The 113068-nt window shown below is 62.1% G+C and carries 107 protein-coding genes, 1 other RNA gene and 1 riboswitch (1 of these 109 running past the window's edge); of the genes, 62 read left to right on the forward strand and 46 right to left on the reverse strand.

Translation table 11 applies throughout. The features are described 5' to 3' along the window. From ACUN0E_RS22620 to ACUN0E_RS22660, 9 genes are all read right to left on the reverse strand, one after another. Positions 1-840, reverse strand: the 5' portion of a protein-coding gene (locus ACUN0E_RS22620; RefSeq protein WP_445568001.1) for a carbohydrate kinase family protein. 99 nt of this gene lie to the left of the window's left edge; the window shows 840 of its 939 coding nt (coding positions 1-840); its start codon is at positions 838-840; the stop codon falls past the left edge of the window. Between the two features lie 96 nt (positions 841-936). Next, positions 937-1437 carry a thiol peroxidase gene (tpx, locus tag ACUN0E_RS22625; RefSeq protein WP_408231265.1) on the reverse strand — a complete coding sequence of 167 codons (501 nt, stop codon included), beginning with the start codon at positions 1435-1437 and terminating at the stop codon, positions 937-939. Between the two features lie 73 nt (positions 1438-1510). Then, positions 1511-2893, reverse strand: a complete 1383-nt coding sequence (locus ACUN0E_RS22630) for a zinc-ribbon and DUF3426 domain-containing protein (protein WP_445568002.1) — start codon at positions 2891-2893, stop codon at positions 1511-1513. A 48-nt stretch (positions 2894-2941) separates the two neighbouring features. Beyond that, positions 2942-3844, reverse strand: coding sequence for a 50S ribosomal protein L11 methyltransferase (gene prmA / locus ACUN0E_RS22635; protein ID WP_408231271.1), 903 nt, complete (start codon positions 3842-3844; stop codon positions 2942-2944). 3 nt (positions 3845-3847) lie between these two features. Next, positions 3848-5215, reverse strand: coding sequence for an acetyl-CoA carboxylase biotin carboxylase subunit (gene accC / locus ACUN0E_RS22640; RefSeq protein ID WP_408231274.1), 1368 nt, complete (start codon positions 5213-5215; stop codon positions 3848-3850). A 118-nt stretch (positions 5216-5333) separates the two neighbouring features. Further along, positions 5334-5804 carry an acetyl-CoA carboxylase biotin carboxyl carrier protein gene (gene accB / locus ACUN0E_RS22645; RefSeq protein ID WP_408231277.1) on the reverse strand — a complete coding sequence of 157 codons (471 nt, stop codon included), beginning with the start codon at positions 5802-5804 and terminating at the stop codon, positions 5334-5336. A gap of 76 nt (positions 5805-5880) precedes the next feature. Next, complete coding sequence (gene aroQ, locus ACUN0E_RS22650; RefSeq protein WP_445568003.1) at positions 5881-6336, reverse strand: type II 3-dehydroquinate dehydratase; 456 nt, start codon at positions 6334-6336, stop codon at positions 5881-5883. A gap of 194 nt (positions 6337-6530) precedes the next feature. After that, entirely contained in the window at positions 6531-7079 is a 549-nt protein-coding gene (locus ACUN0E_RS22655) for a TlpA family protein disulfide reductase (RefSeq protein WP_445568004.1), read from the reverse strand. Between the two features lie 11 nt (positions 7080-7090). Next, entirely contained in the window at positions 7091-7744 is a 654-nt protein-coding gene (locus ACUN0E_RS22660) for a UDP-N-acetylmuramate--alanine ligase (RefSeq protein ID WP_445568005.1), read from the reverse strand. A gap of 212 nt (positions 7745-7956) precedes the next feature. Between ACUN0E_RS22660 and mpl the strand changes: the two genes are divergently transcribed. The 16 genes from mpl (at position 7957) to pyrF (ending at position 26887) form a co-directional block, all read left to right on the forward strand. After that, a complete protein-coding gene (mpl, locus tag ACUN0E_RS22665; RefSeq protein WP_445568006.1) occupies positions 7957-9351 on the forward strand; it encodes a UDP-N-acetylmuramate:L-alanyl-gamma-D-glutamyl-meso-diaminopimelate ligase in 1395 nt (464 codons plus the stop codon). After that, on the forward strand, positions 9348-9950 hold the full coding sequence (locus ACUN0E_RS22670) for a YqiA/YcfP family alpha/beta fold hydrolase (RefSeq protein ID WP_445568007.1): 603 nt from the start codon (positions 9348-9350) through the stop codon (positions 9948-9950). Before mpl ends, ACUN0E_RS22670 begins: the two co-directional genes overlap by 4 nt. A 171-nt stretch (positions 9951-10121) precedes the next feature. Further along, entirely contained in the window at positions 10122-12236 is a 2115-nt protein-coding gene (locus ACUN0E_RS22675; RefSeq protein WP_445568008.1) for a ribonuclease catalytic domain-containing protein, read from the forward strand. Then, the gene (gene aroE / locus ACUN0E_RS22680) at positions 12233-13096 is read left to right on the forward strand and encodes a shikimate dehydrogenase (RefSeq protein WP_445568009.1); all 864 of its coding nucleotides are present in this window, start codon (positions 12233-12235) and stop codon (positions 13094-13096) included. Before ACUN0E_RS22675 ends, aroE begins: the two co-directional genes overlap by 4 nt. A 49-nt stretch (positions 13097-13145) precedes the next feature. After that, positions 13146-13868 carry a monofunctional biosynthetic peptidoglycan transglycosylase gene (gene mtgA / locus ACUN0E_RS22685; protein ID WP_408231301.1) on the forward strand — a complete coding sequence of 241 codons (723 nt, stop codon included), beginning with the start codon at positions 13146-13148 and terminating at the stop codon, positions 13866-13868. A 1447-nt stretch (positions 13869-15315) separates the two neighbouring features. Then, positions 15316-16293 (forward strand): IclR family transcriptional regulator, encoded by a 978-nt coding sequence (locus ACUN0E_RS22690; protein ID WP_445568010.1) that lies wholly within the window; start codon positions 15316-15318, stop codon positions 16291-16293. Continuing rightward, positions 16290-17351, forward strand: coding sequence for a 2-dehydro-3-deoxygalactonokinase (locus ACUN0E_RS22695; RefSeq protein ID WP_445568011.1), 1062 nt, complete (start codon positions 16290-16292; stop codon positions 17349-17351). Before ACUN0E_RS22690 ends, ACUN0E_RS22695 begins: the two co-directional genes overlap by 4 nt. A gap of 36 nt (positions 17352-17387) precedes the next feature. Beyond that, positions 17388-18068 (forward strand): 2-dehydro-3-deoxy-6-phosphogalactonate aldolase, encoded by a 681-nt coding sequence (locus tag ACUN0E_RS22700; RefSeq protein ID WP_445568012.1) that lies wholly within the window; start codon positions 17388-17390, stop codon positions 18066-18068. Next, positions 18065-18841 carry an SDR family oxidoreductase gene (locus ACUN0E_RS22705; protein WP_408231309.1) on the forward strand — a complete coding sequence of 259 codons (777 nt, stop codon included), beginning with the start codon at positions 18065-18067 and terminating at the stop codon, positions 18839-18841. The genes ACUN0E_RS22700 and ACUN0E_RS22705 overlap by 4 nt, the downstream gene beginning before the upstream one ends. Positions 18842-19051: 210 nt before the next feature. After that, entirely contained in the window at positions 19052-20050 is a 999-nt protein-coding gene (locus ACUN0E_RS22710) for an arabinose ABC transporter substrate-binding protein (protein WP_120289501.1), read from the forward strand. A 184-nt stretch (positions 20051-20234) separates the two neighbouring features. Next, the gene (gene araG, locus ACUN0E_RS22715) at positions 20235-21776 is read left to right on the forward strand and encodes an L-arabinose ABC transporter ATP-binding protein AraG (RefSeq protein ID WP_408231313.1); all 1542 of its coding nucleotides are present in this window, start codon (positions 20235-20237) and stop codon (positions 21774-21776) included. Positions 21777-21830: 54 nt separating this feature from the next. Then, positions 21831-22847 carry an L-arabinose ABC transporter permease AraH gene (araH, locus tag ACUN0E_RS22720; RefSeq protein WP_054034524.1) on the forward strand — a complete coding sequence of 339 codons (1017 nt, stop codon included), beginning with the start codon at positions 21831-21833 and terminating at the stop codon, positions 22845-22847. A 52-nt stretch (positions 22848-22899) separates the two neighbouring features. Beyond that, on the forward strand, positions 22900-23700 hold the full coding sequence (locus tag ACUN0E_RS22725; protein WP_445568013.1) for an SDR family NAD(P)-dependent oxidoreductase: 801 nt from the start codon (positions 22900-22902) through the stop codon (positions 23698-23700). Continuing rightward, positions 23697-24674 (forward strand): SMP-30/gluconolactonase/LRE family protein, encoded by a 978-nt coding sequence (locus ACUN0E_RS22730; protein WP_445568014.1) that lies wholly within the window; start codon positions 23697-23699, stop codon positions 24672-24674. The genes ACUN0E_RS22725 and ACUN0E_RS22730 overlap by 4 nt, the downstream gene beginning before the upstream one ends. Before the next feature lie 222 nt (positions 24675-24896). Next, a complete protein-coding gene (locus tag ACUN0E_RS22735; protein ID WP_445568015.1) occupies positions 24897-25949 on the forward strand; it encodes an aldose 1-epimerase in 1053 nt (350 codons plus the stop codon). 122 nt (positions 25950-26071) lie between these two features. After that, entirely contained in the window at positions 26072-26887 is an 816-nt protein-coding gene (gene pyrF / locus ACUN0E_RS22740) for an orotidine-5'-phosphate decarboxylase (protein ID WP_445568016.1), read from the forward strand. Positions 26888-26915: 28 nt separating this feature from the next. Here pyrF and ACUN0E_RS22745 read toward each other — a convergent pair whose 3' ends face one another. The 4 genes from ACUN0E_RS22745 to thiL form a co-directional block, all read right to left on the reverse strand. Further along, on the reverse strand, positions 26916-27428 hold the full coding sequence (locus ACUN0E_RS22745; protein ID WP_445568017.1) for a cupin domain-containing protein: 513 nt from the start codon (positions 27426-27428) through the stop codon (positions 26916-26918). A 22-nt stretch (positions 27429-27450) separates the two neighbouring features. Then, positions 27451-27951 carry a CinA family protein gene (locus ACUN0E_RS22750; protein ID WP_408231331.1) on the reverse strand — a complete coding sequence of 167 codons (501 nt, stop codon included), beginning with the start codon at positions 27949-27951 and terminating at the stop codon, positions 27451-27453. A 73-nt stretch (positions 27952-28024) separates the two neighbouring features. Beyond that, entirely contained in the window at positions 28025-28597 is a 573-nt protein-coding gene (locus ACUN0E_RS22755) for a phosphatidylglycerophosphatase A family protein (protein ID WP_445568018.1), read from the reverse strand. Continuing rightward, complete coding sequence (gene thiL, locus ACUN0E_RS22760; RefSeq protein ID WP_445568019.1) at positions 28587-29585, reverse strand: thiamine-phosphate kinase; 999 nt, start codon at positions 29583-29585, stop codon at positions 28587-28589. The genes ACUN0E_RS22755 and thiL overlap by 11 nt, the downstream gene beginning before the upstream one ends. A gap of 207 nt (positions 29586-29792) precedes the next feature. Between thiL and ACUN0E_RS22765 the strand changes: the two genes are divergently transcribed. The 3 genes from ACUN0E_RS22765 to ACUN0E_RS22775 all read left to right on the forward strand — a co-directional run bounded on the left by ACUN0E_RS22765 (position 29793) and on the right by ACUN0E_RS22775 (position 33537). Further along, a complete protein-coding gene (locus ACUN0E_RS22765; RefSeq protein ID WP_408231339.1) occupies positions 29793-32132 on the forward strand; it encodes an NADP-dependent malic enzyme in 2340 nt (779 codons plus the stop codon). A gap of 417 nt (positions 32133-32549) precedes the next feature. Then, positions 32550-32960 carry a ribonuclease gene (locus ACUN0E_RS22770; RefSeq protein ID WP_408231342.1) on the forward strand — a complete coding sequence of 137 codons (411 nt, stop codon included), beginning with the start codon at positions 32550-32552 and terminating at the stop codon, positions 32958-32960. Between the two features lie 16 nt (positions 32961-32976). Beyond that, positions 32977-33537, forward strand: a complete 561-nt coding sequence (locus ACUN0E_RS22775) for a barstar family protein (RefSeq protein ID WP_115783446.1) — start codon at positions 32977-32979, stop codon at positions 33535-33537. Between the two features lie 244 nt (positions 33538-33781). Here ACUN0E_RS22775 and ACUN0E_RS22780 read toward each other — a convergent pair whose 3' ends face one another. The 3 genes from ACUN0E_RS22780 to speE form a co-directional block, all read right to left on the reverse strand. Continuing rightward, positions 33782-34522 (reverse strand): 16S rRNA (uracil(1498)-N(3))-methyltransferase, encoded by a 741-nt coding sequence (locus ACUN0E_RS22780; RefSeq protein WP_408231348.1) that lies wholly within the window; start codon positions 34520-34522, stop codon positions 33782-33784. Positions 34523-34541: 19 nt separating this feature from the next. Beyond that, positions 34542-34955 carry a VOC family protein gene (locus ACUN0E_RS22785; RefSeq protein WP_172160109.1) on the reverse strand — a complete coding sequence of 138 codons (414 nt, stop codon included), beginning with the start codon at positions 34953-34955 and terminating at the stop codon, positions 34542-34544. A gap of 113 nt (positions 34956-35068) precedes the next feature. Continuing rightward, positions 35069-35965 carry a polyamine aminopropyltransferase gene (gene speE, locus ACUN0E_RS22790; RefSeq protein ID WP_445570504.1) on the reverse strand — a complete coding sequence of 299 codons (897 nt, stop codon included), beginning with the start codon at positions 35963-35965 and terminating at the stop codon, positions 35069-35071. Positions 35966-36246: 281 nt separating this feature from the next. Between speE and tkt the strand changes: the two genes are divergently transcribed. Beyond that, positions 36247-38268, forward strand: coding sequence for a transketolase (gene tkt / locus ACUN0E_RS22795; RefSeq protein WP_445568020.1), 2022 nt, complete (start codon positions 36247-36249; stop codon positions 38266-38268). Between the two features lie 96 nt (positions 38269-38364). Beyond that, a complete protein-coding gene (gene gap, locus ACUN0E_RS22800) occupies positions 38365-39375 on the forward strand; it encodes a type I glyceraldehyde-3-phosphate dehydrogenase (protein ID WP_074282197.1) in 1011 nt (336 codons plus the stop codon). A 90-nt stretch (positions 39376-39465) separates the two neighbouring features. Here gap and ACUN0E_RS22805 read toward each other — a convergent pair whose 3' ends face one another. Further along, the gene (locus tag ACUN0E_RS22805) at positions 39466-40158 is read right to left on the reverse strand and encodes a FadR/GntR family transcriptional regulator (RefSeq protein WP_408231358.1); all 693 of its coding nucleotides are present in this window, start codon (positions 40156-40158) and stop codon (positions 39466-39468) included. Between the two features lie 226 nt (positions 40159-40384). Here ACUN0E_RS22805 and ACUN0E_RS22810 point away from each other — a divergent pair, with 226 nt between their 5' ends. From ACUN0E_RS22810 to ACUN0E_RS22820, 3 genes are all read left to right on the forward strand, one after another. Further along, positions 40385-41713: a C4-dicarboxylate transporter DctA gene (locus ACUN0E_RS22810; protein ID WP_445568021.1), complete on the forward strand. Its 1329-nt coding sequence runs from the start codon at positions 40385-40387 to the stop codon at positions 41711-41713. Positions 41714-41846: 133 nt separating this feature from the next. Continuing rightward, the gene (gene alc / locus ACUN0E_RS22815; protein WP_408520648.1) at positions 41847-42857 is read left to right on the forward strand and encodes an allantoicase; all 1011 of its coding nucleotides are present in this window, start codon (positions 41847-41849) and stop codon (positions 42855-42857) included. A gap of 14 nt (positions 42858-42871) precedes the next feature. Beyond that, positions 42872-43384: an ureidoglycolate lyase gene (locus tag ACUN0E_RS22820; RefSeq protein WP_445568022.1), complete on the forward strand. Its 513-nt coding sequence runs from the start codon at positions 42872-42874 to the stop codon at positions 43382-43384. 170 nt (positions 43385-43554) lie between these two features. On the opposite strand, the gene fur is transcribed toward ACUN0E_RS22820, so the two are convergent. Continuing rightward, positions 43555-43983, reverse strand: coding sequence for a ferric iron uptake transcriptional regulator (gene fur, locus ACUN0E_RS22825; protein WP_325043456.1), 429 nt, complete (start codon positions 43981-43983; stop codon positions 43555-43557). Between the two features lie 158 nt (positions 43984-44141). Here fur and ACUN0E_RS22830 point away from each other — a divergent pair, with 158 nt between their 5' ends. From ACUN0E_RS22830 to ACUN0E_RS22875, 10 genes are all read left to right on the forward strand, one after another. Then, positions 44142-44972, forward strand: coding sequence for an outer membrane protein assembly factor BamE (locus tag ACUN0E_RS22830; protein WP_445570505.1), 831 nt, complete (start codon positions 44142-44144; stop codon positions 44970-44972). Positions 44973-45157: 185 nt separating this feature from the next. Beyond that, positions 45158-45955 carry a 4-hydroxy-tetrahydrodipicolinate reductase gene (dapB, locus tag ACUN0E_RS22835; RefSeq protein WP_445568023.1) on the forward strand — a complete coding sequence of 266 codons (798 nt, stop codon included), beginning with the start codon at positions 45158-45160 and terminating at the stop codon, positions 45953-45955. A gap of 77 nt (positions 45956-46032) precedes the next feature. Beyond that, the gene (locus ACUN0E_RS22840; protein ID WP_408510481.1) at positions 46033-46743 is read left to right on the forward strand and encodes a MotA/TolQ/ExbB proton channel family protein; all 711 of its coding nucleotides are present in this window, start codon (positions 46033-46035) and stop codon (positions 46741-46743) included. A 36-nt stretch (positions 46744-46779) separates the two neighbouring features. Then, a complete protein-coding gene (locus ACUN0E_RS22845; protein WP_445568024.1) occupies positions 46780-47208 on the forward strand; it encodes an ExbD/TolR family protein in 429 nt (142 codons plus the stop codon). 190 nt (positions 47209-47398) lie between these two features. Continuing rightward, the gene (gene leuS, locus ACUN0E_RS22850) at positions 47399-49990 is read left to right on the forward strand and encodes a leucine--tRNA ligase (protein WP_445568025.1); all 2592 of its coding nucleotides are present in this window, start codon (positions 47399-47401) and stop codon (positions 49988-49990) included. Between the two features lie 100 nt (positions 49991-50090). After that, entirely contained in the window at positions 50091-50642 is a 552-nt protein-coding gene (locus ACUN0E_RS22855; RefSeq protein WP_408218641.1) for an LPS-assembly lipoprotein LptE, read from the forward strand. A gap of 84 nt (positions 50643-50726) precedes the next feature. After that, complete coding sequence (gene holA / locus ACUN0E_RS22860; protein ID WP_445568026.1) at positions 50727-51845, forward strand: DNA polymerase III subunit delta; 1119 nt, start codon at positions 50727-50729, stop codon at positions 51843-51845. Positions 51846-51970: 125 nt separating this feature from the next. Further along, positions 51971-53242 (forward strand): glutamate-5-semialdehyde dehydrogenase, encoded by a 1272-nt coding sequence (locus ACUN0E_RS22865; protein WP_445568027.1) that lies wholly within the window; start codon positions 51971-51973, stop codon positions 53240-53242. 114 nt (positions 53243-53356) lie between these two features. Further along, positions 53357-53773: a CopD family protein gene (locus tag ACUN0E_RS22870; RefSeq protein WP_408231551.1), complete on the forward strand. Its 417-nt coding sequence runs from the start codon at positions 53357-53359 to the stop codon at positions 53771-53773. Between the two features lie 540 nt (positions 53774-54313). Then, positions 54314-57961 (forward strand): YadA-like family protein, encoded by a 3648-nt coding sequence (locus tag ACUN0E_RS22875; RefSeq protein WP_445568028.1) that lies wholly within the window; start codon positions 54314-54316, stop codon positions 57959-57961. A gap of 206 nt (positions 57962-58167) precedes the next feature. Here the strand turns inward: ACUN0E_RS22875 and ACUN0E_RS22880 are convergent, their stop codons facing one another. Further along, entirely contained in the window at positions 58168-59013 is an 846-nt protein-coding gene (locus tag ACUN0E_RS22880) for a MurR/RpiR family transcriptional regulator (protein WP_445568029.1), read from the reverse strand. Between the two features lie 291 nt (positions 59014-59304). On the opposite strand from ACUN0E_RS22880, the gene edd reads away from it, so the two are divergent. Together edd and eda are read left to right on the forward strand one after the other, a co-directional pair. Next, positions 59305-61209, forward strand: coding sequence for a phosphogluconate dehydratase (gene edd / locus ACUN0E_RS22885; protein WP_445568030.1), 1905 nt, complete (start codon positions 59305-59307; stop codon positions 61207-61209). A gap of 26 nt (positions 61210-61235) precedes the next feature. Beyond that, a complete protein-coding gene (eda, locus tag ACUN0E_RS22890) occupies positions 61236-61877 on the forward strand; it encodes a bifunctional 4-hydroxy-2-oxoglutarate aldolase/2-dehydro-3-deoxy-phosphogluconate aldolase (RefSeq protein ID WP_408231394.1) in 642 nt (213 codons plus the stop codon). Positions 61878-61895: 18 nt separating this feature from the next. Here the strand turns inward: eda and ACUN0E_RS22895 are convergent, their stop codons facing one another. Beyond that, complete coding sequence (locus tag ACUN0E_RS22895; RefSeq protein ID WP_408339468.1) at positions 61896-62132, reverse strand: hypothetical protein; 237 nt, start codon at positions 62130-62132, stop codon at positions 61896-61898. Between ACUN0E_RS22895 and ACUN0E_RS22900 the strand changes: the two genes are divergently transcribed. Together ACUN0E_RS22900 and ACUN0E_RS22905 are read left to right on the forward strand one after the other, a co-directional pair. Beyond that, positions 62131-63495 carry a GntP family permease gene (locus ACUN0E_RS22900; RefSeq protein WP_408231400.1) on the forward strand — a complete coding sequence of 455 codons (1365 nt, stop codon included), beginning with the start codon at positions 62131-62133 and terminating at the stop codon, positions 63493-63495. The genes ACUN0E_RS22895 and ACUN0E_RS22900 overlap by 2 nt on opposite strands. A gap of 10 nt (positions 63496-63505) precedes the next feature. Beyond that, positions 63506-64009 carry a gluconokinase gene (locus tag ACUN0E_RS22905; protein WP_408392557.1) on the forward strand — a complete coding sequence of 168 codons (504 nt, stop codon included), beginning with the start codon at positions 63506-63508 and terminating at the stop codon, positions 64007-64009. A gap of 105 nt (positions 64010-64114) precedes the next feature. On the opposite strand, the gene purB is transcribed toward ACUN0E_RS22905, so the two are convergent. Further along, entirely contained in the window at positions 64115-65503 is a 1389-nt protein-coding gene (purB, locus tag ACUN0E_RS22910) for an adenylosuccinate lyase (protein ID WP_445568031.1), read from the reverse strand. A 289-nt stretch (positions 65504-65792) separates the two neighbouring features. On the opposite strand from purB, the gene ACUN0E_RS22915 reads away from it, so the two are divergent. From ACUN0E_RS22915 to ACUN0E_RS22940, 6 genes are all read left to right on the forward strand, one after another. Further along, complete coding sequence (locus ACUN0E_RS22915) at positions 65793-66755, forward strand: LysR family transcriptional regulator (protein ID WP_408231408.1); 963 nt, start codon at positions 65793-65795, stop codon at positions 66753-66755. A gap of 137 nt (positions 66756-66892) precedes the next feature. Continuing rightward, positions 66893-68206 (forward strand): Glu/Leu/Phe/Val family dehydrogenase, encoded by a 1314-nt coding sequence (locus ACUN0E_RS22920; protein ID WP_445568032.1) that lies wholly within the window; start codon positions 66893-66895, stop codon positions 68204-68206. Positions 68207-68468: 262 nt separating this feature from the next. Further along, on the forward strand, positions 68469-69362 hold the full coding sequence (locus tag ACUN0E_RS22925; RefSeq protein WP_445568033.1) for a glutamate/aspartate ABC transporter substrate-binding protein: 894 nt from the start codon (positions 68469-68471) through the stop codon (positions 69360-69362). An 82-nt stretch (positions 69363-69444) separates the two neighbouring features. Beyond that, positions 69445-70185, forward strand: coding sequence for an amino acid ABC transporter permease (locus tag ACUN0E_RS22930; RefSeq protein WP_408231414.1), 741 nt, complete (start codon positions 69445-69447; stop codon positions 70183-70185). Beyond that, positions 70185-70862, forward strand: a complete 678-nt coding sequence (gltK, locus tag ACUN0E_RS22935; RefSeq protein ID WP_408231417.1) for a glutamate/aspartate ABC transporter permease GltK — start codon at positions 70185-70187, stop codon at positions 70860-70862. Before ACUN0E_RS22930 ends, gltK begins: the two co-directional genes overlap by 1 nt. Then, on the forward strand, positions 70859-71584 hold the full coding sequence (locus ACUN0E_RS22940) for an amino acid ABC transporter ATP-binding protein (RefSeq protein ID WP_074282222.1): 726 nt from the start codon (positions 70859-70861) through the stop codon (positions 71582-71584). Before gltK ends, ACUN0E_RS22940 begins: the two co-directional genes overlap by 4 nt. Before the next feature lie 219 nt (positions 71585-71803). Here ACUN0E_RS22940 and ACUN0E_RS22945 read toward each other — a convergent pair whose 3' ends face one another. Next, positions 71804-72730 (reverse strand): class II glutamine amidotransferase, encoded by a 927-nt coding sequence (locus ACUN0E_RS22945; RefSeq protein ID WP_445568034.1) that lies wholly within the window; start codon positions 72728-72730, stop codon positions 71804-71806. A 178-nt stretch (positions 72731-72908) separates the two neighbouring features. On the opposite strand from ACUN0E_RS22945, the gene pyrC reads away from it, so the two are divergent. The 3 genes from pyrC to rnpB all read left to right on the forward strand — a co-directional run bounded on the left by pyrC (position 72909) and on the right by rnpB (position 75410). After that, a complete protein-coding gene (gene pyrC / locus ACUN0E_RS22950) occupies positions 72909-73979 on the forward strand; it encodes a dihydroorotase (RefSeq protein WP_445568035.1) in 1071 nt (356 codons plus the stop codon). Between the two features lie 11 nt (positions 73980-73990). Next, the gene (locus ACUN0E_RS22955) at positions 73991-74830 is read left to right on the forward strand and encodes a DUF3025 domain-containing protein (protein ID WP_445568036.1); all 840 of its coding nucleotides are present in this window, start codon (positions 73991-73993) and stop codon (positions 74828-74830) included. 166 nt (positions 74831-74996) lie between these two features. Beyond that, an RNA gene (gene rnpB / locus ACUN0E_RS22960) (RNase P RNA component class A) lies at positions 74997-75410 on the forward strand. Between the two features lie 86 nt (positions 75411-75496). On the opposite strand, the gene ACUN0E_RS22965 is transcribed toward rnpB, so the two are convergent. Then, positions 75497-75919 (reverse strand): OsmC family protein, encoded by a 423-nt coding sequence (locus ACUN0E_RS22965; protein WP_408231429.1) that lies wholly within the window; start codon positions 75917-75919, stop codon positions 75497-75499. Between the two features lie 683 nt (positions 75920-76602). Between ACUN0E_RS22965 and rplM the strand changes: the two genes are divergently transcribed. The 3 genes from rplM (at position 76603) to erpA (ending at position 78068) form a co-directional block, all read left to right on the forward strand. Then, complete coding sequence (gene rplM, locus ACUN0E_RS22970) at positions 76603-77031, forward strand: 50S ribosomal protein L13 (protein WP_007180422.1); 429 nt, start codon at positions 76603-76605, stop codon at positions 77029-77031. Positions 77032-77042: 11 nt separating this feature from the next. Continuing rightward, positions 77043-77435 (forward strand): 30S ribosomal protein S9, encoded by a 393-nt coding sequence (gene rpsI / locus ACUN0E_RS22975; RefSeq protein ID WP_074302436.1) that lies wholly within the window; start codon positions 77043-77045, stop codon positions 77433-77435. Positions 77436-77702: 267 nt separating this feature from the next. After that, positions 77703-78068, forward strand: coding sequence for an iron-sulfur cluster insertion protein ErpA (erpA, locus tag ACUN0E_RS22980; RefSeq protein ID WP_054034493.1), 366 nt, complete (start codon positions 77703-77705; stop codon positions 78066-78068). An 88-nt stretch (positions 78069-78156) separates the two neighbouring features. Here erpA and ACUN0E_RS22985 read toward each other — a convergent pair whose 3' ends face one another. Continuing rightward, positions 78157-79287, reverse strand: a complete 1131-nt coding sequence (locus ACUN0E_RS22985; protein ID WP_445568037.1) for an anhydro-N-acetylmuramic acid kinase — start codon at positions 79285-79287, stop codon at positions 78157-78159. A 216-nt stretch (positions 79288-79503) separates the two neighbouring features. On the opposite strand from ACUN0E_RS22985, the gene tyrS reads away from it, so the two are divergent. The 3 genes from tyrS (at position 79504) to ACUN0E_RS23000 (ending at position 82055) form a co-directional block, all read left to right on the forward strand. Next, positions 79504-80748 carry a tyrosine--tRNA ligase gene (gene tyrS, locus ACUN0E_RS22990; protein ID WP_445568038.1) on the forward strand — a complete coding sequence of 415 codons (1245 nt, stop codon included), beginning with the start codon at positions 79504-79506 and terminating at the stop codon, positions 80746-80748. A 53-nt stretch (positions 80749-80801) separates the two neighbouring features. After that, a complete protein-coding gene (gene dtd / locus ACUN0E_RS22995) occupies positions 80802-81260 on the forward strand; it encodes a D-aminoacyl-tRNA deacylase (RefSeq protein ID WP_408339473.1) in 459 nt (152 codons plus the stop codon). A 117-nt stretch (positions 81261-81377) separates the two neighbouring features. Further along, positions 81378-82055: a histidine phosphatase family protein gene (locus tag ACUN0E_RS23000; RefSeq protein ID WP_445568039.1), complete on the forward strand. Its 678-nt coding sequence runs from the start codon at positions 81378-81380 to the stop codon at positions 82053-82055. A gap of 4 nt (positions 82056-82059) precedes the next feature. Here ACUN0E_RS23000 and ruvB read toward each other — a convergent pair whose 3' ends face one another. Then, positions 82060-83124 carry a Holliday junction branch migration DNA helicase RuvB gene (ruvB, locus tag ACUN0E_RS23005; protein ID WP_408231443.1) on the reverse strand — a complete coding sequence of 355 codons (1065 nt, stop codon included), beginning with the start codon at positions 83122-83124 and terminating at the stop codon, positions 82060-82062. 33 nt (positions 83125-83157) lie between these two features. Then, a complete protein-coding gene (gene ruvA / locus ACUN0E_RS23010) occupies positions 83158-83739 on the reverse strand; it encodes a Holliday junction branch migration protein RuvA (RefSeq protein WP_325047805.1) in 582 nt (193 codons plus the stop codon). A 58-nt stretch (positions 83740-83797) separates the two neighbouring features. Here ruvA and ACUN0E_RS23015 point away from each other — a divergent pair, with 58 nt between their 5' ends. Together ACUN0E_RS23015 and ACUN0E_RS23020 are read left to right on the forward strand one after the other, a co-directional pair. Then, positions 83798-83920, forward strand: coding sequence for a hypothetical protein (locus tag ACUN0E_RS23015; protein WP_445568040.1), 123 nt, complete (start codon positions 83798-83800; stop codon positions 83918-83920). Between the two features lie 75 nt (positions 83921-83995). Further along, complete coding sequence (locus tag ACUN0E_RS23020; protein ID WP_445568041.1) at positions 83996-84628, forward strand: LysE family translocator; 633 nt, start codon at positions 83996-83998, stop codon at positions 84626-84628. Positions 84629-84632: 4 nt separating this feature from the next. Here the strand turns inward: ACUN0E_RS23020 and ruvC are convergent, their stop codons facing one another. The 6 genes from ruvC to ACUN0E_RS23050 form a co-directional block, all read right to left on the reverse strand. Further along, positions 84633-85175 carry a crossover junction endodeoxyribonuclease RuvC gene (gene ruvC / locus ACUN0E_RS23025; RefSeq protein ID WP_408231451.1) on the reverse strand — a complete coding sequence of 181 codons (543 nt, stop codon included), beginning with the start codon at positions 85173-85175 and terminating at the stop codon, positions 84633-84635. Between the two features lie 178 nt (positions 85176-85353). Continuing rightward, positions 85354-86919, reverse strand: a complete 1566-nt coding sequence (gene purH, locus ACUN0E_RS23030) for a bifunctional phosphoribosylaminoimidazolecarboxamide formyltransferase/IMP cyclohydrolase (protein WP_445568042.1) — start codon at positions 86917-86919, stop codon at positions 85354-85356. Positions 86920-86986: 67 nt separating this feature from the next. Next, positions 86987-87220: a Fis family transcriptional regulator gene (locus ACUN0E_RS23035; RefSeq protein ID WP_007180440.1), complete on the reverse strand. Its 234-nt coding sequence runs from the start codon at positions 87218-87220 to the stop codon at positions 86987-86989. Next, entirely contained in the window at positions 87217-88284 is a 1068-nt protein-coding gene (dusB, locus tag ACUN0E_RS23040; RefSeq protein ID WP_408231457.1) for a tRNA dihydrouridine synthase DusB, read from the reverse strand. Before dusB ends, ACUN0E_RS23035 begins: the two co-directional genes overlap by 4 nt. Positions 88285-88534: 250 nt before the next feature. After that, positions 88535-89770, reverse strand: coding sequence for a UbiH/UbiF/VisC/COQ6 family ubiquinone biosynthesis hydroxylase (locus tag ACUN0E_RS23045; protein ID WP_445568043.1), 1236 nt, complete (start codon positions 89768-89770; stop codon positions 88535-88537). 53 nt (positions 89771-89823) lie between these two features. Then, on the reverse strand, positions 89824-91230 hold the full coding sequence (locus ACUN0E_RS23050; RefSeq protein WP_445568044.1) for an aminopeptidase P N-terminal domain-containing protein: 1407 nt from the start codon (positions 91228-91230) through the stop codon (positions 89824-89826). 233 nt (positions 91231-91463) lie between these two features. On the opposite strand from ACUN0E_RS23050, the gene ACUN0E_RS23055 reads away from it, so the two are divergent. Both ACUN0E_RS23055 and ACUN0E_RS23060 read left to right on the forward strand, forming a co-directional pair. Continuing rightward, on the forward strand, positions 91464-92078 hold the full coding sequence (locus tag ACUN0E_RS23055) for a glutathione S-transferase N-terminal domain-containing protein (protein WP_445568045.1): 615 nt from the start codon (positions 91464-91466) through the stop codon (positions 92076-92078). Positions 92079-92369: 291 nt separating this feature from the next. Then, entirely contained in the window at positions 92370-93128 is a 759-nt protein-coding gene (locus tag ACUN0E_RS23060) for a M48 family metalloprotease (protein ID WP_445568046.1), read from the forward strand. 136 nt (positions 93129-93264) lie between these two features. Here ACUN0E_RS23060 and lnt read toward each other — a convergent pair whose 3' ends face one another. From lnt to ACUN0E_RS23095, 7 genes are all read right to left on the reverse strand, one after another. Continuing rightward, a complete protein-coding gene (lnt, locus tag ACUN0E_RS23065; RefSeq protein WP_445568047.1) occupies positions 93265-94983 on the reverse strand; it encodes an apolipoprotein N-acyltransferase in 1719 nt (572 codons plus the stop codon). 49 nt (positions 94984-95032) lie between these two features. Further along, positions 95033-95926, reverse strand: coding sequence for an HlyC/CorC family transporter (locus ACUN0E_RS23070; RefSeq protein WP_408392575.1), 894 nt, complete (start codon positions 95924-95926; stop codon positions 95033-95035). A 211-nt stretch (positions 95927-96137) separates the two neighbouring features. After that, positions 96138-96869, reverse strand: a complete 732-nt coding sequence (locus tag ACUN0E_RS23075) for a gamma-glutamylcyclotransferase (protein WP_445568048.1) — start codon at positions 96867-96869, stop codon at positions 96138-96140. Positions 96870-96896: 27 nt separating this feature from the next. Then, complete coding sequence (ybeY, locus tag ACUN0E_RS23080) at positions 96897-97358, reverse strand: rRNA maturation RNase YbeY (RefSeq protein ID WP_408231479.1); 462 nt, start codon at positions 97356-97358, stop codon at positions 96897-96899. A gap of 84 nt (positions 97359-97442) precedes the next feature. Further along, the gene (locus tag ACUN0E_RS23085) at positions 97443-98516 is read right to left on the reverse strand and encodes a PhoH family protein (protein ID WP_445568049.1); all 1074 of its coding nucleotides are present in this window, start codon (positions 98514-98516) and stop codon (positions 97443-97445) included. 46 nt (positions 98517-98562) lie between these two features. Beyond that, positions 98563-99936, reverse strand: a complete 1374-nt coding sequence (gene miaB, locus ACUN0E_RS23090; RefSeq protein ID WP_445568050.1) for a tRNA (N6-isopentenyl adenosine(37)-C2)-methylthiotransferase MiaB — start codon at positions 99934-99936, stop codon at positions 98563-98565. Positions 99937-100151: 215 nt separating this feature from the next. Beyond that, entirely contained in the window at positions 100152-101093 is a 942-nt protein-coding gene (locus ACUN0E_RS23095) for a LysR family transcriptional regulator (protein WP_445568051.1), read from the reverse strand. Positions 101094-101209: 116 nt separating this feature from the next. Between ACUN0E_RS23095 and ACUN0E_RS23100 the strand changes: the two genes are divergently transcribed. From ACUN0E_RS23100 to ribB, 4 genes are all read left to right on the forward strand, one after another. Beyond that, on the forward strand, positions 101210-101623 hold the full coding sequence (locus ACUN0E_RS23100) for a VOC family protein (RefSeq protein WP_445568052.1): 414 nt from the start codon (positions 101210-101212) through the stop codon (positions 101621-101623). Positions 101624-101639: 16 nt separating this feature from the next. Beyond that, positions 101640-102806 (forward strand): MFS transporter, encoded by a 1167-nt coding sequence (locus ACUN0E_RS23105; RefSeq protein ID WP_408231494.1) that lies wholly within the window; start codon positions 101640-101642, stop codon positions 102804-102806. A gap of 232 nt (positions 102807-103038) precedes the next feature. Then, positions 103039-103728: a helix-turn-helix domain-containing protein gene (locus ACUN0E_RS23110; RefSeq protein ID WP_408231497.1), complete on the forward strand. Its 690-nt coding sequence runs from the start codon at positions 103039-103041 to the stop codon at positions 103726-103728. Between the two features lie 122 nt (positions 103729-103850). After that, a riboswitch (FMN riboswitch) is annotated at positions 103851-104128 on the forward strand. A gap of 146 nt (positions 104129-104274) precedes the next feature. Further along, on the forward strand, positions 104275-104994 hold the full coding sequence (gene ribB / locus ACUN0E_RS23115) for a 3,4-dihydroxy-2-butanone-4-phosphate synthase (RefSeq protein ID WP_408231500.1): 720 nt from the start codon (positions 104275-104277) through the stop codon (positions 104992-104994). A 217-nt stretch (positions 104995-105211) separates the two neighbouring features. Here ribB and ACUN0E_RS23120 read toward each other — a convergent pair whose 3' ends face one another. From ACUN0E_RS23120 to glpD, 4 genes are all read right to left on the reverse strand, one after another. Then, entirely contained in the window at positions 105212-105898 is a 687-nt protein-coding gene (locus tag ACUN0E_RS23120) for an HAD family hydrolase (RefSeq protein WP_408231503.1), read from the reverse strand. Positions 105899-106097: 199 nt separating this feature from the next. After that, the gene (locus ACUN0E_RS23125) at positions 106098-106811 is read right to left on the reverse strand and encodes an MIP/aquaporin family protein (RefSeq protein ID WP_408231506.1); all 714 of its coding nucleotides are present in this window, start codon (positions 106809-106811) and stop codon (positions 106098-106100) included. A gap of 92 nt (positions 106812-106903) precedes the next feature. Further along, on the reverse strand, positions 106904-108403 hold the full coding sequence (glpK, locus tag ACUN0E_RS23130) for a glycerol kinase GlpK (RefSeq protein ID WP_408231509.1): 1500 nt from the start codon (positions 108401-108403) through the stop codon (positions 106904-106906). Positions 108404-108628: 225 nt separating this feature from the next. Continuing rightward, positions 108629-110158: a glycerol-3-phosphate dehydrogenase gene (gene glpD / locus ACUN0E_RS23135; RefSeq protein ID WP_445568053.1), complete on the reverse strand. Its 1530-nt coding sequence runs from the start codon at positions 110156-110158 to the stop codon at positions 108629-108631. Positions 110159-110359: 201 nt separating this feature from the next. Between glpD and ACUN0E_RS23140 the strand changes: the two genes are divergently transcribed. Further along, on the forward strand, positions 110360-110734 hold the full coding sequence (locus tag ACUN0E_RS23140) for a hypothetical protein (protein WP_408231515.1): 375 nt from the start codon (positions 110360-110362) through the stop codon (positions 110732-110734). Between the two features lie 75 nt (positions 110735-110809). Here ACUN0E_RS23140 and ACUN0E_RS23145 read toward each other — a convergent pair whose 3' ends face one another. The 3 genes from ACUN0E_RS23145 to ACUN0E_RS23155 form a co-directional block, all read right to left on the reverse strand. Further along, positions 110810-111436 (reverse strand): TetR/AcrR family transcriptional regulator, encoded by a 627-nt coding sequence (locus tag ACUN0E_RS23145; RefSeq protein WP_445568054.1) that lies wholly within the window; start codon positions 111434-111436, stop codon positions 110810-110812. Between the two features lie 193 nt (positions 111437-111629). Further along, entirely contained in the window at positions 111630-111827 is a 198-nt protein-coding gene (locus tag ACUN0E_RS23150; RefSeq protein WP_408231521.1) for a hypothetical protein, read from the reverse strand. 308 nt (positions 111828-112135) lie between these two features. Next, the gene (locus ACUN0E_RS23155; RefSeq protein WP_445568055.1) at positions 112136-112915 is read right to left on the reverse strand and encodes a DeoR/GlpR family DNA-binding transcription regulator; all 780 of its coding nucleotides are present in this window, start codon (positions 112913-112915) and stop codon (positions 112136-112138) included. Positions 112916-113068 lie beyond the last annotated feature (153 nt).

A 113068-nucleotide genomic window follows, 5' to 3' on the forward strand; every position in this document is an offset into this window, starting at 1 on the left:
GCCCATCAGGCTCGCCAGACGCCCGGTGGTCGCCCAGCCAAGCTTGTTCTCGATGCCGTACAGCAAGCCGCCGCGGAACGCGTCGCCGCAACCTGTAGGATCGAGCACCTGCTGTGCCTTTACCGCCGGAATATCTTCGATGTCCCCGGCGTGATGGATCTTCGCACCTTGCTCGCCGAGCGTGATAACCAGCGCCTCGACCTTGCCGGCGATCTCTTCGATCGACCAACCCGTTTTGTTGCTCACCAGTTTGGCTTCGTAATCGTTGACAGCTACATAAGTAGCAAGTTCAATCATACGGCGCAGAGACTCGCCGTCGAACAGCGGCAAACCTTGGCCCGGATCGAAGATAAACGGCACGCCGGCCGCTGCCAGGTGCTCGGAATGCTGGATCATGCCGTCGTAGCCGTCGGGGGCGACGATGCCGAGCGTGATGCCTTTTGCCTGGTCGGCGCGATTCAGATGCGACTGCATCATCGCGCCCGGGTGGAATGCGGCGATCTGATTGTTTTCCAGATCGGTGGTGATCATCGCCTGGGCCGAGTGGGTGTTCGGCACCAGGAGTACGTTTTCCGTCGACAGGCCGAGTTGCTTGAAGCGGTCCATGTAGAGCTGCGCGTCGATCGCGCCGAGCGTCCCCATGATGCGCGCGTCGCCACCGAGCAGATGCAGCGAGTAGGCGATGTTGCCCGCGCAGCCGCCGAATTCCCGGCGCATCGTCGGCACGAGAAAGCTCACGTTCAGGATGTGGACCTGCTCCGGCAGGATGTGATCCCGAAAGCGGCCCTCGAAGGTCATGATGTTGTCGTAGGCGAGCGAACCGCAAATCAGCGTAGCCAAGGCGAGCGTTCCTGTAAAAATCGATAAAGAGAATGGGCGCGACGATGTGACAGCGCCGCGCACGAAGCGCGGCGCCGGGGTTCGCGTGCGAAGGTTTTACTTCAGCGCGGCGAGTGCTGCGTCGTAGTTCGGCTCGTTCTTGATTTCGCCGACCAGCTCAGCGTGCACGACCTTGTCGTTTTCGTCGACGACCACCACAGCGCGTGCCGTCAGACCCGTCAGCGGGCCGCTCGTCACATCGACGCCGTAGGCTTGCGCGAACTCATGGCCGCGGAACGTGGACGCCGTCACGACGTTCTCGATGCCTTCTGTCGTGCAGAAGCGCGATGCGGCGAACGGCAGATCGCCCGACACGACGATCACAGCCGTGTTGGTCAGCTTGGCTGCGGCTTCGTTGAACTTGCGGGTCGAGGTGGCGCAGGTCGGCGTGTCGAGGCTCGGGACGATGTTCAGGACCTTGCGCTTGCCGGCAAAGTCAGCCAGCGACACCGGCTTCAGATCCTTGCCCACGAGCGAGAAAGTGGGGGCATTCTGGCCCACGGTCGGGAACGTGCCTGCTACTTCGATCGGGTTGCCACCCAGCGTGACTTGACTCATGTTGTTGTGCTCCGAAAATTCGTCATTAATGACGGTGAACGCGCCCGGTCAGTGCCGGGCGCGCAAGGATGCGTTACGGATAAAAAATCTGTACGCGGAAATTGGAAGCGACCGCATTGCCCGTGTCGAGATGGACGATCATGGTCTGGGTCGTACGCGCAGGCAGGCCGGCCGCGATTGGCGTGCCGGGTGGGACATAGTCTTGCGGCCACAGAACGCGGCGCACGGCAACATTGTTCTGGTCGTCGAGCAGCGTGAGTTCGATGGCCGGGTAGGCCAACGCAACATTGAAGCGGTTGCGCAGCGGCATCTTCAGTTCGAGCTTGTGTGGACCGTCAATCTGCCGCAGATCGGACGGCTCGACCTGCAAACCGTCGATGTCGTGCGGCGGTGTGATCTGGCAGCCGAGCTGCGCACAGGCCGTCGCATAGAGCGTCTGTGAACGTGGGAAGTAGACCTGCACGGTTTCGCGCTGCCACCAGGCGAGTTGCGCAAGCAGGGCGATAACCAGCAGCGCCGCGACTACTGAGCCCGCGATGATCCAGCCGAGGCGGCGCGGTTCGGCTGGACGCGTTTCGCGTACCACCGGGAAGGGATCGATGCCGTCATGCACCGGCTGGACTGTGAAAGGTTCGCCGCTCGATCCAAATGAGGCTGCGCCCGGGCCACCTGGGCCGGCCGTGCCTGAGCGGCCGCTGCCCGCGCCCAGGCCGCCCGCAGCGGCCGCACCCAAGCCGGCCGCTGCGCCCAAGCCGGCTGCACCGGAGGCGGCCCCACCTAAGCCGGCCACACCTGAGGCGGCCCCACCGAAATGCGGTTCATTGTCAGGAATCCCATGCAAGGCGGCCGGCTTGTTTAGAACCGGTTCGTCTGCATGAGCAAAATGTTCAGAGGAGCGCTCGGTCTTGTGCCAGACCCGTGGCGCGGCTTCCGCCGGCGGGTTGGCAGGGGGCGCGGAAGGCTCACGCGGGACGTTCACCGGCGCGTCGGGCTCGTAGGCGAAGGGTTCGAGCGGCGCGTCCGCAAGAATCGGTTCGTGGTCGTGAGGACTCGGCGTGGTGACAGCGCTCGCTGGCAGTTCCGGCTCGGTCGCATGGCGCGGTGTGACCGCGACGCCTACGCCGGTGGAAACCGGCGTGAGCGGCAGATTGCTGGCGTTGTGAAGCAGACGGTTGTCGATCACGGCGTCGGCCGCCGGTGCCCACGGATCCCAGGCTTCAGCGCTGAAATCGGGGTCCTTGGGACGTACGCCGGACAAAGCCTCGATCGCCGCCGTCGCGGCGACTGGCTTGGCGGAGGAGAAGTCGCCGCCCTCGTTCAGTTCGAACAGGCTACTGGATGCGTCGAATACTTCATGGCAATGCCCGCAACGCACGAGGCCGCGGCGCAGCGCGAGCTGCGCCGGTTGCAGGCGGAAGACGGTTTCGCAGAAGGGGCAACGCGTCGCCAGGAGCATATTGAGCCGGTAAGCCGAAAGGCCGTTGGTTGGACAATACGCCTTATTCTAATGGCTTTCGCGGCGCGTTCCCGTTAGACATACCCAACCTTCGTGTTCGCGCCATACGCCGATGTCGATCCATTGTGCGTAGACCTGCGCCACTTCGTCCGCCTGGCGCGCCAGAATGCCTGATAGCGCGATACGGCCGCCAGGCTTGACCTTCGACGACAGCATTGCCGCCATCAGCTTGAGCGGATTCGACAGGATATTGGCGACCACGATATCGAACTCGCCGGTGGGGCACTCGTCAGGCAAACCGTACGTGACTTCTACCCGGTTGCGCTCGCTGTTATGACGCGCCGATTCGACCGCTTGCGGGTCGATATCGATGCCGTACACCGGGTTAGCGCCGCACTTCTTCGCGAGGATCGCGAGGATGCCCGAGCCGCAGCCATAATCGAGCACGGATTGCTCCGCCTTCACCGATTGCTCCAGCCATTCCATACACAAACGTGTAGTGGGATGGCTGCCGGTTCCGAATGCGAGGCCGGGATCCAGCTCCAGCACGAGGGCGTCCGGGTCCGGTGCATCGTGCCACGAGGGCACGACCCAGATGCGCTCGCCGATTGAAATCGGATCGAATTGCGATTGCGTGAGACGCACCCAATCCTGCTCTTCGACTTCACGCACGGTGAATGAAGGCGCGGGATCGAGGCCCAGTTCATTGGCCGCCGCGGTGAGCAACACCGCCGGCTCGTGTTCCGGCGCGAGCAGCGCGATCACCCGCGAACGCTGCCACGCGGCGCGGTCCGGCGTGAGACCGGGCTCGCCGAACAGCGGCTGCTCGTCGGGCGTGTCGGCGTCCGCATCTTCAACCGATACGGACAGCGCACCCAACTCGAGCAGCGCGTCGGAGAACTCCTCCGCGTGCTCGCGTGCCAGCTCGGCGATCAGTTCCCGGTAGCTCATGACTTACGCTTCTTCCGGCGCGGCCTGCTGCTTCGCGGCCAGCCGGTTTTCGAGGTAATGAATGCTGGTGCCGCCTTCAACGAACTTCGCGTCCAGCATCAATTCGCGGTGCAGCGGGATGTTGGTCTGAATACCCTCGACGACCATTTCCGACAATGCGATGCGCATCCGCTTGATTGCCTGTTCGCGCGTCGCGCCGTAAGCGATCAGCTTACCGATCATCGAATCATAGTTCGGCGGCACGAAATAGCCATTGTAGGCGTGCGAATCGACGCGAATGCCAGGACCGCCCGGCATATGCCACGACGTCAAACGTCCCGGCGACGGCGTGAACTTGAACGGATCTTCAGCGTTGATCCGGCATTCGATAGCATGACCCTTGAAGACGATGTCGCGCTGACGGAACGCGAGCTTCTCGCCAGCCGCGATACGGATCTGTTCCTGCACGATATCGACGCCCGTGATCAGTTCGGTCACCGGATGCTCGACCTGCACGCGCGTGTTCATTTCGATGAAGTAGAACTCGCCGTTTTCGTACAGGAATTCGAATGTACCCGCGCCAAGATAGCCCATCTTCTTGCAGGCATCCGCGCAACGATCACCGATGCGGTCGATCAGACGGCGCGCGATGCCCGGCGCCGGCGCTTCTTCAATCACTTTCTGGTGACGGCGCTGCATCGAGCAATCGCGCTCGCCCAGCCAGACCGCATTCTTGAACGAATCCGCCAGGATCTGAATTTCGATGTGCCGCGGGTTCTCCAGGAATTTCTCCATGTAGACCTGCGGGTTGCCGAAGGCTCGGCCGGCTTCTTCGCGCGTCATGTTGACCGCGTTGACCAGCGCCGCTTCCGTGTGGACCACGCGCATGCCGCGGCCACCGCCGCCGCCGGCGGCCTTGATGATCACCGGATAGCCGACCTGGCGGGCAATTTTCACGATCTCTTTCGGATCGTCCGGCAACGCCCCTTCAGAACCCGGCACGCAGGGCACGCCGGTTTTGATCATGGTCTGCTTGGCGGTCACCTTGTCGCCCATCATCCGGATGGTTTCCGGGCGCGGGCCGATGAAGGTGAAGCCGGACTGCTCGACGCGTTCGGCGAAGTCGGCGTTTTCCGAGAGGAAGCCGTAACCGGGGTGGATCGCCTGGGCGTCCGTCACCTCGGCTGCGCTGATCAGCGCCGGCATGTTCAGGTAGCTCAGATTCGAAGGCGCCGGGCCGATACAGACCGCTTCGTCGGCGAGCTTCACGTACTTGGCTTCCTTGTCGGCTTCCGAATAGACGACGACCGTTTTAACGCCGAGTTCGCGGCAGGCGCGCTGGATACGAAGCGCGATCTCGCCACGATTGGCAATAAGGATTTTTTCAAACATAGCGGTTTTTCGACTCATCAATAGGCGCCGGGCTGATCACAACGCAGGCTGCCTTAGAGGATCGGTCGCGCGCCCCGGGAGGGCAGGCGCGCGGGCGGCAAACGCAAAGCGCGCCGTGTTAGCCGACCACGAACAGCGGTTGGCCGTACTCGACCGCTTGACCGTTGTCGACGAGGATTTCTTTGACCACGCCGGACTTGTCCGACTCGATTTCGTTGAGCAGCTTCATGGCTTCGATGATGCAGATCGTCTGGCCTTCCTTGACCGTGTCGCCCACCTGGACGAACGGCTCGGCGCCCGGCGACGGCGCCAGGTAGAACGTGCCGACCATCGGCGAGGTCACCACGTGGCCTTGCGGCGCGGCGGCGGCCGGCGTGGCCGGGACGCCTGCTGCCGCGGCCGGCGCTTCGCCGCCCGCGATCGGTGCCGGCTGCATGTATTGCGGCGCGTAGGAAGCAGACGGTTGCACGTAAACCGGCGGCGCATTCTTGACGATGCGGACCTTGCCTTCGCCTTCAGTCACTTCGAGTTCGGAAATGCCGGACTCGGAGACGAGGTCGATCAGAGTTTTCAGTTTACGTAGATCCATCAGGAAGCCCCTTTCAATGCGTAAAGTGCCGGCGCGTGCAATCGCAATACCCGGCTTAAATTGGACGTGTTTGGAATCAGCCGCGCGATGAGCCGGCGGACAGCCGGTCGAGCGCGAATTCGAGCGCGTACATGTACCCCTTCCAGCCAAGGCCGCAGATCACGCCCTCTGCCTGGTCGGAGAAATACGAGTGATGCCGGAACGGTTCGCGGCGATGTACGTTCGACAGATGAATCTCGACGAACGGGATGCCGACCCCCGCCAGTGCGTCCCGAATAGCCACGCTGGTGTGCGTGTACGCGGCGGGATTGATCAGTATCAAATCGGTTTTTTCAGTCCGGCCGGATTGGATGCGATCGACCAGGGCGCCTTCATGATTGCTCTGGAACGACGCGAGTTCGACGCCTGCGTCCGCTGCGCGGTCCGCCAGCGCCTGATCGATCTGCGGCAACGTCACGCGGCCGTAGACCTCGGGTTCCCGGGTGCCGAGAAGATTGAGGTTGGGGCCGTGCAGTACCAGCAGTCGCGTCATGGTCGCTTCTTTTTCCGTGGAATTGGGCGCACTTTAGCGCTGATTAGAGAAACTTGTCTAGTTTCCTGCGCGTTCAGAACGATCTCAGCGACCTTTCGCCGCCTCTCCGGGCGCCCATCTTCTCTCAAATTTGAGCAATTTGCGCGCAATTTCGCGCCTTTTGCCCCTATCTGATCGTCAAAAGAATGTGAAATTTAGAGCGCATCGAGCGTCTGTCTCAGCGCTTGCGGGTCGATTTGCCCTAATTTTGTCGAGCGGACGTTGCCCTTTGCGTCAATTACGACGGTAAAGGGCAGGGCGCCGGCAGTATTGCCGAACGCGCGTGCGAGGTCGGCGCCGCCGAATCCGGTCACATAGACGGGGTAGGCTACTTTCACCTTCTGCAGGAACGCCTGAACGTTTTTGTCCGAATCGACGCCAAGTCCGACGAACTGGATTCCTTTCTTTGCATATTCGCGCTGAAGTTGCGAAAGAGCGGGCATCTCTTCGACACACGGTCCGCACCAAGACGCCCAGAAGTTGACGACGATTGGGTGGCCTTTAAGCAAACTTAGCGATTGCGGCTTGCCGTCGACATTCGTGACCGGTGCGGCCCAAAGCTGCTCGACTGCGCTTTGCGTGGAAGCGGGCTCTGTCGCATGAGCAATTTCCGGGCTGCCATTCAGCAAATGATTGGCCAGCACCCCGCCGCCCGCAGCGGCGACCGCGACAAGCGCGCCTGCCAGAATCCGTCTCGTATTCATTTCAGGTCTGTCTAATTAGTTGAAGAGGTGACGTCGCTACTATCGAGCAGCGCCTGAACCGCCTGCTGGTTCGCGCGCGCGGTGCGGCCGCGCGCGTCGGCCCGGACCGCGCCGCGCAAGTCGTCCGTTTCGTACAGGGCGACGTGGATGCCGGCCGGCTCCCCATCGCGCCCTTCGTTCGTGGGGCGCCAGAGAAAGCTCAGCGTCTCGACGTAGCCGCGACCGGCAAAATGCCGCGTCTCCGAAACGTCGTACTGAATGTTGGCGTTCAGAAAATAGATCGCGACTTCTTTCGGGTTGTCGCAGAACACCTGAAGGTGGATATCCGATTGTTCGCCGGCTGTGCCACCGAGCACCGCGCCGGTCAGATACGGATTGAACGGCGCGAGCCGCTCCATCCAGTCGATGGCAATGCGGCGTAACCGCCGCAACAGCGCCGGCTGGCTATCTTTCTGGAAGAGCGACTGATATTCACGGATTTCTGCTTCGATCTGGTCGTTATCTGGCAGCCATTCGCCGGCAACACGGCTCTCGCCGACTACTTGCCGTGCCGCTTTACGCTTGGCCGTTGCATAGTCCAGACCGTCTTCAGCGATCATCCGTGCAGCCGCGATGGCGATTTCCTCACGCACGCGCTGCGGATCGAAATGTGATTTGCGAACCATCTCTCAATCATACTAGAGATTGATGTCAGCCCTTTCTGGGCGGTTCGCGGCGGGCGCTTTGCGCGGGCAAGGTGCCCAGCTACCTTGACTGCCCCGTTCATAGGGTGATTCAGAGGCGTCGGTTACAATAGCGTCCTTTGCAGACGGTCGTTTCGACCGCTTCCTTGCACTCCCATCCCTCGCAAAATACGCCCGCGCGGCACGACAGGCTTATGCACATCCACATCCTCGGTATCTGCGGCACGTTCATGGGCGGACTCGCGGTCCTCGCGCGCGGCGCGGGGCACACCGTGACGGGCTGCGACGCCGGCGTTTATCCGCCGATGAGCACGCAGCTCGAGGCGCAAGGCATTCGTCTGATCGAGGGTTATGACGCTGAGCAGTTGAATGGCCTCAACGCCGACCTGTTCGTGATCGGCAATGTGGTTACGCGCGGCAACCCGCTGATGGAAGCGATCCTCGATCGCGGCCTGCCTTACGTCTCCGGTCCGCAATGGCTCGGTGAGCACGTGCTGAACGGCAAGTGGGTGCTGGCGGTGGCCGGCACCCACGGCAAGACCACCACCAGTTCGATGCTGACCTGGCTGCTCGAAGATGCGGGTCTCAATCCGGGTTTCCTAATCGGTGGCGTGCCACTGAATTTCGGCGTGTCGGCGCGGCTGACCGATTCCAGCTTTTTCGTCATCGAGGCCGACGAGTACGACACGGCCTTCTTCGACAAGCGTTCCAAGTTCGTTCACTACCGGCCGAAAACCGCGATCCTGAACAATCTCGAGTTCGATCACGCCGACATTTTCCCGGATCTGGCAGCGATCGAAATGCAGTTCCATCATCTGATCCGTACGGTGCCGGGCATTGGCCGAATCGTCACGAACGGTCGTGAAGACGCGCTGGAGCGCGTGCTGACGCGCGGTTGCTGGAGCGAAGTCGAGCGGTTCGGCGTACAAGGCGGCTGGGAAACCTTGCCGGCGGAAGACAGCGTGCCGGTCGACGAGCGTTTCGCCGTGTATCACAACAGCGAGCGCGTGGGTGTCGTCGAGTGGCTGGTGCAGGGCGAGCACAACCGCATGAACGCGCTTGCCGCGATCGCCGCCGCGCGCCATGTCGGCGTGCCGCCGGCACAAGCCGCGAAGTCGCTGGCGAGTTTCCGGAATGTGAAGCGCCGCATGGAAGTGCGCGGCAGTGTCGACGGCGTGACCGTCTACGACGATTTCGCCCATCACCCCACTGCGATCGAAACCACGGTGGCCGGGCTGCGCGCCCGCGTCGGCCGCGAAAACACGCGAATCCTTGCCGTGCTGGAGCCGCGCTCGAACACGATGAAGCTCGGCGTGATGAAAGCACAATTGCCGGCCAGCCTCGCCGACGCCGACCTGGTGTTCGGCTACGGCGCGCCGGCCGGCCGCGACGCACTTGGCTGGGATCTCGGCGAAGCGCTCGCGCCGCTCGGTGGCAAAGCGCAGGCTTTCGACAATCTCGACGCGCTGGTCAAAGCGGTGGTTCACGCGGCGCGCCCCGGCGACCAGATTCTGGTGATGAGCAACGGCGGCTTTGGCGGCGTGCATCAGAAGCTGCTCGACGCACTTTCCGCGCGAGGCGCTTCGTGATCCTTTATCTGCACGGTTTCCGTTCGTCACCCAATTCGTTCAAGGCACGCGTGCTGGCCGCACGGCTCGTCGAACTCGGTCGCAGTGGTGAATGGTGCTGCCCGATGCTGCCGGTTTCGCCGTTCGAGACCGTGGCGCTTGCCGAATCGCTGGTCGATGCCGCGAAACCGGACAACATCACGGTGATCGGCAGTTCGCTTGGCGGCTACTTCGCCACGCATCTTGCCGAAAAACACGGCTGGCCGGCGGTGCTGCTGAACCCGGCAGTCGTGCCGCAACGCGACCTGAGCGCCTATCTCGGCGAGCAGCCCTTATGGCACGGTGGCGGCAGCATCACGGTCGAGCCGCATCATCTGGATGAGCTGCGCGCGCTCGGCGTCACGTCGATCACGCGCCCCGAACGCTATTATTTGATGGCTGCCACTGGCGACGAAGTGCTCGATTACCGTGAAATGCTTGCGCACTATCCGGGCGCGCGCACTACGCTGATCGAAGGGAGTGACCATGCGATCAGCGAATTCGCACAATACGTCGACGAGGTGCTGGCCTTTTGCGATGCCGAAGACGTCGAGCCGCCGGCGCCGCGCGAAGCGGCCTGACAGCCGACGATCCTGCAGCGAGGCCGTTGCGGATCACCAGATTCATGCCGCTGGCGCGCGTATCGCGCCGCGGATCCACTACCACGAACATGTTGCCGTGCCGCGCGCAGTGACCGATAGCTGAACTCAATCGGGCACGCCGGCAAATGCAAGTCAGAACGAGAGTATTGAGTGAACGTTTTCTTCGAGGAATCGGGCAGTTTCAAGGCGGGCAGTGTGCTGTCGCGCCAGGGCGATGCTTTTCAGGTCGAGTTGCCGGGCGGCCGCCGCGCCAAGGTGCGCGCGAAAGATGTGCTGATCGAATTCGAAAAGCCGACCGCCAGCGAGTTGATGCAGCAGGCGGACGCCGCCGCGCAGGACATCGATCTGGACTTCCTGTGGGAATGCGCGCCGGATGACGAATTTCCGTTTGCCACGCTTGGCGCCGAGTACTTCGGCGAATCGTTTGGTTCGATCGAGCGCGCGGCGCTGGTGCTGCGTATGCACGGTTCGCCGGTGTATTTTCGCCGCAAGGGCCGCGGCATGTATCAGCGCGCGCCGCAGGAGCAACTCAAGATGGCCCTTGCCGGGCTGGAGCGCAAGCGCCAGCAGGCGCTGGTGCAGGCCGGCTACGAAGACGAACTGAAGGCAGGCCGTCTGCCGGAAGGCTTCAGCGGGAGCAAGGCGCTGGCTTTGCTTACCCGGCCCGACAAGAACACGATCGAATACAAGGCGCTCGAAGGCGCGGCAGCGGCGCGCGGCATCTCGCAGGCACGGCTGATGCTGGAGTGCGGCGCTATTCCGTCGGCTCGCGCATTGCACGAGGCGAAGTTCCTCTCCGAATTTTTCCCGCACGGCACTGGCTTTCCGCCGGTCACGGTTGGCGCGTTGCCGGAAGATCTTCCGGAAGCCGATGTGCAGGCATTTTCGATCGACGATATCACTACGACTGAAATCGACGATGCGTTCTCCGTCGAGCATCTGGCCGACGGCCGTGTGCGGATCGGCGTGCACATCGCCGCGCCGGCGCTCGGCATCGCACGCGGCGACGATGTCGATGCGATCGCGCGCACGCGTTTGTCGACCGTCTATATGCCGGGCGACAAGATCACGATGCTGCCGGATAGCGTCGTCGAAGCGTTCACGCTGGCTGAAGGTGGCTTGCGGCCGGCTCTGTCGCTGTATGTGATCATCAATCGCGAGACGCAGGAAATCGTGGCGAGCGAAACGCGCGCCGAGCGCGTGTTCGTGAAGAACAATTTGCGCCACAACACGCTGGACGAACTGGTCACCGAAGAAGCGCTCGCTGCCGGTACCGGCGATTATCCGCACAAGGAAGACATCGCCGTGCTGTGGCCGTTCGCGCAGGCGCTGTTCGAAAAGCGTCAGACCGCGCGCGCCGGTTATGGCCTGCGCCGCGAAGTGCAGCGCAATACCGATTTCAACTTCTACGTGGAAGACGAGCACATCACGATTACACCGCGCCGGCGCGGGTCGCCGCTCGACACGATCGTCGCGGAGCTCGCGATTCTCGCCAACTCGTCGTGGGGCGGATTCCTGCACGACCACGGCGTGCCGGGTATCTACCGTACACAACGTGCGTTCGGCGCGCCGACCGGCCCGAAACGCACCCGCATGCAGACCAACGCCGCTCCGCACGAAGGCCTGGGCGTCACGCAATACGCGTGGAGCACGTCGCCGCTGCGCCGCTACGTCGACCTCGTGAACCAGTGGCAATTGCTCGCCTGCGTGCAGCATGGCGTCACCGCAAAACTGGCCGCGCCGTTCAAGCCCAAGGACGCCGATCTGTTCGCCGTCGTGCAAGGTTTCGACGACACCTACACCGCGTATGCCGATCACCAGCGCCGCATGGAGTACTTCTGGTGCCTGCGGTGGTTGAAGCAGGAGAATCGTAAGCAGGTGGTTGCGTCGGTGGTGAAGGGCGATCTTGTGCGCCTTGAAGAGATTCCGCTGCTGCTGCATGTGCCGGGTCTCGGCGTGCATGCACGCGGTACGCGCTTGCAGATGGAAGTGATGTCGATCGACGAGCTGACCGTCGAAGCGTCCGTGCGCCTGCTGCATGTGCTCGACGCGCCGACTGTGACAAGCGGCAGCGAAGCTGAAGAAGCCGACGAGGGTGAAGAGGAAATCATCGACGTGGCGGATGAAAGCGCCGAAAGCGAAGCCGAGGTGCAAGCCGAAGCGGACCTCGACGGCGGTGCAACTGAACAGGGCGACGCCGAAAACGGCGACGACGCCAGCGACGCGTCAGCCGATCAGCAGCATGTGGCGGAGCCAGGGCGATGAGTGCTAGCAATCCACGCGACCGCTATGCGGTCATCGGCAACCCGGTCGGCCATAGCAAATCGCCGTTCATTCATGGTCGGTTTGCCACGCAGACCGGCGAGCCGATCGAGTACGGCCACCTGCTCGCGCCGGTCGATGCATTCGTGCCGCATGTGCGCGCTTTTATCGAAGCGGGCGGCCGAGGGTTGAACGTGACGGTGCCGTTCAAGCTCGACGCGCACGCGTTCGCTAGCACCCTGTCGCCGCGCGCGGCGGCGGCTGGCGCGGTGAACACACTGCGGTTCGACGCGAGCGGTATCTATGGCGACAACACGGATGGCTTCGGTCTCGTACGAGACATCGAAGTGAATCTCGGCGTTTCGTTGAAGGGTGCGCGGATTTTGCTGCTTGGTGCGGGCGGCGCTGCGCGCGGCGTTGTGTTGCCGATGCTGGAGCGCACGCCGCACACGCTGACGATCGTCAACCGTACGGCGGCGAAGGCCGAAGCGCTTGCCGACCAGTTTGCGCAAGCCGCGGGCGACGCCGCTTGCCGTCTGACCGGCGGCAGCGCGCGAGCGATCGAAGCGGGCGAGTACGACGTGATCGTCAACGCGACGGCGGGTAGTCTGGATGCTTCGTTGCCAGAGTGCGACGACCGTGCGTTTGGCAGCGGGACGCTCGCTTACGACATGATGTACGGCGCGCATCCGACCGTATTCATGGAACACGCACAGAAGCTGGGTGCGCGCGGCGCCGACGGTCTCGGCATGCTGGTCGAGCAGGCGGCCGAATCGTTTTACGTGTGGCGAGGTGTGCGGCCCGACGGCGCGCCGGTGCTGACCGAATTGCGAGCGCTGTTGACCGCGCCGTCGCCCGCTTAGGCCGCTGTTTTACTTTCCGGAACTCACCGACTCGGGGACTGAGACCACGATGACAGCAACGCGGCGCGCGAGCCGGCCAGGTCCGGTGCGATGGATGTTTTATCTGGGTGCCGTGGTGGCGATCGCGTGGCTTGCGACGCAGGCGTTTTACTTCGCGCAGATCGCGGTGTGGAATTACGTGAATCCCCAGTCGACGGCTTTCATGCGGTCGGACGCGTGGCAGTTGTCGGAGGATCGGCCCGATCTGTCGGTGCAGCATACGTGGGTGCCGTATGAGCAGATTTCACACAATCTGAAGCGGGCGATTATCGCTTCCGAAGACGCGAATTTCGTGAATAACAATGGCTACGAGACGGATGCCATTTTGCAGGCGTGGGAGCGGAATAAGTCCAAGGGCAAGATTGTCCGCGGCGGTTCGACGATTACCCAGCAGTTGGCGCGGAATCTGTTTTTGTCGCGGGAGAAGAGTTATATCCGAAAGGGTCAGGAATTGATCATCACGTGGATGCTCGAGACGCTGATGGACAAGCAGCGGATCTTTGAGATTTATCTCAACTCCGTTGAGTGGGGGAATGGGGTTTATGGTGCTGAAGCGGCCGCACATTATTACTACAAGACATCCGCTGCTAAATTGACGGCTGGGCAGTCGGCCCGGTTGGCGGTGATGCTGCCGCAGCCTAAGTATTTCGACGAACACAGAGGCTCGGGGTATCTTGCGCAGCGATCGCGCGTGATTGCCCGGCGGATGGGGGCGGCGGAATTGCCGGATTAAGGTTTTTTTTGCCTGTTCGGCGGGGGTGTTTTTTTAATTGCCTACGGCGTTGGGCTTTTCTTGATCTGATGCGTGTTCGGCGCTTGTTTGTCTGTGTTTTTATGGCGTTGGCCTTTCCTTGATTTCTTAGTGGTCTATTAGCGTCGCCCCTGTGCGGGGCGGGCACTTACTTCTCTTTGCCGCCGCAAAGAGAAGTAAGCAAGAGAAAGCGGCTCACCCCGCTAATTCTTAAGCGGGTCCCCTGGCTTGGAGGGGATCGTGGTGTATCTGGAATCTGTGTTCTCGCACATTCGACGTTCGTGACAAGGGCGTCATACTTCCGGCGGCGCTGCGCGCGCCGACGCGTATCTCCTGGAACCATCTGATCGTTTTCGCGCACGTCTTCACCCGACGCCGCGGCTTGTCGTTGTGTCTCCAACATTCCCGCAATGCGTCAGCGCTTCATTCGAAGTGCGAATTCACGCCCGCACACGCTACCGCGACTTGCCGGTGCTCGGAGCGCCGAGTGGCAGTTCGCGAATATATATATATCTTCCGGCACCTCGCCGAGGCGAAGCCGGCGTTTTCCCTCTGCGCTCAATTGAAGCCTCTGGTTTCCCGTGCGGACTCGTCCTCGTCGAGGCGAAGCCGATATCTCCAATGCCTCAAAACGAAGCCCCTGGTTTCCCACGCACCCGTCTTCGCTAAGGCGACGTCGATGGCTCTCACGGCCTTCAAACGAAGCCCTTGGGTTTCTCTCCAGACTTGTCTTCGGCGAGGCAAAGCCGATGGTCCCCACCACGCGTAACCAAAGCCCCGGCTTTCCCAGGCAGCCCCATCCGCGACGCACGCAGTGCGGAGTGGGAGTTGATGAGTGCTGTGTCACTCCGGCTGAATGTGCGAGGGCACGGATTCCAGATGCACCACTACCATGGCTGTGCGGGGGACCCGCTTAAGAATTAGCGGTTTGAGCCGCTTTCTCTTGCTTACGTCTCTTTGCGGCGGCAAAGAGACGTAAGTGCCCGCCCCGCACAGGGGCGACGCTAATAGACCAATAAGAATTCAAGGAAAGGCCAACGCCATAAAAACACAGACAAACAAGCGCCGCGACGACAACCAACTCACCAAAAGACATCTCCGCCAAAAAACACATCCAAAACCCGCCCGTAGGGCAATCAAAACCACCTCGGCAAGGGGAAATCCCATTATATGAATCTAACATTCACATATTGGAGATTTCTCAAAAACCGACCTACAATCCAGCCAACGCGCTACCGCTAGCCAGAAAAACTGGCCGCGACCAGCGACAGCCAGAAAAAAACCGGAGACAAGTCAAACCATGCCTAACACCCAAAGGCAGCGCCCGCCTGCTCGCGCCACCGGCAACACACACTGTGCTGCGAGCAAAACAGACTTCCTCTCCGGCCCCGCGCTGTAAGCGCAAAAAACCACCGAAAAGCAACTCGCCATGAACAAAGCGATGCCCACTCACGCCGTCCGCGCGTCCGAAGTCGATCTGGCACCGCAAGCCGATCGCGCGACCAGCGCTGCGCCGCAGCCGGCCGCCAACGCCGCTAAAGCACACCGCGCCAACGCGCAACCGGCCGTGACTGACGAAATCGCATTGCCGAGCACGCTGCTCGACATCACGCCGCAACAAGCCGGCACGCAAACGCTGCTGCGCGGCCTCGCGATTCTGGAAGCCGCCGCTGCCGGCGTGCGCGATCTACGCACCTTCGGCGCCGCGCTTGGCACGACCCGCAGCACAACGCATCGGCTGGTGAGCAGCCTCGTGCAGGCGCGCTATCTGCGGCAGGTGCAAGGCGGCTATCTGCTCGGCCCGAAGCTGATCGAACTCGGCACCATCGCGCTCGAACAGATGCCGCTCACCGCAGTCGCGCGTCAGCATCTTGAATCGCTCGCCGAACAGACACTCGATACGATCCATCTTGGCGTGCGCGACGGCGATGACGTGCTGTACATCGACAAGATCCCTGGCACCCGTGGCCTCGAAATGCGTTCGCGCGTCGGTCATCGGATGCCACTGGCGTCGACGGGTATCGGCAAAGCCATGATGCTCGACCTCGCGCCGGACGTATGGCAGTCGCTCTTCGAAGCATCGCGGCGCGCGCTCGCCGGTGTCAGTTTCAAGCCGGATAACCGCCCGGACGCGGTGACGTTCATGCAGCGTATGACTAACTACGCCGCGGGTGGCTACACCTTCGACCTCGAAGAAAACGAAGCGTCGATCCGATGCGTCGCGGCGCCGGTGCGCGATGCATCGGGTGCGGTGGTGGCTGCGCTGTCGGTGGCGAGCACGATTCCGTATATGTCGCTCGAACGCATGGATGAACTGATTCCGGTCGTGCAGCGCGAAGCGCGCGCAATCTCGGAAGAACTCGGCTGGCGTGCCCCGCAACCGGCAACCCGCAGGATCAAACGATGAAGCGAGCGGGTTCTCACACGCACGCGGTCAATCCGGTGAACGACGCCGCCGCGACCGCCGACGCCAACCTCCAGCACGCAGCGCTCATTGCGCTTGACTGGGGCACGACGTCGCTGCGCGCCTATCTGTACGACGCGGCCGGCGAGGTGCTGGCGACGCGGGCTTCGACGGCCGGCATCATGAATTTGCCGCTTGGCGCCGAGCACGGCGGCTTCGATGCCGCCTTCGAGGACGCGTGCGGCGGCTGGCTCGAGCAGGCGCCCGCCGTGCCGGTGATCGCTGCCGGTATGGTCGGCAGTGCGCAAGGCTGGGTCGAAGCGCCGTATGTCGACGCGCCGGCGAGTGCAGATGCGCTGGTGGCCGGCATCGTCCGGGTAAAAGCCGCGTGCGGCGCGACGCTGCACATCGTGCCGGGCGTCCTGCAACGTGGCGAATTGCCGAACGTGATGCGCGGCGAGGAAACCCAGATCTTCGGCGCACTCGGTCAGGAGACGGGTGCCGTGGATAGCAGCAGGCGCACGCTGATCGGCTTGCCTGGCACCCACGCGAAATGGGCCGTTGTGCAGGCGGGGCGCATCGAACGTTTTCATACCTTCATGACCGGTGAAGTGTTCGCGGCATTGCGCGAACACACCATCCTCGGCCGCACGATGATCACGCCGGATCGTCCGGATAACGAGGCATTTCTGCGCGGCGTGAACATCGCCCGCGACAAAGGTCAGGCGGGCATGCTGGCCACCGTATTCAGCGCCCGTACGCTCGGCCTTACCGGACAACTCTCGCGCGAACAGCAGCCGGACTATCTGTCGGGCTTGCTGATCGGGCACGAACTGGCCGGTCTCGAAGCCGTGCTCGCGCAACAGCAAAACTCGCTCGCGCGGCAGCACTTGCGCCTGATCGGCAATGAAGCGTTGTGCGAACGCTATCGCGTGGCGCTTGCGCAATTCGGCTGCACTCATGCTGAGTTGGTGAAGCACGCCACCGAGCGTGGTCTGTGGCGCGTCGCTACCCAGGCAGGGCTCGTCAATCCCACGCCTCAAGCGGCGCACGCCGGCTAAGCGGCAGCGCTGCCGCCTACGAAACAAGGAACCAAGATGCAACCTCACATCAATCTACCCGCCCCGTACATGCCGCACGCGGGTCTGATCGCGGCGTTCGAGGTCTGTCCGCTGATCGCGATCATGCGCGGTGTGACGCCCGCGGATGCCGCCGAGCACGGCCAGGCGCTTTACGAAGCCGGTTTTCGCATCGTCGAAGTGCCGTTGAATTCGCCGCGGCCGTTCGACAGCATCGCGGCGATCCGCAAAGCGTTGCCGGCCGATGCGATCGTCGGCGCGGGTACGGTGCTGCATTCCAGTTTCGTGAATGGCGTGAAGTCGGCGGGCGGCGAACTGATCGTGATGCCGCATAGCGACCCGGAGGTCGTCGGTGCCGCGAAAGCGCAAGGCATGGCCTGCGCGCCGGGCGTGGCGACGCCGAACGAAGCCTTCATCGCGCTGAAAAACGGTGCTGATGTGCTGAAGATGTTTCCCGCGGAACAGCTCGGCTGCCAGGTCGTGAAGGCATGGCGCGCGGTAATCGCGGCAGAAGTGCCGCTGGTGCCGGTCGGCGGGATCACGCCGGACAACATGGGCCCGTTCCTCAGCGCCGGCGCCAATGGATTCGGCCTCGGCTCGGCGCTGTACAAACCGGGTCAGAGCGTCGCTGTGACGGCCTCGCATGCGAAGGCGTTCATCAACGGGTTGCGTATCGCCCGCGCAGGCGCGAAGAAATGAAGCGGCTCGCCGGCAAAGTCACGTTGATCACCGGCGCCGGGCGTGGCATCGGTGCGGCGATCGCACTCGCGTTTGCGCGCGAAGGCGCTGCGGTCGTGCTGGCTGAGCTCGATATCGAAACTGCGCAGCAGACCGCGGAACAGATCAGGGCGCAAACCGGTGGACGCGCGCTGGCGGTGCATACGGATGTGACGCAATCGGCTTCGGTTCAGCGCGCGGTGAGCGAGGCCGAACACGCGTTCGGCGCGCTCGACGTGCTGGTCAACAACGCGGGTATCAACGTGTTCTGCGATCCGCTGACGATGAGCGACGACGACTGGCGCCGTTGCTTCGCGGTCGATCTCGACGGCGTGTGGAACGGGTGTCGCGCGGTGTTGCCGGGCATGGTCGAACGCGGTGCGGGAAGCATCGTGAATATCGCGTCGACGCATGCGTTCAAGATCATTCCGGGGTGCTTTCCGTACCCGGTCGCGAAGCATGGCGTGATTGGTCTGACGCGCGCGCTTGGCATCGAATACGCGCCGCGCAACGTGCGGGTCAACGCGATCGCGCCGGGGTATATCGAAACGCAATTGACGCACGACTGGTGGAACGAACAAGCCGATCCGGCGGCCGCGAAACAGGCGACGCTCGATCTGCAACCGATGAAGCGCATCGGCCGCCCGGAAGAAGTGGCGATGACGGCAGTGTTTCTCGCCTCGGATGAAGCGCCGTTCATCAACGCCACCTGTATCACCGTGGATGGCGGTCGCTCCGTGCTGTATCACGATTGAACGTAGCGGCCCGGCAAGCAACAGGAAGCAGGGCCAGCAGTTTCGGTACAGGAACAGGCAGCAGGAAAAGAAGCAAACAGGCAGTAAAAACAGGCAAAAAACAAAGCACCAAAGTTTCACCGGACGACGCGCTGGCCGCGTGTGTCACAACCGGTACAAGAAGACGCGGCCGATACCTTCTCGTTATCAATTAGTCAGGAGACACGCATTATGAAACGAAGAATTTTCCTCACGCTGGCAGCAGCGGCGACGGGTGTGCTCTTCAATGCACCGGTCGCGCAAGCTGCGGATCCGGTCAAGATCGGCTTCCTCGTGAAGCAGCCGGAAGAACCGTGGTTCCAGGACGAATGGAAGTTCGCGGAAATGGCTGCCAAGGAGAAGGGCTTTACGCTGGTGAAGATCGGCGCGCCGTCGGGCGAGAAGGTCATGAGCGCAATCGACAATCTGTCGGCTCAGAAAGCGCAAGGCTTTGTGATCTGCACGCCTGACGTCAAGCTCGGACCGGGCATTGTCGCCAAGGCGAAGGCCGATGGCCTGAAGATGATGACGGTCGACGACCGCCTCGTCGATGGCGCGGGCAAGCCGATTGCGTCGGTGCCGCATATGGGCATCTCGGCGTACAACATCGGCAAGCAGGTGGGCGACGGCCTGGCTGCGGAAATCAAGAAGCGTGGCTGGGACATGAAAGATGTAGGCGCAATCGACGTGACCTACAACCAGTTGCCTACCGCCGTTGACCGTACCACCGGTGCAACCGCTGCGCTCGTCGCCGCTGGTTTCCCGAAGGCCAACGTGATTGAAGCGCCGCAAGCGAAGACCGACACGGAAAACGCCTTCAACGCAGCCAACATCGCGTTCACCAAGAACCCGCAGTTCAAGCACTGGGTGGCTTACGCGCTGAACGACGAAGGCGTGCTCGGCGCGGTGCGCGCAGCGGAAGGCCGCGGCTTCAAGGCGGACAACATGATCGGTATCGGCATCGGCGGTTCGGACTCGGCATTGAACGAGTTCAAGAAGCCGACGCCGACCGGCTTCTACGGCACGGTCATCATCAGCCCGAAGCGTCACGGCGAAGAAACTTCGACGCTGATGTACGACTGGATCACGCAAGGCAAGGAACCGCCGATGCTCACGCTGACAACCGGCATGCTGGCCACGCGTGACAACGTCGCCGATGTGCGTCAGAAGATGGGCCTCGCGGCAAATTAAGCGGCTTGATTGAGTACGCGGTGACATGAAGTGAACTGCTGGTGCGTCGTTTCTCCAAGGATTGGGCGCACCGGCAGCCATCACCGGCAGTAATAAAAGTTGAGAAGTTGAGACAGACCACGCTTGGTGCCCATGTGGCACGCATAGAAGCACGGTTCACACGAAGCAATGAGAGGGAGGCGAAGTGTCAGCGACGCTACGTTTTGACAATATCGGCAAAGTCTTTCCAGGCGTGCGCGCGCTCGACGGTGTGTCCTTCGACGTCAACGTCGGGCAGGTGCACGGCCTGATGGGCGAAAACGGTGCAGGGAAATCGACCCTGCTGAAGATTCTCGGCGGTGAGTATCAGCCCGACTCCGGTCGCGTGATGATCGACGGCAATGAGGTGCGCTTTACGAGCGCGGCATCGTCGATCGCGGCGGGGATCGCGGTGATTCACCAGGAACTGCAATACGTGCCCGATCTGACGGTCGCGGAAAACCTGCTGCTCGGCCAGTTGCCGAACTCGCTCGGCTGGGTCAACAAGCGCGAAGCCAAGCGTTTCGTGCGTGAACGCCTTGAAGCGATGGGTGTGGCGCTCGATCCGAACGCGAAGCTGAGAAAGCTCTCGATCGCGCAACGGCAGATGGTCGAAATCTGCAAGGCGCTGCTGCGTAACGCGCGCGTGATCGCACTGGATGAACCGACCAGCTCGTTGTCGCATCGCGAAACCGAAGTGCTGTTCAAGCTGGTGCGCGATCTGCGTGCCGACAATCGCGCAATGATCTACATCTCGCACCGTATGGACGAGATCTACGAATTGTGCGACGCCTGCACGATTTTTCGCGACGGTCGCAAGATCGCCTCGCATCCGACGCTCGAGGGCGTGTCGCGCGACACCATCGTCAGCGAAATGGTCGGACGTGAAATCGCCGACATCTATAACTATTCAGCGCGTCCGCTGGGCGAAGTGCGCTTCGCGGCGAAAGCGATCGAAGGCCATTCGCTTTCGCAGCCCGCCAGTTTCGAAGTGCGGCGTGGCGAGATCGTCGGCTTCTTCGGTCTGGTGGGCGCGGGCCGCAGCGAACTGATGCATCTGGTGTACGGCGCCGATCACAAGAAGGGCGGCGAAATCGTGCTCGACGGCAAGCCGATCAAGGTGCGTAGCGCCGGCGAAGCGATCAGACACGGCATCGTGCTGTGCCCGGAGGACCGCAAGGAAGAGGGCATCGTCGCGATGGCGACCGTGTCGGAGAACATCAATATCAGTTGCCGGCGTCACTATCTGCGCGCGGGGATCTTCCTCGACCGCAAGAAAGAAGCGGAAACCGCCGACCGTTTTATCAAGCTGCTGAAGATCAAGACGCCGAGCCGCCGCCAGAAGATCCGCTTCCTGTCGGGCGGCAACCAGCAGAAGGCGATTCTATCGCGCTGGCTGGCCGAGCCCGATCTGAAAGTGGTGATTCTCGACGAACCGACGCGCGGAATCGACGTCGGTGCGAAGCATGAGATCTATAACGTGATTTATCAACTGGCCGAACGTGGCTGCGCGATCGTCATGATTTCGTCGGAATTGCCGGAAGTGCTCGGCGTGTCCGACCGGATTGTCGTGATGCGTCAGGGCCGGATTTCCGGCGAACTGTCACGCAAGGAAGCAACGGAACAAGCAGTGTTGAACCTCGCGTTGCCGCAAAGCTCGACCGCACTGCCCGGAACCGAAACCGCAGCCACCGAGCAAGCGGCCTGAACATTATCTGGACGAAAGTCCGGCAACCCGTGGGGAACGGGAGGAGTATTCAAAATGCAAGCCAGAGAAAACCTCGCGCAACAAGCCGCAAAAAGTGCGGCCGAAGCGCTGATTCCACAAGGCAACGACAAGGCGAAATGGTGGCAGCAGATCACCGAGTACAGCCTGATCCTGATCTTCATCGTGATGTTCATCACGATGTCGCTGACGGTCGACCACTTCTTCTCGATCGAGAACATGCTCGGTCTCGCGCTGTCGATCTCGCAGATCGGCATGGTCGCGTGCACGATGATGTTCTGTCTGGCCTCGCGCGATTTCGACCTGTCGGTGGGGTCGACGGTCGCGTTCGCCGGTGTGCTGTGCGCGATGGTGCTGAACGCGACCGGTAATACGTTCATCGCGATCATTGCTGCGGTGGCGGCGGGGGCCGTGATCGGCTTCGTCAACGGGGCGGTGATTGCCTACCTGCGCATCAACGCACTGATCACGACGCTCGCGACGATGGAAATCGTCCGCGGTCTCGGCTTTATCGTCTCGCACGGGCAGGCCGTGGGCGTGTCGTCGGATACGTTTATCGCGTTGGGCGGTTTAAGCTTCTTCGGCGTGTCGCTGCCGATCTGGGTCACGCTGCTGTGCTTCATCGTATTCGGCGTGATGCTCAATCAGACCGTGTATGGCCGTAATACGCTGGCAATCGGCGGCAATCCGGAAGCCTCGCGTCTTGCGGGTATCAATGTCGAACGCACGCGCGTTTACATCTTCCTGATCCAGGGCGCAGTCACGGCGCTGGCCGGTGTGATTCTGGCTTCGCGGATTACGTCGGGTCAGCCGAATGCGGCGGAAGGGTTCGAGCTGAACGTGATTTCGGCTTGCGTGTTGGGCGGCGTGTCGCTGCTCGGCGGTCGCGCGACGATCTCCGGTGTTGTGATCGGTGTGCTGATCATGGGTACAGTCGAGAACGTGATGAACCTGATGAACATCGACGCGTTCTATCAGTACCTGGTGCGCGGCGCGATTCTGCTCGCCGCTGTGCTGCTCGACCAGTTGAAGAACCGCGGCTCGCGGGACTAAACCCGCGACTCAATTCACGACCTACTCACATTGCTCTAAAAGGAATCGAACGATGTCGTCTCCGGCCAATGCAAACGACCGTCTCGCGGATAACGCGTTTGCCCGCTATCCGAGTCTCGTCGACCGAACCGTGTTGATTACGGGTGGCGCGACTGGAATCGGCGCATCGTTCGTCGAGCATTTCGTGGCGCAAGGCGCACGCGTCGCGTTCTTCGATATCGATGCGACCGCGGGCGACGCGCTCGCCGATGAACTCGGCGATTCGAAACACAAGCCGCTGTTCCTGCCGTGTGATCTGACCGACGTCGATGCGCTGCAAAAAGCGATCGCCGACGTGAAGGCTGCGCTCGGTCCGATTCAGGTGCTGGTGAACAACGCGGCGAACGACAAACGCCATGCGATTGGTGACGTGACGCGTGAGTTTTTCGACGCGGGCATCGCGGTGAACATCCGTCACCAGTTTTTCGCGGCCCAGGCCGTGATGGAGGACATGAAAGCCGCTAATGCGGGTTCGATCATCAACCTCGGCTCGATCAGCTGGATGTTGAAGAACGGTGGCTATCCGGTGTACGTGATGTCGAAATCGGCGGTGCAAGGCTTGACGCGCGGCCTCGCGCGCGACCTCGGTCATTTCAACATTCGCGTCAATACGCTGGTGCCGGGCTGGGTGATGACGGAAAAGCAGAAGCGTTTGTGGCTCGATGACGCGGGCCGTCGCTCGATCAAGGAAGGCCAGTGCATCGACGCTGAATTGCAACCCGCCGATCTCGCCCGCATGGCGCTGTTCCTCGCCGCCGACGACAGCCGGATGATCACCGCGCAGGACATTGTCGTGGACGGAGGCTGGGCGTGAGTGCGGGCGCGCAGGGTGTGCGTGCAGGATCACCTGCACCTCGTGCGGCGCTGCTGCTCGACACGAAATGCACGCTCGGCGAAGGCGCGACGTGGTGCGCGAAAACCGGCCGCTTCTACTGGACCGATATCGAAGGTGCGCGATTGTGGCGCTATGACCCGAGCGATGGCCGCAGCACGTTCTGGCGCATGCCGGAGCGTCTTGCCACGTTCGCGCTGTGCGCTGATCCGCACTACCTGCTGCTGGGGTTGGCGACGCATCTGGCGTTCTTCGATCTGGCAACCGGCGAAACGCAACGTATCGTCGACGTCGAACCTGGCTTGAACACGCGCGTGAACGACGGACGCTGCGATCGTCAGGGGCGTTTTGTGTTTGGTACCAAAGATGAAGGCTCGCCGTTGCAAGCGGTTGGGGGGTTTTATCGGCTGAACCATGATTTGTCGCTGGAGCGTTTGCCGCTGCCCGCACCGGCGATTTCGAATGGCATTGCGTTCAGCCCTGATGGCGCGACGATGTACTACTGCGATTCGCCGACACGTGAAATCCGCGTCTGCGACTATCGCGCGAACGGCAGCATTGCCAACGACCGCGTCTTCACGAAATTGACAGACGCCACCGGCGTGCCCGACGGCTCGACCGTCGACCGCGACGGTGGTGTGTGGAACGCGCAATGGGGAGGCAGGCGAGTGGTGCGGTATGGCCCCGACGGCGTGGAAACCGAGCGCGTCGGCGTGCCGACCGTGCAGCCGAGTTGTGTTGCGTTCGGCGGCCCTACACGGGCGTCTCTTTCGCGGCGCTCCCCAAGGGGACTTCCTCCGGGGCGTGCGCAACTCGGTACGTTGTACATCACGAGCGCACGCATCGATCTCGATGCCGCTGCGCTCGCGGGCGATTCCCGTGCGGGCGGCGTGTTCATTGCAACGCCCGGGCGACGAGGTTTGCCGGAGCCGGTGTTCCAAGGCTCGCCCGTATAGCGCAGAATGACTTGGCCTCAGTTTCGAGGCAGCAGCGGAGTGTAGTCGAGCAGTGACTTTGAAAGTGAATCAGCAGTTGATATCGCGAACCCAATGCCAGCAAAACTGGCAGCAAATCGGCAGCATGCAGTTCGGACCCAGAGGCGACCGGTGCAAAAAAATCGCCCAATAGCATCCGTCAGCAATGACGGCAACGTCCCACGCCTCTCGATGGAGCCAGATATGACTGTTGCGAATCTTGTTTCTGCTTCTTCTCAGTCCCGACGCGCGCGTCTCAACGCAGCGGCCAATCCGGTGCTTCCGGGTCCCAGTACGTCGGCGGTCGCGGTCGGTGAGACGAGCGGCGGCGAGCTTGCGTGCGTCACGCTTGCCAACGCGCATTTGCGCCTCGACGTCGCGCCGACGCTCGGCGGCGGCGTCACCCGTTTCGACTGGCGCAACGACGGCGCGCTCACGCCGATCTTCCGGCGTTGCCGTCATGTTTCAACAGATACCGAGCCGAACCAACTCGCCTGCTATCCGCTGCTGCCGTATTCGAACCGGATCGGCGGCGGTCATTTCAATGTAGCGGGACGACGGGTCGAGGTGCCGCAAAATCGCACCGACGAACCGTTTCCGATTCATGGTGACGGGTGGCTCTCCGCCTGGCAGGTCGCCGAATCGGACCGCGAAAATGTCCGTCTGACGCTCGATCGCCACGACGGCAAACCCTATGCATTCCGCGCGTCGCAAACCTATACGCTGGACGGCCCCACGCTCACCATTACGCTGGAAATCGAGAACGCTGGCCGCGAGGCGCTGCCGTTCGGGCTGGGCGTCCACCCGTTTTTCGTGCGTGACGCGGATACCGAATTGTCGGCAGCCGCCGGCGGCCTGTGGCTCTCCGGCGATAACTGGCTGCCGGTGCGTCACGTGCCGGCGCCACCCGCATGGCAATTCGGCGTGGCGTATCCGCTGCCGGAAGCCATCGTCAATCACGCATTCACGGGCTGGAGCGGTCAGGCGGCGGTGGTGTGGCCGAAACGGCGCCTGTCGCTGAATATCGCCGCCGACACCGACTATTACGTGTTGTACACCCCACCGGGTGAAGATTTCTTCTGCTTCGAGCCGGTCGATCATCCGATCAACGCGATGAATCTGGCCGGCGGCGCGTGCGAGAACGGTATGACGATGCTGGGACGCGGTGAGCGCCTGACGCGTACGTTCCGCTTCACCATCGAGCGCACGGGTTTGCGCGCGATGCCGGGTGCGCGTGGGTCGCGGCGGCGGCAGTAGCAGAGGACGGGGGCCGGGGCGCACGTCTTGGCTCTCGCCGGCATGGCACGTCGCTGCGGCTTGCCGCACAGGACGGGTAAAATACGCGCCTCTTCCGTTATCGGCTCGCCGCGAGACTCACCATGTCCAATTTCATCCAGACACTCAACGACGCCTGGCAGCGCACGAACTCGCTGCTGTGCGTCGGCCTCGATCCCGAGCCCAGCAAATTTCCGGGCGCGCTCGCGGGGCGTCCCGAGGCGATTTTCGACTTCTGCCGCACCATCGTCGACGCGGTCGCACCGTATGCGTCGTCGTTCAAGCCGCAGATTGCTTACTTCGCCGCCCATCGCGCGGAAGACCAACTTGAGCAGCTGATCGCGCACATTCATGCGAATCACTCCGGCCTGCCCGTGATTCTGGATGCGAAGCGCGGCGATATCGGCAGCACCGCCGAGCAGTACGCACGCGAGGCGTTCGAGCGCTATCAGGCAGATGCGGTGACGGTGAATCCGTATATGGGTTTCGATTCGATCGAGCCGTATCTGGAGCACGAGGGCAAGGGCGTGATCGTGTTGTGCCGGACCTCAAACGCGGGCGGCTCGGATCTGCAGTTTCTGGAGACGGGCGGGCGTCCGCTGTATCAGGTCGTCGCGCAACTGGCGGCGGACAAGTGGAACGCGAGCGGCCAACTGGGCCTCGTGGTCGGTGCGACCTTCCCGAAGGAAATCGAAGTGGTGCGTGGAATCGTCGGCGATATGCCGCTGCTGATTCCGGGCATCGGCGCTCAGGGCGGCGACGTTCAGGCGACGGTTAACGCCGGTCGCACGGCGAACGGCACGGGCATGCTGATCAACTCGTCGCGGGCGATTATCTACGCCGGCAAGGACGACGATTTCGCTGAGGCTGCGGCGAAAGCGGCGATGGAAACGCGTGACCGGATCAATGCGTTTCGGTGATGGCGGATTGGGGTGAAGACGGCTGCCGTTAAGGCGTCGGCCCCAGCCGCGCAATCAACGCTGCATGCTGCGGATGCCGTGCCTTTAGCGCCTCGACATCCGCAAGCTCAAACTCGCTGAATTCGAAACCCGGCGCCACCGTGCAGCCCACCAGCGCAAACGTCGCCGGGTCTGCGCATTCCGCTGCAAACCAGAGACCCGCAGGCACTACCGCCTGGAACACGGCGTTCGAATGTGACAGCGCATTGCCCAGCTTGTGCGTAATCAGCGACCCCGCTTCGTCGAGTACGTGAACGTTCAACGGCTCGCCGGCATAAAAATGCCAGACCTCGTCGGACTTGATCCGATGCCACGCCGAATGTGCGGCGTCACAGAGCAGGTAGTAAATCGCGGTGGAGGCGGAGCGCGTCTGCGGCGAACCGTCATCGCGACGTACGGACTCCGCGGACCGATACGTCTCGCTGAAAAATCCACCTTCCGGATGCGGCTTCAGATCGAAGCGGCGGATCAATTCGTCTTTGGCCAGGTGCAAAGCAGGCATCGTGGGCGGCGCCTCAGGGAAGTTAATGTTCGCGCTCGTCGAGCAGGGCCAGCATGCCGCGCAGCGCGTGCGCGGCGGCCTGCACGCGGATCTTCTCGCGGTCGCCCTTGAAAACCTTGGTTTCCACCGACGTATGCAGCCGATTGCTCCAGCCGAACGACACCATGCCGACAGGCTTGGTGTCAGTGCCGCCGCCCGGGCCGGCGACGCCGGTAATCGACAGCGACACCTGCGCACGACTGTTGCGCAGCGCGCCCTCGGCCATCGCGCGCGCTACTGGTTCGCTGACCGCACCGTGTTTTTCGATCAGGTCGGCCGGCACGCCGATCATTTCGGACTTCGCCTGATTCGAATACGTAACGAAGCCGCGCTCGAACCAGCCGCTGCTGCCGGAAATATCGGTGATCGCGGTCGCCACCATGCCGCCAGTGCAGGATTCGGCGGTGACGAGCATCAGGCGCTCGTCGCGCAGGCGGTTGCTCACGCGAATCGCGAGCTGGTGAACCACGGAATCGGTAGGCATGGCGTCAATCCGGAAAACGGGGAACTGCTGCGGAGGTACCGGCGGGCTGCGGCCGACCGGCACCGGCCAACGGTTAAACCGACATGCGCCAGAGCGCAATCACGAGCAGCGTGAAAAACGCGGCGACCAGGTCATCGAACATGATGCCAAAGCCACCTTTCAGTCGGCGGTCGAAATAGCCGATCGGCGGCGGCTTCACCATGTCGAAGAAGCGGAACACGATGAACGCCCAGAGTTGCCCGGTCAGCGTGACCGGCGTGACCATCAGCAGCACCAGCCAGAACGCGATGATTTCGTCCCAGACGACCGGCGACGGATCGTCGGTGCCCAGCTTCTTCGCGGTAAAGCTGCAAATCGCAATGCCGCCAAAAAAACCGGCGACGATCAGCACGCCCCACTCGATCACGGTGAGATAGCGGCTCAGGACGGCGAACGATGCCCATGCCAACAGCGTGCCGATCGTGCCGGGCGCAATCGGCGACAGGCCGCTGCCGAAACCCAGCGACAGAATGTGCAGCGGATGCGACAGCATGAAACGCGCAGTCGCGCGGCGCGGTTGAGGACGCGGCGGGCGCGGGCCGGACGCGTTGGGCTGAGGGTTGCCGATGAGATCGTCGGCGGGAACCAGCGGGGGATCAGTCTGCATGGAAATGGTCGAAACCTTGCAACGTCAGAGTGAGAGGCGTGCCGGCGGCATCGCGCCAGCCAATCGCCGGGCGGTCGGCCGCCGTTTGAAGAGCGCTTATTGTACCGATGCGGGTGACCGATATCGCTGTCTCGCGGCCGGCTGCTTCGACCTTGGTGCGTGCTGCAACCGGCGCGGTGAAGCACAGTTCGTAGTCGTCCCCGCCGGCTAGCGTGCAGCGCTGCTGGATCTCCGGCGGCAGGCGGCGCAGTGCGGCCGAACATGGCACGGCGTCGACGTCGACCGTGGCGTGCACGTTCGAGCGTTCCAGGATGTGCATCAGGTCGCCGGCGAGACCGTCCGACAGATCGAGCGCTGCATGCGCGATGCCCCGCAACGCGAGACCGAGGAAGACACGTGGCTCCGGGCGTTCTAGGGCGCGACGAAATGTCGCAACGTCGCTGGCATCGGCAGACCACTCGCCGCGTTGGACGCCGAGACCGGCGCGGGCGTCGCCGAGCGTGCCGGAGATCCAGATGTCGTCGCCCGGCTGCGCGGCGTCACGGCGGAGCGCAACGTGTGGCCGCACGCTGCCGAACACAGTGATACACAAGTTCAATGGACCGCCTGTCGTATCGCCGCCGATCAGATCGCAGCCGTAGCGCTCAGCCAGCGCGAAAAGGCCCTCGCTGAAGGCGGCGAGCCATGCTTCATCGGCCGTTGGCAAGGAAAACGCCAGCGTGAACGCCTGCGGCTCAGCGCCCATTGCGGCGAGATCCGACAGGTTGACCGCGAGTGCTTTATGACCGAGCGCCTCGGGATCGACATTGGGAAAGAAATGGCGGCCTTCTACCAGCATGTCCGTCGATATCGCCAGCATTTCGCCCGGACGCGGCGCAAGCAGGGCGCAGTCGTCGCCGATACCGAGCGTGCCATCGGTGGCACGGGACGCCGCAGTAGTTGCGCGGCGGGCGAAGAAGCGATCGATCAGCGAAAACTCGGAGAGCATGGTGGCGGTGGGTGAATGGATAAGTGCAATGAAAAGCCGCTAACGGTGTGCATTGTATGGACGTGCACGCGGGTAAACACTTGATCGGCGCTCAACTCCGATTTAATTCGTAGTCAACCCGAAGCAGGCGTCGCCGTCCTTTCGCTATGTTTCAGTCCCGGCAGTTGTACCCGTATTGAAGGAATTGAGCCGGCAATTGGGGCTACAATGCCGTCGAACATCTATTCTAATCCGCACTTCGAAGCCCGCCTTATGACGACTCCCGCCAATAGCAAACTCCGCGAAGCCGCTCTCGATTATCACGAGTTCCCGACTCCCGGGAAGATCGCAATCGCCCCGACCAAGCAGATGATCAACCAGCGCGACCTCGCGTTGGCGTACTCGCCGGGCGTCGCGTTCGCGTGTGAGGAAATCGTCGAAAACCCGCTGAATGCTGCACGTTTCACCGCGCGCAGCAACCTGGTCGGCGTCGTCACGAACGGCACCGCGGTGCTGGGTCTCGGCAACATTGGGCCGCTCGCCTCGAAGCCGGTCATGGAAGGCAAGGCCGTCCTGTTCAAGAAGTTCGCCGGTATCGACGTGTTCGATATCGAGCTGAACGAGTCCGATCCGCACAAGCTGGTCGAGGTGATCTGCGCGCTGGAACCGACCTTCGGCGGTATCAATCTTGAAGACATCAAGGCGCCGGACTGCTTCATCGTCGAACGCGAATGCCGCAAGCGCATGAAGATTCCGGTCTTCCACGACGACCAGCACGGCACGGCGATTGTCGTCGCGGCGGCCATCACCAATGGGTTGAAGGTGGTCGGCAAGGACATCAAGAAGGTCAAGCTGGTGTCGTCCGGCGCGGGCGCGGCAGCGCTAGCCTGTCTGGATCTGCTGGTCGACATCGGCCTGCCGCTCGAAAACATCACCGTCACCGACCTGGCCGGCGTGGTCTACAAGGGCCGCGTCGAACTGATGGACCCGGACAAGGAACGCTTCGCACGCGAAACCGACGCTCGCACGCTCGCCGAGGCGATCGGCGGCGCGGATATTTTCCTCGGTCTCTCGGCCGGCGGCGTGCTGAAGCAGGATATGGTCAAGCAGATGGCTGACAAGCCGCTGATTCTGGCTTTGGCCAACCCGACCCCGGAAATTCTGCCGGAACTGGCGCTCGAAGTGCGTCCGGACGCCGTGCTTTGCACGGGCCGCACCGACTACCCGAACCAGGTGAACAACGTGCTGGTGTTCCCGTTCCTGTTCCGCGGCGCGCTGGATACGGGCGCGACGACGGTGACGCGTGAAATGGAAATCGCGGCGGTCAATGCGATCGCCGAACTGGCACGCCAGGAGCAGAGCGATATCGTCGCGACTGCGTACGGTATCCAGGACCTGTCGTTTGGTCCGGAATATTTGATTCCGAAGCCGTTTGATCCGCGTCTGATCGTCAAGGTCGCGCCGGCGGTGGCGAAGGCGGCGATGGATTCGGGTGTCGCCGAGCGTCCGATCGAGGACATGGAAGCGTACGAACAGCATCTGCAGCAGTTCGTGTATCACAGCGGCACGACCATGAAGCCGATTTTCCAGCTGGCGCGTGGCGTCGAACCGGAGAAGAAGCGCATCGTGTTCGCGGAAGGCGAAGAAGAGCGCGTGTTGCGCGCCATGCAGATCATCGTCGACGAAAAGCTCGCGAAGCCGATCCTGATCGGCCGTCCGGCGGTGATCGAGCAGCGCATCGCGCGTTACGGTCTGCGTCTGGTCCCGGGGCAGGACTACACGGTCGTGAACACCGACCATGACGAGCGTTACCGCGACTTCTGGCAGGAATATCACAAGATGATGTCCCGCAAGGGCATCACCGAGCAGATGGCGAAGCTCGAAATGCGCCGCCGCACCACGCTGATCGGCGCGATGATGGTGGAGAAGGGCGAGGCGGACGGTATGATCTGCGGCACGGTGTCCACCACGCATCGCCACCTGCACTTTATCGATCAGGTGATCGGCAAGAAGGCCGGCGCGAAGGTCTACGCGGCAATGAACGCGCTGGTGTTGCCGAACCGTCAGATTTTCCTGGTCGATACGCACGTGAACGTTGATCCGACGCCGGAGCAATTGGCCGAGATCACGATCATGGCAGCCGAAGAAGTGCGCCGTTTCGGTATCGAACCGAAGGTCGCCCTGGTGTCGCATTCGAACTTCGGCTCGAGCAATGCGCCGACCGCGCAGAAAATGCGCGACACGCTGGCGATCCTGCGCGAGCGCGCGCCGGAACTGCAAGTGGACGGCGAAATGCACGGCGACCTCGCGCTCGACGCGAATCTGCGCCGCGAAGTGCTGCCCGACTCGACGCTCGAAGGTGACGCGAACCTGCTGGTGCTGCCGAACATCGACGCGGCCAACATCTCGTACAACCTGCTGAAGACCGCTGCGGGCAACAACATCGCGATTGGCCCGATGCTGCTCGGCGCGGCCAAGCCGGTGCACGTGCTGACGGCTTCGGCCACGGTTCGCCGAATCGTCAACATGACGGCGCTGCTGGTTGCCGACGTGATCGCGGCCCGCTGATTCTTGATTCGAAACTGAAGTACGGCGCCGCCTGACTGGGCGCCATGCAAAAAAAAGGCGTGCCTGCAACGGGCACGCCTGCGGGTGAACAGGGGATAGCCACCCTAAAAAGAGGCTGAATGAGACCATTCCGCCTCCGAGAGACTGCAGGACCGCAAGGCTTTCACTTCAGGGAATGGACTGCGCAATGAGCTGCCTAGGGGTTTGGGCTTGCTTCATTTGCTTCAATAAGTTAATTCTAGCTTGTACAAGCTAAATATTCTGTCAAAAGTCGTCAAAGCCCGTTCCGGGGCTCTTTCCCGCGCGATTGGAAGCTTCTGCCTGTCCGGCGCACGTTGATTCTGTGGGGTTTTAGCGATACCCTTACGACTTTCATGGTCGTCAAACTCGTGATCTAACAGCGGGGAACCTTGATTCATGGCACGCAAGTGGCGGCGCATTAAAGGCGTGCTGATCGGTGCTTTGACGCTCTGCGCTTTATCAGGCTCCGTGTCTGGCGCGTTTGCGCGCGACTACACGGCACCCGCCGATACGCAAGCACAGGGCACTATCGCGGCGGCGCAGTTACCACGCGAAGCGGTCAATACATTGAACTTGATTGCCGCGGGCGGGCCTTACCCGTATGAGAAGGACGGCATCGTATTCGGCAATCGCGAACGGTTGCTAGCGCCGCATCGGCGCGGCTATTACCACGAATACACCGTTCCCACGCCTCGCGCACGAAACCGCGGGGCGCGTCGCATCGTCTGCGGAGGTCCGGTACAGCGGATCGACAACTGCTACTACTCGGACGACCACTACACCAGTTTTAATCGTATTGTTGAATGACATCGGGATGAACGGCATGAGCGACAACGTCTACGCGCACGACTCCGGAGTCGCGACGGATCTTTTCGCGGCCGGCGACGGCAATTTGTTCCAGCGCGTCATGCGGATGCGCGCCGGCGACCAGGGCCGGGATAACCAGAGCGAAGCCAGCACTGTGCTTTCATCGAACGAGGAGCCCATGAGTCTTTTCAAGACCGTACGACCGAACATCGTACAGTCGATCCGCGCGTTTCGCGTGCAGGATCTAGCTGATGAAGCCAATCAACTCGGCCAGCATTTTCTGTACGCGTACTGCGCGAACGCCCAGTCCAAACAGGAAGTGCTGGAGACCATTGCTACGTCGTTCCTGTTTCCGAAGCATTTCGGCAAGAACTACGACGCGCTCTACGATTGCCTGACCGATCTGGTCCATAAAGCAGGCGCGCAGCCCGGCTTCGTGATCGTGCTCGAGCAACTGCCGGTCGCACAAAAATTCGACAAGGAAGGGCGCGAGACGCTCCTCGACGTGTTCCGCGAAGCGGCCGAGTTCTGGGCCGAGCGCAAGGTCGCGTTCCGGGTGTTTTACTCGTTTGCCTGAAATTTGCCGGGTGGTTGGTGCGGGCGGGTTGCCTGAGCGCCGCTTACCGCAGCAAAGGAAAGAGAAAGGCCCGCCAATTGGCGGGCCTTTGCTTTGGGCGCTTGAATCAGAGGCTTGGCTTCGAAGCCACCGTTTTATTTAGCCTGGCTTGGCTCCAAGGTTGAACAGCTTTACTAACGTAGCGTAGCGCTCGCCTGCCGTTCCGCTTATCAGGCTCAAGCCGGCCGCTGGCGTGCGCACCCCGTTACCAGGCGCCCCAGCGAGCTGCCAACGCCGAAAGCACCGCGATGCCCGCGGTTTCCGTGCGTAACACGCGCGGGCCGAGACCGACTGCGGTAAATCCATGGTCGGTCGCAGCGGCTTCTTCCGCAGCCGAAAAACCGCCTTCCGGGCCGACCAGCACAGTCACGCGCCCGAACGGCGGATTTGAGGGGAGTGCCGAAAAGCTGATGCTGGCGCGCGGCGACAGCAGAATGCGCATTTCGCCTTCTTCGGGGGTGCGAGGCAGCGCGCCGAGCCACGTGGCGATCTCGCGTACCGGCATCACTTCCGGCAAGCGATTGCGCCCGCACTGTTCACACGACGCGCGCACGATGCCCTGCCAGTGCACATGCCGCCGCTGCGCGCGTTCGCCGGAAAGACGCACGACGCTGCGCGTGGTGGTCAGCGGCACAAAACACGAGGCCCCCAGTTCGACTGCCTTCTCGATGAGCCAGTCCATCTTGTCGCCGCCGGCAATGCCCTGCGCGAGGGTAAGGTGATACGGCGCTTCCACTTCAATATTGCGGAATTCGTGAATTCTCACTTTGGCTGAGCGGCGTTCGACCTCGACGAGTTCGGCGCTGTATTCGCCGCCTTCGCCGTTGAAAAGCACGATCGAATCACCGGGCTGCAAACGCAGCACGAGGATGTGGCGCGTGACGTCATCGGGTAACTGCATGATGTCGTCGGGCTTGAGAGGCGTACCGACGAAGAAGCGAGGCATCAAAAAAATACTCATTGGTTCAGGAAAGGTGGCGAGCGAGCGCCCAACGGTAGCCGTCCAGATCTTCGACCTGGGCAAACCGGTCGCCCCAGAACTGATCCTGTGGCTCGCTCAGCGATTTTGCGCCGGCGGCTAGCGCCCGCGTGTAAACCGCGTCGACATCGTCGACATAGACATAAAACGATTGCGGCGCAATCGCGCCCGCGCTTTTGGGTGTTTTCGCCGCCGAGCCGAACGCGCCTTCCGGCGCGAACATCACGATCAGCTGGCCTTGATAGGTCATCTCAACATGCATGACGACACCGTCGTCCTGGACGCTATCGCGTTCTTCGAAGCCGAATGCCGCTTCGAAAAACGCAGTCGCGGCACGCGCGTCGCGCACCGTCAGATAAGGGGTCAACCAGGGCACACCGGCTGGGCGGGAGGCGGTCATGGGGTTCTCCGGATCTATGGGTTTGCGGGATGCATGCTGCGAGGCCAGGTGGGCGGTTGCATATCGATACACCGATAGCGCGCGCCGACCGAACCGTGCATTTTGCCCACGCGTTAGCTTGATGGCTTTAAGAATTGACTTAGTTTATCGCGCACTGACCGGGATGCCGAGAACAGTCCGACATGCAGGGCCGGGTCGTAGTGCTTCAGTGAGTCGATTCGACGCGCGGCAAATTGCCCTGTGAGTGCTTCGGCGGTGAGGGCGGCGGGATCGAGCGTGTCGCTGGCGGTCGCCATCATCCAGAGCGAGCCGTAGAGCGGGATGAACGTGCTCATCGTGCGCACGATGCTGAACGCATCGCGCAGATCGTCGAGCAGGCCGGCAATGCGCTCCGGGTGAAAATAGGGAGAGCCGAGGTGAAGCGAGAGCGCGGCGGTCGGACTCATGACGCGCTTGAGCTGCATGTAGAAGTCCGACGTGTATAGGCCCGCGGCGGGAGAGTCTGGCGGCGTCAGGTCGAAGACGACGAGATCGAACTGCGCTGTGGCCGAGGCTTCCATCTCCGCCCCGACAGCCCTCGCGACGTAATCCGCAGCGTCGCCGATCACCAGTTCGACGCGCGGATCGTCGAAAGCACCGCCGTGCACCTCGGGCAGATACTCGCGGGTCATGCGCAAGACTTCGGCATCGAGCTCCGCCACCACGATCCGCTCGATGCCCGGGTGCTTCAGCAATTGCCGCGCGGCACCGCCGTCGCCGCCGCCCAGCACCAACGCAGTTTTCGGCGAAGGGTGCGCCAGAGCGGCCGGATGCACCATGCATTCGTGGTAGATGAACTCGTCGCCGGTGGAGGTCATCGGGCGTCCGTCGAGCGTAAACAGCCGGCCGAGCTGCGGCGTGTCCCATACCTCGATACGCTGGTAGGGCGAATCGACGCGCGCAAGCCGCCGCGCATTCGGAAATCCGTAGACTGCGTCGGCGGTGGGCTGGAACAGCAGAGGAGCGCTCACGGATGGCAGGCTCCGGCAGGAGCACGGTGGGTTCAGGTTGCCCAATTGTAAAGGGCAGAAGCGCCGCGCGGCCCCGCCGAGCATGCCTCGCCACACAAGCAGGCGGCTTTCCGCGCGGGGCGTGGGTCAACGTTCTGTTAGAATGTCACGCTTTCAGCCTTGTCCGTTTGCTCTGCCCGTTTCGCGTCTCCTGGCGCCGCACCGTGCGCCGAAGTGGACTGGCATTCGAGCATCCGGGCCTCAAGCGCGCACCGCTTTCTGACTCTGTCTCCGGACTCGACATGACGACCCCGTCTCCCGCACCCACCTCCCTGATGGCTAACGCAATCCGCGCGTTGTCCATGGATGCTGTTCAAAAAGCGAATTCCGGCCACCCCGGCATGCCGATGGGCATGGCCGAAATCGGCGTGGCCTTGTGGTCGCGTCATCTGCGTCACAATCCGAAGAACCCGCAGTGGGCCGATCGCGACCGTTTCGTTCTGTCGAACGGCCACGGCTCGATGCTGCTGTACTCGCTGCTGCACCTGACCGGCTACGATCTGCCGATCGAAGAGCTGAAGAACTTCCGCCAGATGCATTCGAAGACGCCGGGCCACCCGGAATACGGCATCACGCCGGGCGTCGAAACGACCACCGGCCCGCTCGGCCAGGGTCTCGCGAATGCGGTCGGCATGGCGCTCGCCGAATCGTTGCTTGCAACCGAATTCAACAAGCCTGACGCGAAGATCGTCGACCACCACACGTACGTGTTCGTGGGCGACGGCTGCCTGATGGAAGGCATCTCGCACGAGGCCTGCTCGCTCGCGGGCGTGCTGAAGCTGAACAAGCTGATCGCGTTCTACGACGACAACGGCATTTCGATCGACGGCGAAGTGGTGAACTGGTTCCACGACGACACGCCGAAGCGCTTCGAAGCGTACGGCTGGAACGTGATTCCGAACGTGGTCGGCCACGACGTCGACGCGGTCGACGCGGCAATCAAGCAAGCCAAGCTGTCGGACAAGCCGACGCTGATCTGCTGCAAGACCGTGATCGGCGAAGGCGCGCCGACCAAGGCCGGCAGCCACGATTCGCACGGCTCGCCGCTCGGCGACAAGGAAATCGCGGCGACGCGTGAAAAGATTGGCTGGAAGTGGGAGCCGTTCGTGATCCCGCAAGAAGTCTATGCAGCGTGGGACGCGAAGGAAGCGGGCGCGCGCATCGAGTCCGAGTGGGACAAGGCATTCGCCGCTTATGCAGCGAAGTATCCGCAGGAAGCGGCTGAATTCACGCGCCGTGACGCGAAGCAATTGCCCGCAGACTGGAAGGAAAAGGCGAAGGCCATCATCGCCGGCGCGAACGAGCGCGCGGAAACCATCGCGACGCGCAAGGCATCGCAGCAGGCTATCGAAGGTTTGTCGGCCGTGCTGCCGGAACTGCTCGGCGGTTCCGCCGATCTGACCGGTTCGAACCTGACCAACTGGAAGGCCGCCAAGCCGGTGCGTGTTAACGCTGAAGGCAAGGCTGCCGGCAACTACGTCAACTACGGCGTGCGCGAATTCGGCATGAGCGCCGCGATCAACGGCATTGCGCTGCATGGTGGCTTCAAGGCCTTCGGTGGCACGTTCCTGACGTTTTCGGACTACAGCCGCAACGCGTTGCGCGTCGCCGCGCTGATGAAGGCCCCGTCGATCTTCGTGTTCACGCACGACTCGATCGGTCTGGGCGAAGACGGTCCGACTCACCAGTCGATCGAACACGTCGCGAGCCTGCGTCTGATCCCGAATCTGCAAGTGTGGCGCCCGGCCGATACGGTCGAAACGGCGGTGGCCTGGACCCATGCGGTCGAGCATCATGGCCCGTCGTGCCTGATCTTCAGCCGTCAGAACCTGCCGTTCTCGGCGCGCACGGACGCGCAGATCGCCAACATCGAGAAGGGCGGTTACGTGCTGCGCGACTGGAATGACGAGATTGTCGCGCGCAAGATCATTCTGATCGCCACCGGTTCGGAAATCGAACTGGCGTTGAACGCGGTCGAGCCGCTGGCTCGCGAAGGCATCGCGGCACGTGTCGTGTCGATGCCGTCGACCACCGTGTTCGACAAGCAGGACGCCGAATACCGCGAGCGCGTGCTGCCGCACGGCGTGCGCCGCGTCGCGATCGAAGCCGGTGTCACGGATTTCTGGCGCAAGTACGTGGGTCTGGAAGGCGGCGTGGTCGGCATCGACACGTTCGGAGAATCGGCCCCGGCTGGCGTGCTGTTCAAGCATTTCGGCTTCACCGTCGAGCACGTGGTAGAGACGGCAAAAGCCGCACTCGGCTGACCTTCGGTAAGCGCGGCCGCGTGTACCCCACGCGCGGTTGCGCCGGAAGGACAGACGAACATGGACGATTTTTTTTCAGCCATCAGGAGATAGACCATGACGATTCGCGTCGCAATCAACGGCTACGGCCGGATCGGCCGCAACACGCTGCGCGCCTTCTATGAAAACGGCAAGAAGCACGATATCGAAATCGTCGCCATCAACGATCTTGGCGATGCCAAGACCAACGCTCACCTGACGCAATACGACACCGCGCACGGCAAGTTCCCGGGCGAAGTGTCGGTGGACGGCGACTACCTGGTTGTCAACGGCGACAAGATCCGCGTGCTGGCGAACCGTAACCCGGCCGAACTGCCGTGGGGCGAGCTGAACGTCGACATCGTGCTGGAATGCACGGGCTTTTTCACGACCAAGGAAAAAGCGAGCGCGCACATCAAGGGCGGCGCAAAGAAGGTGATCATCTCGGCGCCGGGCGGTAAAGACGTCGACGCAACGATCGTCTATGGCGTGAACCACCATGTGCTGAAGGCATCGGACACGGTGATTTCGAACGCATCGTGCACGACCAACTGCCTGGCGCCGCTCGTCAAGCCGCTGAACGACAAGATCGGTCTCGTGAATGGTCTGATGACCACGATCCACGCGTACACGAACGACCAGGTTCTGACGGACGTGTATCACGAAGATCTGCGCCGCGCGCGTTCGGCCACGCACAGCCAGATCCCTGCCAAGACCGGCGCCGCGTCGGCGGTCGGTCTCGTGATGCCGGAACTGAACGGCAAGCTCGACGGTTACGCGATTCGCGTCCCGACGATCAATGTGTCGATCGTCGACCTGTCGTTCATCGCAGCGCGCGATACGACGGTTGAGGAAGTCAACGCGATCATGAAGGAAGCATCGGAAGGCTCGCTCAAGGGCATCCTCGGCTACAACACGGCGCCGCTGGTGTCGATCGACTTCAACCACAACCCGGCTTCGTCGACGTTCGACTCCACGCTGACCAAGGTGTCGGGCCGTCTGGTGAAGGTGTCGAGCTGGTACGACAACGAATGGGGCTTCTCGAACCGCATGCTGGACACGGCTGTGGCGCTGGCCAACGCGAAGTAAGCTGGTGTTTTAGCTCAGTGTGCCGCTGCTGCCGGCCTTGGCCGGTGGCAGGGCAACGGCCAGGAAAAACCGCTCTTCGGAGCGGTTTTTTTACGCCTGCGGTATCGGAAAGTAGACGCCGGCGCGCTGCGCGGCGTTCGAGATATGGGTTTCGATTGCTTTGCCGGCGGCGGCGGAATCACGCGCCTTAAGCGCGTCGAGAATTGCCCGGTGTTCGGTGTAGGTAGACAGCACCAGCTCGCGCCGGTAGAACGGCATTCGCTGGCTTTCCTTCATGATGTCCGCGCTACTGCTCAGGATCGACTCGATCGCCGCGTTGCCCGCGATGCTCACAATGCGCATGTGGAAGTCGTAGTCGAGGCGGGCGGCTTCGTCGAGTTCGTCGCAGGCGAGCGCCGTCTGCATGGCGGTGATGTTGTCTTCGAACCAGGCGAGGTCGGAATCGCTGACAGCCAGTGCCGCCATGCGCGCGATAAAACCTTCCAGCGCGAAGCGCATCTGGTACGTGTCCGGCAGCGACGACTGCTCCGCGAAGCGCCACGATTGCGCGGCCGTGGCTTGCGCACTTTCCACATACACGCCCTTACCGGGGCGGATGATCAGCAGACCGAGCGCTTCAAGCGTTGAGAGCGCCTCGCGCAGCGATGCGCGGCTGATCGCCAGTTCTTCGGAGAGCTGACGCTGCGCCGGCAACAAACTACCCACCGGATAGACGCCCGCTTCGATCCGTTCGCGGATGGTCGCGATGGCGGCATCAGTGACGGTATGCGGAACGTTTCTCATCGTGGCTCACTCGGGTGCGCGGTCTGACCAGCATTGTAGTACGCGTTCTGAACGCTCGTACGGGCGTCGTTACGCATGCACAATCCGGCCCCGAAACGCGAAGAAAAAGACGGGTAAACACTGTGTTTTGAATCCTTGACGTCAGTATATCGGCTTCCTACTATTTGCCATAACAGTACTGGTCGGACCAGTCTGAACAGATGCGAATCGTAACCAGGAGGAAGCCGTGTTGAAATTTTTCAATTCGCTGTTTGGCCGGGTCGTCATAGCGCTGGTCGCGGGCATCGTGATCGGCGCCGCGTTTCCGCATTTCGCGCAATCGTTGCGCCCGCTCGGCGACGGTTTTCTCAAGCTGATCAAGATGGTGATCGGCCCGATCGTCTTCTGCGTGGTGGTGAGCGGCATGGCGCATGCCGGTGATCTGCGCAAAGTCGGCCGCGTCGGATTGAAGGCGGTGATCTACTTCGAGGCCATGACGACGATTGCGCTCGTGATCGGCGCGGTGCTGGCCTACGCAACGCGGCCTGGCGTCGGCATGAACATCAACCTGCATTCGCTCGATCCCGCTTCGTTGTCGACCTACACCGAGAACGCGAAGAGCCTCAAGGACACGGCTGGTTTTCTGCTGAAAATCATCCCCGACACGGCGATCAGCGCATTCGCAACCGGCGACATTTTGCAGATCCTCGTGTTTTCGGTGCTGTTCGGCTCGGCGCTATCGCTGCTGGGCAATAAGGCGCAGCGCGTGAGCAGCCTGATCGACGAGCTTTCGCAGGTGTTTTTCCGTGTCATGGGTTTCATCATCAAGCTCGCGCCGCTCGGCGTGCTCGGTGCGATCGCATTCACGACCGGCACCTATGGCGTCGAGTCGCTCAAGCAACTCGGCATGCTCGTGCTGGTGTTCTATGCGAGCTGCTTCGTGTTCGTGGCGGTCGTGCTGGGCGTGGTGATGCGGCTGGCCGGCTTCAGCATCTTCAAGTTGATCCGCTATCTGCGCGAAGAACTGTCGATCGTGCTTGGCACGGCTTCGTCCGATGCCGTGCTGCCGCAGATCATGCGCAAACTCGAATGGATGGGCGTCAAGGATTCGACCGTCGGTCTCGTGATTCCGACCGGCTACTCCTTCAATCTCGATGGCTTCTCCATCTATCTGACGCTTGCGGTGATCTTCATCGCGCAGGCCACCAATACGCCGCTGTCGATCCACGATCTGATCGTGGTGGTGCTGGTATCGCTGGTGACGTCGAAGGGCGCGCACGGCATTCCCGGCTCGGCGATCGTGATTCTGGCGGCGACGCTGTCCGCGATTCCGGCGATCCCCGTGCTCGGCCTCGTGCTGATTCTCCCGGTCGACTGGTTCGTCGGCATTGCCCGCGCGCTGACCAACCTGATCGGCAATTGCGTCGCAACGGTGGTGGTCGCCGTGTGGGAAAACGATATCGACCGGGCGCGCGCCCATCGCGTGCTGAACCGTGACGAGGCGATGCGCTATGTGCCCGCCGGCGAAGACGCTGGCGCCGAACCCGCCGCCGGCGAACACGCACCAGCCGTCTGACCAGGCGCGACCACGTTGCCCTGTGGTCAGACCCATCACCATTCATCAGCGCGCCCACGCAGCGCGCGTTCTGCCCCGGCGGACGCGTTGACTCCGCCGGCTCTTCCTCACTTTTCGTCGTCTGACTGAGACTATGGCTAATCCGATCCTCGACCCCAATGCCCCCGCTTTCACCCGTCGCTACATGAACCTCGCCGACCCGCGTCTGGGCGCGCAGGCACTCCACGCGAGCGACGAGTTCTTCGCGCCGAAAGAACGCATGCTCGAACCGCAGCCGGCCGTGTTCATCCCGGGCAAGTACGACGACCACGGCAAATGGATGGACGGCTGGGAAACGCGCCGCAAGCGGACCACCGGCCACGACTACTGCGTGATCCGGCTCGCGCGGCCAGGCGTCGTTCATGGCGTTGATCTGGACACGAGCCACTTCACCGGCAACTTCCCGCCGGCTGCTTCAATCGACGCGTGCTACGTGGACGGCGACGTTCCGCCGGACAACGCCGACTGGCAAACGCTGGTTCCGGCCACCACGCTGCAGGGCAACCACCATCATTACGTCGAAGTGACCGACGCCCGCGCCTTCACCCATCTGCGCGTGAATCTGTATCCGGACGGCGGTCTCGCGCGTCTACGCGTGTACGGCCAGCCGAAGCGCGACTGGGAGCGCGTCGAGCGCGGCACGCTGCTGGATCTCGCCGCGATCGAAAACGGCGCGTACCTCGTCGCCGCGAACAACCAGCATTTCGGGCCGGCCTCGCAGATGCTGATGCCGGGCCGCGGCGTCAATATGGGCGACGGCTGGGAAACGCGACGCCGTCGCGAGCCGGGCAACGACTGGGCGATCGTCGCGCTCGCGCGGCCGGGCGTGATTCGCAAGATCGAAGTGGATACGGCGCATTTCAAGGGCAATTACCCCGACCGCTGTTCGCTGCAGGCTGCCGCGGTGACAGGCGGCACGGACGATTCCCTCGTCACGCAGGCGATGTTCTGGCCGGTGCTGCTCGGCGAACAGAAACTACAGATGGACCACGTGCACACGTTCGCGGACGACATCGCGTCCCTCGGGCCAGTGACACACGTGCGTTTCAATATCTTCCCGGATGGCGGTGTGTCGCGCCTGCGCTTGTGGGGCGAGATCGCATAAACGGAGCCGCGTCGATGAAAACCTTGCACTTGGAACGTTTGACGCGTGCGGCCTTCGCGTCGTTCGGCGACGTCATCGAACTGGACGGCGCGCGTCATTTTCCGATCAATGGCGGCACGACCGAGCGCTATCACGACCTCGCAAACGTCGACGTGACGGAAACCGGCGGCCGGCCGCTGATCAATCTGTTTCGGGCGCAACCGCGCGCGCTGCCGATCGAAATCACGATGATGGAGCGGCATCCGTTGGGCAGCCAGGCTTTCATTCCCTTAACGGCGTGCCGCTATCTGGTGGTCGTGGCGCCGGCGGGCGAATTCGATCCGGCACACATGCGGGCGTTCTGGAGCGACGGCTGGCAGGGCGTGAACTACGCGAAAGGTGTTTGGCACCATCCGCTGCTCGCGCTCGATCGGGTGAGCGATTTTGTGGTGGTGGATCGTGGCGGCGAGCAGCCCAACTGCGACGAGTTGTCGTTGGCCGGGCCCTGGCGGTTGCTGTTTGAGGCGAGCGTCGAGTTGGCGGAGTAGGCCTGCGTCGCCATGTGGCGGCAGCGCCGCACATGCGACGAGGCGCCGGCGTCCTGGAGCGGCCGCAGCGCCGCATCCATAAAAAAACCCGGCCGATTTTCATCGGCCGGGTTTTTCGTTGCTCACTGAGCCGCGCACCCCGACGCGGCCGGCATCGCACTGATTCAACCTTAGTGCTTGCGATGCGGGCAATTCTCCTTGGTACACGCGCCGTACAGCGCTAACGCATGTTCCTGAAGCTTGAAGCCGCGGTCTTTCGCGATGGATTGCTGACGGCTCTCGATTTCGGAGTCGAAAAACTCTTCGACGAGCCCGCAGTCGAGGCAAACGAGGTGGTCGTGATGCGACCCTTCGTTCAACTCGAACACCGCTTTGCCCGATTCGAAATTGCTGCGCGAGAGCAGACCGGCCTGCTCGAACTGCGTCAGCACGCGATACACGGTTGCCAGGCCGATATCGAGTTCTTCGTGCAACAGGTTGCGGTAGACGTCTTCTGCAGTCAGGTGACGCACTGGGCTATGCTGGAAAATCTCAAGGATTTTGAGGCGCGGAAGGGTCGCCTTGAGCCCGATATTCTTGAGATCGGTTGGATTGGTCATGACAAGGGATCCCTAGAGTACAATGCTGGGCTCTCATAGTAATGTGTTTTTGCCGTTCTGGTCATCTTCGATGGAATGAAACTCGCGCGGCTCGTCAACGGGCCCGCACGGTGAGTGAAATGATTTCAAAATCTCAATTGATCTACCGGGGGAGCCGCATGCGGGGTACCTTGATCGCTGTTGCGACTGTCGCGGTTCTTGCCGGGTGTTCCACTTACGACAGCCTGACGCAGCGCGTTGCCCAAAGTATTACGCCGTACCGTATTACGGTGGTGCAAGGGAATTTCGTCTCGAAAGAAGCGGCGGCGCAGATGCAGGCCGGCATGTCGCGTGCGCAGGTGAAGCAGTTGCTCGGCACGCCTTTGCTGACCGACATGTTCCATGCGGACCGCTGGGACTACGTGTTCTATTTCAAGCGCGGCTCGACTAACGTCGTGCAGCAGCGCGACTTCGTGGTCATGTTTGCGGGCGACCGTGTCGCCAGCTGGTCGGGTGGCGAAGATCTGCCGTCCAACTTGGAGTTGCTGGCGGAAATCGACGGTGACAAGCTCGGCAAGAAGAAAGCCGCCGTGCCGAACGTGGCAAGCGCTGCAACTGGCGCCAGCGCGCCGGTGGCCGCCGCGCCGGCTGCCGTGGACACCACGCGCTCGCCGTCTGTCGATGGCGCCGCTGCAGCGGCCGTGCCGTCAACGGACGCCAACGCCGAAGCCGCGCAGGCCGCCAACCGGCTGACCAACGCGGTGCAATCACCGTCGGGGAGGGCGCAGTCGTCGGTACGTTCTTCGGCGCCGACCGCGAATGGCGGCGGTATTCCGTCGCAGGGTCCAACCTCCGCTGGGCAACCGCAGTTCCAGTTCCATCGTCCTCCTCCGCCGCAAGTTCCGGGCACGCAGGACAATCCGGTGGGCCCGACTGGCCCGCAAAGCAGCGGCGGCCCGACGTTGAACGCACCGCTGACCGCTTCGCCGGCTTCGGGAACGGGCGACTAATCGCGCTGTCCCTGTCTTAAGACGGGCGCTGCACACGGGCAACGCGCCGTGTGCAGCGCCCGTCAGCCTTTCTGCTATACCTGTGCAGGTTGTTGCTGTTTCTGTATGCGCGGCGCCCGGGTGTGCTGCCCGCCGCCGTTTTTGCCCGCATTTGCCGGGTTTTGCCTTTTCGAACCCTCGTAGCCATGAAAATTGCCATTGCTGGCGCATCGGGCCGTATGGGCCGGATGCTCATCGAAACCGTTCTCAACGACTCCGGCGCCACGCTGTCCGGCGCGCTCGACCGTGCGGACTCCCCGCAACTGGGCCAGGACGCCGGCGCGTTTCTTGGCAAACAGACGGGCGTGCTGCTGACGGATGACATCGAACGCGTGTTCGCCGAATCCGACTACCTGATCGACTTCACGCGCCCCGAAGGCACGCTGATGCATCTGGAAGCCGCGCAGCGCCACGACGTCAAAATGGTGATCGGCACGACCGGCTTCGACAACGAGCAGAAAGCGCAGCTGCGGGCCGCGGCGGACAAGATCGCCATCATGTTTTCGTCCAACATGAGCGTGGGCGTCAATGTCACGCTGAAGCTGCTCGAATACGCCGCGAAGCATTTCGCGACCGGCTACGACATCGAGATCATCGAGGCGCATCACCGTCACAAGATCGACGCGCCCTCCGGCACCGCGCTGACCATGGGCGAAGTGATCGCCAGCGCGCTCGGCCGTAATCTCGACGACTGCGCCGTCTACAGCCGCGAAGGCGTGACCGGCGAACGCGATCCGTCCACGATCGGCTTTTCGGCGATTCGCGGCGGCGACATCGTTGGCGACCATACGGTGCTGTTCGCGGGCATCGGCGAGCGCATCGAAATCACGCACAAATCGGCGAGCCGCCTGTCGTATGCGCAAGGCGCGCTTCGTGCTGTCCGTTTCCTCGAAGGCCACAAGAACGGCTTCTTCGATATGCAGGACGTGCTCGGCCTGCGTTGAGCGTGTCACGGGGCCGGTTGCGGCCCCGCTTTGCTTCTTTGTAGCCCCCTGTAATCACTTTCCAATGGCGAGGTCAGATGGCAGGCAGCAGCGGCATCATCCATTACCTGGAAACCAGCGACGCGATCACGCATGGCGTCGCGTACGTGTTACTGGCTATGTCGATTGCGAGCTGGTGCTTTCTGATCGTCAAAAGCTGGATCCTCACGCGCGCCAAACGCCAGGCCACGCCGGCGATTGCGCAATTCTGGCAGGCGTCGACGTTATCGGACGGCGTCGCGGCATTGAAGCGCGTGGACCGCGAGCGCGTCTTCACGCCGCTCGCCGAGGCCGCGCTGCATGCAGCCGAAGTGGACATCCCCGGCGCGCTGCTCGCGCGTGTCGAGCGCGGCGAACGGGTGCTGAGAGCGCTGCGTCACGCGCTCAACGCGTCGCAGCGGCGGCTCGAGTTCGGCCAGGTGCTGCTGGCCTCTGTCGGCAGCACTGCGCCGTTCGTCGGCCTGTTAGGCACCGTTTGGGGCATCTATCACGCGCTCGGCAGTATCGCGGCGAGCGGTCAGGCGCAAATCGAAAACGTGGCGGGTCCAGTCGGCGAGGCGCTAATCATGACGGCCTTTGGCCTCGTGGTCGCGATTCCGGCGGTGCTCGCCTATAACGTGCTCGGACGCCTGGTGCGGCAGTTGACGGAAGAACTCGACGGCTTCGCGCACGATCTGCACGCCTATGTGTGCGCGCCGGCGGATCAGCCACGGCCCCAGCCTCAGCAAGCCCAGGCACGGACCTACTAAGCGCAGCGCTGCGGCTAGAAGAGAGAAGGAGGCGACATGGCATTCGGCGGACTCGAGAAAAAGCAGACGGCCGCGCCGATGGCCGAGATCAACATGACGCCGTTGATCGACGTGATGCTCGTGTTGCTGGTAATTTTTATCATTACCGCGCCTTTATTCACGCACGCGATCCGGCTCGATCTGCCCAAAGTCGCGGCAGCGCCCGCGCGGCAAACGCCGCAAACCATTTCTCTTTCAATCGATGCCGCCGGTAAGCTGTACTGGAACGGCAACGTCATCACGCTGCAGCAAATGCGCGCGCAATTCGCGGAGGCGAGCAAACAGGCCGACCAGCCTGAGATCCAGTTGCGCGCCGAGCGCTCCACGCGCTACGAGGTGATCGCGCAGGTGATGGGCGCGGCGCAGCAGGCCGGGCTCGAGCGGATCGGCTTCGTCACCGACCCGCCGCCGGGCGCGAAGCCATAGCGTCGCCGGCGATACCGCGCCTGCTCGGGCGCAACCCGTCGCCCCCCGCGCAGCACGCCGCGCGGCGCACCCGTCAGCGAACGGTATAATCAGCCCTTTCCCCCGCAGAAGGGGAAACGACGCCATTTCATCCAGCAGAGCACCAAAGCGGCCGGTGCGAAAGCACCGAACCCAGCGATTCCATCACACCATGCACGAAAAATACGTTCCCTCCGACGTCGAAGCCGCAGCGCAAGGGCAATGGCGCGCCATCGACGCGTACAAGACGTCGGAAACCACCGACAAACCCAAGTTCTATTGCGTGTCGATGCTGCCGTACCCGTCGGGCAAGCTGCACATGGGGCACGTGCGTAACTACACGATCAACGACGTGATGTACCGCTATCTGCGGATGAACGGCTACAACGTGCTGATGCCGATGGGTTGGGACGCGTTCGGCATGCCGGCGGAAAACGCGGCAATGGCCAACAACGTGCCGCCCGCGAAGTGGACCTACGACAACATCGCTTACATGAAGAAGCAGATGCAGTCGATGGGCCTCGCGATCGACTGGTCGCGCGAAGTCGCGACCTGCAGTCCCGATTACTACAAATGGAACCAGTGGCTGTTCCTGAAGATGCTCGAAAAGGGCATCGCGTACAAGAAAACCGGTACCGTCAACTGGGATCCGGTCGATCAGACCGTGCTCGCCAACGAGCAGGTGATCGACGGCCGCGGCTGGCGTTCGGGCGCGCTGATCGAAAAGCGTGAAATCCCGATGTACTACATGCGCATCACGCAGTATGCGGATGAACTGCTGAACGACCTCGAAGGCCTCGGCTGGCCCGAGCGCGTCAAGATCATGCAGCAGAACTGGATCGGCAAAAGCTTCGGCGTGAACTTCGGTTTCCCGTATGAAATCGACGGCGAACAGAAGCTGTTGCGTGTGTTCACCACGCGTGCCGACACGATCATGGGCGTGACTTTCTGCGCGGTCGCCGCCGAGCATCCGCTCGCCACGCGTCTCGCCAAAGACAAGCCGGAACTGCAGGCTTTCATTGAAGAATGCAAGCGCGGTGGTGTCGCTGAAGCCGACGTCGCGACGATGGAAAAGAAGGGCATGGCCACGGGCTTCACCGTCACGCATCCGCTGACGCAGGAACAGGTCGAAGTGTGGATCGGCAACTACGTGCTGATGAGCTACGGCGAAGGTGCCGTGATGGGCGTGCCCGCGCACGACGAGCGCGATTTCGCGTTCGTGAAGAAATACGGCCTGCCGATCAAGCAGGTGGTCGCCATTGAAGGCAAGGAATACTCGACCAATGCCTGGCAGGAATGGTACGGCGACAAGACCGGCACGCTGATCAATAGCGGCAAGTACGACGGCCTCAATTACACGGACGCGGTTGACCAGATCGCCGCTGACCTGAAAGAGCTCGGCCTCGGCGACAAGCAGATCACGTGGCGTCTGCGTGACTGGGGCGTGTCGCGCCAGCGCTACTGGGGCACGCCGATTCCGATCATCCATTGCCCGACGTGCGGCGACGTGCCGGTGCCGGAAAAAGATCTGCCGGTCGTGCTGCCGGAAGACCTCGTGCCGGACGGCACGGGCAACCCGCTTGCGAAGTCTGAAGCGTTCGTGAACTGCGCCTGCCCGACTTGCGGCGGCGCGGCCAAACGCGAAACCGACACGATGGACACCTTCGTCGATTCGTCGTGGTACTTCTACCGCTACGCGGCGCCGGACGCGAAGACCATGGTCGACGAGCGCACCGATTACTGGGCGCCGATGGATCAGTACATCGGTGGCATCGAGCACGCGATTCTGCACCTGTTGTACTCGCGCTTCTGGGCGAAGGTGATGCGCGATATGGACCTGATCAAGTTCGGCGAGCCGGCCAAGAACCTGCTCACGCAGGGCATGGTGCTCAACGAAACCTATTACCGTGAAAGCGAAGCGGGTAAGAAGACCTGGTACAACCCGGCCGATGTCACCGTCTCGTTCGACGACAAAGGCCGCCCGGCCGGTGCCGTGTTGAACGCGGACGGCCAGCCGGTGGTACTCGGCGGCGTCGAGAAGATGTCGAAGTCGAAGAACAACGGCGTCGATCCGCAATTGCTGATCGATCAACACGGCGCGGACACCGCGCGTTTGTTCGTCATGTTCGCGGCCCCCCCTGAGCAGCAGCTCGAATGGTCGGGTTCGGGCGTGGAAGGCGCGAGCCGCTTCCTGCGCCGCGTCTGGAGCTTCGGTCACGCGAACGAAGCGGCGCTGCGCGCAGGCGGCAAGTTCGACGCCGCGCAACTCGGCGAAGTCGACAAGGTGCTGCGCCGCGAGATCTACAGCGTGCTGAAGCAGGCCGACTTCGACTACCAGCGCTTGCAGTACAACACGGTGGTGTCGGCGGCGATGAAGATGCTCAACGCGCTCGACAGCGCGAAGGGCGCACAACCGGCCGTGCTGCGCGAGACTTACAGCGTGATGCTGCGCGTGCTGTATCCGGTCGTGCCGCATCAGACGTTCCAGTTGTGGCAGGAACTCGGTTACGCCGACGAATTCGGCTCGCTGCTTGACGCGGCATGGCCGAAGGTCGACGAGCAGGCGCTGGAGCAAGCCGAGATCGAACTCGTGCTGCAAGTGAACGGCAAGGTACGCGGCGCGCTCACGGTGGCGAAAGATGCCTCCCGTGACGCGATTGAAAAGCTCGCTGCCGCTCATGAGGCGGTCGAGAAGTTCAGCGAAGGCAGGGCACCGAAGAAGATCGTCGTGGTGCCGGGCCGTCTCGTGAACGTGGTCGTTTGACAGTTTTGACAGCCCACCAGAACATGACAGCAGACAAGCGGCGCTGCGCGCGGCGGCGCTTGTCGCTTGCTGCGGAATCTACTGCGAACCAGGAGCCAATGTGACTCGCAGATCGTTATTGACGCTGGCGTGCAGCGTACTGATGTTGTCCGCCTGCGGCTTCCAGCTGCGCGGCCAGCAGGACTACGCATTCAAACGACTCTTTATCTCCGGCGGATCGGCCGCGGCCGACGCACGGCTGACTCGCCTCGTGCAGGGCGGCAGCGACACAGTGGTGGTCAGTTCCGTCGCGAATGCCGACGCGACGCTGCAGATCAGCGAAGGCCGCAGCGTCAATACGCTCACGCTGAACTCGCTTGGGGTCGTCGAAGAATATGCAATGGCGCTGTCCATGACCTACTCGCTGGTCGCCAAGGACGGCACGGTGCTGATTCCGCCAAGCGTGATCGCGCTGAACCGCGCAATGACCTATAGCGACCAGTACTCGCAGGCCAAGGCTGCTGAAGCCGACATCCTGTTCGCGGACATGGAGAACGACGCGATCGACCAGCTTACGCGCCGTCTGTCGCTGGTGCGCACGATGCATCCAGCGCCGGGTCAGCAGGTGCCGTCGGTTGCGCCGCGCGCGCCGTTGCCGCCGCCGCCGCTGTGAGCGTCACGCTGTGCCTTTGCTTAGCTTGCTGCGCGTGCTCATGTATGCGCTCATGGTTTCATTCAACTTCGCCGATCGGTAGCCATGCAACTGCGACTTGACGCGCTCGAAGCGCATCTCGCCAAGGGACTCGCCGGACTGTACGTCGTGTACGGCGACGAGCACCTGCTCGCGCAGGAAGCGAGCGACCGGATTCGTGCGACGGCGCGTGCGGCCGGTTTTACCGATCGCTCGGTGTTCACTGTCGAGCGTGGCTTCGACTGGAGTTCGCTGCTTGGCGCGAGTCAATCGATGTCGCTGTTCGGCGACCGTCAACTGGTCGAGTTGCGCATTCCGTCGGGCAAGCCGGGCAAGGAAGGCGCGGATACGCTGAAGGCGCTCGCCGCCGCCGTGAATGACGATGTACTGACAATGATCACGCTGCCGCGGCTCGATGCCGCCACGCAAAAATCCGCGTGGTTCACCGCGCTGTCCGATGCCGGCGTGGCGCTGAAGATCGATCCAGTGGAGCGCGCGCAGTTGCCGAATTGGGTCGGTCAACGGCTCGCGGCTCAGGGGCAGCGGGTCGTTGCCGGTGAAGAAGGGCGGCGCGCGCTGGCGTTCATCGCAGAACGTGTTGAAGGCAATCTGCTCGCGGCGCATCAGGAGATCCAGAAGCTCGGGCTGCTGTATCCCGCAGGTTCGTTGAGCTTCGAACAGATCCAGGACGCTGTGCTGAACGTCGCCCGTTATGACGTTTTCAAGCTGAACGAGGCGATGCTGGCGGGCGACGTCGGCCGCCTGGCGCGCATGCTCGATGGGCTGCGCGGCGAAGGCGAGGCGGCGGTGCTGGTGCTGTGGGCCGTTGTCGAAGAAGTGCGCACGCTGTTGCGGATCAAGCGTGGTGTCGCGGCCGGCAAGCCGCTCGCGATGCTGGTGCGCGAGAACCGCGTATGGGGTCCGCGTGAACGGCTGATCGGGCCGGCGCTGTCGCGCGTCACTGAGAGTGCGCTGGAAAAGGCGCTTGCTTTGGCCGCGCGGCTGGATCGGCAGGTGAAGGGGCTGTCGGGCGGCACGCCGGGCAACCATCGCAACGATCCGCCGCCCGATCCGTGGGATGGGCTATTCGAACTGGCGATGTCGGTGGCGTCGCCGAAAGTGGCGCCCGTGCCGCCGCCACGGCCTCGGGCCGGGTCGGTTGCGCCGGCACGCAGGCCAGCCTGATCTGATCCCGTCGGCATGGCCGTGGTGGCGAGCAAAGCTCCGCTACCCGACTTACAATCGATTGATGTTTCGCTAATTTTGCCTGTCCGCCGCACCTCGACGTGCGCGGCGCTATGAGACTCACCATGGATATCGACCAGTACATGACCGACCTCGGCCGCCGCGCCCGTCACGCATCGCGTGCGATGGCGCGGGCGTCGACGGCGGCGAAGAATGCCGCGCTCGCCGCCGTTGCCGAGGCGATCGAACGCGATGCCGCGCTGCTGAAGGAAGCCAATGCGCGTGATGTGGCCCGAGCGCACGACAAGGGGCTCGACGCCGCGTTTATCGACCGCCTGACGCTGTCGGACAAGGCGCTGAAGACGATGGTCGAAGGTTTGCGGCAAGTTGCCGCGCTGGCCGATCCGATCGGCGAGATCAGCAATCTCAAGTACCGGCCGAGCGGCATTCAGGTCGGCCAGATGCGCGTGCCACTCGGCGTGATCGGCATCATCTATGAATCGCGTCCGAACGTGACGATCGACGCCGCCGCGTTGTGCCTCAAATCGGGCAACGCGACGATTCTGCGTGGCGGCTCGGAAGCGCTCGAATGCAACACGGCGCTGGCTAAGCTGATCGGCGAAGGGCTGGAAGCGGCCGGTTTGCCGCAGGACGCGGTGCAAGTGGTGGCCACTGCGGATCGCGCCGCGGTCGGCAAGCTGATCACGATGACCGAATACGTCGACGTGATCGTGCCGCGCGGCGGTAAGAGCCTGATCGAGCGGCTGATGAATGAAGCGCGCGTGCCGATGATCAAGCACCTCGACGGCATCTGCCACGTTTATGTCGACGATCGCGCCGACATTGCGAAGGCGCTGACCGTCTGCGACAACGCGAAGACGCACCGCTACGGCACCTGCAACACGATGGAAACGCTGCTGGTCGCGCGCGGAATTGCCGCTGAAGTGCTGCCGCCTTTGGGCAGGTTGTACCGCGATAAGGAAGTCGAGCTGCGCGTGGATGCCGCAGCGCGCACGGTGCTGGCCGATGCGGGTGTCGGCCCGCTCGTCGATGCCACCGAAGAAGACTGGCGCACCGAGTATCTTGCGCCGGTGCTGGCGATCAAGATCGTCGATGGCATTGATGAGGCGATCGAGCACATCAACACCTACAGCTCGCAACATACGGATGCGATTGTCACTGAAGACCACGATCGCGCGATGCGCTTCCTGCGCGAAGTCGATTCGGCAAGCGTGATGGTCAATGCGTCGACACGTTTCGCCGACGGTTTCGAGTTCGGGCTGGGCGCGGAAATCGGCATTTCGAACGACAAGCTGCACGCGCGTGGGCCTGTTGGCCTGGAAGGCCTGACTTCGTTGAAATACATCGTGCTGGGACATGGCGAAGGCCGGCAATAACGCCCGCCGCCTTTACGCCGCAATCGCTGCACTGGGGAACGGACACGCTTTCCGTCCAAGGCGCCGGCAAGAGGCGCCGAACTCCACACTAACAAAGCCGCACAAGGATCGCTGATGCTTTGGGTAAAAACGTTTCACATCGTTCTGATTGCTTCCTGGTTTGCCGGCCTGTTCTATCTGCCGCGCATCTTCGTCAATCTGGCGATGGAGACTGAACCGGCCGCCACGGCGCGGCTGCTCATCATGGCGCGCAAGCTGTTTCGCTTCATGACCTTCATCGCGGTGCCGGCGCTCGCATGCGGATTGTGGCTGTGGCTCGGAGTTGGGATCGGGCGCGGGCAGGGCTGGATTCACGCGAAGGTCGGCGTGGTCGTGTTGCTGATCATCTATCACGCGTACTGTGGCGTGCTGCTGCGGACTTTCGAGCGCGGCGAAAACCGCCGGACGGATAAGTGGTATCGGATGTTCAATGAACTGCCGGTGCTCGGGATGTTGGCGGCGGTGGCGTTGGTGGTTATCAAGCCGTTTTAAATAAATAGGAATAGTCCAATTTATTTATGATTCTGGCTAATTGTGCAGCTGGGATTTTGTTGGATGATGTAGGTCAATAATCGGCGACTTGCCAGGTGATATTTGCCGGCGATCGCCGATTTTTTATGGCCGTTTCCATGTCGATGCTTGCATTTTCGCACAGTTATTTGACTGGCCGAAGTGTTCAGAATATTCCTAATTGTAGTTTCAGGTTGGTTGCGGGCCGGAACGTAAATCGGCGAGTTTGTCGGTCCCGCAGGCAGGCTGCTGTGGGCTTTGGCGTGTCTGTTTGTAGGATTCTGATTGATTTTTGTAGATTAAAACCGATTCGCCCAGCCTATCGTTTAAGAACAGTCCTATTAAATCTTAAAATTTCCGATTTTAAAGTGCTGCCAGCCCAGAGGGATAAATGGGGTGGTGCCATGATTTCATTCAAAACCCGCCTGTTTGCATCCTTCTGACATCAACTGACGTGCGTATGCCTTCGTTAAGACGTCGACGGCAGAGCAGAGCCAATATCAGATCCTCAGAAGGATGAACATGAATAAGTCATACAAAACCGTATGGAACGAAACGACGGGGACGTATGTCGCCGCATCTGAAACGGCGAAGAGCCACGTCAAGTCGGGCCGTAGCCAGAAGAAGGCGCTGGTGGCCGCGCTGCTGGCGGCGGGCGTTGGATTCGGCACGGCTGTGAAGGCGGAAGCGGCGGCCACGCCGAACTCGTTTGCGGTTGGCGTGTTGGGCACCGATACGACCAACTCGGACTGTATCTCGTCGGCCGACGGGGCAGTGGTCACGACGAGCGCTGACTGCAGTTCCGGTACTGGCGCGCAGCAGGCAGGGATCGTTTCCTATAACGCCAGCGGAACGCCAGGCGCGTATTTCACAGTGACCGATCCCAACACTGCTCATGTCGGGGCGGGTGGCGTCGACCAGTTGAGGATCACGAACAGTGGCTTGTTCGTGCTGAACAACCTCGACATGGGCGGCAAGAAAATTACAAACCTGGCGGCGGGCGCGGTGTCGGCGTCGAGCACGGATGCGGTGAATGGCGCACAGCTTTTCGGAATTACAAATGGTTCCACGGCTGTCAATTCTGCCTACGTGAAAGTGCAGGGATCTAACAACGGTACAGATAATGCATCGATGGCGACCAACAGCGGTGGCATAGCCATTGGTCAGTTTGCTCAAGCCACCGGTTACGACGGTAATATGGCTGTGGGCGCGGGGGCAACGGTAACTGGTGTCGGGTTCTTTGGAGGGATGGCAATCGGCGCTGGCGCCACCGCGACCACCGGGATGGCAATCGGCTATTCCGCGTCTGCCATGGGGGAGTACAGCGTTGCTCTGGGACGTCAGGCAACTGTAACCACACGCAATGCGCTGGCATTGGGTGGTTCCTCAACGGTAAGCGGTGAGGGCAGCGCTGCTTTGGGTGCTTATTCAAAGGCAACTAGCACGAACTCCGTCGCGCTCGGCAGCAATTCAATCGCGAGCGCCGCTAACACCGTCTCTGTCGGCTCCAGCACTATGCAGCGCCAGATCGTCAATGTGGCGGCGGGTACACAAGGCACCGATGCCGTCAACTACGCGCAATTGCAGGCAGCGGGCCTGAAGACCGACACAAGCGGCAACGCAACAAATGCCTTCGTCGCCTATGACGATACGACGGCGGGCAAGGTCACACTGGGCGGCGTATCAGGCACGGCGCTCACGAACGTAGCGGAGGGCGCGTTGACGGAATCCAGCACGGACGCAGTGAATGGCGCGCAGCTCTACAGGACCAACCAGAAGGTCGAGCAGAATGTCGCCGCGATTGCGCAGAACACGAGCGATATTTCGACGAACGCCGGCGATATCACACAAAACACGAGTGACATCGCGAAGAACACCAGCGATATCGGGACGCTCAACAGCGCGATGACGGACACGGTGAGCTACGACACCTCGGCACACGACAAGGTGACGCTGGGCGGCGCATCGGGCACGAAGATCTCGAACGTGGCGGCGGGCGAAGTATTGGCGTCGAGTTCGGATGCGGTGAACGGTTCGCAGTTGTACGACACGAATCAGACCGTCTCGCAGAATACGTCTGATATCGCGAAAAGCGCCGGTGACATCACGAACCTTGACACACGTGTCACGACGGTCGAGGGTTCGGTCACGAACCTGTCGAACCAGATCAACAGTGGTGTGCTTGGCCTCGTACAGCAGGACCCGGCCACGCGTGAACTCACCGTGGGCCGGTCGACCGACGGCTTGCGGATCAACATGGCCGGCACGGCAGGTGACCGTGTGGTGACGGGCGTGGCTGACGGTATGGTCAACGCGTCGAGCGGCGATGCGGTGAACGGTTCGCAACTTTATGTGACGAGGCAGGCCGTTGCACAGAATGCCAGCGACATCAGCACGATCAACTCGCAGATCGCGAGTCTGGGTGGCGGCGTGGCCGGCGCGGTAATCTACGACACGGCAGCACGCGACAAGGTGAGCTTCGGCGGCGCCGCGGGCACCACGCTCACGAACGTGGCCGAAGGAACATTGTCGGAATCCAGCACGGACGCAGTGAACGGCTCGCAGCTCTACGCGACCAGGCAGACGGTCGAGCAGAATGCCGTCGCGATTGCGCAGAACACCAGTGACATCGCGCAACATGCTGGCGAGATCGCTCAGAACACCAGCGATATTGCCCAAAACACCAGCGACATCTCGAATCTCGACACGCGCTTCACGACGATCGAAGGCTCGGTAAGCGACCTGACCAACCAGCTCAACACTGGCGCAGTGGGCCTCGTGCAGCAGGATCAGACTTCGTATGACCTGACGGTGGCGAGCAGCACGGGCGGTACGCATGTCGACTTCACGGGTACCGCGGGTGCGCGCGAACTGCTCGGCATCGCCGCCGGCACGACGAGCAACTCGGCGGTCAATCTAGGTCAGTTGAGCCCGGTCGTCGCGGCGCTTGGCGGCGGTGCGCAGGTCAACGCGGACGGCTCGATCGTCAGCCCGACGTACCATATGCAGGGCGGCACGCAGACCACCGTTGGCGATGCGCTCGATACGCTCGACACCAATCTGTCGTCGCTGGAAACGCAGATCAACAATGGCAGCATCGGTATCGTCACGCAGGACCAGGCGTCGCGTGATCTGCGCATCGGCGCGACGACCGACGGTCAGCGGCTCAGCGTGGCGGGCACCGCGGGCAACCGCGTCGTAACGGGTGTCGCAAGCGGTGCGGTGAACGCAGCCAGCAGCGACGCAGTGAACGGCTCGCAGTTGTATGCGAACGCGGCCAGCACGGCAGCGGCGCTTGGCGGCGGTTCCACCGTCAACGCGGACGGCACGGTCTCGGCGCCGAGTTACAGCGTGGGCGGTACGACTGTGAACAATGTCGGCGCGGCAATTGGCAATCTCGATGGCCGTGTGACGCAAAACACATCGGATATTGCTAGTCTGCAGACGACAGTCGGCACGATCAGTGGCTCGGTCGCCAATGCAGTGCAGTACGACTCTGCAGCACACGACAAGGTCACGATGGGCGGCTCGGCCGACGCGCCGAAGGTCAAGTTGACCAACCTGCAAGACGGTGATCTGTCGGCAACGAGCACCGATGCCGTGACCGGCGCGCAGTTGTGGAATACCAATCAGCAACTCTCCGATCTGACGCAGTCGGTGCAAAACCAGCAGCAGACGGGCAGCGCGGCCATGTCGATCGACACGGGCGGCGCGCCAGCGGCTGCGGCGACCGGCAGTGGCGCAATCGCAATCGGCGGCGGCGCGCAGGCTAGCGGCGACAACTCGGTTGCCATTGGTTCGGGCTCGGTGGCTGATCAGGCGAATACGGTGTCCGTGGGCTCGCAAGGCAACGAGCGCCGTATCACGAACGTCGCGGACGGCCAGGCGCCGACCGACGCCGTGAACATGCGTCAGTTCCAGTCCGGCGTCAACGACGTCGCTCGTAACGCATACAGCGGCGTCGCAGCCGCCACGGCGCTGACGATGATTCCGGAAGTCGATCCGGGCAAGACGCTGGCGGTCGGCGTTGCCGGGGCGACCTACAAGGGCTATCAGGCTGCAGCAGTAGGCGCGTCGGCGCGTATCACGGCCAACGTGAAGGTCAAGGTAGGTGCGGGGATCAGCGGTAGCAACACGACCGTTGGCGCGGGTGCGTCGTACCAGTGGTAAGCATGTGAAGGTCGAGGGAAGCGGTGCGGTTGGGCCGCTTTTCGTGAATCGGGTTTAATCCGGTAGTCGTACAACAACGGGCTCCCCTTTTTAGGAGCCCGTTTTTTCGCGCGGGTCTGACCTGCTGCGCTCAGCGCAGTTGCACTTGCACTTGCAATGTCTGGGCGGGTGTCAGGCGCCGAGTCCGCACCCCGCACCCTGACACACTACGTACCAGGATCGATCCGTCTGCGCGTGATCACTTCCTTCGCCTGCGCCATTTTTTCCACCAGTTCCGGCCCGCGGCTCAACGCCACGCCCACCGCCAGAATGTCGCCAATCGCGAGATGCGAGACGCGTGAGGTCATTGGCGAAAAGATATCCGTGTCTTCATCGACGTTGGCGAACAGGCCCACGGTCGCGAGCCGCGCCAATGGCGAATTGCCGTGCGTGATCGCGATCACCTTTGCACCTGCCTTGAGCGCCGACTTCACCGCATCGACGATATCGCGCGTACGGCCGGTATTGGAGATCGCCACCACCACGTCGCCAACGCCCAGCAAGGCCGCCGACATCAGAAACGTATGCGGGTCCGAATACGCGACGCTCGGCATGCCGAGGCGAAAGAACTTGTGCTGCACATCCAGCGCGGCGATTCCGGAGCCACCCGCACCGTAGAACTCAATTCGGCGAGCCTGTGCGAGCAGCGCAATGGCCGCCGCGACGCTGTCGGAAGAAAGATTATTGCGCACCTGGATCAGCGCCCCGATGGTCCGGTCAAGTACCTTTGCGGCTACGCCCGGCGTGGGTTCGTCCGGTCGCACGTCACGGTAGACCGCGGGCACTTCCGCCGCGATCCCCTGCGCCAGCCGGATCTTGAACTCGCGAAATCCAGAAAAGCCAAGCGCATGACAAAACCGCGCAATGGTCGGCTGGCTCACGCCGGCGCGCGCGGCCACTTCGGTCATCGACAGATCGAGCACCTCGCGTGGCGCCTCGATCACGTAATCGGCCAGCTTGCGCTCGGACGGGCGCAACTGCTCGCGCATCTCTTCCACCTGGGACAGCATCATCGGAAAACTCGCACTATGCTGAAGAATGTGTGGACTATATCTGATTGCTGAATAAGCTACAAAAACTACATATCGGTGGCTAGGTGTAATCCCTAGGTTTTGGCATCAATGTCGCCAAAGCATAGCCAGCAAGGCAAAGCGGCTGTTAAGAGATGCCGCAACGCAGCAGGAGTCGTTATTGCGATCGTGTAGTTTTTCTACTAAAATTGCGACGTCGACTGATCCGACATCCCCGCGATACCTACCTGGCATAGTGCGCGCACGCCTCACGCCAGCGACGAAGGAGCTCCGATGGTTTCCCCGCATTCGCAATTGTTGAAGGTCACGCAACGCGTGGTCGAGCGCAGCAAGCCCACACGCGAGGCGTATCTGGCCCGCATCCACCAGGCTCAAGGTAAATTCCCGGCGCGCGGCGCGCTCTCCTGTGCCAATCTGGCTCATGGTTTTGCTGGGCTCGAAGGCAACGACAAGTTCGCCATCAAGGCGATCCGTGAACCGAACATCGGCATCGTGTCCTCGTACAACGAAATGCTGTCCGCGCACGCGCCGTACAAAAACTACCCCGATATCATAAAAGAGGCCGCGCGTGAAAACGGCGGCGTCGCGCAATTCGCGGGCGGCGTGCCGGCCATGTGCGACGGCGTCACGCAAGGCAACGCGGGCATGGAACTGTCGTTGTTCTCGCGCGAAGTGATCGCGATGAGCACGGCGGTCGCGCTCACGCACAACATGTTCGACGCAGCGCTGTGCCTCGGTATTTGTGACAAGATCGTGCCGGGCCTGTTGATCGGCGCGCTGCAATTCGGCCATCTGCCGACGATTTTCGTACCGGCCGGCCCCATGGGTAGCGGTCTGTCGAACGACGACAAAGCCAAGACGCGCCAACTGTTCGCCACCGGCCAGTGCGGCCGCGACGCGCTGCTCGAAGCGGAAGCCGCCGCGTACCACAGTCAAGGCACCTGCACGTTCTACGGCACCGCGAACAGCAACCAGATGCTCATGGAGGTCATGGGGCTGCATCTGCCGAGTTCCGCGTTCGTGCATCCGCATACGCCGTTGCGCGACGCGCTGACCGCCCAGGCCGCGCACCGCGTGCTCGATCTGACGGTGGACCGCGGCAATTACACGCCGATTGGCCATGTGGTCGACGAGAAGGCGATCGTCAACGGCATCGTCGCGTTGCTGGCGACGGGCGGCTCGACCAATCACACGTTGCACCTGGTCGCAATTGCGCGCGCGGCGGGCATCGTGATCGACTGGGACGACTTCGACACGTTGTCGCAAGCCGTGCCGTTGCTCGCCAAGATTTACCCGAACGGCAAGGCCGACGTAAACCACTTCCACGCTGCAGGCGGCGTCGCATTCCTGGTCCGCAATCTGCTGGAAGGCGGCTTGCTGCATGAAGACGTGAACACGGTCGCCGGCAAGGGCCTTAAGCACTACACGGAAGAGCCCAAGCTGATCGACGGCAAGCTGCAATGGATGCCGGGCGCGGAAAAGAGCGAAGACACGGCGGTGTTGCGCGGCATCAAGGAACCGTTCCAGCCGGATGGCGGCTTGCGTCTGATGCAAGGCAAGCTCGGCCGCGGCGTGATCAAGATTTCCGCGGTGGCGGCGCAGCATCGCAAGGTGAAGGCACCGGCCATCGTGTTCGATTCGCAGGAAGCGGTGCAGGCCGCGTTCGACAACGGCGAGCTGAAGCGCGATTTCATTGCCGTCGTGCGCTTCCAGGGCGCGCGCGCAAACGGCATGCCCGAGCTGCATCGTTTGACGCCGCTGCTCGGTGTGTTGCAGGATCAAGGTTTCCACGTTGCACTGGTGACCGACGGCCGCATGTCGGGCGCGTCGGGCAAGGTGCCGGCGGTGATTCACCTGTCGCCGGAAGCCTTGCTGCAAGGCCCGATCGGCAAGGTTCGCACCGGTGACATGCTGGTGATCGATGCGGACGCAGGCGTGCTCGACATCGAAATCGATGCGGCCGAATGGGCTGCGCGGCCGGAAGCTTTGCCGCAGCATCAGGCGGAAAACGAAGTCGGCTTCGGCCGTGAACTGTTCGGCGTGTTCCGTGCGGCAGCAGCGCCAGCGGAGCAGGGCGCCTCGGTGTTCGGTCCGATGGTGGGCGAGCACGCGGCGCAACACGGTAAGCGGGTCAAAGCGCACGCAGAAGAACACACAAGCACCACTCAAGCCAGCTAAACGCTGCAGAAACAAGGAGTCTGACTATGACAGCGAAAACAGTAAGCGATATCGTGCGCCTCGGCCCGGTGATTCCGGTGCTCGCGTTCGACTCGGTCGAGCAGGGGGAACACGTGTCGCGCGCACTGCACGCGGGTGGCGTGAAGGTGCTGGAAATCACGCTGCGCACGGCAGCCGGTCTGGAAGCGATCGAACGCGCGAGTCAGTTGGCCGAAGACATCGTGGTGGGCGTCGGCACGATCACGAAACCAGAGCATTGCGCTCAGGCGAAGAAGGCGGGCGCTCAGTTCGGCGTGTCACCTGGCCTGACGCGGGACATGCACAAGGCCGCGCAAGATGCGGGCTTGCCGCTGCTGCCGGGCGTCATGACGCCGACCGACATCATCACCGCACTGGAACTCGGCTACGAGATCGTAAAGTTTTTCCCGGCGCAACAGGCCGGCGGCGTGCCGATGCTGCAAGCTTTCCATGGCCCGTTCCCGACGCTGAAGTTCTGCCCGACAGGCGGCATCACGGCTGAAACGGCAACGCATTTCCTGTCGCTACCGAACGTGGTGTGCGTGGGCGGCTCGTGGTTGACGCCGAAAGCCGCGCTCGCCGCGCAAAACTGGGACGAAGTCACGCGTCTGGCGCGTGCTGCCAGCCAGTTGGCCGCGCCTGCTCATTGAGTTGAAGCGGCCCGCATTTTAGTCCGTTAGCAAGGTCCTACGCCAAGGAGCCTCGTCGAAACAGCCTGTCAGGTTGTCGCGGCGAGGCTCTTTGGCGATATGCGCGCCGGATTCGCGCGCTTTTAAAGACAACAAACAGTAAAATTCAGCGTCCGCGCGGCTTGCCGGGTTTTTTGGCACCGCTTCAGGTCGCCATGAGACAAGGTGCCAGCCGTGTTTCGCACCGACATCAATAACGCAAAGGAGGAGCTTCATGGAAGCTGTCCACGGCAGCACGCTGCTGGTCTTCGCGGTGATCGCCATCGCACTTCTGATCCTGCTGATCACTCGCTACAAGGTTTATCCGTTCCTCGTCCTGATCATCGTTTCGCTGCTGCTGGGTCTCGTATCCGGCATGCCGATCGGCACGATCGTCAAATCGTTCGAAACCGGCAACGGCAATACGCTCGGCCACATTGCGATTGTGGTCGGCCTTGGCACCATGCTCGGCAAGATGATGGCCGAATCGGGCGGCGCGGAGCGCATCGCCACCACGCTGATCGACAAGTTCGGCGAGAAGCACATTCACTGGGCCATGATGGTTGTGGCGATCATCGTCGGCTTGCCGGTGTTTTTTGAAGTCGGTTTCGTGCTGCTGATTCCGATCGCATTCAACGTCGCCAAACGCACTAACAAGTCGTTGCTGCTGATCGGCTTGCCGATGATCGCGGGTCTGTCTGTCGTGCACGGTTTGATTCCGCCGCATCCGGCCGCGATGCTCGCGGTGCAGGCGTATCACGCCGACATCGGCAAGACGATTGCTTACGGGCTGATCGTGGGTGTGCCGACGGCGATCGTTGCCGGTCCGCTGTTCGCGCTGTTGATCAGCCGCTACATCAAGCTGCCGCAGAACAATCCGCTCGCGGCGCAGTTCCTCGGCGCTGCTGACGAGAAAAAGGAAAAGCGCGAACTGCCGAGCTTCGGTATCACGCTGTTCACGATTCTGCTGCCGGTGATTCTGATGCTGATCGGCAGTTGGGCCGACCTCGTATTTACGCCGAAGACCCTGCCGAACGATCTCCTGCGTTTCGTCGGCAACTCTGACGTCGCACTGTTGATCGCCGTGCTGGTCAGTTTCTGGACCTTCGGCGCGAGCCGCGGCTTTAATCGTGAGCAGATCCAGAAGTTCTGCGGTGACTGTCTGGCGCCGATCGCGGGCATCACGCTGATCGTGGGCGCGGGCGGCGGTTTCGGGCGCGTGCTGATGGACAGCGGTATCTCGAAGGAAATCGTCGGTGTGGCAACGGCCATGCACCTGTCGCCGCTGTTGTTCGGCTGGCTCGTGGCCGCGCTGATTCGTCTGGCCACGGGTTCGGCGACGGTCGCAATGACCACCGCCTGCGGTATCGTCGCGCCGATTGCCTCGGCTAGCGGGGTGCAGGTCACGCCGGAATTGCTGGTGCTCGCCACCGGCTCGGGTTCCCTGATTTTCTCGCATGTGAACGACGGCGGTTTCTGGCTGGTCAAGGAATACTTCGGTATGACGGTGGGGCAGACCTTCAAGACATGGTCGCTCCTCGAAACCATCATTTCGCTGATGGGCTTGGGTTTGACTTTCGCGCTCGCGACGGTCGTGTAAGGAGTCTTTGATGATTTTGATCGCAATGGGCGTGTCGGGCGCCGGCAAAACGAGGATTGGCGAAATGCTGGCGGAACGCCTGCACTGCGCATTTACCGACGGCGACGCGTTTCACAGCGCTGCCAACAAAGAGAAAATGCACAAAGGCATTCCGCTTACCGACGAAGATCGTTGGCCGTGGTTGCAAACCATCCGTGTGGCGATCGAAGAGAAGCAGAGGGCGGCCGAGAAGGCGGTGTTCACGTGCTCGTCGCTGAAGCGTTCGTACCGCGATGTTCTGCGCGGCGGTAGCAACGGTGATAAGGGCGTGTGCTTCGTCTATCTGAAGGGTTCGTTTGAGGTGCTGCGCGAGCGGCTGACCACGCGCACCGGTCACTTCTTCGACCCGTCGCTGCTGCAAAGCCAGCTCGATACGCTCGAAGAGCCGGGTCTGGACGAAGCGATCACGGTAAGCATCGAATTGTCGCCGGAAGAAATCGTCGACGAAGTGTTGAAGCAGATGGCGGTGCGCTGAGGTTTCAGGCTCGCTTAGCCACGCAGGTCGCAGGATAAAAAAAGCCGCTTCGGAACGTTCGAAGCGGCTTTTTTGTGCCTCAAGAAACGAGGCAATGACTGAAGCTTAAGCGATCCGCTTCGCCAGTTCGACAGCCTTACCGATATACGAACCCGGTGTCATGGCAAGCAAACGATCCTTCGCATCTTGCGGAATCGCCAGGCCGCTCACGAACGTTTGCAGTGCTTCGCGCGTAATGCCCTTGCCGCGTGTCAGTTCCTTCAACTGCTCATACGGGTTCTCGATGCCGTAACGGCGCATCACTGTTTGCACCGGCTCGGCCAGCACTTCCCAGCAGTTGTCGAGGTCTTCGTTCAGACGCTGCGCGTTCACTTCGAGCTTGTCGAGGCCGCGGATCAGCGAGTCGTATGCGAGCAGCGAGTAGCCGAACGCGACGCCGATATTGCGCAGCACCGTCGAGTCGGTCAGGTCGCGCTGCCAGCGCGAAATCGGCAGCTTGTCGGCCAGGTGGCGCAGGGTTGCGTTTGCCAGACCGAGATTGCCTTCCGAATTTTCGAAGTCGATCGGATTGACCTTGTGCGGCATCGTCGACGAACCGATTTCACCGGCCTTGGTGCGCTGCTTGAAGTAACCGACCGAGATGTAGCCCCACACGTCGCGGTCCAGATCCAGCAGGATGATGTTCGCGCGCGACACGGCGTCGAACAGTTCAGCCATGTAGTCGTGCGGTTCGATCTGGATCGTGTACGGATTGAACGTGAGCTTCAGACGTTGCTCGACCACTTCACGCGAAAATGCTTCCCAGTCGAATTCCGGATACGCAGACAGGTGCGCATTGAAGTTGCCGACCGCGCCGTTCATCTTGCCCAGCAGCTCGACCTTCGCGACACGATCGATCGCGCGTTCCAGACGCGCGGCGACGTTGGCGATTTCCTTGCCGAGCGTGGTGGGGCTGGCCGGCTGGCCGTGCGTGCGCGACAGCATCGGCTGTTCGGCTTGCGCGTGAGCCAGCGCAACGAGGCGCTGATGCACCGAGCGCAGTGCCGGCAAGATCACGTGTTCACGTGTGCCGGCGAGCATCAGGCCGTGCGACGTGTTGTTGATGTCTTCTGACGTGCAGGCGAAGTGAATGAACTCGCTTGCGCGTTCCAGTTCCTCCTGACCCTTGACCGACTCCTTCAGCCAGTACTCGACCGCTTTCACGTCGTGATTCGTCACACGCTCGATTTCCTTGATGCGCGCGGCGTCGTGCGCGGTGAAGCGCTCGGCCAGTTGCAGCAGGAATTGTTCGGCGGCTTCGGAAAAGCGCGGCACTTCCGCGAAACCGGCTTGCGACAGTGCGATCAGCCAATGGATTTCAACCGTCACGCGATTGCGCATGAAAGCGGCTTCCGAGAGCCAGTCGCGCAGAGCTTCGGTTTTCGAGGCGTAGCGGCCGTCGAGCGGGGAGAGCGCGTTCAGCGCGAACAGGGTGTCGGGGCGGGTGTCGGACATGATGGGGGCGCGAGTTGGGGTGAATTGGGGCGTTGAGCGCTCAATCAGCGCGCAATGACCAGTTCGGGAACGGAGGGAACCGCGAATTTTACCACTGTGCGCCTTTTGGCCCGAAGTGGGCCGCGATCTGGCAATGAACCGGGCCGGCACATGAAGTCCGCACATCGGGCGCGTCCGTGCGGCGCCGCAAAGCAGGTGGCGACGCGGGTGGTAATCCGCCGGGCAATCCCGTAAGGCAGCCGCGCCGCTAGAATGCTGACTTCTCTCTCCCGCTGGCAGCAGGCTCCGCATGGAACTGAAATGGCTCGAAGACTTCGTTTCGCTCGCGGAAACGCGTAGTTTCAGCCGCTCGGCCGAATTGCGTCATGTCACGCAGCCGGCGTTTTCGCGGCGGATTCAGGCGCTGGAGGCGTGGCTCGGCACGGAACTGATCGACCGTTCGGTTTATCCGACGCGGCTGACGGCGGCAGGCCAGGTGTTCTACGAGCAGGCGCTCGCGATGCTGTCGCAGTTCCACGAGGCGCGTGCTCTGCTGCGCGGGCACACGGCAACGCCGCAGGCGACCATCGAGTTCGCGGTGCCGCACACGCTGTCGCTGACGTACTTCCCGCGCTGGCTGCAGCGCATCGAAGCGCAGATGGGCCCGATCCACACCCGGCTGCGGGCTTTGAACGTGCACGATGCGGCTTTGGCGCTGGTGGAAGGCGGTTGCGATCTGATGATGGGGTATCACCATCCGAGCCATCCCATCGCGCTCGATCCGGCGCGCTACGACATGCTCACGCTCGGCAACGAGCCGATCAGTCCGTTCTCGGCGCCGGGCCGCGCCGGGCGGCCCCGGCATACGCTGCCGGGCACGGCCGAGGCACCCACGCCCTATCTGACCTACACGCCGAACGCGTACCTGGGGCGCATGACCGAAGTGATTCTCGCCAATGCCCCGGAACGCCTGTATCTCGACCGCCTCTACGAGACCGACATGGCCGAAGGGCTCAAGGCGATGGCGCTGGCCGGCCATGGGATCGCCTTCCTGCCGTACAGCGCGGTGGAAGACGCGGTCGCCGACGGCAAGCTGATCCGTCTCGATCGTGCAACCCGCGGCACGCCCGAAGGGCAGCTTACGCTGACCATGGAGATCCGCCTCTATCGCGACAAGCTTGCGGCAAAGAGCGACGATGCGCGGCAGATACTCGTGCGGCAGTTGTGGGACGTGGTGTCGGAGGAACTGGCGCAGGGCGCGGACGCTGCCTGAAACCTGCTTGCCTACGACGCGAATTTGCAGCTTCTTGATGGTTATGCAGAAAAAACATAATCGGATAAGGAAACGGCATTGGATTTCAAAACGGCGTTTTTCGACAATGCTGCTATTCGATCAACGCCGGAGCGTTCATGTCTTCCCAGCAGCAAGTCGCACAATCCGCATCATCGTTGCATTCGGTTCCCTCCTACCTCAATAGCGAAGACCTCGGCCCCTGGGGCAACTACCTGCGTCAGGTCGACCGCGTCGCGCCGTACCTCGGCTCCCTGTCCCGCTGGCTCGAAACCCTCAAGCGCCCGAAGCGCATTCTGATCGTCGATGTGCCTATCGAACTCGATAACGGCACGGTCGCGCACTTCGAAGGCTATCGCGTGCAGCACAACGTGTCGCGTGGCCCGGGTAAGGGCGGCGTGCGTTATCACCAGGACGTGACATTGTCGGAAGTGATGGCGCTGTCCGCGTGGATGTCGGTGAAGAACGCTGCTGTGAACGTGCCGTACGGCGGCGCGAAGGGTGGTATCCGTGTCGACCCGCGTACGCTGTCGCGTGGTGAGCTGGAGCGTATGACGCGCCGCTACACCAGCGAAATCGGCATCATTATTGGACCGAATACCGACATTCCCGCGCCGGACGTGAACACGAACGAGCAGATCATGGCGTGGATGATGGACACGTACTCGATGAACCAGGGCCAAACGGCTACGGGCGTCGTGACCGGCAAGCCGATCACGCTCGGCGGTTCGCTGGGCCGTCGTGAAGCGACGGGCCGTGGCGTGTTCGTGGTCGGCAGCGAAGCGGCACGCCGCATCGGCTTTGACATCGAAGGCGCGCGTATTGCTGTTCAAGGCTTCGGTAACGTGGGCGGTATCGCTGCACGTCTGTTCCAGGAAGCGGGCGCGAAAGTGGTCGCGGTGCAGGATCACACCGGTTCGCTGTACAAGTCGACCGGTATCGACGCCAACGCGCTGCTCGAGCATGTCGCGAGGACCGGCGGTGTGGGCGGTTTCCCCGAAGCCGACGCGGTCACGAACGAAGAATTCTGGACGGTCGAATCGGACATCCTGATTCCGGCTGCGCTGGAAAACCAGATCACCGAAAAGAACGCCGGCAAGATCAAGACGAAGATCGTCGTGGAAGGCGCCAACGGCCCGACCACCACGGCGGCGGACGATATTCTGCACGACCGCGGCATCCTCGTGATTCCGGACGTGGTGGCCAACGCCGGTGGCGTGACCGTCTCGTACTTCGAGTGGGTGCAGGACTTCTCGAGCTTCTTCTGGACCGAAGACGAGATCAACCAGCGTCTCGAGCGCGTAATGCGCGAAGCATTTGCCGCAGTGTGGCAAGTGTCGAGCGAACAGAAGGTGTCCGTGCGGACCGCGGCGTTTATCGTCGCGTGTAAGCGGATTCTCGAAGCGCGCGAACTGCGCGGGCTGTATCCCTGATCGTTCTGCGTGAAACGGCGGGGCCGCCATCTCGGACCCGCTGTCAATCCTTGCTTTGACGTGGTTCAAAAGACCGCGTGTTTTACCCGGCGGGCGGCATCGTATCGATGCCGCCCGCCTTTGCGTGTCTGCCTCGGCGGGATTGCCGGATAAGGCGCCGTAATCCCGTAGCGGCACAGACGCAACAAACATGGTTTATAGCAATACTTTCAGAATAATTACTTTGCTAAACTGGCGCCGGTTCTTGCCAAGGAGATCACACATGAAGGTTAAAAAAGCTGCGCTGCTGCTCGCGACTCTCGGACTGTTTACGGTTGGCGCGCATGCGCAAGACGCTGGTACGCTGAAAAAGATCAAAGATACGGGCGTCATTTCGCTGGGACACCGCGAATCGTCGATCCCGTTTTCGTACTACGACGACAAGCAGAATGTCATCGGCTACTCGCAGGAATTCGCGCTGAAGGTGGTTGAGGCGGTCAAGCAGAAGCTGAACATGCCTAACCTGAAGGTCAAGCTGACGCCTGTCACGTCGCAAAACCGTATTCCGCTGGTGCAAAACGGCACCGTCGACATGGAATGCGGCTCGACCACCAATAACGCCGAGCGCCAGCAACAGGCCGCGTTCTCGAACACGATCTTCGTGATCGGCACGCGTCTGATGACCAAGAAAGACTCGGGCATCAAGGACTTCGCGGACCTGAAGGGCAAGACCGTCGTCACGACGGCCGGCACCACCTCTGAGCGCCTGCTTCGCAAGATGAATCAGGACAAGAGCATGGGTATGAACATCATCAGCGCGAAGGACCATGGCGAGTCGTTCCTGACGCTCTCCACCGGCCGTGCTGCTGCGTTCATGATGGACGACGCGCTGCTGGCAGGCGAGCGCGCCAAGTCGAACAACCCGGGCGACTTCGTGATCGTCGGCGCGCCGCAATCGCATGAAGCGTACGGCTGCATGATTCGCAAGAACGATCCGGAGTTCAAGAAGGTGGTGGACGACGCGATCGCGAAGGTCGAAACCTCGGGCGAAGCCGATCAGATCTACAAGAAGTGGTTCGAATCGCCGATTCCGCCGAAGGGCCTGAACCTGAACTTCCCGGAAAGCGACGACATCAAGGCGCTCTACAAGAGCCCGAATGACAAGGCAATCGATTAAACCTTAGCTGTTTTTTTGAAACGCTGAACGAAACGGAAGGGGCCACGCGCTTCTTCCGTTTCTTTTTGCTGGAGTCTTGGTCATGTCATATCACTGGAACTGGGGCATTCTGCTGAGTCCGGTCTCCACCGGCGAGCCGACTACCTATCTGGGCTGGCTGATGTCCGGCTTCTGGGTGACGATTACCGTGTCGCTGTCGGCATGGGTGATCGCGCTGATCGTCGGTTCGTTTTTCGGTGTGCTGCGCACGGTGCCGAACAAATGGGCGTCGGGCATCGGCACGCTCTATGTCGCGATTTTCCGCAACATCCCGCTGATCGTGCAGTTCTTCATCTGGTATCTGGTGATACCGGAGTTGCTGCCTGCGTCGATCGGTAACTGGTACAAGCAACTGCCGCCTGGCGCGCAGTTCTTTTCGTCGTCGATCGTGTGTCTTGGGCTCTTCACCGCCGCGCGCGTGTGCGAGCAGGTGCGCTCGGGCATCAACGCGTTACCACGCGGCCAGCGCGCCGCGGGTCTGGCAATGGGGTTCACGCAATGGCAGACGTATCGTTACGTGCTGCTGCCGGTTGCGTACCGGATCATCGTGCCGCCGCTCACGTCCGAGTTTCTGAATATCTTCAAGAACTCGGCGGTCGCGTCGACGATCGGTCTGCTGGATTTGTCCGCCCAGGCGCGCCAACTGGTCGACTACACGTCGCAGACGTATGAGTCGTTTATCGCGGTCACGCTGGCGTATGTGCTGATCAATCTGGTCGTGATGCAACTGATGCGCTGGGTCGAAGCCAAAACCCGGTTGCCCGGCTATATCGGAGGTAAGTGATGCATCATTTCGACTGGAGCGGTATTCCGGGCGCACTGCCTACGTTGTGGACCGGCGCTATCGTCACCATCAAGATCACGCTGCTTGCGATCGTGATCGGCATCGTCTGGGGCACGATTCTCGCGATGATGCGGCTCTCGCCGATCAAGCCGTTCGAATGGTTCGCGAAGGCGTATGTCACGGTGTTCCGTTCGATCCCGCTGGTGATGGTGCTGCTGTGGTTTTTCCTGATCGTGCCGCAGGTGCTGCAAAACGTGCTGGGTTTGTCGCCGGATATCGACATCCGGCTGGCTTCGGCGATGGTCGCTTTCTCGCTGTTCGAGGCAGCGTACTATTCGGAGATCATCCGCGCCGGCATTCAGGCCGTGCCGCGTGGCCAGGTCAATGCCGCGTTCGCGCTCGGCATGAGCTACCCGCAGGCAATGCGCCTTATCGTGCTGCCGCAGGCGTTTCGCGCGATGGTGCCGCTGCTGCTTACGCAAGGTATCGTGCTGTTTCAGGATACGTCGCTCGTCTACGTGATCAGCCTCGCTGACTTCTTCCGCACCGCCACGAATATTGGCGACCGTGACGGCACGAATGTCGAGATGGTACTGTTCGCGGGCGCGTGTTATTTCGTGGTCTGTGTGATCGCGTCGAGCCTCGTCAAAGGTCTTCAGAAAAAGGTCGCAAGATGATCTCTATCAAGAATGTTTCGAAGTGGTACGGCCAGTTTCAAGTGCTGACCGACTGCACGACGGAAGTCAAAAAAGGTGAAGTGGTGGTGGTGTGCGGCCCATCGGGCTCGGGCAAGTCCACGCTGATCAAAACCGTCAACGGCCTCGAGCCGTTCCAGAAGGGCGAGATCGTCATCAACGGCCAATCGCTGACCGACAAGAAAACCAATCTGTCGAAGCTGCGTGCGAAGGTCGGCATGGTGTTCCAGCATTTCGAGCTGTTCCCGCATCTGTCGATCGTGCAGAACCTGACGCTCGCGCAGATCAAGGTGCTCGGCCGCTCGAAGGACGAAGCCACGACCAAGGGCTACAAGCTGCTCGATCGCGTCGGTCTGCGTGCGCACGCGGATAAGTTTCCGGGACAATTGTCGGGTGGTCAGCAGCAGCGTGTGGCGATTGCGCGCGCGCTGTCCATGGACCCGATTGCGATGCTGTTCGACGAGCCGACTTCCGCGCTCGATCCGGAAATGATCAACGAAGTGCTCGACGTGATGGTCGAACTCGCGCAGGAAGGCATGACGATGATGTGCGTCACGCACGAAATGGGCTTTGCCAAGAAGGTCGCGCACCGCGTGATCTTCATGGACAAGGGCTTGATCGTGGAAGACGACCGCAAGGAAGACTTCTTCGCGAATCCGAAGTCGGATCGTGCGAAGGATTTTCTGGCGAAGATCCTGCACTGAGGTTTTTATCGGGTCACGCTGCTTATGTGGCGTGGCCGGCGCAGAAAAAAAGCCGCTTCGGAAGAAGCGGCTTTTTTGTTTCTGACGTTCTGGTGCGCGCGAGGTGCGCACGGGCTGGTCGTTCTGCCGTGCGTGAACGCGGATGCGGGTTAAGAAACCATGCGTGTGTGAACGCAGGCATAAGGCCGGTGTTCCGATGTTAGCGAGCGCATTCGCAGGTCAGGATTCGAACGCAGCGGCGTCGTCAGCCGCTTCGAGGTCGACCTCGGCCGTGGTCACCGCCTCAACCGAGGCCGCAATCGTGGTTGCCGAAGCCGATGCATCCAACTCCGGATTGCGCAGCTTCTCCAGCACCGAAGCCGGCACGGGCACGTTGACACGGCCGATGACTTCGCCATGCTGGAACATCATCAGATCGCCTGGCTGGAAGGCGGTCCAGATTTCGTTATCGGTGAGCGGTTTAGTCGCGATCACGGCGACGCGGTCTTCCGGCGTTGTGTATTTGGCGAAATCGATCGATACATCCGCATCGACCAGATGGGCGGTCGAGAACGGCCAGCGCCGCACGATGTAGTGCAGATGTGTCGAGCAATGCGCGAATAGCGCCTGGCCATTCGACATCAGGAAATTGAAAACGCCGAACTGCGTGATCTCGCGCGTGAGGGTTTCGAGCGCCGCGAACAGTTCTTCCAGCGGTGGCTGGCAGCCCGGGAAAGCCTTGCGCAAGCCTTGCAGCAGCGCGCAGAAGGCGAGCTCGCTATCGGTTGTGCCGACCGGTTGATAGACACCGTTTAGTGCCGGCGAATAATCTTTCAGGTCGCCGTTGTGCGCAAAGATCCAGTGACGCCCCCACAGTTCGCGCATGAACGGATGGCAGTTTTCGAGCAGAATGTGCCCTTGCGTCGCCTTGCGAATATGCGCGATCGTGTTCTTCGATTTGATCGGGTAGCGCTTGACCATCTCGGCGATCGGCGAGGTGGCCGACGATTGATGGTCGATGAACAGGCGGCAGGCTTTGTCTTCGAAGAAGGCGATGCCCCAGCCGTCCGCGTGGTGATCGGTGACGCCGCCGCGCGCCGCAAAGCCGGTGAACGAGAACGTGACGTCCGTCGGCGCGGCGCAGTTCATTCCGAGAAGTTGGCACATGTTGCGGGTAAGCCTGTGAACGGGGCGAGCCGTTACAATGATGATTTTCCAAGCATATCACCGAGCCAGAAGCGCCAAATAGCAAAATTGACGTGTGTTCAGGCCGCAACGGCACGAATTGCCGGAGTGTGCCCACGTCGGCCACGCTTTTATCGCCGAATCTCGTTCCCCTCTCGCCATGACCGCTTCCAACGCCTCCCTCGATTCCATCGACACCGTTACGCTCGCCCGCCCGGACGACTGGCACCTGCACGTTCGCGACGGCGAGATGCTCGCTGCCGTGTTGCCGGATACCGCGCGCCAGTTCGGCCGCGCGATCATCATGCCTAACCTGAAGCCGCCGGTCACCACGACCGCGATGGCAGAGGCGTACCGAGAACGCATCGTCGCCGCGATCCCGGCCGGGGCGAAGTTCGAACCGCTGATGACGCTGTACCTGACCGACAACACGCCGCCCGACGAAATCCGCCGCGCGCGCGAAAGCGGCTTCGTGCATGGCGTGAAGCTGTACCCGGCGGGCGCTACCACTAACTCGGACGCGGGCGTCACGGACATCATGAAGTGCGCTAAAACGCTCGAAGTGATGCAGGAAACCGGCATGCCGCTGCTGGTGCACGGCGAAGTGACGGATTCGTCGATCGATCTGTTCGACCGCGAGAAAGTGTTCATCGACCGCGTGATGACGCCGCTGCGCCGCGAATTTCCGGCGCTGAAGGTGGTGTTCGAGCACATCACCACGAAAGATGCCGTCGACTACATCCGCGATGCCGGCGTGGCGCCGGGGCTGCTGGGTGCGACGATTACCGCGCACCATCTGCTGTACAACCGCAACGCAATTTTCCAGGGCGGCATTCGCCCGCATTACTACTGCCTGCCGGTGTTGAAGCGCGAGACGCATCGCGTGGCGCTGGTCGAGGCGGCGACCTCGGGTAATCCGCGCTTCTTCCTCGGCACGGATAGCGCGCCGCATCCGAAGGGCTTGAAGGAACACGCGTGCGGTTGCGCGGGTTGCTACACGGCGCTGCATGCACTCGAGCTCTATACGGAAGCGTTCGACAAAGCCGGTGCGCTGGACAAGCTCGAAGGCTTCGCCAGCTTCTTCGGCGCAGACTTCTACGGTCTGCCGCGCAGCGCAGAGACGGTCACGCTGCGCCGTGAAGAATGGACGCTGCCGGCTGAATTGCCTGTCGGCGACACGCCTGTTGTGCCGCTGCGTGGCGGCGAGTCGATTGGTTGGCGGCTCGTCTAAGGTTGCGCTAGATGCAGGTGCAAGAGGCGGCGCGTGTGGTCCCAGGCTTGGGTTTCGCCGATATCGACTGGTCGAAGCCGTGGTTCGCGCCGTTTGCGGCGCGCGGCGAGCGCTGGCAGCAGGGCTCGCTGACGAGCTACGCGGCCTTGCTCGCAGAAATGAATGCCGATGCCGGCGAGACGCGGCAAGTCACGGGGCGCGGTCAGAGACTCGCGTTCATTGCGCAGGACGATCTGCCGCCGGGCGCGGCTTACGAGGCGCACATCGCGGCGACGGGCTGCGTGCCGACGCGCCACAACCTGCATGACTTCTTCAACGGGTCGATGTGGTTTGCGTTTCCGCGTATCAAGGCGGCGTTGAATGCGCGGCAGTCAACGGCGATCGACTTATTAGGCGTCGGTCCAACCCGCGGCGGTGTGCGTGACGCGTTGACCTTGTTCGACGAAAACGCGCTGCTGTTTGCCTGCGCTGACCCGGCGTTGAGCGTGGCCTTGCGCGGGTTTGACTGGCAGACGCTGCTGGTTGCTAACCGTGATGCCTGGGGGATGCGCTGTGAAGTGCGCTGTTTAGGTCACGCGCTGCTGGAAAAGCTGATCGCGCCGTTCAAGGCCTGCACGGGTCACGCGTGGATTGTCGACGTGCCATCCGAATACTTCGGCTGGGGCGCCGCGGCACGAGACGCATGGCTGGACGAGTCTGTCAGCGCGGCACTACTGAATACCGATGCATTGACGAGCCGCATGTTTGCTCCGCTGCCCGTACTGGGGATTCCGGGCTGGTGCGCCGGGAACGAATCGCCTCTGTTTTACGGCGACACGTCCGTATTTCGCACGGGGCGGCGTTCGCGCTAAAGGTCGGCGGTTCACGTGAACCAGTTCGCCTGGCTTAAGCGATTGCCCAACGTAGGCGCGGCTCGGACCGAAGCGTCGACGGGGTTGAACGTGATAGATGGCCATCGGACTATTCCAGCCGTCAAAGCCACTCCCTATCCGTCACAGTGTTAAAATGCGCCCCAGCAAAGCAGGCCAGGCAGTCGCGGCCTCTGCGGCTTCGGCCAAAGAGGGCGAGGAAAGTCCGGACTCCATAGGGCAGGGTGATGGCTAACGGCCATCCGTGGTGACACGCGGAACAGGGCAACAGAAAGCAAACCGCCGATGGCCCGGCGCAAGCCGGGATCAGGTAAGGGTGAAACGGTGCGGTAAGAGCGCACCGCGGCTGCTGCAAGGCAGACCGGCACGGTAACCTCCACCCGGAGCAATTCCAAGTAGGCAGGCTAGCATCTTCGAGATGCAGGACGGGGCCCCCGTCACGTCTGCGGGTAGGAAGCTTGAGCGCGTCAGTAATGGCGCGCCTAGAGGAATGACTGCTACACGCGCCGCGTTTTCGGACGTGGCGCGTGCACAGAATCCGGCTTATCGGCCTGCTTTGCCACCCAATAAAAAATGCCGGCGTCCGTGTGGACGCCGGCATTTTTACTTTGACCCGCGCTTTGAGTTACCTGCGCCGAAGCGCCGTGCTCAACCCGCGACGATGTCGAACGAGTGCGTGAGTTCGGCCGTCTTTGCGATCATGATCGACGCCGAGCAGTATTTGTCGTGCGACAGATTGATCGCGCGTTCCACTGTAGCCGGGTTCAGATTCTTGCCCGTCACGGTGAAGTGGAAGTGGACTTTGGTGAACACCTTCGGATCTTCGCTGGCGCGTTCGGCCTTTAGCGTCACCGAGCAACCGGCGATTTCCTGGCGGCTCTTCTTCAGGATCATCACGACGTCGTACGCCGTGCAGCCGCCCGTGCCGAGCAGAACCATTTCCATCGGACGCGGCGAAAGATTACGGCCGCCGCCTTCCGGCGCGCCGTCCATCGTGACCAGATGACCGCTGCCCGTTTCGGCCGCAAATGCCATCCCGTCTTGCCCCATCCAGCTCACTTTGCATTCCATGCTGTGCTCCACCGCGCTGCGCTTATATCGAAACGGCATTGTAGCCCGGTGTTTGCGTGTCCGCCCGAAGGGACTTTCGCCAAAATTTATGCTCAATGACTGCTTGCGTGTTGCGATGCGGCATGTTTTGCCGGTTCGGGAATGCCCTGACGGGTTTAGGGGTTTTACTTGAGCTGATGTCTGCTTAGGCAGTCGCCTGAAATGGTTTTTGCTATTGATTTTAAAAGGAATTCAGCGTTTTTCGGCCTGCGGACGTATCTGTCACATTGTGAAGTCATATTTCACAATGCAAATGTTCTTGCATCGCACAAGGCTGCCTCATATAATCGATCCCATCGGTTGCAGCAGTTCTGCAACCTCCGCTGTCTCCTCCACCTCCTCCTTTGGTGGATTAAACCCGAACCACTAGTTCGGGTTTTTTTTCGCCCGCACTTTCGATCTCGCCGACGCCGGTTTCAGGGCTAGTGGGAAGGGCAAATGGTTGTATCTGGCCACCGGATCGCCCGATTTCTCGCCCAAACCCCCGCAGACTTTGACTCGGCGTGACAAATTCCTTTATAATTCAGAGCTTTTCCGCATCCGCGCCCGCGGAGGAAGAACCAGGGAGAGCCTGCACGCGCCTCGATGCGCACACTACAAGCAGGAAAAAATACATTGGGCGCAGCAATTTTTTTGGATCGATCATGAAGACGTTTTCCGCAAAAGCCCATGAGGTTACGCGTGAATGGTACGTGATTGACGCGACGGATAAGGTTCTCGGGCGTGTCGCCAGCGAAGTGGCACACCGTCTTCGCGGCAAGCACAAGCCAGAATTCACTCCGCACGTCGACACCGGTGATTTCATCATCGTTATCAACGCCGGCAAGTTGCGCGTCACGGGTAACAAGGCTACTGACAAGAAGTACTACCGTCACTCGGGTTACCCGGGCGGTATTTATGAAACGACGTTCGGCAAGATGCAAGAACGCTTCCCGGGCCGTGCGCTCGAGAAAGCGGTCAAGGGCATGCTGCCGAAGGGCCCGCTCGGCTACGCGATGATCAAGAAGCTGAAGGTCTACGCTGAAGCAACGCATCCGCATTCGGCACAACAGCCGAAAGCGCTCGAGATCTAAGGGGAGCCCACATGATCGGTAACTGGAATTACGGCACGGGCCGCCGCAAGAGCGCCACTGCACGTGTGTTCATCAAGGCAGGCAAGGGCGATATCGTTGTGAACGGTAAGCCCATCGCTGAGTACTTCTCGCGCGAAACGTCGCTGATGATCGTGCGTCAGCCGCTGGAACTCACGAACCACGGCGTCACGTTCGACATCAAGGTCAACGTGTCGGGTGGCGGTGAAACGGGTCAAGCCGGTGCGGTTCGCCACGGCATTACCCGCGCGCTGATGGACTATGACGCAACGCTGAAGCCGGAACTGTCGAAGGCTGGCTTCGTTACGCGTGACGCTCGTGAAGTCGAACGTAAGAAGGTCGGCTTCCACAAGGCACGTCGCAGGAAGCAATTCTCGAAGCGTTAATCGCTTCGTGTGCGATCCGGCTTTCGGGCTGGAACGCTGCAAAAGCCGCCAACGCTTTCGCGAAGGCGGCTTTTTTCATTGGTTCGCGGCCTGGCTTCACGCTGACGGCTTCGTTGCCGGGGTCGCGATGTGGCCCGCTCAGGCCGGCCGGTGGCAGCATCAGGGCCGTCCATTGAATTTGTGGAAGAACCCATTGATTTTGTGGGCTTCGGCACGATATCGAGATCAGCCCTACAATAGCGGTTAGAAGCTTTTTGGAGAGTTCGAATGAACGCAGTCACCGATACACCCGTGACCGAGATGCCCGCCCCCTTCGTTTTTACCGACGCAGCGGCTGACAAGGTCAAGCAACTGATCGAAGAAGAAGGCAATGCGGACCTCAAACTGCGCGTTTTCGTGCAGGGCGGCGGCTGCTCGGGCTTTCAGTACGGTTTTACGTTCGACGAAGCCGTCAACGAAGACGACACCGTCATGAACAAGAGCGGCGTCCAGCTGCTGATCGATTCGATGAGCTACCAGTATCTGGTCGGCGCAGAGATCGACTATAAGGACGACATCAACGGCGCGCAGTTCGTCATCAAGAACCCGAATGCTCAAACCACGTGTGGTTGCGGCTCGTCGTTCTCGGTTTGATCGCCTGCCGGTTAGGCGACAGGTTGTAAAGGAAAACGGGGCTTTGGCCCCGTTTTTTATTGCCTGAGCTCAAACCCCGGCTCTTCGATTAACGGGGGTAGATCGCCCCCAGTACGCGCTCGTCAGCAGCGCCAGTGACTGCCGGCAAATTGCCCGGCAGCCGCGCCACGCAGCGCATCGCCAGCCATGCGAACGCCAGCGGCTCGACTTGGCTCGGCGGTACGCCGAGCGCGTCGGTTGTCATCACCGGCACGCCGCTTACGCCGCTGTCCTCCAGCGCCCGTTGCAGCGCTTTCAGAATCTCCGGATTGCGCGCGCCACCGCCACACACATAGACCGCTTTAGCGTCCGATGCATGCCGTTCGATTTCGCGAGCAACTGTTACCGCGGTTAGCGCGACTAGTGTGGCTTGCACGTCGGCGGGGTCGAGCGCGGCGAACGGCTGGAGCTTTGCATCCAGCCATTGCGGATTGAACAAGTCGCGGCCGGTGCTTTTCGGCGGTTGTTGCGAGAAAAAGGGCTCGTCGAGCAGTGCGTTCAGCAACGTGCGGTCGACCTGTCCGCCCGCGGCGAAATGGCCGTTCTCGTCGAAAGGCTTGCCGAGATGGCGCTGCGCCCATTCGTCGAGCAATGCGTTTGCCGGCCCGCAGTCGAAACCGCGCACCCCGCCGGTTGCGTTGAGGATCGTGATATTGCTGATGCCGCCAAGATTGCAGACCACCCGCGTTTCGTCTTTCGCGCCGAATACCGTGGCGTGAAACGCCGGCACGAGCGGCGCGCCCTGTCCGCCGGCCGCGACGTCGCGGCTGCGGAAGTCGGCGACCACGTCGATGTGCATCATTTCCGCGAGCAGCGCAGGGTTGTTAATCTGCCGCGTGTACCCCTTTTCCGGCCGATGCCGCACCGTCTGGCCATGCACGCCGATCGCGCGAACTTCCGAGGCTGGCACCCGGCTGCCTTGCAGCAATTCGTGGCAGCACACGGTGTAGCGCGTGGCGAGCGCGTTGGCCGCCAGCGCTTCGCGTTCGATCTCGTTGTCCCCCGGCTGTTGAAGCGCGAATAACGCCTCGCGCAAGCCTGCCGCGAAGCCGACAAACGCCTCGGCCAGCACCACAGGCGGCTTCCCTCGTGCAAATTTGACGGCGACACCGTCCACGCCGTCCATGCTCGTGCCGGACATCAATCCAAAGTAGACGCCGTCTGCGGGGTCTTGCGCCACGTTGCTGCTCCTCTCGATGATTCGTTGCCGTCTGTTTTAGCAGATTATCGACTCAATATCGACTCAAGCGCGGCCGAATATAAAGCGCCACGATGCCGATGGCGCGGCGCGGCAGCTCGAAATCGTGTGCCGGCGGGCGCTCGTGGCTGCGTCAGTGGGCGCGGCGGCGCGCATCTATGGGACAATCTCCCTTTTTCGCGACTTCAAGTTTCCAGCATGAGCACCGAGTCCACCAAGCCCAGCCCCGCCTTCCCGATCACCGACGAAGTCCGTCACGCACTCGCCGTCACTAAACGCGGCGTCGACGAACTGCTGATCGAAGACGAATTCGCGCAAAAGCTCGCGAAGAGCGCGGCTACGGCCAAGCCGCTGCGCATCAAGCTCGGTCTCGATCCGACCGCGCCTGACATCCACATCGGCCACACGGTTGTGTTGAACAAGATGCGCCAGTTGCAGGACCTCGGTCACACGGTGATTTTCCTGATCGGCGACTTTACCTCGCTGATCGGCGATCCGTCGGGCCGCAACGCCACGCGCCCGCCGCTCACGCGCGAGCAGATCGAATCGAACGCGAAGACGTATTTCGAGCAGGCCGCGCTCGTGCTCGATCGCGACAAGACCGAAATTCGCTACAACAGCGAATGGTCGATGCCGCTCGGCGCCGACGGCATGATCAAGCTCGCATCGCGTTATACGGTGGCGCGTATTCTCGAGCGCGAAGACTTCACCAAGCGTTTCCAGGGTGGCGTGCCCATCTCGATCCACGAATTGCTGTACCCGCTGATGCAAGGCTATGACTCGGTCGCGCTGAATGCCGACCTCGAGCTCGGCGGCACGGACCAGAAGTTCAACCTGCTGGTGGGTCGTGAACTGCAGAAGCAATACGGTCAGGAACAGCAGTGCATCTTGACGATGCCGTTGCTCGAAGGCCTGGACGGCGTCGAGAAAATGTCGAAGTCGAAGAACAACTACATCGGCATCAGCGAAAAGCCGACGGACATGTTCGGCAAGCTGATGAGCATTTCCGACGTGCTGATGTGGCGTTACTTCGAACTGCTGTCATTCCGTCCGATGGACGAGATCTCCGGCTTCAAAAAAGAGATCGAAGCGGGCCGCAATCCGCGCGATTTCAAGGTGATGCTCGGCCAGGAAATCGTCGCGCGCTTTCACTCGCAAGTCGATGCCGAGCGCGCGCTCGAAGACTTCAATCATCGCGCGAAGGGCGGCGTTCCGGACGATATCCCGGCCGTGACGCTCGCGGGCGCACCGCTCGCAATCGGCCAGTTGCTCAAGCAGGCCAACCTCGTGCCGTCGACCAGCGAGGCCTTGCGCAATATCGAGCAAGGTGGCGTGAAGATCGATGGTGCGACCGTGTCCGACAAGGGCCTGAAGGTCGAGGCCGGCGAGTACGTCGTGCAAGTCGGCAAGCGCCGTTTTGCGCGCGTCACGCTGACGGCCTGATGGCTCAGCGATAACGCGATGATGATTCAGGCGTTGCATCTGGAGTCGAGCCGATGATCGCGCTGATTCAGCGCGTGCGGCGCGCGGAAGTGCGCGTGGGCGACCATGTGACCGGTGCGATCGAGGCGGGCCTGCTCGCACTCGTGTGCGCCGAACGTGGCGACACAGAGGCTGCAGCTGACCGGCTACTCGCCAAGGTGCTCGGCTACCGCGTCTTCAGCGATGCGGCCGGCAAGATGAATCTCTCCGTACAGAATCTCGACGGCGCCGGGCGTGCGGGCGGCTTGCTGCTCGTTTCGCAGTTCACGTTGGCCGCTGACACCAACAGCGGCCTGCGTCCGAGCTTTACGCCCGCCGCACCGCCCGATGAGGGCAAGCGGCTGTTCGACTACTTCGTCTCGGCCGCTCGTGCAAAGCACCCGATCGTCGAGACAGGTGAATTCGGCGCCGATATGCAGGTGTCGCTCGTCAATGACGGGCCGGTCACGTTCTGGCTGCAGACCAACGCTTGAGATTCAATCGCCGCTGCGTGGCGCAAGCGGTGGCATGTGTCTACTCCTACTCCTCCAGCCGCCTTTTGCGACAATAGCGGCTCGGCATAACCTGCTACTGGCGCTCACTTTCATTCCATGACCACGCAGATTCTGTTCATCCGCCACGGCGAGACCGACTGGAACCGCATCAAGCGCATTCAAGGTCACATCGACATTCCGCTCGCGACGACCGGCCTTGCCCAGGCGCAACGCCTTGCACGTCGAATCGCAAGTGAGGTGAAAGAGGGCGCGCGGCTCGACGCCATTTATTCGAGCGATCTGCTACGTGCACAGCAAACCGCGCAGCCGATCGCTGACGCGCTCGGTCTGCCGTTACAGCTGCGTGAAAGCTTGCGAGAGCGCTCGTACGGCGCGTTCCAGGGACATGACAGCGACGAGATCGCCGTCCGTTTTCCCGATGAGTACGCGCACTGGCAAACCCGCGACGCGGGTTTCGCGCCCCCTGAAGGTGAATCGCAGCGCACGCTTTATCATCGGGTGCTGCATGCGATTGATCCGATCGTCGCCGCGCATCCGGGGGGACGGGTCGCTGTCGTCGCCCATGGTGGCGTGCTGGATTGCGTGCGGCGGTTCGCCTGTGGATTGTCGCTCGATGCGCCGCGTGACTACGCGTTGCTGAATACGAGCGTCAACGTGGTCGACTATGCCGACGACGCCAGCAAGGCGACGATCGTGTCGTGGGCGGACGTGTCGCATCTCGACGCGCCGAGCGATGACGATAGCTTCAAGAGGGTGCCGGAACCGGGACGCTGAGCGCTCAGGGTGCGGCGGAATCCCATATGCCGGCTATGGGGCTCGAAGCGTCTGGCGCGGCGAGACCGAAATGCCGGTACGTGAGCAGCGTGGCGACGCGGCCGCGCGGCGTGCGCTGCAGGAAGCCCTGCTGGATCAGATACGGTTCGAGCACGTCTTCGATCGTGTCGCGTTCTTCGCCGATTGCCGCTGCGAGATTGTCGACGCCGACCGGGCCGCCGTCGAATTTATGCAGAATCGCTTCGAGCAGCTTGCGGTCCATCAGGTCGAAGCCGACCTCGTCCACGTCGAGCATTTTGAGCGCGGCGTCGGCCACTTCCGCGGTGATGTTGCCGTCTGCTTTCACCTCGGCGAAATCGCGCACACGGCGTAACAGCCGGTTCGCGATCCGTGGCGTGCCACGCGCACGCTTGGCGATTTCGAAGGCGCCATCCGGATGGATCTGCGCATGCAGCAACGACGCCGAACGCGTGACGATGCGCGCCAGTTCTTCCGCGTTATAAAACTCGAGCCGCGCGACGATCCCGAAGCGATCGCGCAGCGGATTGGTTAGCATGCCCGCGCGAGTGGTCGCGCCGACCAGCGTGAACGGCTGCAGATCCAGCTTCACGCTGCGCGCAGCGGGTCCCTCGCCGATCATGATGTCGATCTGATAGTCCTCCAACGCCGGATAGAGAATTTCTTCGACGACCGGCGAGAGCCGGTGGATTTCGTCGATGAACAGGACGTCGTTGGCTTCGAGATTGGTGAGCAGCGCGGCGAGGTCGCCGGCGCGTTCGAGCACCGGGCCGGAGGTTTGCCGCAGATTGACCCCCATTTCCCGCGCGATGATGTGCGCGAGCGTGGTCTTGCCGAGACCCGGCGGCCCGAACAGCAAGACGTGGTCGAGCGATTCGGAACGGCGCCTGGCGGCCTCGATGAAGATTTCAAGCTGACCGCGTATTTTTTCCTGCCCGACATATTCTTCGAGCTGGCGCGGGCGCAACGCGCGCTCGAACGCTTCTTCGTTCGGCGAGACGGGCGTGGCCGCAATGATGCGCTCGGCGGCGAGTTTGTCGGTTTCGATCATGCGTTTATTGTACCGCGCGCGCCCGCCTTAACTTCAGCCCTTGGAGAGCGCCTTCAGCGCGAGCTTGATACCTTCGGAAACGCCGGTGCCCGCCGGCACGTTCTTGACGGCTGCCAACGCTTCTTTTTCGGAGTAACCCAATGCGATCAGTGCGTTCAGGATATCGGAGGCGTGGTCGGATGCCGACGCCGCGCCCGCCATCGCGCCCAGGTCGGCGCCGATCTTGCCCTTCAGTTCGAGGAGCAGCCGCTCAGCTGTCTTCTTGCCGATGCCAGGCACGCGAGTGAGGCGCGCTGCGTCCTGCATCGTGACGGTCTGCGCCAGTTCATGCACGCTCATGCCGGAGAGCACTGCGAGCGCCATGCGCGCGCCGATGCCCGTGATCTTCAGCAGTTCACGGAAGGTCGAGCGTTCCTCGGCGGAGCCGAAGCCGTAAAGCAGATGTGCGTCTTCGCGCACGATCATTTGCGTGAGCAGCACGACGCGTTCACCGGTCGACGGCAGGTTGTAGAACGTGCTCATCGGCACATCGACTTCGTAGCCGACGCCATTGCAGTCAACGAGCAGATGCGGCGGGTTTTTTTCCAGCAGAACGCCGGCAATGCGACCGATCATGGCGGATTCAATCTTGAGAGAAAGGGCGAGTGTAGCGCAGCGGGAGTGCGGCGGTGACATGCAAAAGAGCGTTGAGGAGCGGCGAGCCCGGATCGAGGCCGCTGGTGAGCGTGCGGACGTGGGGCGCGGCAGCGAGAAGGTGCGCGATAGTGCGCGGCGCACTACGCCCAATCGCGGTTGACCTGTGCGTTGCGGCCCCCTAGACTGAGATCCCTTTTGGCGGGTTCTCGCCCGGCATAACCCAGAAGGAGCTTCCATGCTGAGCCTCACCACTCTCGCGCTGTTTGCCGGTGCGTGTCTCGCGTTGACCGCCACGCCCGGCCCCGACATGTTGCTGATCGCTTCGCGCAGCGTGAGCCAGGGACGTCCTGCAGGTTTCGCCTCGTTGGCGGGGATTCTGGTCGGCACTTACTGTCATGCACTGGCCGCCGCATTCGGTCTGTCGCAGCTGTTTCTGGCCGTACCGATGGCCTATGACGTCGTGCGTTTTGCCGGCGCCGCCTACCTGCTGTATCTCGCCTGGAAGACGTTCCGCACGCAGGGCACGGTGCTGTCGCCGAATGCGTCGATGAACCGTTATCCGGTCGGCCGCATTTTCCGGCAGGGCCTCTTCACCAATTTGCTGAATCCCAAAGTCGCGCTGTTCGTGCTCGCGCTGTTTCCGCAATTCGTGCGGCCCGAAGCGGGTTCGGTGGCGTTGCAGATTATGGTGTTGGCTACGGTGCTGAATCTGATCGGGTTCTGCGTGAACGGCGCGGTGATTCTGATGGCGAGCAAGTTGAGCCGCAAGCTGTCGGCGGGGCGCCGGCCGTCGCGGGTGCCGCAGTATCTGCTGGGGACAGTGTTCGCCGGGTTAGCTTGCCGGTTGGCGCTGGCGAGTCGGAACTGAGTGCCTACCCAACCAACCGTCCACGCCTGACGCGCAAACCTTTCTTCGCCAGCGAAGGCGCAATGCCGCCCAGCGTACTAAGCGTCGAGCCGCTGTGCGCGTGGCAGATCGCCATGCCGAGGGCGTCAGCGGCGTCGGTGCCGGGCACGCCGGAGAGGTTGAGGAGCCGTACCACCATCTGCTGCATCTGCTCCTTGGTCGCGCGGCCGTAACCGACCACAGCCTGCTTCAACTGCAGCGCCGTATATTCTGCGACCGGCACGCCGCCCGCCACCAGTCCACAGATCGCCGCGCCGCGCGCCTGGCCGAGCAGCAGGGTGGATTGCGGGTTGACGTTGACGAACACCTTTTCGATCGCCGACTGATCCGGCGAATGCTGGCGGATAAGTGTCGAAATGCCGTCGAAAATGGTGCCGAGACGCGATGGCAGATCGGCGTCGGCGGTTTTGATCACGCCGCTTGCGACGTAGCTGAGCGTGTGTCCGGTTTGATCGATTACGCCAAAACCGGTCACGCGCAAGCCGGGGTCGATGCCGAGAATTCTCATGAGGTGCCGCACATGCGGTAAAAACCAAGTGCTTGCGATACTACAACGAACGTGCCGTGCGGCGGTCGGCGTGCCAAAAGAAAACGGCCCGGCGGAAATTTCCACCGGGCCGTTTCGCTCAAGCTACGTTAGCGACTATCGCACCGCAAAGAACCAGGCGGTGTCCGCGAAGCCGAAATCAATGCCGGAAGTGACGCACCCCGGTCAACACCATCGCGATGTTGTGCTCGTCCGCTGCGCCGACTACTTCATCATCACGCATCGAGCCGCCCGGTTGAATCACGCAGGTCGCGCCTGCCGCGACCACCACATCCAGACCGTCACGGAACGGGAAGAACGCATCCGAGGCTACGGCCGAACCGGTCAGGGTCAAACCGGCGTTTTGCGCCTTGATGCTCGCAATACGCGCCGAGTCCACGCGGCTCATCTGGCCCGCGCCGACGCCGAGCGTCATGCCGCCGCCGCAGAACACGATCGCGTTCGATTTCACGTATTTCGCGACGCGCCACGCGAACAGCAGATCGTCCATTTCCTTCGGCGTCGGGTGACGCTTCGTGACCACGCGCAATTCGTGCGGTTGCACATTCTTCGAATCGAGCGATTGCACCAGCAGGCCGCCGCCGACGCGCTTCAGATCGAACGCGTTATGGCCTGCGCCCAAAGCGATTTCCAGGAGACGCACGTTCTGCTTGGCCGCGAACACCTGGCGAGCCGCCGCGCTGAACGACGGTGCGATCAGCACTTCGACAAACTGCTTGGCCACCGCTTGTGCCGCCGTTTCGTCGACTTCACGGTTGAAAGCGATGATGCCGCCGAACGCCGAGGTCGGATCGGTCTGGAACGCCTTCGCATACGCTTCGTTCGCGTCCGCACCCACGGCCACGCCGCACGGATTCGCGTGCTTGACGATCACGCAGGCCGGCACGTCGAACGTCTTCACGCATTCCCACGCTGCATCGGAATCGGCGATGTTGTTGTACGACAGTTCCTTGCCTTGCAACTGGCTGTAGTTCGCCAGCGCGCCCGGTTGCACCGCCAGGTCACGGTAAAACGCCGCGCTTTGATGCGGGTTTTCGCCGTAGCGCAGGTCCTGCACCTTGTTGAACGCCAGGTTGAACGTAGCCGGGTAAGCATTGCGCGACGAATGTTGCAGTTCGTCGGTCAGGCTTGTCAGGTAGTTCGTGATCGCGCCGTCGTACTGCGCGGTGTGCGCGAATACTTTGGTGGCCAGACGGAAATTCGTCTTGTACGACACCGCGTTGCTGTTCGCGCGCATTTCGTCGAGCACGACCGCGTAATCCGCCGGATCGACCACTACCGTCACGTCGCGATGATTTTTCGCAGCCGAGCGCAGCATGGTCGGGCCGCCAATGTCGATGTTCTCGATCGCGTCTTCCAGCGAGCACTCTTCTTTCGACACGGTCTGCACGAACGGATACAGATTCACGACCAGCAGGTCGATCGTCGGGATGTCGTGCTTTTCAAGCGCTGCCATGTGTTCCGGCAGGTCGCGACGCGCGAGAATGCCGCCGTGCACCTTCGGATGCAGCGTTTTCACGCGCCCGTCCAGCATTTCCGGGAAGCCCGTGTAGTCGGCGACTTCGGTGACGGGCAGACCCGCGTCCGCGAGGAGCTTCGCGGTGCCGCCGGTCGACAGGATCTTGACGCCGAGGTCCGACAGCGACTTGGCGAAGTCGACGATGCCGGACTTATCGGAAACGGAGATGAGCGCTTGCTTGATCATGATGAAGACGAAAAGCCGAAGGGAAACGTGGCAGGGCGCAAAAGAAACTAAAACGAGCTACAACGAGCTACAAGAGGCCGTGCTGTTGCAGTTTCTTGCGCAGCGTATTGCGGTTGATGCCGAGATACTCGGCGGCCAGCGACTGGTTGCCGCCGGCCTGCTCGAGCACCACTTCGAGCAATGGTTTTTCTACGCATGAAATGACCATGTCGTAGACGTCATGCGGATTGGAGCCGTCGAGATCCTGGAAATACATCCCCAGGCTGTCGCGGACAGATTGTTCGATATTGTTCTTGCTCATGCTGCTAGTCGGTCGGTATGGTCCGGCTCGCCGTCGTTCTTGGTGAGCGTCTCGTCGACGTAGACGAGGCGCTCGGAGATCGCCTTTTGGGCGTCGAAGAACTCGTTGACGGCGAGGAGTTGTTCGCGCGTGGTGTCCAGCGTATTCATGCGGTGCCGGAACACGTTGGCGCCAGAAAGGCCGCGAGTGTACCAGCCGATATGCTTGCGCGCTGTGCGTACGCCCGTAAATTCGCCGTAGAACGCGTAGTGATCTTCGAGATGCTCGTTCATCACCTGCTGGATTTCGTCGATGCGCGGCGGCAGCAGCAATTCGCCCGTTTGCAGGAAATGCTCGATCTCGCGGAACAGCCACGGACGCCCCTGTGCGGCGCGGCCGATCATGATGGCGTCGGCGCCGGTGGCGGCGAGCACTTCGCGGGCTTTTTGCGGCGACGTTATGTCGCCATTGGCGACCACCGGAATGCGCACCGCCGCTTTAACGGCAGCGATGGTCTCGTATTCGGCGTCGCCGTGATACAGGTCGGCGCGCGTGCGGCCATGCACGGTCAGCATGGAGATGCCGGCGGCCTCCGCCAGACGTGCGACCGAGAGCGCGTTCTTGTTGTCGCGGTCCCAGCCCGTGCGGATCTTCAGCGTGACGGGCACGGCATCAGGCCCGATACCCACCGCGCCTACGACCGCCTCAACGATGCGCTGTACCAACGGTTCGTTCTGCAGCAAGGCAGAACCCGCGGCCACGTTGCACACTTTCTTGGCCGGGCAGCCCATGTTGATGTCGATGATCTGCGCGCCGTTCGCCACGTTGTAACGTGCCGCTTCGGCCATCATGGCCGGATCGGCGCCTGCGATCTGCACGGCGATCGGCTCGACCTCGCCCGTGTGGTTGGCACGGCGCATGGTCTTTTCACTTTTCCACAGCTGCGCGTTCGAGGCGACCATTTCCGACACCGCATAGCCCGCGCCCAGCCGTTTGCACAACTGCCGGAACGGCCGGTCGGTCACGCCGGCCATGGGGGCGACGAACAGGTTATTACGCAGATTGTGGGAGCCGAGAGTGGGCATGCCTAGGACGCGCCTGCGACCGATTGTTCAATTTCTGTCAATCGGCGCATTCGCGAAATGCGAGGGAAAACAGCTATTTTAGCGTTAACAGATAGCCGACACCCGACTTGCCTCTGTCGTAACTCATTAAATCTTCTATGAAAGTGGTCCGGTTCATAGAGCCGGCACCGCTCGCGCGGCTTCGCCTAAATGCCTGATTGTGGTGCCTAAAAAGCTTGCAGAGGCTGTGGGGCGCGACCGGGCGGCGCGCTCAGCGGCGTTGACCGAACATCATTTGCCGCGCCAGCGCGGTTTTCACCGGCGGCACGAATTCGAGCGCGGTGAGGGCGAGGCCGCGCAAGGTGGCAAGTGGCGCGAAGTCGACAGTGAAAAGACGTGCGAGTGTGTCGGTCGCGCCGATCGTCAGGCGCCGGTCGAGCGCGCGGCGTTGCGCGAACTTCGCTAGTGCGAGCGGAGTGGGACCTTCCGCCGACAAAGCATCGGCGAGCGCATGCGCGTCGCGCAGACCGAGATTCAGCCCTTGGCCCGCGACCGGATGCAGTGTCTGTGCCGCATTGCCGATTGCGACGACATGGCCCTTCACAAGCGTATCGACCGCGTTGAGTCCCAGCGGGAACGACGCGCGTCCTTTTATTTGCGTAAAACTGCCCATGCGGTTGCCGAATGCGGCACCGAGTTCGCGCAGGAACTCGTCGTCCGGGAGCTGCGCGCGTCGCGCCGCTTCGTCGGGTGCGCAGCACCAGACCAGCGCGTAATTCGCGCCGCGCACACCGCCCATCGGCAGCAGCGCGATCGGCCCTTGCGACGTGAAGCGCTCCCACGCCACATGCGGTTGCGGCGCCGAGACGCTGACCGTGCCGACCAGCGCGGTTTGCCCGTAATCACGCGTACCGCCGCCGTCGCTGTGGCCAGCGCCCCTCGCGGTTTTCTGGTCGCCAAACAGGCCGCCTTCGGCATTCACCAGAATCCGCGTGCGCAGATTGCGTGTGACGCCCGCGGTTTCGATTGGCAGCGTGACGCCGTCGAGATCCTGTGCCGGCGCCGCGGCGGAAGTGGAGCGGAACCAGTGCACGGACGTCGCGTGAACCGCGTCGGCGAGACCATGCACGATCGAGCCATAACGCAGCACGTAGCCGAGCGCCGGCAAGCCGTGCTCGCTGTGGTCGATCAGCGTGCGGCCGAAGTGGCCGCGCTGAGACACGTGAATGCGCTGGATCGCGGTAGCGTCCGCGGGCCAGCTCAGCGGTTCGAGAATCATCCGGCTGCCGTGCGACACGGCGATGGCGCGCGGATCGGCAATCGAATCTTCCGGCTCGCGCGCGTCGATCAGCGCGATCTTCAGCGCCTGCGTCGCGCTGCGTCGCGCCAGCCAGCCGGCAAGCGCCAGCCCGACCGGCCCGGCGCCGACGATCGTCACGTCGAAATCGAACGGATGGTCGGATGCGGCGGGTTTCAGAATCACCGTCGACTGGGAAACGTCGTTCATTGCGGGTTACTTCCTTGGGTTACTGCCTGGGTTGCTTCTGGGGCGCTTCTGGGTCAGTCTCCAGCTTCCTGGGCCGCGCGGGCTTCCTGCATCAGCGCCTCGATCTCGTTGGCCGCCACCGGGACGTCGCGCGTGATCAGCTCGCAACCGGCCGGCGTGACGATCGCGTCGTCCTCGATGCGGATGCCGATGTTCCAGTAGCGCTCGGGCACGCCTTCGGTCGGACGGATATACAGACCGGGCTCGATGGTCAGCGTCATTCCCACCTGCAGCGTGCGCCACGGTAGCGCGCCCGCTTCGTCGCGCGGGGCGCCGCGTTCGCGGTAGTCGCCGACATCGTGCACGTCCATGCCGATCCAGTGGCCGGTACGGTGCATATAGAACGGCGCATAGGCGCGCTCGGCGATCACGTTGTCAACCGAGGCGAACTTCGTGCGATCGATGATGCCGGTGTCGAGCAAGCCTTGCGACAGCACGCGCAGGGCGGCCTGGTGCGGGTCGTCGAAGGTGGCGCCGGCGCGGGTAGCGTCGACGGCAGCCTGCTGCGCGGCCAGCACGATGTCGTACAGCTCGCGCTGCGCCGGCGTGAAGCGGCCGCTTGCCGGGAAGGTGCGGGTGATGTCGGATGCGTAGCCGTCGAGTTCGCAGGCGGCGTCGATCAGGATCAGATCGCCGTCCTGGGCAATCGCGTTGCCGGCCGGGTAGTGCAGCACGCAGGCGTTGGCGCCGGCAGCGACGATCGACGTGTAAGCCGGCGCCTGCGCACCGAATTTACGGAACGTGTAGAGCAATTCGGCTTCGAGTTCGTACTCGCGCACGCCTGGGCGGCAGGCGGCCATGGTGCGGCGATGCGCCTGCGCGGAAATCTGTCCGGCGCGGCGCATGATGGCGAGTTCGTGGGCATCTTTGAAGAGCCGCATGTCGTCGAGCAACGGGATCAGGTCACACGCAACGGTGGGGGCGGCGACACCGCCGCGGCCTTGCGCACGCACTGCGTCGAGCCAGCCGCGCACCTGTTCGTCGAGTTCCGCCGACGTGCCGAGCGCGTAGTGCAGCGACGGCTTGTCAGCGAGAATGCGCGGCAGTTGCGTATCGACTTCGCTCACGGCGAAGGCGGCGTCGAAGCCGAACACCTCGCGCGCGCCGTCCGGCCCGAAACGGAAACCTTCCCACGTTTCGCGCTCGACATTCTTCTCGCGACAGAACAGGATCGAAACCGGCTCGCCAGACGCCGCGCTTGCGTCGAGCACCAGCAGCGCATCAGGCTCGCTGAAGCCGGTCAGATAGTAGAAGTAGCTATCGTGCCGGTAGGGGTAGTCGGCGTCCCGGTTGCGCACCTTTTCCGGCGCGGTGGGGACGATGGCGACGCCCCCGCCCGCTGCGCGCAGCGCGGCGAGTACGCGCTCGCGGCGCGTGCGGTAGACGTCGATGGCGATGGTGAGTTCGGTCGGCTGGTTCATCTTGCGATTGTAGCGCCCAATGCGGAGACTTATTTTGCGCGGATACTGACGGTGAGAAGGTGGTCAGCTCAACCGCGTTAGCCATTCGGCCGGGTAGACGGCGCGCGAGCGTCGCGGCAATGTTGCAATCCATCCACAGCGAGCATCCATGCGGCTTGCGAAGCGACTGCGCTGTGTCGGGAATGCCGCCGACCACTTATACTTTCGCCGAATTCAAGAAAAGGCAGATGGTAATGATGAAACTCATCGGTTCGCTCGCCAGCCCGTTCGTGCGCAAAGCGCGGATCGTTCTGGCCGACAAGAAGATCGACTACGAACTCGTGCCCGAGAACGTCTGGGCGCCGGAGACCACGATTCACACCTTCAATCCACTCGGCAAGGTGCCGTGCCTCGTGATGGAAGACGGTGAAGCGGTGTTCGACTCGCGGGTGATCTGCGAATACGTCGATACGCTATCGCCGGTTGGCAAGCTGATTCCGCCGTCGGGCCGCGAGCGCGTCGAAGTGCGCTGCTGGGAAGCGCTCGCTGACGGCATCCTTGACGCCGCGGTGCTGATTCGCCTCGAAAGCACTCAGCGCACGCCCGAGCAGCGCGTGGACGCGTGGGTCGCGCGGCAGCAACGCAAGATCGACGAAGGCCTGATCGCGATGTCGCAGGGCTTGGGCAGCAAGCCGTGGTGCACGGGCAATCACTACACGCTCGCGGACATTGCAGTGGGTTGCGCGCTGGGCTACCTCGATTTCCGCATGCCTGAGTTGAACTGGCGCGAAGGGTATCTGAATCTGGATAAGCACTTTCAGAAGCTGTCGCTGCGTCAGTCGTTTATTGACACGGCGCCGGCGAATTGAGCCAAGTGTTCGCGGCTGCCTGACGGTGCGGTTGGTTGGATCACGCCGCCTGCAATTTTCGCCAGATTGCAAAATGATGTCATTGAAGTTTCCAGAAGCCTGAATATAAGCTTACGTTTGTGGTAAAAATGCGCCTGCTCGTCAGGCGCATTTTTTTGTCTGTCGCGTGGTGCAATGGTTTATGCAATCGATATACATGGAGTTTTTCTCCGGCGATATGCGGCCATAGCGAATGGCGGTGCATTAATAGCGCCGTCGATATTAATAACGTCCGCAAAAGAGACTTCCACCATGAAACCGTACCGCTTTGTCATTGCCGCTTCCGCCTGCGCATTGCTTGCTGCGTGCTCGAACATCAGCAACGTCAATCCGACCGCGTTGATCCAGTCGGGCCAGCAGGCCGCTCAGGCCGCCGCATTAAGCGACGCTGACGTGCGCGCGCTGACCGACAAGTCGTGTGCGCAGTTGGATAGCGAAAATCAGATTGCCGCCCCGAACAGCAAGTACCAGAAACGTCTGAACAAAATCGCCACGCAACTGGGCAATAACATCAATGGCGTGCCGGTGAACTACAAGGTGTATGTCACCAAGGACGTGAATGCATGGGCGATGGCAAATGGTTGCGTGCGTGTCTATAGCGGTCTGATGGACATGATGAACGACAACGAAGTGCGCGGCGTGGTCGGCCATGAAATGGGCCACGTCGCACTCGGCCATACGAAGAAGGCGATGCAGGTGGCGTACGCGACCTCGGCGGCGCGCTCGGTGGCATCGTCGGCGGGTGGCGTGGCGGGGTCGTTGTCCGGTTCACAGCTCGGCGATTTCTCCGAGAAGCTGATTAATGCGCAGTTCTCGCAAACCCAGGAAAGTGCCGCGGACGATTATTCGTTCGACCTGCAGAAAAAGAAGAATCTCGATCCGTCGGGATTGGTGACGGCGTTCAACAAGCTCTCGCAACTGGACGGCGGTAAGTCGAGTATGTTGAGTTCGCATCCGTCTTCGCCGGCACGCGCGCAGCATATTCAGCAGCGGATTGCTTCGAATCAGTAAACCCCGATTCTTTATAAGCGCGCGCTCACGGTGTTCCGGAGCGCGCGTTTTTCTATTGGGCGGGTTTTGTGCTGCGATTCATCACGACGTATTCGCGTATAAACGCTATGCACACAGTCACACGGTTTGTCGCCGGTTATTTCTTGCCGTTTTGACGCCGCATAATCCCCGGCCCAAACGCAAACCCAAACGCCAGCAGCAGCAACGAAACCGCCAGCACTGTATTGTTGCCACTCGTCACATACGGCGTGCTGCCCGAGGTCCCTTGCACCGTCACATCGAGCGAACCGATGGTGTATGGCGTCAGGCGCCCGATCACCTTGCCGTTCGCATCGATCGCGGCCGTCATGCCGGTGTTGGTTGCGCGCAGCATCGGCCGGCCGGTTTCCAGCGACCGCATGCGCGCAATCTGCAGATGCTGATCGAGCGCGATCGTGTCGCCGAACCAGGCGAGGTTAGTCGAGTTGACCAGCACGCCCGCCGGCGTGTCGCTCTCGCGGATGTTCCGCGCGATCTCCTCGCCAAAAATATCCTCATAGCAGATGTCGACGGCCACCGGCTGGTTGTGCACGATGAACGGTTTCTGCACTGGCGCGCCGCGCGCGAAATCGCCGAGCGGAATGCTCATCAGATTCACGAACCAGCGGAAGCCCCACGGCACGAATTCGCCGAACGGCACGAGATGGTGTTTGTCGTAGCGATACACGTCGCGCGTGCCTGGGGTGACGCCGAACAGGCTGTTTGTATAGTCGATCACCTGGCCTTCCGGCGTGATCGTGCCGCCGATCGCACCGAACAGAATCGCAGTGCCAGTCGTATCTGAGAAGGTGCGCACCGCCGACGCGAACTGCGGTGGCAATTGCTGTGCGAGCACCGGAATGGCGGTTTCCGGCGTGACGATCAGGTCAGCCGGCTTCGACGTGATCATCTGCTGATACTGGTCGATCGCGGCGCGCATGCCGGCTTCTTCGAACTTCATTTCCTGTTTGACATTGCCCTGCAGGAGGCGCACCGTCAGCGGCGCGTTGGCGGGCAGTGTCCATTGCACGAGCGGCAGCAGCAGGCCTACCGCGATCAGCGCAATCGCGAGTCCGCCTGGCACCGCGACGCGCGCGATACTGCGTTTAGCCCCATTCGCCGTATTTCCCGCATTGCTGCCGTCGGTGGCATCGAGCTGCGCGCGCGAAGCCAGCAACGGCACCAGCGCCTGCACGATCAACGCCGCCACCAACGCCAGCATCCAGCCGACGCCGTACACGCCCGCTACCGGCGCAAATCCGGCGAACGGGCCATCCACCTGTGCGTACCCGCTCGCGAGCCACGGAAAGCCCGTGAACACGGTGCCGCGCAACCATTCACCGATTGCCCATGCGCTCGCAAAAGCCAGCGCGCCGTGCCAGGTCGGCGAGAACGGTTTGTCGGTGTCTGACGCACCGTTGCGTGCGTGACCCGCGCAGAACGACCAGACGCCTGCAGCGAGCGCCGGATACACCGCCAGATAGAGCGAAAACAGCCCGACCGCCGCGCCCGCGAGCGGTGCGGCCATGCCACCGTAGTAGTGCATGCTGACGTACAGCCACCACACGCCCGTGACGAAGTTGCCGAAGCCGAAAGCGCCGCCGGTCAACGCGGCACTTTTCCAGCCGGTCGTCCGCGTGAGCCATGCAAAGAAGAACACGAAGATCACGAGTTCGAGCCAGCCGCCATGCGGCGTTGGCGCGAACGACAGCGTGTTGGCCGCACCGGCGACCAGTGCGACGAGGTAATGCCAGCGGGGCAATGCACGGCCGCGTGTTTCTCGGGCGGCAGGGGCACTCACGCCGCGGCGCGAACGGGAAGTAATCGGGTCGGCCATTGTTGCGCGGTCGGCGTGAGGAGTTGAAGAAGCGAAGAAAAGAAGCGGATCAGGTCTGCACGTGCTGTGCTTCGCGCTCGCGCTGGCCGGCGAGCGGGTCGCGGCGCACCAGCAGCATGTGAATCTGGCGGGCGTCGCCGCGCAGAATCTCGAAGATCAGATCGTCGAGGCGGACTTTTTCGCCGCGATGCGGCACCCGCCCGAAATGATGCGTGACGAGACCGCCGATCGTATCGACTTCGTCGTCCGAATAGTGCGTGCCGAAGGCTTCGTTGAACTGCTCGATTTCGGTGAGCGCGCGCACGCGGAAGCGCCCGTCCGGCGAGGCGATGATGTTGCCGCTTTCCTCGTCGAAGTCGTACTCGTCTTCAATATCGCCGACGATCTGTTCCAGCACGTCTTCGATCGTGATCAGGCCGGCCACGCCGCCGTATTCGTCGACCACCACCGCGAGGTGATTGCGATTCACGCGGAAGTCGTGCAGCAGCACGTTCAGACGCTTCGACTCCGGAATGAAGACGGCCGGGCGCAGCATGCCGCGCACGTCGAATTCGTCTTCAGCGTAGTAGCGCAGCAGGTCTTTCGCGAGCAGCACGCCGATGATGTTGTCGCGATTGCCTTCGAAGACCGGATAGCGCGAGTGCGCTTTTTCCAGCACGTAGGGGATGAATTCGGCGGGATTGTCCGCGATGTTGATCGCGTCCATTTGCGCGCGCGGCACCATGATGTCGCGCGCGCTGAGTTCGGACACCTGGAATACGCCCTCGATCATCGACAGCGAGTCGGCGTCGATCAGGTTGCGCTCGTGCGCGTCCTGCAGGATTTCCAGGAGTTCTGCGCGCGAGTCGGGCTCGGGCGAGATGAAGTCGGTCAAACGCTCGAGGAGTGAGCGTTTCTCTTGCGGTTTGTCGATTTGGCGTCGACTGGGATACGTGTCGTTCATGGTAGTGCGCCCGGCGAGACTGGGCGCGCTGTTGCAGAGCATTAAGGATACACCAGGCACATGGCAGGACCGTGTCCCGCCTGGCTGGGCGATGAGTGAAGCTGTAATGAAACCGCCCGGCCGCGTGCAGTGGGCATGGGTCAATCCTAACTGATTACGCGGGGAAAAGCGTTTTCGAGCAAAAAAGCGCCTTACGGCCGCCGTGCGGCGCTCATTTGCTGGTCTCGGACTGCGCTTGCTGGTGCGGGCCTGACGAGTCAGCTTCGCGACCCGCTGCTTCACGGTTTTCCTCGCGACAACGCTCGAGCAGCGCTTCGAGCGCGCGGTCGGGCATGCCGCTTTCGCGCAACGCATGGACGGTGCGGCTGACGTAATCGAGCGTCGTGCCGTAGCGCCCGCACGCGCAGCCAAACACGGTTTTGACCACCTCGTCACGTAGCTTGCCGGTGTAGGTCGGCACGTCGCGGCGCATCACGAACGCGAGCGCGTCGACGCGCCGGCCGTCGGCGAGCACGCAGGGCAGCCACGCCGGGCGGTACGAACCCATCGGCATTTCGCGGCGCCACAACGCTTCCAGATGCGGCATCGCACCCTCGGCGGCGAGGCGGAAGGCGATGCCGGAGCACGAGCCGCCGCGATCCAGTGCAAGTACGAGGCCTGGCTGTTCCGGGGTGCCGCGATTCACGCGCGACCACAGATATAGGCCGCGGTGGTAGCCATGCACTTTCGAACGGGCCGCTTCGACGGTGGGCAGACCGGGATTCCAGATTAGCGAACCATAGCCGAACAGCCACAGATCGCTCTTGCGGTCCCAGTCGCGCAATGTGCATTCCAGCGACGCGCGCAACTCCTCGTCCGTCAGCAGCCGAGATTCACCGAGCGCGGGCGGATAGTCCGGGCAAGGCGTGCTTTGGGTATCGGCTTCAGGGGACGAAGTGCTCACGGTGGTTTCTGACGATGACGGCAAAGACTATTGATAAGGATCCGGGAAACCGAGCTTGCCGAGGATTTCGGTTTCGATCGCTTCCATCTCCTCGGCTTCTTCCTCGACCTCATGGTCGTAGCCTTGCGCATGGAGGGCGCCGTGCACCAGCAGATGCGCGTAGTGCGCGAGGAGCGGCTTGCCCTGCTCGGCGGCTTCCTTTTCCACCACTGGACAGCACAGGATCAGGTCGCCCGTCACCGGATCGTCTTCCGATTCGGCGTATGCAAACGTCAGCACGTTGGTCGAATAATCCTTGCCGCGATAGGTGCGGTTCAGCGTACGGCCTTCTTCGGCGTCGACGAAACGCACGGTCAGCTCACCGTCTGCGAAGAGCGCCGCCTTGATCCAGCCGGCCACGGTGGCGCGCGGCAGCAGCGCCTTGTGTTCCGGCCAGGCTTTGGCGGCCGGGAATTGCAGATTCAACGTCAGTTTCGGTGCGCGGCTCATGCGGTGTCGATTTGTTGCTTGGGTTGCTGCGGCATATCCAGTGGAATTCAACGCAAATATTAATGACGCAAATCGCGCCGCGAATTAGCGGGAATCCGCGGGATTGGCGGTCTTCTGCGAATGCGCATCGTACGCCTCCACAATTCGCGCGACCAGCGGATGCCGCACCACGTCCGCGCTGGTAAAGCGCGTGAGCGCAATGCCGCGCACGTCCGCGAGGACCTGCTGTGCTTCGATCAGCCCGCTCTTCGCGCCGCGCGGCAAGTCGACCTGGGTCGTGTCACCGGTAACCACCGCTTTTGAGCCGAAGCCGATCCGGGTGAGGAACATTTTCATCTGTTCGGGCGTGGTGTTCTGCGCCTCGTCGAGGATGATGAACGCGTGATTCAGCGTGCGGCCGCGCATGTACGCGAGCGGTGCGATTTCGATCATCTGCCGCTCGAACATCTTGGCGGTCTTGTCGAAGCCGAGCAGGTCGTACAGCGCGTCATACAAAGGACGCAGATACGGATCCACCTTCTGTGCCAGATCGCCCGGCAAAAAGCCGAGGCGTTCGCCCGCTTCGACGGCCGGACGCGTCAGCACGATGCGTTTGACCTGATCGCGCTCCAGCGCGTCCACCGCGCAAGCCACGGCAAGATACGTCTTGCCCGTCCCCGCCGGACCGACGCCGAAGGTCACGTCATGCGCAATGATCTGCTTCAGATACTCGCGTTGCGCCGGCGTGCGGCCGCGCAGATCGGCGCGCCGCGTGTACAGCTTCGGGCCGAGTTCTTCGAGGTCTTCGTCGCCGTTGTCGGCTGGCTGGTCGAACGGATGATCCGGATTGCCCGGAAAGCGCGAGTCGCCGGTTTCGCCGCCATGACCGTTGCCGTTCGTGCGATGCCGTGCCGGCTGACGCACTTCGACGAGCGCGAGCTGGATGTCGTCGACCGACAGCGGCGCCTGCGACTTGTTGTAGAACTTTTCGAGCGCGGTGAGCGCGAGTTTCGCGCCGCGCCCGCGAATCGTGATGCGGTGGCCACGGCGTTGCAGCGTCACGTCGAGCGCCTGCTCGATCTGCCGCAGATTCTCGTCGAGCGGTCCGCAGAGGTTGGCGAGCCGCGCGTTGTCGTCGCGCGGTGCGGTGAATTCCAGATGCTGCTGAGTGGTCTTCAAGGCGGTGGATCGATCCTGTCGGGTTCGTGACGCTGGCTGGCGTCGCTCAGTGGGCGGTTGCGGGCGTCTCGTCGTGCACCAGCACGAGTTCGCCACGTAACGAATGTGGGTACGCGTGGACGATTTTCACGTCCACCATCTGACCGATCAGCCGCGCGTGCGATGCGATCGGCGCCGGGAAATTCACCACGCGGTTGTTCTCCGTGCGGCCCGCGAGTTCGTTCGGGTCCTTGCGCGCCGGGCGCTCGACCAGAATCCGCTCGACCTTGCCGACCATCGAATCGCTGATGCGCTGCACGTTTTCTTCGATCGTAGCCTGCAGATGGTACAGACGCTTGAGCTTCACTTCATGCGGCGTATCGTCGTGCAGATTCGCGGCGGGCGTGCCGGGACGCGGGCTGTAGATGAACGAGAAGCTGGTGTCGTACTTCATCTCGTGGATCAACGTCATCATCTTGTCGAAGTCTTCTTCCGTCTCGCCTGGGAAGCCGACGATCATGTCGGTCGACAAAGACAGGTCCGGGCGGATCGCGCGCAGCTTGCGGATCACCGACTTGTATTCGAGCACCGTGTAGCCACGTTTCATCGCCATCAGGATGCGGTCGGAGCCGTGCTGCACCGGCAGGTGCAGGTGGCTGACGAGTTTTGGCACCTTGGCGTAGGTGTCGATCAGGCGCTGCGTGAATTCCTTCGGATGCGACGTGGTGTAGCGGATGCGCTCGATGCCCGGAATATCCGCGACGTATTCGATCAATTGAGCGAAGTCGGCGATTTCGCTCGAGCCAAGCGTGATGCCGGCACGGTACGCATTCACATTCTGGCCGAGCAGCGTGACTTCGCGCACGCCCTGGTCGGCGAGGCCGGCGATTTCGGTCAGCACGTCGTCCAGCGGACGCGACACTTCTTCGCCACGCGTGTACGGCACGACGCAGTAGCTGCAGTATTTGCTGCAACCTTCCATGATCGACACGAACGCGCTCGCGCCATCGACGCGCGCGGGCGGCAGGTGATCGAACTTTTCGATTTCCGGGAACGAGATGTCGACTTGCGCACGGCCGGTTTCGCGGCGCTTGTCGATCATTTGCGGCAGACGGTGCAGCGTTTGCGGCCCGAACACCAGATCGACATACGGTGCGCGAGCGACGATGGACGCGCCTTCCTGGCTTGCCACGCAACCCCCCACGCCGATGATCAGATTCGGGTTCGCTTCTTTCAACTCGCGCACACGGCCGAGTTCGGAGAAGACTTTCTCCTGCGCTTTTTCGCGCACCGAGCAGGTATTGAAGAGAATGACGTCCGCGTCTTCCGGCGTGTCGGTCTTGACGAGTCCTTCAGCCGCGCCGAGTACGTCGACCATTTTGTCGGAGTCGTACTCGTTCATCTGGCAGCCGTAGGTCTTTACATAAACTTTCTTGGTCATCGATTTTCGCCGGTCGCAGTGGTTAACCTGGGGGCGTCGTTTAAAAGGTGAAGAGGGTGAAAACGTGCGGAGGGGCCGTGGTGCGGCGTTTGGGCCTTGTTTTAGTCCCTGTTTGTGTCCCGCTTAGGTCCATGGGATCCACGTTCAATGCACGTTTGCAGCGTGGCTCAATATTATAGCCCTTCATCGGATGCGGTTTCTGCCGCGGCGATTGCTCAAGGACGCGCCGGCGGCAAGCCCAGTAGGCCTTCCAGTTCGTCCGACACCTGCGCAAAGCGCTCGCTCAGAAAATCCAGCAGCACGCGCACGCGCGGCGCCATGAAGCGGTTGCGATGGTAGAGCGCGTGCAGCGGCGCATCCGGATAGCGCCATTCGGGCAGCAGGATTTTCAGGCAGTCGCCGCGCAGGTCCGCTTCCACGTCCCACATCGACTTGATGACGATCCCGTAGCCGCGCCGCGCCCATTCGCGGGCCACGGCGCCGTCATTCGTCTCGCGAGCGGTGTCGAGCGGCACGGTGTAGTGCTGCACCTCGTCGCCGCGCGTAAAGCGCCACTCGTTGACCGGACCCGACGCGGTGCCGAGCACGATGCAATCGAAATTCGCCAGATCGTGCGGGTCTTTCGGCTCACCTTTGCGTGCGATGTAGTCCGGCGACGCACACAGCACACGCCGGTTTGGCGCGAGTTTGCGGGCGACCAGCGAGCTGTCCTGCGGCACACCGAAGCGGATCGCGAGATCGATGTCTTCCTGCACCAGATTCGCCAGTGAGTCCGACAGTGTCAGTGAGAACGTCACTTCCGGGTAAAGCGCGTTGAACTCGTCGAGCCAGTGCATCAGCAGATTGCGGCCGAAGTCAGAGGTCGCCGAGATCCGCACCTTGCCGCGCACTACGCCCTGGCCGGCTTGCAGCGCAGCTTCGGCGTCGTCGAGCGATCGCAGCGCCTGGCGGCAGCAGTTCAGGTAGAGGCGGCCCTCATCCGTGAGCCTGAGCTGGCGGGTCGTGCGCTCGAACAGACGCGCTTTCAGGCCGGATTCGAGTTTGGCCAGCCGCGCGCTGGCGGCGGCCGGCGTCAGGCCCATCTTGCGGCCCGCCGCCGAGAGACTGCCTTGCTGCGCGGCTTCGACGAACAGGCGGATGTCACCGAGGTTATCCATCGCGATCTTTCAAAAGAATTTGAAAATGCTTCAAATGCTACGCCAATTATCAAATTGACGTATTCCGCTCACAATGCACTCCTCGTAAACCCTTTGTGCTCCGCGGAGCCTCCGCCATGCAACTCGATCACGCAACGATCGTTACCGCCGACCTCGATACCGCCCGACGTTTCTTCGTCGACGTCGTCGGGCTGACGCAGGGCGCGCGTCCGCCGTTTTCGATTGACGGCTACTGGTTGTACGCAAATGGCCGCCCGGTGATTCATCTGATCGACGCGACAGTGCCCGCCATAGCGGGCAGGGCGGCGCCACGCATCGACCATATCGCCTTCCGGCTGGAGAGCGCCGACGAGTGGCAGGCGCTATTGCAGCGCCTGCAGGCGGCGGACATGCCGTATCAGCTCGCCGAAGTGCCGCAAATGGGGCCGCAGCAAGCCGAATTGCAGCTGTTCGTCGGGCTCGCGCCCGGCGTGGTCATCGAATTCGTGACGGCGCTGCGCCACGCTCACCGCAAACACGCTCAACTTTAGAACCTGGAGTAGAAAAATGCCCATTCCATTACTGGCGCTAGCGATCAGCGCCTTCGCGATCGGTACGACCGAGTTCGTGATCATGGGCTTGCTGCCCGAGGTCGCGCGCGATCTGTCCGTGTCGATTCCGTCGGCCGGTTTGCTGGTGAGCGGTTACGCGCTCGGCGTGGCAGTCGGCGCGCCGCTGCTCGCGGTGGTCACCAGCAAGATGCCGCGCAAGCTCGCGTTGCAGTTGCTGATGGGCGTGTTCATCGTCGGCAATACGCTGTGCGCGATCGCGTCCAGCTATTCGGTGCTGATGATCGCGCGCGTGGTGACGTCGTTCGCACATGGGTCCTTCTTTGGCATCGGCGCGGTGGTGGCGGCTTCGCTCGTGCCGGCTGAAAAGCGGGCGAGCGCGATTGCGCTGATGTTCACCGGCTTGACGCTGGCGAATGTGCTCGGCGTGCCGTTCGGCACGTTCGTCGGTCAGGAATTCGGCTGGCGTGCGGCGTTCTGGATTGTCAGCGCGCTCGGCGTGCTGTCGCTGGCGGGCGTGTCGCTGCTGGTGCCGAATCGCCATGATTCCGGCCCGGTCGGCTTGGGCCATGAAGTGCGCGTGCTGAAGGATCCGCAAGTCTGGACCGCGCTCGCGATGACGGTGCTCGGCTTTGGCGGGGTGTTCGTCGTGTTCACTTATATTGCGCCGATTCTCGAGCAGGTCAGCGGCTTCTCGCCGCGTGGCGTGACGTTGATTCTGGTGCTGTTCGGCGTGGGCCTCACGATCGGCAATACCGTGGGCGGCAAGCTCGCGGACCGTGCGCTGATGCCTTCGCTGATGGGGATTCTGGTGGCGCTTGCAGTGGTGATGGCGATCTTCGCGCGCACCAGTCATTCGCAGGTCGCTGCGGCGATTACCATTTTCGTGTGGGGCATTGCTGCGTTCGCGACCGTGCCGCCGTTGCAGATGCGCGTGGTCGAGAAGGCCGCTGCGGCGCCGAATCTGGCTTCCACGCTGAATATCGGCGCGTTCAATGTGGGGAATGCGGGTGGCGCGTGGCTCGGCGGTCTGGTGATCAATCATGGCCATTCGCTCGATACGTTGCCGTGGGTCGCGGCGGCGGTCAGCGTGGCGGCGTTGCTGCTCACGTGGTTCGCGGCGCGGATGGATGCGCCGGCATCGGTTGTCGCGCAGCGCGCATGAGCGTGCCTGGGCGTGCGTGAGGCGCACCTGATGCCCCCAGTGCGTGGGTGCGCTCGAGCGCATCCGGGTCCGGACACGTCCATATGAGAAATTCGCACAAGCTTTGCGAGAATCGTCCTCCGCAATGCTGATAACAGTGTGAAGATAACTTCGTTGGGCGCGGCAAGGCGCGATGCTATCTTGCTTCCACTAACCGCTTGCCCGCCGTCCGGCGGCGCTACTGGAGGCAATCATGCATTCCCCGCTTGCGCTGGTTCGCGATCCCACGGCTGACACCGATGCGTCGCCGCGTGCCGCCGAACCCTTTGATGCTCTTGAATATCTGGTCGGCGTGAATCTCGCCCGTTTGCGCGCCGAGCGCCAACTTTCGCTTGACGCCCTGGCCCGCGCCTCCGGCGTCTCACGAGCGATGCTCGCGCAGATCGAGTCGGCGCGCAGCGTGCCGTCCATCAAGGTGCTGTGCAAGGTTGCAGCGGCGTTGAAGGTATCGGTGGCGGCGTTCTTGCGGCGTCATGCGACTAACGGCTTCGAGCATTTGCCGGCGGAGCGTTCGTCGCGGCTCGTCAGTTCGAATGGGCGCTACTCGGCCCGGCCGCTCTATCCCGACGCCGAGCCGACTGCCGCCGAGTTTCACGAGTTGCGTATCGCGCCGTTGCATACCGAGGCCGGCACGCGCCGCGCGCCGGGCACCACGGTGAATCTGGTGGTGAGCGAAGGCACGCTGGAAGTCAGCGTGCACGATCAACGCCAGTTATTGGCCACGGGCGACGCGATCGTGTTCGACGCCGACCAGCCGCACAGCCTGCGCAATCCTGGTGACACCGAAGCGCGTGCGTTTCGTGTGACGCTGAAGGCGGAAACGCCGCCGCGTTGGGATGTGCCTGCGCCGCACGATTTGACACGGCAGGCCGCGCCGGTCTGATACGTCAGGATTTTGATGACGGATCCGCTGCGAAGCAGAGATGTCCGTCTAATCAGTAGGGGTTGCGCTGCAGGTCTCGCGCGACTGTTGTATGCTTTGCCAGCCGGTCGATCCGGCAATCAGTGCGTCTTCAGGGCGGGGCGAAATTCCCCACCGGCGGTATGCCGGCAGCGCGAAAGCGTGAGCCGGTGAGCCCGCGAGCGCCCGCGTCGTCAATGTATTTGGCACTGTGCAACTAGGTTGCATGGGACCAGAGTAAGAGCTTTGCATGGGATCAGAGTAAGCGCTAAAGCGCTAACGCTGATCGACAGCTAAAGCGCTAACTCCGGTCGACACGGGGTCAGCAGATCTGGTGAGAAGCCAGAGCCGACGGTTAGAGTCCGGATGGAAGAAGATGTGCAGATAGTCATGTTCGTTTCCGTGGCGCCGCCCGAGGTTGGAGCGGTGCGCGAACGCCGCTTTGCGCGGTGTTCAACGGCGCGTCTTTGCCTGTTTGCAATGCCCTGAAACGTTTTTCGCCCAACTTTTGCGATGAGCGTTTCAACTATGTCCTTTGCTACTTTTCCTGCTCCGTCGGTGATTGCGGATAGCGCAATTCTCGATCTCCCCCTGCTCGCCACCGAGCCCGTTCCGCCGCGTATCGCGGCCGCCTTGCAAGCCATGCGCGATGGCCGCGCTGTCGTCCTGCAAGACGATCACGACCGCGAGAACGAAGCCGATCTGATCGTCTCCGCCGAGCGCCTTTCCGTTGAAACCATGGCCTTGTTGATCCGCGAATGCAGCGGCATCGTCTGCCTGTGCCTGCCCGACGACAAAATCCGCGCGCTTGAACTGCCGCCGATGGCCGTCAACAACGAAAGCCGTCACGGCACCGCGTTCACGGTCTCGATCGAAGCCCGCGATGGTGTGACGACCGGCGTGTCCGCACTCGATCGCGTGACGACGATTCGCGCGGCAATCAGCGATACGGCGAAGCCTGCCGATATCGTGCGCCCGGGTCACGTGTTCCCGTTGCGCGCGCAGCCCGGCGGTGTACTCGCGCGTCGCGGCCACACCGAAGGCACGGTCGATCTGGCAATTCTCGCGGGTCTGAAACCGGCCGGTGTGCTGTGCGAACTGATGAACGCGGACGGCACGATGACGCGCGGCGCGGACGTGGAGCGCTTCGCCGCACAACACAATCTGCCGATGCTGACGATCGCCGAGCTGGTTGAATTCCGCCAGGCGCTGGCGACGGCGCGCGAATGCGTTGCCGACGAGGCTTGATGCGTTAAGCGGTGCCGCGTGCAGCGATCTGTTGGCGGTGGAGCGCGGGCGTTCTTTCGCGCTATACGACGGCAGCGATGCCCGCCAGAGCGAACTTCACGCATTCTCGCGCGTTTGAAAAAAGCCAGCTTCGATGAACTGCACCCCGAATCATTGGACGGATGTCCAGCCTTGCGGGGTTAGTTCACGATAGCCGGCTTTCTTATTGCTGCGCCCGTTAAGACTGCACGTCGCCGAATTCGCCTCGCACACCGGCTTCAACCAGTGCGGGCAGCTCATCCATATGCTTCATGATGCGTGTCATGCCCATTTTGCGCAGCGCATCCGCGTAACCATCTGGGATATGGCTCGCGCCGACGAAGGCAATCGTCTTCATGCCTGCCGCACGCGCCGCATTCAAACCCGCCACACTATCTTCCACGACGACGCATCGCGCCGGGTCCACGCCTAGCGTATTCGCAGCGAACAGATACACATCCGGATAAGGCTTTGGCCGCGCCACCTGTTCGGCGCTAAAAATCCGCTCGCCGAAAATTTGTTGCAGGCCTGCGCGTCGCACCGACGCATTCACGCGCGCCATCCGGCTGTTCGACACGACCGCGGCCGGCAGCGTCACGCGTTGCAAGGCCTCGCGCACGCCGTTGATCGGGCTGAGCGATGCGGCGAGCGCAAGCTCGACATTGTGTTCGATCGTATTGAAGAAATCGGCGGGTAGCGTGATATCGAACGACTTCTCGATGCCTTCGAGAAAGCGCGAGGTCTGCTGGCCGAACGCCGTTTTGACGACCGGTTCGAAATCGAGGCCGGGGAAGGAGGCGGACAGCGTTTCGAGCAACACGCGGTCAGCGATGATTTCGCTGTCGACGAGCACGCCGTCGCAGTCACAGATGAGGTGGTCGATCATGCTTTAACACGGAAAGCGAGAAGCACGCGAGCAGGACAACTGCAAGCTCATGCGCGGAGATTGAAAGCATCATGATACGTGCTTTGGCGCCGCGTGCGCGGCGCCATCGCTTTCCGCCGGCGCTTATTTGCGCCGTTGAACGTGCTTTGAGTGGGGCTTTGGTGGCCCCTTTGGTGCGCGCTCTATGCGCGCCACCAGATCAGTGCGCGTGCAGGTACAGATACAGACCCGCCGCCACCGCGCCGCCCAGCAACGGACCGCACACCGGAATCCACGAATATCGCCAGTCGCTGTCGCGCTTGCCCGGAATCGGCAGCAGCGCGTGCATCAGGCGCGGGGACAGGTCGCGCGCCGGGCTCATCGCGTAACCGGTCGGGCCACCGAGTGAAATACCGATGCCGAGCACGAGCAGGCCGACCGGCAGCGCGTCGAGCGCACCCAGGCCGACTTGCGGCGAAGCCAGATACAGCACGCCGAGAATCAGCACGAAAGTCGCGATCATTTCGGTGAGCAGGTTATGCGGCACGCTGCGAATCGCGGGCGACGTGCAGAACACGCCGAGCTTCACGTCGGCATCGCCTTCTTTGTTGAAGTGTTGACGATACGCGACCCACACGAGCAGGGCGCCCGCCATGCCGCCGAGCATCTGCGCCGCGATGTAACCGGGCACTTTGGCCCACGCGAATTTTCCTGCCAGTGCGAGGCTGATCGTCACCACAGGATTCAGGTGCGCGCCGCTGTACGATGCCGTGACGTAGACGGCGATGAACACGGCCATCGCCCAGCCCATCACGATCACGATCAGGTCCGCGCCTTTGCCTTTGGTGCGCGCGAGCAGCACGTTGGCGACCGCGCCGTCGCCGAGCAGCACCAGAATCGCTGTGCCGATGAATTCCGCAATGTAAGGAGACATCGTTGGTTATCCGAAATATGGTTGTTAGGGAAGCCGCGGAATAAGCGGTTTCGTTATGTCGAAAGGTGTCTTATGGCGCTGATGGAAAACAATCAGGGCGTGTCGGCCCAGGCCTTCGCGGCGCGGATCGCGCGCTTCCAGCCGTCGAGGCACTCCTTGACGTCGGCGTGCGGCAGGGCAGGCGTGAAACGGCGATCGAGCGCCCACTGGCTTTGCAGTTCGTCCACGTCTTTCCAGTAGCCGACCGCGAGACCGGCCAGATACGCCGCGCCCAATGCGGTCGTCTCCGATACTTTCGGGCGCACCGCGTCGACGCCGAGAATGTCTGCCTGGAATTGCATCAGCAGATTGTTCGCGCAAGCGCCGCCGTCCACGCGCAATTCGCCGATGCGAATGCCGGAGTCGGCCTCCATGGCTTTCAGCACGTCGAGCGATTGATAGGCGATCGAGTCGAGCGCGGCGCGGGCGATATGCGCCGAGCTCGTGCCGCGGGTCACGCCGAACAGCGTGCCGCGAGCACGGGCATTCCAGTGTGGCGCACCGAGCCCTGCAAACGCGGGCACGAGATACACGCCATCGCTGTGCGATACGCTGCGCGCAAGCGTTTCGATTTCCGTGGCGTTCTTGATGATGCCGAGGCCGTCGCGCAGCCATTGGACCACCGCGCCGCCGATGAAAATACTGCCTTCGAGCGCGTAGTTGATCTGGTCGCCGATCTGCCACGCGATGGTGGTGACGAGATTGTTCTTCGATTCGATCGGCTTGTCGCCAGTGTTCATCACGAGGAAGCAGCCAGTGCCGTAGGTGTTCTTCACCATGCCCGACTGCGTGCACATCTGGCCGAACAGGGCCGCGTGCTGGTCGCCGGCAATGCCCGCGAGCGGAATCTTGGAGGCGAACACGGTGGTCTTGGTCGGTCCGTACACTTCCGATGACGCACGCACTTCCGGCAGCATGTTGCGCGGAATGTCGAGCGCTTCGAGCAGTTCGTCGTCCCACTTCAGCGTGTGGATATTGAACAGCATGGTGCGCGACGCGTTGGTCACATCGGTGACGTGCAGACCACCCTTGGTGAAGTTCCACACGAGCCAGCTATCCACTGTGCCGAAAGCGAGACGGCCTTGCTTCGCTTTTTCGCGTGCGCCTTCGACGTTGTCGAGAATCCAGCGGATCTTGGTCGCCGAGAAGTACGAGTCGATCGGCAGACCGGTTTTCGCGCGGACTTTTTCTTCGAGACCTTGCTCTTTAAGCTGATCGCAGAAGTCGGCCGTGCGGCGGTCTTGCCAGACGATCGCGTTATAGATCGGGTGGCCGGTTTCGCGGTCCCACACGATGGTGGTCTCACGCTGATTGGTAATGCCGATCGCGGCGATTGAGGTGCCGTTCATGCCGGCGCGCGTGACCGCTTCGGCTGCGACGCCGGCCTGCGTCGACCAGATTTCCTGCGGGTCGTGTTCGACCCAACCCGGACGCGGATAGATTTGCTGGAATTCTTTCTGAGCGGTCGACACGATATTGCCGAGCCGGTCGAACAGCATCGCGCGGGAGCTGGTAGTGCCTTGGTCAAGCGCGAGGATGTACTGATCCTGCATTGTCTCTTCTCCATGCGTTTTATGAATCGCCGGGCTGCTGACCGGCGACGGGAACGGCTTGTTGTTTTAAGCGGGCTGCAACAGTTTGAGCTTGTGCGTCCCGGCTTTGTCAGTAGCCGAGGGGTGAAAATCGATTCGGTTCGTGCGGGTTCATCCACGTAGCCAAGCCGTGTTGCTATCGCCTGACTCAGGGACTCAACTCAGTGACCTGATTAACGGGCTTAACTAGGCGTTCTGTCGGACCGGCTCGCGGGCGAGCCACGTGTCGATGTCGCGTGTGATCGAATCGAGCGTGCCCGGTTCGACGTGCAGGCCGAGTTTCGAGCGGCGCCACAACACGTCCTGCGCGCTGCGTGCCCATTCGGTGTCGCGCAGGTAAGTGAGTTCGGCTTCGTAGAGACCTGGCGCGAAAGCGCGGCCGAGGTCTGCCACCGAACGCGCGTTGCCAATGACGTGCTTCACGCGCGTGCCGTACGCACGGGCGAGGCGGTGAGCCAGGTCGGTGGGCAACCAGGGATTCTGCTGCTTGAAGCCGGCGAGGAAGCGCTCGAAGTTGGCTTGCGGAATATCGCCACCGGGCAAGGGCACACCGGCCGTCCACGAAGGCGTGCCGTTATGCAGCGCGTGCGTGAGTTTGTCGACGGCTTCTTCCGCCAGCTTGCGGAACGTCGTGATCTTGCCGCCGAACACCGACAGAAGCGGCGCCTCGCCTGCGGGCGCGTCGAGTTCTAGCGAGTAATCGCGCGTGACCGCCGACGGGTTGTCCGCGCCTTCTTCCTCGAGCAGCGGACGCACGCCCGAGTAGGTCCAGCGCACGTCTTGCGGCGAGATCTTCTGCTTGAAGTAGCGGTTGATCGAGTCGCACAGGTACTGTATTTCGTCAGCATCGATCGCTACTTTCGACGGGTCGCCGCGATATTCGAGGTCGGTTGTGCCGATCAGCGTGTAATCGTGTTCGTACGGAATCGCAAAGATGATCCGCTTGTCCGGATTCTGGAAGATGTACGCATGATCGTGTTCGAACAGACGGCGCGTGACGATATGGCTGCCTTTCACCAGGCGCACGCTGTGCGTCGCCTCGCGGCCGAGCGCGCCATGCAGCAATTCGCCGACCCACGGGCCCGCCGCATTCGCAATCGAGGCCGCGCGCACGTCGAGGATCGTGCCGTCCGAGCGCTTGAGTTGCGCGCGCCATTCGCCGCCGGCACGCACCGCGCTTAGCAGCTTGGTGCGCGTGAGAATTTTTGCGCCGCGCTCTTGCGCATCCAGCGCGTTCAGCACGACCAGACGCGCGTCGTTCACCCAACCGTCCGAATACACGAAGCCGCGCTTGATCGAATCGACCAGCGGTGCGCCGGCAGGGTGGTTGCGCATCACGATGCCGCGCGAGCCTGGCAGCAGTTCGCGTTTGGCGAGGTGATCGTAAAGGAACAGGCCGGCGCGGATCAGCCAGGCCGGCCGCAGATCGGGCATGTGTGGCATGACGAAGCGCAGCGGCCACATGATGTGCGGCGCCGCGCGCAGCAACGTTTCGCGTTCCTGCAGGGCTTTGCGGACCAGCCCGAACTCGCGGTATTCGAGGTAGCGCAGGCCGCCGTGGATCAGCTTGGTACTGGCCGACGACGTATGCGCCGCCAGATCGTCCTGTTCGCAGAGCAGCACCGACAGGCCGCGGCCCGCCGCATCGCGTGCGATGCCTGCGCCGTTGATCCCACCGCCCACGACGAGCAAATCGTATCTCGAGCCTTGCGTCACCTGCTGTGTCCCCTGCGTCTGTTCCGGAAGCCGTTTGGAAAAACTATCGAACCGATAGTGTTCGTTTTCGAACTTTAATGAACATATTCGAAAAAGTAAAGTTCGGTTTTCTTACGCGTACTTCTAACGACTGGCTAAGGTGGTGGCGTAACGCGCGGCCACGGACGATACTCACGGCAGCAGCCATTTCGAGGTGAATTCATGCGTGGACTTTGGATGATCGGCGCTGCTGCGCTCCTGACGGGATGCGTCAGCTCGCCGAGCTTGAACGGAACGATGGGCGCGCCCTCGTTCGCATCGTTGCAGCAGATGTGCAGTGCCCAGACGGTCGATTACGGCAACGACGCGCAAGGCGTCTACGCGACGCTGTTCGACGCGTACGTGGCGAATCGGCGCGGCAAGTTGTCGAAGGACGATTACTGCGGGTTCCAGGCGTCGCTTGCGCAGCATTACACGAGCCTGGCCGTGAGCGCCGACCCGCAGGTGCGTAATCAATGGGTGACGTTCTTCACCGACCAGCGAGCCAAGGCGTTGAGCTGGCGCGCGGCGGCGGATCCGACCTTGCGGGCGGGCTGAGCTTCGCGCCCGGACTTCGCTTCCCGGTGCCGCACACCGGGTTATTCGCGTTGAGTGAGTTGAAGGGCTGAAGGGCTAGCCGCGCTGCGGCTGGGCCCCGCGCCACAACATCCCGCGAATCTGCGCGAGCACAGCCTCGCGCGTCGGCGCGTGGCTCGCGGCGGCTTGCTGCGCCTGGGGCAACGGCAACTGGTTGGCGAGTGCCAGCATGGTGAAGCCGTGCAGGCTTGCCCAGTAGGCATAGCCGATCAATTGTGGATCGCCTTCCAGAATGCCCGCGGCAACCAGTTGCTCAAAGTGCGCCCCGAGCATGCGCCAGGCACGCTGCGACGCGGCGGTGAGTTCCGGGTACGCGCCTTCCTGCTGATTCAGATCGAACATCAGGCGGTAGGCGTGCGGTTCGTCGAGTGCGAACGACACGTAGGCGTCGCTGATAGCGGAGCGGTCGGTCGCGGACGTTTCCTTGGCCACTGCCTCGAGCCGCGCCGCGAAGCGGTTGAACGCCGCGGTGCGGACCATTGCAAGGATCTCGTCCTTGTCGCGGAAGTAGCGATAGGGCGTCATCGCGCTGCAACCCAGCTCCTTCGCCAGTTCGCGCATTGTCACGCCTTGCGCGCCGCGCGTGGCGAACGCGTTTTCGGCCACGCGCCGCATGGTTTCGCGGAAATGCTGGATGTCGTCGGAGGAGAGCGTTTTTGGCATGCGCGATGGCAGAAGGTCCGTCGCGTCAATTTACTGTGTAAATGAATTGGGCACAACAAAGCGGCCGTTTATGCGGCCGCCTGGCTCGAGACAAAAAATGCGCGGCGGCATGAAAGAGACGAGGATGCGCGCAATGTCACTGCGGCGCAGCCCGTTGTCATGCTACCGGTCGTTGGCTTCAAAACCCAGCGTGCTACGACAAACGCTTGATGGCCCGGAGTGCGTTGTCGCCGATTTCTGTCACGCGCCATTGTTCGTTGCCCGACGCGAGCCGTTCGAGTTGCACAAGCTGGCGTTCCAGCAGGGCGTCGAGTTCTTCTCGCTCCATGTCGACTTGATTGGGAGCGTCCTTGACGAGCAACAACGTGGCGAATTCATGCGGACTCAGCATCGTTCTCTCCATGTCAAGCTAACGCGGACGGCCTTGCCGGCGACTGGCCAGATGCCAGTGAAGTCCGCTAGAGGATCAGGCGGGAGGTACGGCTATCACGACAGGTTCACGCTGCCAGCACTCCGTGCAACGCGGAACGGACGCTGGGGAACTGGAGTGTAGTCAAACGCCCGTTAAACACCAAAGGGGCCCCAGTAAATTTTCCCTTTGACAATTGGAGCCCGCAGAGGCGGTTTGGAGCAGCGGCCAGATCCTTGATTTCACTCGAAGTTTCGCGTGCACTGCAACATGGCCGAAGACGCCTGGAATTACTCGGCGATATACACCTGGCAGTTGGCAGTGGCGAGTATTTCGTTCATCTCGGTGGGCGGCGCGGCGTCGGTGAAAAGCGCGTCGATCTGATCGAGATGACCTTGACGGACGAGCGCCGGGCGGCCGAATTTGGAGTTGTCGGCGGCGAGAAACACCGTGCGCGCATGCTGAATGATCGCCTCGGCCACGCGCACTTCGCGGGTGTCGAAATCGCGCAGCGTGCCATCCGTTTCAATGCTCGAGGTTCCGATGATCGCGAAGTCCACCTTGAATTGCCGGATGAAGTCGATTGCCAGTTCGCCAACAATGCCCTTGTCCCACGGCCGCACGATGCCGCCCGTCACCAGCACTTCGCAATCGGGATAGCCGCTCATCATGCTGGCGACGTTCAGATTGTTCGTGATCACGCGCAGGCTGCGATGCCGGTTGAGCGCGCGGGCGACTTCTTCGGTGGTCGTGCCGAGGTTGATGAAGAGCGACGCCTGGTCGGGAATGTGAGTGGCCACTAGCGTCGCGATGCGCCGTTTCTCGTCATGGAACATCCGCTGACGCGCCGTGTACGAGACGTTCTCGGAGCTGGTCGGCAGGCTGGCGCCACCGTGATAGCGGCGCAGCAGGTTCATGTCGGCGAGCCAGTTGACGTCGCGGCGGATCGTCTGCGGCGTCACGTCGAAGTGGGCCGCGAGGTCGTCCACGGTCACGAAGCCGTCGCGTTGCACCCACTCCAGCAGTTCCTGTTGCCGGGCATTGAGAGTCAGGCGGGGGTCTCGGGTCATGTGTCTCGGGTCGTGGGTTTTTATCGGCGCTGCCCGTTAACGGCACGATAAGCTGAGCCGGAAAGCGGGTGATGCGTGAACGGGGGTGAGCGTATTGTAAGACCATCGCACGTCCTGTCCGCTAACTCGTGCGCCATGGTTCGGATCAAGGAC

Source organism: Paraburkholderia sp. D1E (assembly GCF_052682275.1).

Excerpts from the sequence above, each read along its gene's own strand:
- tpx (WP_408231265.1), bottom strand. The coding sequence starts at position 1,437 with ATGAGTCAAGTCACGCTGGGTGGCAACCCGATCGAAGTAGCAGGCACG.
- ACUN0E_RS22630 (WP_445568002.1), bottom strand. The coding sequence starts at position 2,893 with ATGCTCCTGGCGACGCGTTGCCCCTTCTGCGAAACCGTCTTCCGCCTG.
- prmA (WP_408231271.1), bottom strand. The coding sequence starts at position 3,844 with ATGAGCTACCGGGAACTGATCGCCGAGCTGGCACGCGAGCACGCGGAG.
- accC (WP_408231274.1), bottom strand. The coding sequence starts at position 5,215 with ATGTTTGAAAAAATCCTTATTGCCAATCGTGGCGAGATCGCGCTTCGT.
- accB (WP_408231277.1), bottom strand. The coding sequence starts at position 5,804 with ATGGATCTACGTAAACTGAAAACTCTGATCGACCTCGTCTCCGAGTCC.
- aroQ (WP_445568003.1), bottom strand. The coding sequence starts at position 6,336 with ATGACGCGACTGCTGGTACTGCACGGCCCCAACCTCAATCTTCTCGGC.
- ACUN0E_RS22655 (WP_445568004.1), bottom strand. The coding sequence starts at position 7,079 with ATGAATACGAGACGGATTCTGGCAGGCGCGCTTGTCGCGGTCGCCGCT.
- ACUN0E_RS22660 (WP_445568005.1), bottom strand. The coding sequence starts at position 7,744 with ATGGTTCGCAAATCACATTTCGATCCGCAGCGCGTGCGTGAGGAAATC.
- mpl (WP_445568006.1), top strand. The coding sequence starts at position 7,957 with ATGCACATCCACATCCTCGGTATCTGCGGCACGTTCATGGGCGGACTC.
- aroE (WP_445568009.1), top strand. The coding sequence starts at position 12,233 with ATGAGTGCTAGCAATCCACGCGACCGCTATGCGGTCATCGGCAACCCG.
- mtgA (WP_408231301.1), top strand. The coding sequence starts at position 13,146 with ATGACAGCAACGCGGCGCGCGAGCCGGCCAGGTCCGGTGCGATGGATG.
- ACUN0E_RS22690 (WP_445568010.1), top strand. The coding sequence starts at position 15,316 with ATGAACAAAGCGATGCCCACTCACGCCGTCCGCGCGTCCGAAGTCGAT.
- ACUN0E_RS22695 (WP_445568011.1), top strand. The coding sequence starts at position 16,290 with ATGAAGCGAGCGGGTTCTCACACGCACGCGGTCAATCCGGTGAACGAC.
- ACUN0E_RS22700 (WP_445568012.1), top strand. The coding sequence starts at position 17,388 with ATGCAACCTCACATCAATCTACCCGCCCCGTACATGCCGCACGCGGGT.
- ACUN0E_RS22705 (WP_408231309.1), top strand. The coding sequence starts at position 18,065 with ATGAAGCGGCTCGCCGGCAAAGTCACGTTGATCACCGGCGCCGGGCGT.
- ACUN0E_RS22710 (WP_120289501.1), top strand. The coding sequence starts at position 19,052 with ATGAAACGAAGAATTTTCCTCACGCTGGCAGCAGCGGCGACGGGTGTG.
- araH (WP_054034524.1), top strand. The coding sequence starts at position 21,831 with ATGCAAGCCAGAGAAAACCTCGCGCAACAAGCCGCAAAAAGTGCGGCC.
- ACUN0E_RS22725 (WP_445568013.1), top strand. The coding sequence starts at position 22,900 with ATGTCGTCTCCGGCCAATGCAAACGACCGTCTCGCGGATAACGCGTTT.
- ACUN0E_RS22735 (WP_445568015.1), top strand. The coding sequence starts at position 24,897 with ATGACTGTTGCGAATCTTGTTTCTGCTTCTTCTCAGTCCCGACGCGCG.
- pyrF (WP_445568016.1), top strand. The coding sequence starts at position 26,072 with ATGTCCAATTTCATCCAGACACTCAACGACGCCTGGCAGCGCACGAAC.
- ACUN0E_RS22745 (WP_445568017.1), bottom strand. The coding sequence starts at position 27,428 with ATGCCTGCTTTGCACCTGGCCAAAGACGAATTGATCCGCCGCTTCGAT.
- ACUN0E_RS22750 (WP_408231331.1), bottom strand. The coding sequence starts at position 27,951 with ATGCCTACCGATTCCGTGGTTCACCAGCTCGCGATTCGCGTGAGCAAC.
- ACUN0E_RS22755 (WP_445568018.1), bottom strand. The coding sequence starts at position 28,597 with ATGCAGACTGATCCCCCGCTGGTTCCCGCCGACGATCTCATCGGCAAC.
- thiL (WP_445568019.1), bottom strand. The coding sequence starts at position 29,585 with ATGCTCTCCGAGTTTTCGCTGATCGATCGCTTCTTCGCCCGCCGCGCA.
- ACUN0E_RS22765 (WP_408231339.1), top strand. The coding sequence starts at position 29,793 with ATGCCGTCGAACATCTATTCTAATCCGCACTTCGAAGCCCGCCTTATG.
- ACUN0E_RS22770 (WP_408231342.1), top strand. The coding sequence starts at position 32,550 with ATGGCACGCAAGTGGCGGCGCATTAAAGGCGTGCTGATCGGTGCTTTG.
- ACUN0E_RS22775 (WP_115783446.1), top strand. The coding sequence starts at position 32,977 with ATGAGCGACAACGTCTACGCGCACGACTCCGGAGTCGCGACGGATCTT.
- ACUN0E_RS22780 (WP_408231348.1), bottom strand. The coding sequence starts at position 34,522 with ATGCCTCGCTTCTTCGTCGGTACGCCTCTCAAGCCCGACGACATCATG.
- ACUN0E_RS22785 (WP_172160109.1), bottom strand. The coding sequence starts at position 34,955 with ATGACCGCCTCCCGCCCAGCCGGTGTGCCCTGGTTGACCCCTTATCTG.
- tkt (WP_445568020.1), top strand. The coding sequence starts at position 36,247 with ATGACGACCCCGTCTCCCGCACCCACCTCCCTGATGGCTAACGCAATC.
- gap (WP_074282197.1), top strand. The coding sequence starts at position 38,365 with ATGACGATTCGCGTCGCAATCAACGGCTACGGCCGGATCGGCCGCAAC.
- ACUN0E_RS22805 (WP_408231358.1), bottom strand. The coding sequence starts at position 40,158 with ATGAGAAACGTTCCGCATACCGTCACTGATGCCGCCATCGCGACCATC.
- alc (WP_408520648.1), top strand. The coding sequence starts at position 41,847 with ATGGCTAATCCGATCCTCGACCCCAATGCCCCCGCTTTCACCCGTCGC.
- ACUN0E_RS22820 (WP_445568022.1), top strand. The coding sequence starts at position 42,872 with ATGAAAACCTTGCACTTGGAACGTTTGACGCGTGCGGCCTTCGCGTCG.
- fur (WP_325043456.1), bottom strand. The coding sequence starts at position 43,983 with ATGACCAATCCAACCGATCTCAAGAATATCGGGCTCAAGGCGACCCTT.
- ACUN0E_RS22830 (WP_445570505.1), top strand. The coding sequence starts at position 44,142 with ATGCGGGGTACCTTGATCGCTGTTGCGACTGTCGCGGTTCTTGCCGGG.
- dapB (WP_445568023.1), top strand. The coding sequence starts at position 45,158 with ATGAAAATTGCCATTGCTGGCGCATCGGGCCGTATGGGCCGGATGCTC.
- ACUN0E_RS22840 (WP_408510481.1), top strand. The coding sequence starts at position 46,033 with ATGGCAGGCAGCAGCGGCATCATCCATTACCTGGAAACCAGCGACGCG.
- ACUN0E_RS22845 (WP_445568024.1), top strand. The coding sequence starts at position 46,780 with ATGGCATTCGGCGGACTCGAGAAAAAGCAGACGGCCGCGCCGATGGCC.
- leuS (WP_445568025.1), top strand. The coding sequence starts at position 47,399 with ATGCACGAAAAATACGTTCCCTCCGACGTCGAAGCCGCAGCGCAAGGG.
- holA (WP_445568026.1), top strand. The coding sequence starts at position 50,727 with ATGCAACTGCGACTTGACGCGCTCGAAGCGCATCTCGCCAAGGGACTC.
- ACUN0E_RS22865 (WP_445568027.1), top strand. The coding sequence starts at position 51,971 with ATGGATATCGACCAGTACATGACCGACCTCGGCCGCCGCGCCCGTCAC.
- ACUN0E_RS22870 (WP_408231551.1), top strand. The coding sequence starts at position 53,357 with ATGCTTTGGGTAAAAACGTTTCACATCGTTCTGATTGCTTCCTGGTTT.
- ACUN0E_RS22875 (WP_445568028.1), top strand. The coding sequence starts at position 54,314 with ATGAATAAGTCATACAAAACCGTATGGAACGAAACGACGGGGACGTAT.
- ACUN0E_RS22880 (WP_445568029.1), bottom strand. The coding sequence starts at position 59,013 with ATGATGCTGTCCCAGGTGGAAGAGATGCGCGAGCAGTTGCGCCCGTCC.
- edd (WP_445568030.1), top strand. The coding sequence starts at position 59,305 with ATGGTTTCCCCGCATTCGCAATTGTTGAAGGTCACGCAACGCGTGGTC.
- eda (WP_408231394.1), top strand. The coding sequence starts at position 61,236 with ATGACAGCGAAAACAGTAAGCGATATCGTGCGCCTCGGCCCGGTGATT.
- ACUN0E_RS22900 (WP_408231400.1), top strand. The coding sequence starts at position 62,131 with ATGGAAGCTGTCCACGGCAGCACGCTGCTGGTCTTCGCGGTGATCGCC.
- ACUN0E_RS22895 (WP_408339468.1), bottom strand. The coding sequence starts at position 62,132 with ATGAAGCTCCTCCTTTGCGTTATTGATGTCGGTGCGAAACACGGCTGG.
- ACUN0E_RS22905 (WP_408392557.1), top strand. The coding sequence starts at position 63,506 with ATGATTTTGATCGCAATGGGCGTGTCGGGCGCCGGCAAAACGAGGATT.
- purB (WP_445568031.1), bottom strand. The coding sequence starts at position 65,503 with ATGTCCGACACCCGCCCCGACACCCTGTTCGCGCTGAACGCGCTCTCC.
- ACUN0E_RS22915 (WP_408231408.1), top strand. The coding sequence starts at position 65,793 with ATGGAACTGAAATGGCTCGAAGACTTCGTTTCGCTCGCGGAAACGCGT.
- ACUN0E_RS22920 (WP_445568032.1), top strand. The coding sequence starts at position 66,893 with ATGTCTTCCCAGCAGCAAGTCGCACAATCCGCATCATCGTTGCATTCG.
- ACUN0E_RS22925 (WP_445568033.1), top strand. The coding sequence starts at position 68,469 with ATGAAGGTTAAAAAAGCTGCGCTGCTGCTCGCGACTCTCGGACTGTTT.
- ACUN0E_RS22930 (WP_408231414.1), top strand. The coding sequence starts at position 69,445 with ATGTCATATCACTGGAACTGGGGCATTCTGCTGAGTCCGGTCTCCACC.
- gltK (WP_408231417.1), top strand. The coding sequence starts at position 70,185 with ATGCATCATTTCGACTGGAGCGGTATTCCGGGCGCACTGCCTACGTTG.
- ACUN0E_RS22940 (WP_074282222.1), top strand. The coding sequence starts at position 70,859 with ATGATCTCTATCAAGAATGTTTCGAAGTGGTACGGCCAGTTTCAAGTG.
- ACUN0E_RS22945 (WP_445568034.1), bottom strand. The coding sequence starts at position 72,730 with ATGTGCCAACTTCTCGGAATGAACTGCGCCGCGCCGACGGACGTCACG.
- pyrC (WP_445568035.1), top strand. The coding sequence starts at position 72,909 with ATGACCGCTTCCAACGCCTCCCTCGATTCCATCGACACCGTTACGCTC.
- ACUN0E_RS22955 (WP_445568036.1), top strand. The coding sequence starts at position 73,991 with ATGCAGGTGCAAGAGGCGGCGCGTGTGGTCCCAGGCTTGGGTTTCGCC.
- ACUN0E_RS22965 (WP_408231429.1), bottom strand. The coding sequence starts at position 75,919 with ATGGAATGCAAAGTGAGCTGGATGGGGCAAGACGGGATGGCATTTGCG.
- rplM (WP_007180422.1), top strand. The coding sequence starts at position 76,603 with ATGAAGACGTTTTCCGCAAAAGCCCATGAGGTTACGCGTGAATGGTAC.
- rpsI (WP_074302436.1), top strand. The coding sequence starts at position 77,043 with ATGATCGGTAACTGGAATTACGGCACGGGCCGCCGCAAGAGCGCCACT.
- erpA (WP_054034493.1), top strand. The coding sequence starts at position 77,703 with ATGAACGCAGTCACCGATACACCCGTGACCGAGATGCCCGCCCCCTTC.
- tyrS (WP_445568038.1), top strand. The coding sequence starts at position 79,504 with ATGAGCACCGAGTCCACCAAGCCCAGCCCCGCCTTCCCGATCACCGAC.
- dtd (WP_408339473.1), top strand. The coding sequence starts at position 80,802 with ATGATCGCGCTGATTCAGCGCGTGCGGCGCGCGGAAGTGCGCGTGGGC.
- ACUN0E_RS23000 (WP_445568039.1), top strand. The coding sequence starts at position 81,378 with ATGACCACGCAGATTCTGTTCATCCGCCACGGCGAGACCGACTGGAAC.
- ruvB (WP_408231443.1), bottom strand. The coding sequence starts at position 83,124 with ATGATCGAAACCGACAAACTCGCCGCCGAGCGCATCATTGCGGCCACG.
- ruvA (WP_325047805.1), bottom strand. The coding sequence starts at position 83,739 with ATGATCGGTCGCATTGCCGGCGTTCTGCTGGAAAAAAACCCGCCGCAT.
- ACUN0E_RS23015 (WP_445568040.1), top strand. The coding sequence starts at position 83,798 with ATGCAAAAGAGCGTTGAGGAGCGGCGAGCCCGGATCGAGGCCGCTGGT.
- ACUN0E_RS23020 (WP_445568041.1), top strand. The coding sequence starts at position 83,996 with ATGCTGAGCCTCACCACTCTCGCGCTGTTTGCCGGTGCGTGTCTCGCG.
- ruvC (WP_408231451.1), bottom strand. The coding sequence starts at position 85,175 with ATGAGAATTCTCGGCATCGACCCCGGCTTGCGCGTGACCGGTTTTGGC.
- purH (WP_445568042.1), bottom strand. The coding sequence starts at position 86,919 with ATGATCAAGCAAGCGCTCATCTCCGTTTCCGATAAGTCCGGCATCGTC.
- ACUN0E_RS23035 (WP_007180440.1), bottom strand. The coding sequence starts at position 87,220 with ATGAGCAAGAACAATATCGAACAATCTGTCCGCGACAGCCTGGGGATG.
- dusB (WP_408231457.1), bottom strand. The coding sequence starts at position 88,284 with ATGCCCACTCTCGGCTCCCACAATCTGCGTAATAACCTGTTCGTCGCC.
- ACUN0E_RS23045 (WP_445568043.1), bottom strand. The coding sequence starts at position 89,770 with ATGAACGACGTTTCCCAGTCGACGGTGATTCTGAAACCCGCCGCATCC.
- ACUN0E_RS23050 (WP_445568044.1), bottom strand. The coding sequence starts at position 91,230 with ATGAACCAGCCGACCGAACTCACCATCGCCATCGACGTCTACCGCACG.
- ACUN0E_RS23055 (WP_445568045.1), top strand. The coding sequence starts at position 91,464 with ATGATGAAACTCATCGGTTCGCTCGCCAGCCCGTTCGTGCGCAAAGCG.
- ACUN0E_RS23060 (WP_445568046.1), top strand. The coding sequence starts at position 92,370 with ATGAAACCGTACCGCTTTGTCATTGCCGCTTCCGCCTGCGCATTGCTT.
- lnt (WP_445568047.1), bottom strand. The coding sequence starts at position 94,983 with ATGGCCGACCCGATTACTTCCCGTTCGCGCCGCGGCGTGAGTGCCCCT.
- ACUN0E_RS23070 (WP_408392575.1), bottom strand. The coding sequence starts at position 95,926 with ATGAACGACACGTATCCCAGTCGACGCCAAATCGACAAACCGCAAGAG.
- ybeY (WP_408231479.1), bottom strand. The coding sequence starts at position 97,358 with ATGAGCCGCGCACCGAAACTGACGTTGAATCTGCAATTCCCGGCCGCC.
- miaB (WP_445568050.1), bottom strand. The coding sequence starts at position 99,936 with ATGACCAAGAAAGTTTATGTAAAGACCTACGGCTGCCAGATGAACGAG.
- ACUN0E_RS23095 (WP_445568051.1), bottom strand. The coding sequence starts at position 101,093 with ATGGATAACCTCGGTGACATCCGCCTGTTCGTCGAAGCCGCGCAGCAA.
- ACUN0E_RS23100 (WP_445568052.1), top strand. The coding sequence starts at position 101,210 with ATGCAACTCGATCACGCAACGATCGTTACCGCCGACCTCGATACCGCC.
- ACUN0E_RS23105 (WP_408231494.1), top strand. The coding sequence starts at position 101,640 with ATGCCCATTCCATTACTGGCGCTAGCGATCAGCGCCTTCGCGATCGGT.
- ACUN0E_RS23110 (WP_408231497.1), top strand. The coding sequence starts at position 103,039 with ATGCATTCCCCGCTTGCGCTGGTTCGCGATCCCACGGCTGACACCGAT.
- ribB (WP_408231500.1), top strand. The coding sequence starts at position 104,275 with ATGTCCTTTGCTACTTTTCCTGCTCCGTCGGTGATTGCGGATAGCGCA.
- ACUN0E_RS23120 (WP_408231503.1), bottom strand. The coding sequence starts at position 105,898 with ATGATCGACCACCTCATCTGTGACTGCGACGGCGTGCTCGTCGACAGC.
- ACUN0E_RS23125 (WP_408231506.1), bottom strand. The coding sequence starts at position 106,811 with ATGTCTCCTTACATTGCGGAATTCATCGGCACAGCGATTCTGGTGCTG.
- glpK (WP_408231509.1), bottom strand. The coding sequence starts at position 108,403 with ATGCAGGATCAGTACATCCTCGCGCTTGACCAAGGCACTACCAGCTCC.
- ACUN0E_RS23140 (WP_408231515.1), top strand. The coding sequence starts at position 110,360 with ATGCGTGGACTTTGGATGATCGGCGCTGCTGCGCTCCTGACGGGATGC.
- ACUN0E_RS23145 (WP_445568054.1), bottom strand. The coding sequence starts at position 111,436 with ATGCCAAAAACGCTCTCCTCCGACGACATCCAGCATTTCCGCGAAACC.
- ACUN0E_RS23150 (WP_408231521.1), bottom strand. The coding sequence starts at position 111,827 with ATGCTGAGTCCGCATGAATTCGCCACGTTGTTGCTCGTCAAGGACGCT.
- ACUN0E_RS23155 (WP_445568055.1), bottom strand. The coding sequence starts at position 112,915 with ATGACCCGAGACCCCCGCCTGACTCTCAATGCCCGGCAACAGGAACTG.